The sequence below is a fragment of the Streptomyces sp. NPDC003248 genome, from assembly GCF_055563235.1.
The window spans coordinates 226,212-341,554 of the sequence record NZ_JBVHDT010000008.1; the positions used below are offsets into that span (position 1 = coordinate 226,212).

Here is a 115,343-nt window from a genome sequence, read left to right on the forward strand (position 1 = left end):
GGAACCGCCGGCGCTCGGCCGGCAGATCCCCCAGGACGGCGATGTGCCGGTGGCCGGTGAGAGCCAGCTCGTCCACCATCAGTTCCGCGGAGCGCCGGATGTCGAAGTCGACCACGTCCAGGCCCCGCGGGTCCTTCGGCCGTCCGACCAGGACCACGGGCAGTCCCAGGTCGTGGGCGGCGTCGATGCGTTCGTCGTCCGGCTGGATGTCCATCAGGACGAACGCGTCGCAGATCGACCGGCCGGCCAGGCGCCTGATGCCCTCGGGTGCTTCACGCTCGGTGCTGACCAGCACGTCGTAGTCGTGTTGCCGCGCCTGCTCGATGATCGTGTCGAGGTAGGGAACGGACTCGGCGGCGTCGACCTTCGCGCTGAGGTGCATGACCAGCGCGATGACGTTGGTCTTCGCCGTCCGCAGTGTCCGCGCACCGGCGTTGGGCTGGTAGCGCAGCTGCCGCATCGCCGCCTCCACCCGGCGGCGGGTCTCCGCCGAGACCGCACGCTTACCGCTCATCACCGCCGACACCGTGCTCTGCGCCACGCCGGCCAGGGCGGCGACATCCTTGCTGGTCGGCGCCGTTCTGCCGCCGCGATGTTCCGCCGGCGACCGATCGTCCTGTTCCATGTGGCGTACCGTATCCGACCCTCCGCGCCCCGGGCAGAGCGGAACGAGATGTGCGGCGACAGGGGATGTCGTGGGGCAGCCATCTGCGGTAGCGTCGATACGTATCGCAGACCATTTCGTCAGGCATTCGTCCTGATCTGCCGTTTTCCGGTGAAGGAAGTGATGATGTCCCCCCGCCTTGAATCCGCCCAGTCCGTCGCCGCCCATTCCGTCGCCGCCCAGTCCGTCGGCACCCTCGTGGGACAGTCGGCGGACGAGGTGGAGCTGACGCTCGAAGCGGGCGAACGGTGGTGGGGCGGGGCCGTGTCCGACGGCCTGCTGATGCCGTTCGGCGACCGGCCCTTCGCCCGCGACCTGGGCGGCACGGTGTCGGGGGCCGACGGTGCGGCGGCACCGTCCAACCAGAGCAGTCCGTTGCTGGTGTCGACCCGGGGCCGGGTGGTGTGGTCGGACAGGCCCTTCGCCTTCTCCTTCGAGGAGGACACGTTGCGGATCTCGGGCCGGCAGGTGCTGGTGTGCCGGGGCGGGTCGACGCTGCGGGATGCCTATCTGACCGCCTCACGGCGGTTCTTCCCGCCGTCGGGGCGGGCACCGGCACGGGAGCTCTTCGAGGCCCCGCAGTACAACACCTGGATCGAGTCCCCCTACACGCCCACGCAGCAGTCGGTGCTGGAGTTCGCCGCCGGCATCCTGGAGGCGGGAATGCCCCCCGGGGTACTGATGATCGACGACTGCTGGTCGCCCGACTACGGCTCCTGGTGGTTCGACCGGGGCCGGTTCCCCGACCCGGCGGCGATGACCCGGCAGCTCCATGCGTGGGGCTTCACGGTCATGCTCTGGGTCGTTCCCTTCGTCAGCCCCGACTCCGCGGCCTTCCGCGAACTGGAGGGCCGGGGCCTGCTCGTCCGCGACCGCTCCGGCGACACGGCGGTGCGCCGATGGTGGAACGGGCTGAGCGCGCTGCTGGACCTGACCAACCCTGACGCGATCGCCTGGCTGACCCGCCACCTGGACGCCCTGCGTGACGAGATGGGCGTGGACGGGTTCAAGTTCGACGGCGGCGACGTGCGCGACTACCGCGCCGACGACCTGACGTTCCGGCCCGCCGAGCCGGTCGACCTGTGCGAGGCCTGGTCGCGGGTGGGTCTGGAGTACCCCTTCAACGAGTACCGGGCCAGCTGGCGCATGGGCGGCCGGCCGCTCGGGCAGCGGCTTCAGGACAAGGGCCCGCTGTGGGGTCCGGCCGGCATCCGGTCCCTGCTGCCCGAGATGCTCGCCCAGAGCATGACCGGCTATCCGTTCATCTGCCCCGACATGATCGGCGGCGGTGAGATCACGGCCATGAACGCCCAGGGCGACTCCACGGACCAGGAGTTCTTCGTCCGCTACGCGCAGGTCGCCGCCCTCAGCCCCATGATGCAGTTCTCCGTGGCACCTTCCCGTGTCCTGGACGAGGTCCACCTCGCCGCGGTCCGTGAGGCACTCGCCGTCCGTGCGGCGCTGCTGCCGCGTCTGCTGGAACTGGTGGACGAGGCGGCGCGCACCGGCGAGCCGGTCCTGCGGCCCATGGCGTACCACGCGAGCGGGGCGGACGACGTCACCGACCAGTTCTTCCTCGGTCCGGACCTGATCGTCGCCCCGGTGACGGAACAGGGCGCGACCACGCGGAGCGTCGTCCTCCCGGCGGGCCGCTGGCGGGCGGACGACGGCGCGGTCTTCGACGGCCCCGCACGCATCGACGTACCGTGCGCCCTCGCGCGCATCCCGCGGTTCGAGCGACTCGGCGACGCCTGAAAGGAGTCGGACCGCCTCCCGTCCGGCGATCGGACGGCCTCCCGTCCGGCAAGAGGACCGACGGAACCCGTGGACGACCATGACCGGACCGCCCTGCCCGAGGGCGGTCCCCCGCAGTGAGCAAGGGGACGTATGAACGAGAGACTGGTGACGAGCGGAGTCCCGTGGTTCGACGACCGCGGACAGACGGTGAACGCCCACGGCGCCTGTCTGCTGCGCCGGAACGGGCGCTGGTACCTGTTCGGCGAGTACAAGACCGATGACCTCAACCAGTTCGCCGGCTTCAGCTGTTACTCCTCCGCCGACCTGGTCGACTGGCGCTTCGAGCGGATGGCCCTGCCGGTGCAGCCCGACGGACTGATGGGCCCCGGCCGCATCGGCGAGCGCGTCAAGGTCATGGAGTGCCCCACCACCGGCCGCTTCGTGATGTACATGCACTCCGACGACCTGGGGTACATGGACCCGCACATCTGTGTGGCGGTCAGCGACACCATCGACGGCGAGTACTCCTTCGTCGGTGCGCTGACCTACCGGGGCGAACCTCTTCGCAGGTGGGACATGGGCACGTTCCAGGACGACGACGGAACCGGTTACCTCCTGATCCACGAGGGCGACATCTACCGTCTGAGCCCGGACTACCTCACCGCCGAGGAACGCGTCGCCCACGAGGTCGCCCGCGGCGGCGAGTCACCCGCCATGCTCAAGCACGACGGCACCTACTTCCTGATGGTCTCGCACAAGACCAGCTGGGAGAGCAACGAGAACGTGCACCTGTCCGCCCCGGCCGTCGAGGGGCCGTGGACCTACCGCGGTTTCTTCGCCCCCGACGGCAGCCTGACCTGCAACTCGCAGTGCACCTACGCCTTCACCCTGCCCACCGCCGACGGGGACCTCCCGGTCTACATGGGCGACCGCTGGTCCTTCCCGCACCAGGCGTCCGCGGCCACCTACGTGTGGCAGCCGCTCCGGATCCACGGCGACACCCTCTCCATCGACCGGTACCAGGGCGCCTGGGACCCGCTCACCGGCCGTCCGGGCGAGTACACCGGCAAGGAGACGGCCATCGGCTTCTCCTCCACCACCGCGGGCGACAGCGTGGAGATCCCCTTCACCGGCACGTGCATCGTCCTCGTGGGCTCGTCACGGCCCGACGGCTCCTACGCACGGGTGGAGCTGACCGACGCCGGCGGAACGGTGCTCTCCTCCCTCTACGTCACCTTCTACAGCAAGGTCCCCGACGACGGGTACCGCTACGTCAGCCCGGTCCTTCCTCCGGGCGACTATCTGCTGAGGGTCACCGTGCTCGGCGAACCCACCGAGTGGAACGACAAGAGCGGGGCGCGCTTCGGCTCCGTCGGCACCCACGTCTCCGTCGACCGGGCCGTCGTACTCCCCTGACCCGTCTGCGGGCGACGGCGGGCCGAGGCCGGCTGCTCCCTGGCGCCGCCCGCTCCCCCCGGTCGGACGGCGGACGTCCGGCCGGGGCCGGAACACAGGCGGCCGGCCGCTCGTCGGCGCCCGCGAGTCCCCGGCGGGACCTTCGCCGTCACCGGAAACTGTTCGCCGCGGCGCCGGCCACCACCCGTAGCCCTGGGCGCGGTCCGACACCTCATCAGCCGTGTTTGCGAGCGCTGCCACCCGGCCCGCGGGTCCCCATGTCGGCTTGCCGCCAGGAAGGCCAGGGCTTCGGGAAGCGCGCGGACGGTTCACCGATCCGCACGGGGGTCGGGACCGGAAGCGGCAGGCGCGGAGCCAGGACAGGCAGCCACCGGCACTCCTTGCGCTGGAGGTCCGGGGCACGTTCTGTACGGGGCATGCGCACGGCCAACTCGTCCCCAAGGCGCCACTGCTGGTTGTCCCACCCGCCCGCCACCTTGCGGATGGCCGGCCCTGCGAGGTCCGGATGCTGCTCCTGCAGCAGGTAGCAGGTTGTGGACCAGGTCTGCGGTGATCTCGGTCTCGGAGTCGGTCATGCGAAGCCACAGTACTGGGGCCCATCGCCGATGCGACTCCGGTCCGGCAACACGTTCGCAAGCTGACGTGCTCCCCTCGCGAACCGTGGTGCTCCGCGGACGCATGCGCGGGGCGCATGCGTCCGCTCCGGTCGTGGCGGGGAGGGTCCCGGACAGACAGCCGACCCCCCGCCTGGCCGGACGGTGGTCAGTGCGAGCCGGCGTCCACCCGGACCTCACCGCGGTCGCCGGACCAGAGGGTGTGGAACGTTCCCTCCTTGTCGGTGCGCCGGTAGGTGTGGGCGCCGAAGAAGTCGCGCTGACCCTGGACGAGCGCGGCGGGGAGACGGTCCGCGGCAAGCGAGTCGTAGTAGCTCAGCGCGGAGCTGAACCCGGGCACCGGAACGCCGGAGAGCGCGGCGGTGGCGACGATGCGGCGCCAGGCGTCCTGCCCCTCGGTGACGGCCCGCGCGAAGTACGGGGCCTCCAACAGCGTGGTGATGCCGGGATTCTCCGTGTACGCCTCGGCGATGCGGTCGAGGAAGCGGGCGCGGATGATGCAGCCGCCGCGCCAGATCCTGGCCACGCGGTCCTTGCGGATGTCCCAGCCGTACTTGTCGGCGCCGGCGATGACGGCGTCGAAGCCCTGCGCGTAGGCGACGACCTTCGAGGCGTAGAGGGCCTTGGCGACGTCCTCTGCGAAGTCCGGGCCGGCCACCTGCTGTGCGGGGCGGGCCGCGCCGAGCCTCCGTACGGCCGCGCGCTGCGCCGGCCTGGCGGAGACGGCGCGGGCGAAGACGGCCTCCGCGATGCCGCCGACCGGGACGCCGAGGTCCAGGGCGTTCTGCACGGTCCACACGCCGGTCCCCTTGGAGCCGGCCTGGTCGAGGACGATGTCGACGAACGGCCGGCCGGTGTCGGGGTCGACCTGCCGCAGGATCTCGGCGGTGATCTCGATCAGGTAGGACTCCAGCGGGCCCTTGTTCCAGTGGGCGAAGATGTCCGCGACGGCGTGCGGTTCGAGGCCGCCCACCGTGCGCAGCAGGTCGTACGCCTCGCCGATGAGCTGCATGTCGGCGTACTCGATGCCGTTGTGGATCATCTTGACGAAGTGCCCGGCGCCGTCGGTGCCGACGTGTGTGACACAGGGTTCGCCGTCGGCGACCGCGGCGATGGAGGAGAGGATCGGGCCGAGGGTCTCGTAGGACTCGGCGGAGCCGCCGGGCATGATCGAGGGGCCCTTGAGGGCGCCTTCCTCGCCGCCGGAGATGCCCACGCCGACGAAGTGGATGCCGGTGGGAGCGATGCGCTTCTCGCGGGCGATGGTGTCCTGGAAGTTGGCGTTGCCGCCGTCCACGATGATGTCACCGGGCTCGAACCGCTCGGTGAGCTGCTCGATCACCGCGTCCGTGCCCGCGCCGGCCTGCACCATGATGATCGCGGTGCGCGGCCGGGCCAGCGACGCGACGAAGTCGTCGACGGTCTCGGCGGCGACGAACCCCGCCTCGGGGTGCGCCGCGACCAGTTCGGCGGTGCGGGCGTGGGTGCGGTTGTACACGGCCACGGTGTTGCCGTCGCGGGAGGCGAGGTTGCGGGCGAGGTTGGAGCCCATCACCGCCAGTCCGATGACACCGATGTTGGCCGTTGCGCGGGTACTCATGTGTTTCTCTTCCGTTCGGTGGGGACGGTCGGGTCAGAACGCGAGGAGGACCTTGCCCGAGACCGAGGCGTCGGCGGCGACGGCGAGCGCCCGCAGTGCCTCGGCGGCGGGGAAGCAGTGGGTGACGACCGGTCCGATGGCGAGGGATCCGTCGGCGAGTGCTGCGATGACCTCGTCGATCTCGTCGTTGAAGCGGAAGGAGCCGACCAGGTTCAGCTCCCGGGTGATGGCGTGCGCGACCGGCACCGGCTGGTCGCCCTGGGGCAGCAGGCCCACCATGACCACCGTGCCGCCCCGGGTCGCGCCGCGGATCGCGGAGGCGAGGCCCCGGTGGTTGCCGGAGGACTCGATCACCACGTCCGCGTCGACGGCGGCGATCGCCTCGGCGTCGCCCGCGTCGAGGGTTCGTGTCGCCCCGACCTCGGTCGCGATCCTGCGGGGCGTGTCGTGCAGGTCGACCGCCACGATCTCGGCGGCGCCGGCCCGCTTGGCGACCGCGACGGCGAGGGCGCCGATGGGACCGCTGCCGACGACGAGGACCCGCTTGCCGCTCACGTCGCCCGCCCGCGAGACGGCGTGCCAGGCGACGGCGGCCGGTTCGGCCAGGGCGGCGACGCGGAGGTCGACGCCCTCGGGCAGCTCCCGCAGCATGGCCCCGGGCAGCACGACCTCGGCGGCGAAGGCCCCCTCGGTGTGGGGGAAGCGGGCGGCGGAGCCGAGGTAGCGCACGCCCGGCGAGAGGTTGGGCCGGTCGTGGGGAAAGCGGACGCCGGTGGGTTCGCGCCGTGAGGGGTGGACCGCGACGCGGGTGCCCGCCGCCGGACCGCTGCCGTCGGACGCCGCCCGCAGGACGGTTCCGACGACCTCGTGGCCGAGGACCATCGGGGCCCGCAGCACGGACTCGCCGACGGCGCCGTGCTTCCAGTAGTGCAGGTCGGAACCGCAGATGCCGCCGTAGGCCACGGCGACGACCGCCTCGTGCGGCTGCGGGGCGCGCAGGTCGATGTCCTCGATCCGGACGTCGTCGGCGCCGTGGGCGACGACCGCGGTGGTGGTGTGGGTGAACTGGGTGGACACGGGCGGTTCCCTTCTCAGACGACGACCGTCATGTCTCAGACGACGACCGTCATGCCGCCGTCGACGAAGACGACCTGGCCGTTGACGTAGTCGGAGGCGCTGGAGGCGAGCCATACGGCGGGGCCGACGATGTCGGCGACCGTCCCCCAGCGCCGGGCGGGGGTGCGGCCGAGGATCCAGGAGTTGAACTTCTCGTCGTCGACGAGGTTCTGGGTCATCTCGGTGTGGATGTAGCCGGGGGCGATGCCGTTGATCTGGAGTCCCTCGCCGGCCCACTCCGCCGTCATGGCCCGGGTCAGGTTGCGCAGGGCTCCCTTGGCCGCGGTGTAGGGGCCGATGGTGGGGCGGGCGAGGTCGGTCTGTACCGAGCAGATGTTGATGATCTTCCCGGCGTGGCGCGGCAGCATCCGGCGGGCGACCTGCCGGCCCACGACGAAGGCGCCGGTGAGGTTGGTGTCGACCACCCGCTGCCAGTCCTCGCGGCGCACGTCGAGAAGGGGTTCGCGGTGCTGGACGCCGGCGTTGTTCACCAGGACGTCCACCGGCCCGACTTCGGACTCCACGGACGCGAGGGCCGAGGCGACGGCGTCCTCGTCGACGATGTCGAAGGACCGGGCCGCGACGCGGTCCTTCCCGAACCGCTCGGCGAGGGACGCGCGGGTGGCCTCCAGGCGCGCGGCGTCGACTCCGTTGAGGACGATGGTGGCTCCGGCGTCCGCCAGGCCGGTGGCGATGCCGAGTCCGATGCCGCGGCTCGATCCGGTGATCAGGGCGACCTTGCCGGTGAGGTCGAAGGGGGAGGTCATGCGTGAGGGTCTTCCTGGTCGTTCGGTGCGGTTCAGTAGAACTCGACGGTGTTGACACGGTTGAGGAGGGGCTCGCCGTCGAGGAGCCGGGTGGCGTTGGCGGCGAAGAGTTCTGCGATGAGCCGGTCCTCCCCCGCGTCGAGTGCCGCGGTGTGCGGACTCACCAGCACCCGGCCGTCGTCCCACAACGGGCTGTGAGCGGGCAGCGGTTCGGTCTCGAAGACGTCCAGGGCGGCGAAGCCGACCCGTCCGGATTCGAGCGCGTCGACCAGCGCGGCCTCGTCGACGACGGTCCCGCGGCCGACGTTGACGACGGTGGCGCCCGGCTCGAGGGCGTCGAAGAACCGCTTGCCGAGCAGGTGGTGGGTCGCGTCGGTGCCGGGCAGCGTGTTGACGACGGCGTCCACGGTGGGGGCCAGCTCCGCGATCCGGTCGGGGTGGACGACGTGGGAGACGCCGGGGACGGTGACGTCCCTGCGGCTGGTGCCGACGACCGTGGCGCCCAGCGCGTGGAGCGACGCCGCGACGACCCGGCCGATGCCGCCGAGGCCGAGGACGAGGACCGTCTGCCGGCTCACCTGGCCCATCGTCCAGCGCCCGCTCCACTCGCGGTCGCGCTGCTGCCGCTGGAGGCGGGGCAGGTGCTTGGCGCCGGCGAGCACGCCGAAGACGGCGAACTCGGCCAGCGGGCGGCCGTGCACGCCGGCGGAGGTGGTGAAGACGACCCGGTCGAGTTCGCCGGCGTCGAGTCCGGCGGCCCTGACCTGTCCGCCGCCGCCGGCGGCCATCGTGTGCACCCAGCGCAGCCGCGGGTTGGCGCGCACGGTGCGTGCCAGGGCCGCGGGGTCGACGTCGGGGATGCCGTACAGCGCGTCGGCGGAGTCGACGGCCGCTTCGTAGGCGCGCTGCTGTTCGGGGCTGCGGCGCCAGTCCGGGTCGCCTGCGAAGTCGGCGGGCCAGCGCATCGGAGGCAGCAGCGAGTGGTCGACGACGAGGTCGATCCGCGGTTCCAGCTCCCGGATGCGGGCGCGGTTCTCCTCGGACAGCGGGGCGGCGACCGCGACACGCAGACGTCCCGGCGTCCTGGGCACGGCGGTCACCTCGCGGCCTCGGCGCGCAGGGTCTCGACCTCGGCGTCCAGGGCCGCCTCCCGGGCGACGATGGCCTCGACCGCTTCGAGTGCCTCCTCGGCGCGGTGCGGCGGGATGACGATGACGCCGTCGCCGTCGGCGGCGACGATGTCGCCGGGGTTGACCACGACGCCGCCGATGGCGACCGCCTCACCGATCGAGCCGGGGCCGTTCTTGAACGGACCGGCGGGGGTGAGACCGCGGGCGAAGACCGGGAAGGCGAGGTCCTCGATGATGGCGGCGTCGCGTACGTAGCCGTCCACGACCGCGCCGGCCGCCCCGTAGACGGCGAAGCGCTGGGCGAGGTTGTCGCCCATGATGGCCCTGCCGTCGTAGCCGAACGCGTTGATGACCAGCATGTCGCCGGGACGGACGTGGTCCACCGCCGCGATCACGGCCTTGTTGTCGCCCGCCACGGAGAGGACCGGCAGCGCTGTGCCGACGGCCTTCGCGCCGTTCCAGACGGGCACGATGCCGCCGTCCGCGATGTTCAGCCGGTCCAGGGCGTCCCCGAGGTTGGCCACCGAGTGGGCACGGAACCGGTCCAGCAGTTTCTCGTCGACACGGTTCCACTGGGTGTGGACGCGCACGTTGTCCTGGGTCATCGAAGAACTCCTCGGGGGAACGGGATCGCGGTGGTGGCTGCGGTCGCCGAGGTGGCGCCGGCGCCGCGAGGGCACGGGACACGGGGGCGTACGCCGCCGCCCGAAAGTGCGAAAACTTTCGCGTTTCGCGTGAGTCAGTCTGCATCCATCCAGGCCACAGCACAAGGGTGGGCGGCGCCGGACCGCGTCCCGGCCCCCGTTTCGGGCTCGGAGACACAGTCGAAGCGGAAGGTTAACTTCGGGGCAATACGAGTCCTTGACCCACCCAGAATGCGAATCTATTCTCATTCGAAATTCCAGTCGCATCTCGGCTCCGGCGTTGTGGTCTGCAGGCCGGCGGCCCCGAAACACGTCACTCCCTCTCCTGGGGTTCCTCCTCCGTTCCCGTCATCGCGGGGACGAGCAGTCGTACCCCGACCCCGTCAGGACACCGCGCAGGGGTCCGCGACACCGAAAGTGAACGCGTATGGCAACGTCAGATCGGCTCAGCACCCCGTCAGATCGTCTCGAAGCGGCGTCGAACGGCACCGACGCCTCGGCCGTCGACGCCGTCTCCGCCGATGACAAGGTCGTCCGCAAGGCCACCGTCGCCGGTGCGATCGGCTCCTTCGTCGAGTGGTACGACTACGGCATCTACGGCCTGCTGGTCACCTACCTCGCCGTCAACATCATGGGTGAGGCGGACGCCGGCAACCTCTTCCTCACCAACGTCGGCTTCCTGGTCAGCTTCGTCGCACGGCCGTTCGGCAGCGTCATCTGCGGCTATTTCGGGGACAGGATCGGCCGCAAGAGCCTGCTCGCCGCCCTGCTGGTGCTCATATCGGCCGCGACCGCGGCCATCGGGCTGATCCCGTCCTCCAACGTCATAGGTGTCGCCGCCCCCGTCCTGCTGGTCCTGCTGCGGGTGCTCCAGGGCTTCTCCGCGGGCGGCGAGGTGGCCGGTGCGATGTCCTTCGTCGGCGAATACGCCCCGGACAGCCGCCGGAACTTCATGATGAGCTTCATCGCGGTCGGGTCGTTCATCGCCCTCATGGTCGGCAGCTCCCTGTCCGCGCTCCTCATCACGGCGTTCGGTGACGACACGATGACCTCCTGGGCCTGGCGGGTGCCCTTCCTGCTCGCCGTCCCGCTCGGCTACGTGGGCTTCTACATCCGCCGCCGGCTGGAGGAGACGCCGCACTTCGAGTCGCTGCGCGAGCAGAACACCGTCGCGCGCAACCCGCTGCGCGAGGCGCTCGGCTCCCCCCGGCACCTCAAGGCCATCGTGCTCACGATCTTCCTGCCCGCGCTCAACGGCCCCGGCTACTACCTCCTGTTCGTCTACATGCCGACCTACCTCAAGACCTCGCTCGGCGAGCACAACTTCTCGATGCTGCGGGCGCTCATGGTCACCGCGGTCAGCCTGGTGGCCATCGCCGTCTGTATCCCGCTGATGGCCCGGCTGTCGGACCGGATCGGCCGTAAACCCGTCCTCGCCGGCTCCGCGATCGCCATGGCCGCCGTCTCGTACCCGATGTTCAAGCTCATCACCACGGGCGAGGTCGGACTCGCCTGCATCGGCACCGTCGTCCTGGCCGTCGCCTTCTCCGGCCACGCCGCGGTCATCCACACGGTGCTCGCCGAGATGTTCCCGACCACCGTGCGCTACTCCGCCTACAGCATCGGCTTCTCCCTCTCGACCATCATCTTCGGCGGCAGCGCTCCGCTGGTGATGACCGAGCTGATCGAGTCGACCGGATCCCAGCTGGTGCCCGCCTTCGCCTCCATCCTCACCGCCCTGATCACCCTGGTCGCCCTCGCCTTCGTGCGCGAGACCAAAGGCCGGCCGCTCGCCGCCCGCTGAACCACCGTCCGCACAAGGGAGACGCCATGGGACGCATCCGCGCACCCGGCCCCGAGGGGCAGAACCCGCGCCGTCCGCGGGCCATGGACACGGTCCGCACCAACTGGGCCGTCGCCGAGTATGTCGAGCGGGCCCTCGAACGGGGCGAGTACCCCGTCGCCCTCGTCCCGCCCGCGGCCTTCCTCAGGACGGGCCCCGGTCCCCGAACCCACGCCGAACACGCCGAACACGCCGAACCGTAAAACCGTAGAACCCGCACCAGGAGAACCACATGGGCATCAACTCCGTAGCCGTCGTCGCCGACCTCGGCGAGAGCTTCGGCAACTACACGATCGGTGATGACGCCGCCCTGCTCGGCCTCGTCACCTCCTCCAACATCGCCTGCGGCTTCCACGCCGGTGACCCGCGCATCATGGACCGGACCGTCGCCGAGTGCGTCGAGCGCGGCATCGAGCTGGGTGCCCACCCGGGCTACCCCGACCTCGTGGGCTTCGGCCGCCGCCTCATCGAGGCGACCGAGGAGGAGATCCGCACCGACGTGCTCTACCAGCTCGGCGCGCTGGACGGCTTCGCCCGGGTGCACGGCGGCACCATCAGCCACGTCGCGCCGCACGGGCGCATGGGCTCGATCGCGCAGACCGACGCCAAGCACGCCCGTGCCATCACCGACGCCATCGCCGCGTACAACAAGGACTACATCGTCATCTGTCAGCGCGGTCTGCTGGCCGAGGAGTCACGCAAGCGCGGCCTGGAGGTGGGCTACGTCTTCCTGGCGGACCGCGGCTACGGTGACGACGGCATGCCGGTCCCGCGCTCGCACGAGGGCGGCCTCATCCACGACCCGCAGCTCATCGGCGAGCGTGCCCGGCAGGTCGTGCGCGAGGGCACGGTCCGTTCCGTCAACGGCAACGTGGTCCCGCTCGGGCACGACGCCGACATCCTGCTGCTGCACGGCGACCACCCCACCGTCCTGGCGAACGGCACCGCGCTGCGTGCCGCGCTGGATGCCGAGGGCATCCGCGTCACCGGACTGCGGGACGTCCTGGCGGAGAAGGCGAAGAAGGCGGAGGCCGCGTCGGCTCGCTGAGGCCGCGCGCACCAGGCAATGACCACAGCACCGTACGGCGCCATCACCGTCGAGCCCTTCGGGGACTCGGCGGTCATGGTGACCATCCCGCACCCCGACCGGACGATCCGCAGGGCCGCCATCGTCGCCTTCCGGGACCGGTTCCTGGCCCACCGGCCGCACGGCGTTTTCGATGTCGTCTCCGGCCTGGAATCGCTGCTCATCGAGTTCGACCCGTTGCTGACGGCTCCGCAGCACGTGGAGTACGCGGCTCGTCTGGTGGCGGAGTGGGCGCCCGTGCCCGCCGCGGACGCGTCCGGCGTGCGTGCGGCGCGCACCTTCGCCATTCCGGTCGTCTTCGACGACGAGACGGGTCCCGACCTGGCCTCGGTGGCGGGGGAACTCGGCTGCACCGCCGCCGAGGTCGTCGAGGCCATCGCGGACTCCACGTTCACGATCTCCCTGCTGGGCGCCGCGATGGCGCCCATGATGGACGGGCTCAAGGTGCCCCGGCCGGTACGCAGGCGGGCCGAACCGCGTACCGACGTCGTCCCCGGCTCGATCATGATCGCGGGCACCAACGCGATCATCCAGCCGTTCCCCGGGCCCACCGGATGGCGTGTCGTCGGCCGCACCCCCTACACGATCGTCGACATCTCCCGCCCGGAACCCGTCTCCTTCGCCGCCGGTGACGTCGTGCGCTTCGTCCCCGTGACACAGACCGAGGCGGCCGCTGCGGACGGCGGGTTCCTGCTGCCGGTGGAGGACTCCGTATGACGACCGTGGCACTCGACATCACGCACACCGGCTGGATCACGACGTTCCAGGACCTCGGCCGGCACGGCTCCGAACAGCGCGGCGTGCCCACCGGAGGGGCCGCCGACCAGCACGCGGCGGCCGTCGCCAACCTGCTCGCGGGCAACCCCGCGCACGCGACGCTCCTGGAGAGCCTCGGCGGCGAACTGGCCCTGGTGCCGGACGCCGACGTGCTCCTGGCCGTGACCGGTGCCCCCGCCGAGGTGACCGTGGCAGGCGCGCCCGCGACCGCCTGGACTCCCCTGCTGGTGCCGGCCGGCCAGGAGATCCGTGTCCGCCCGGACATCAGCCGCGGAACGCGCACCTACCTGGCGGTCAACGGCGCACTCGCCGCGAAACGGCTGCTGGGCAGCACCGCCCCGGACGCCCGGATGGGCTTCGGGCAGGCCGTGTCGCGGGGCGATCGGGTGCTGCTGGAGACGGAGTTCGGTGGTTTCGGCCGCCGGCCGTTCGAGCCGTTGCTGTTCCGGCTTCCCGTGCCCGTCCCCCGCTTCGACGAGGGGACCTGGACCGTCGACGTCGTCGCGAGCCACGGCATCCACACCATTCCCGGCGTCCGGGAGCTGATCGAGGACTCGGTCTACACCGTCACGCCCCGCTCCAACCACGTGGGGCTCCGGCTCGACGGACCGGTACTCCACCCGGACGGCGACACCGAGATCGTCTCGCACGGCGTGCCCGTCGGGGCGCTCCAGATCCCGCACGCGGACGAGCTCATCGTGCTCGGCCGCTACCGGAGCCTGACGGCGGGCTACCCGATCGTCGGCGTCGCCTCGCGGGCCTGTCTTCCTCTGCTCGGGCAGGCGGGTCCGGGACGCCGGCTGCGGTTCCGGTGGACCGACCGGGAGACCTCGCTGCGTCGGTTCACGCAGCGTGCGGCCGAGGTGCGGACGCTGGGACGGGCTGCCGCCGAAGCGTTCGGCGCCCTCGGTTTCTCCGCACCCTTGTCGCGCATAAAACGAGAAGATATTCTCAATTGAAGTACGAATCGCATATCAAAGCGCCCCGACCGACCAAGGAGGTGGCTCGATGACGACGTCGGCCAAGACCGCGCTCATCACGGGAGCAGGCAGCGGGATGGGCCTGGAGACCGCACGGCTGCTGGCCCGGGACGGCATCACCGTCGTCCTGCTCGGCCGTCGGCAGCAGGCCCTCGACGAGGTCGCGGACACCATCCGCGCGGAAGGCGGCACGGCCCTGGCCCTCGCCGCCGACATCACCCGCACCGAGGACGTCACCCGCGTCCTGGACCGGGTCCGCACCGAGTTCGGCCCCGTCGACATCCTGGTGAACAACGCGGGCAGCGCGTCCTCGGTGCTCAACCCGCAGTGGCTGCCGCACGAGGAGTGGCGCCAGGTGCTCGACGTCAACCTCACGGCCGTCTTCCAGCTCACCCAGGCCGTCCTGCCGGACATGCTCGGACGCGGCACGGGCACCATCGTGACCGTCTCCTCGCTCGCCGCCGTCAACCCCAACCTGCTCGGCGGCGCGGCCTACGGCGCCGCCAAGGCCGGCGTCCGCAACTTCATGACCTTCCTGCACAACACCTTCCGCAACCAGGGCCTGCGCGCCATCACCGTGCTGCCCGGCGAGGCGGACACCCCGATCCTCGACAACCGGGCACGCCCGCCGGCCCCCGAGGAGCGCGCCGGCATGGTGCAGCCCGTGGACGTCGCCGAGGCCATCCGACTCGCCGTCACCCTTCCTCAGCGGGTCGTCCTCCAGGAGATGGTCGTCGCCCCCACCCGGCAACGCGACACCTCCGGCGACCTGGAGGTCAGCCGTTGGGCGGGCGCTCCCGCCGACGCCGAGCCGCAGCTCTGAACACCCGCCACCAGGAACGCCACCAGGAGAGTTCGATGCCTCCCTCCCTCACCGCACCGTCCCCCGTCTTCGGCACGGCCGAGGCCGTCGCCCGGATCGCCGCCGCCTCCCGCCGGACGCAGCAGCCGCAGTCCCGTGGCGACCTCGTCTCCCTCGCCATGGGAGAGCCCGACTTCGACACCCCGGAGGCAGTGACCGAAGCCGCCCTCGGCGCGCTGCGCGCGGGCCGCACGCACTACTCGCCCCTGCTCGGCGAACCGGCCCTGCGCGAGGCACTCGCCGAGCAGCTGACCGGCCTGGCCGGGGTACCGGCGAGCGCCGGCGACATCCTGATCACCCAGGGCGGCACCGCGGGTCTCGCCGCCTCGATCCTCGCCGTCGTCAACCCGGGCGACCGGGTCGTCGTCCCGGACCCCACCTACTCCCTCTACGCCGACCTCGTCAGCATGGCCGGCGGGGTCGTCGTGCCCGTCCCGCTCGCGCCGGACCTGCACTGGGACCTCGACCGGCTCGCCGACGCCCTCGTCGACGCCCGGCTCTTCGTCTTCTGCAACCCCTGCAACCCCACCGGCATCGTGCACAGCCGCGAGGAACTCGACACGCTCGCCAAGCTGCTCGACGGCACCTCCACCATCGTCATCTCCGACGAGGCGTACTCCGCGCTGGACTTCACCGGCCGCCCCTTCACCTCGGCGATCTCGCTCGACGGCCTGCGCGAGCGCACCGTGTACTGCCAGACCTTCTCCAAGAGCTACGCGATGACCGGCTGGCGCGTGGGATACCTGTGGGGCCCGTCGGAGCTGATCCGGGCGTCGGCCCGCATCCACAACACCTTCAACGGCTCCGTCAACACCTTCATCCAGGACGCGGCGCTGGTCGCGGTGGAGCGCTGCGAGGCGGACGTGGACCGTATGCGCCAGGCGTACCTCCAGCGGCGCGACCTCATGCGCGACGCGCTCGCGGACGTTCCCGGCCTGACGCTCAGTTCGCCGGAGGGGGCGTTCTACCAGTTCCCGCGCTACGACCTGGACCTGCCGTCCGTGGAGGTCGTCGCCGCCCTGCGCGCGCAGGGTGTGGCCGTCCGGCCCGGCAGTGAGTTCGGCGCCTGCGGCGAGGGGCACCTGCGCCTGTCGTACGCTGCCAGCCCGCAGTCCATCACCGAGGGCGTCCGCCGACTCGCCCTGGGCTTCGCCGCCTTGCGGTGAACGCCGCCCCCGACGCGAGGAGAAAGTCGCCCATGCGCAGTGACACCGAGCGCAACCGCAGGCACCTCATCAAGGCCGCCGCGCGCCTGTTCGAGAAGTCGCCGGGGCCCGTCAGCCTGGCGGAGATCGCCCGGCACGCCGAGGTGTCCACCGCGACGGCCTACCGCCATTTCTCCTCGGTCGAGGAGGTACTGCACGCGTTCCGCGCCCAAGTGGGCTCCGAACTGCAGGAGTTCAGTGCACGTCAGACCGTACGGGGCATGGCCAGGCTCGAGGCGGTGTCCCGGTACTGGGTGTCGCTGGTGCTGGAGCACGGTGGCGCCATGGCACAGATGCGTTCGCACCGCGGCTACCTGGAGCGGCTGCGCGAGAACACCGGTTACCTCGTCCCGCAGGCCGAAGCACTCGCCGAGCCGCTGCGGCAGACGACAGAGGAACTCGGCCTGGGCGACCTCGGCGACGAGGCCCTGTATCTGTGGAACGCGCTGTTCGACCCCCGCGACATCCTCGACCTCATCACGAGTGGGCGCAGCGAGGAGGAGACCGCCACCCGCCTCCTGGCGGCCCTGCGCGGCGCCTTGATCGGCTGGTCCACCCGGCACCTCTGATGCGCACCTCCGAATGCCCGCACATGAACAGGGAGACAGCACTTCCATGGACGTCAGCGCCTATGTCGAGACCGTTTACGCCGGGTTGTGCCGGCGCGATCCGGGGGAGGCGGAGTTCCACCAGGCCGCGCGGGAGGTCCTGCAGGCGATAGGCCCCGTGCTCCGGGCGCACCCCGAGTACGCGGAGAACCGTGTCGTGGAGCGGCTGTGCGAGCCGGAACGACAGCTCATGTTCCGCGTGCCATGGGTGGACGACCACGGCACGGTACAGGTGAACCGCGGCTTCCGGGTGGAGTTCAACAGCGCGCTCGGACCCTACAAGGGCGGTCTGCGGTTCCACCCGAGCGTCGATCTCGGCATCGTCAAGTTCCTCGGATTCGAGCAGATCTTCAAGAACGCGCTGACCGGGATGGCGATCGGCGGTGGCAAGGGCGGGTCCGACTTCGACCCCAAGGGGCGGTCCGAGGCGGAGGTGATGCGGTTCTGCCAGTCCTTCATGACCGAGCTCCACCGTCACCTGGGAGAACACACCGACGTGCCCGCCGGGGACATCGGCGTGGGCGGCCGCGAGATCGGCTACCTCTTCGGCCAGTACAAGCGGATCACCAACCGCTACGAGAGCGGCGTCCTGACGGGCAAGCCGGTGGGCTGGGGCGGTTCGCAGGCCCGCACCGAGGCGACCGGCTACGGCACCGTGTACTTCGCCCAGGAGATGCTCGCCACCCGGGGCCAGGACTTCGACGGCCGCCGTGTGGTGGTCTCCGGATCGGGGAACGTCGCCCTCTACGCGGTCGAGAAGGTGCACAGCCTGGGCGGACGGGTGGTGGCCTGTTCCGACTCCTCCGGCTACGTCGTCGACGAGGACGGCCTCGATCTCGCCCTGCTGAAGGAGGTCAAGGAGGTGCGCCGCGCCCGCGTCGCCGCCTACGCCGAGGCGAAGCCCACCGCCCGCTTCTCCGCGCGGGGATCGGTGTTCGACGTGCCGTGCGACATCGCCCTGCCGTGTGCCACCCAGAACGAGCTGCGTCAGCAGGACGCCGTGGCCCTGGTGAAGAACGGCGTGCTGGCCGTCGCCGAGGGCGCCAACATGCCGTGCACCCCCGAAGCCGTCGAGGTCTTCCGGGACGCCCGGGTGCTGTTCGGCCCCGGCAAGGCGGCCAACGCGGGCGGGGTGGCGACCTCCGCCCTGGAGATGCAGCAGAACGCCTCCCGCGACGCCTGGACCTTCGAGCGGACCGAGAGCAGGCTCGCGGACATCATGCGGCAGGTGCACGCGCAGTGCCGTGCCACGGCCGAGACCTACGGCGGTGACGCCGACGACTACGTGCTCGGCGCCAACACCGCGGGCTTCCTGCGTGTCGCGGAGGCGATGACGGCGCAGGGAGTGATCTGACCTCCCGGTCCGGTTCGCCGCGAGGACTGCCGAGCACCCCGGGAGGGCACGGAGAGAGACCGTCATCCGTGCCCGGTGACGGCGCCTTCGGCGGTGTCACCGCGTCGCCCGCCGGTTTCCCCGCGGCCGCGGCCGGGCCGGCCACCACCCGGATCCGCTCAGGCCGCGTTCCGCCGTGCTCGGCCGAGTCGGCCTGGCGATGTGACGGGGACAGGTCCGAGGTCGAGGTCCTCGTGCCGGACGGCGTGTCCGTCGAAGTGCCGCTTCCCGGCGGATCACGGTTCCGGGTGGCCGCCGGCCGGCACCTCCTGTCGTCGCGCTGAGCCGTCGGACGGCGCACGGTCCGCTCCGGCCCGGCATGGCGGGACGGAACCGGTGCCGTGCGGGACGTCCGGACCTGCTGCCGGACGTCCCGCGGCCGGGGACGGGTCAGTTGTCGAAGATCTCGATCTCGGCGAGCGCGTAGTGTTTCCAGGTCAGGTTCGCCCCATTGACCCTGATCCGCAGACCTCGCAGGTTCTCCTGCTGCGGGAGGTCGACGAGCTGCGCCTCCACGGTGGCGTCGTTGGTGAGGTAGGTGCGGGCCCCGCTGTCGGCCACCTCGGTCCAGGTGGCGCCGTCCGTCGTGACCTCGACGGCGGCTGAGGTGATCCCCTGTCCCTGGCCGTAGTTGGTGTGGATGCCGATCTGGTCGGCGTCCGTCCCGTCGGCCCAGGTGAAGGTCAGGTACTGCGGCAGGGCGGGGTTCCGGTCGAGAGGATCACAGCAGGTCCTTTCGGTGCGGTGCGGTGCGGTGGATGCGACGTTCGGGTGGTCCGGGAGGGACGCGTCGGATCGGCCGGAGCGGTGCGGTCGAGGAGGAGCTGGGATTCCTGCGGGCGGGACGGGCGGTGCGCGCCCGTCCCGTCATGGCGGCGCGGAGGCCCGCCGGCCGGAGCGTGTCCGGCCGGCGGGCCTCCGCCCGGAGCGGCTGCCGCCGCGGTGATGTCAGCTGGTCGCCTCCAGGGACCAGTCGGCGCTCCACCAGGTGGTGGGGGCGGCGCTCTCCTCGACGTAGCCGAGCTTGTTCTCGGCGTGCAGGTAGTCGCCGGTGTTGCGGTTGCGGATGCGCACGTAGCTGCCGTTGGTCTCCAGGACCCAGTCGGCGCTCCACCACTTGTCCGCGATGTGGCTGTACTGCACGGCCCCGCTGGGGGTCTGGTTGTTGAGGAAGTCGCCGGTCCAGCGGTTGCGGATGCGGGTGTAGCCCGAGCTGTCGGTCCGGGTGTACCAGTGGCCGGACCAGTACGTGCTGGGCACGCTGGTGGCGAGCTGGACCTGGCCGGTCTTGTCCTGGAGATGCATGTACTGCCCGGTGCTGCGGTTCTTCAGCCGGTAGACGGAGTAGCCGGCGTCGGGCTTGAAGACGCGCACGTAGTCGACGTACCAGGTCTTGGGCCAGGTGTCGTTGGCGGACCCGCTCCACGAGGCGTCGGTGTACAGGCCGAGCATCATGCCCATCGGGTACAGCGGCGAGCCGGCGATGCGTCCCTTGTACTCGTTGTCGTAGTAGAACTCGAGCCCGGTCGGGGTCCACTCCATGCCGTAGACGTGGTATTCGTTGGCGGGGTCGCCGTCGATCGTCATGGTCGTGTTCGTCTTGTTGTACGACGGGTCGGTCCACTTGTGGAGCGTGGGTGTCCACGAGCCGAGGTTCGAGAAGGCGTTCTCCACGATGTCGATCTCGCCGGACCGGAGGGTGCCGGTGCCGTCGGATGCCTGGTCGGCCTGGTCACCGACGAGCCACCAGGCCGTGTGTCCGCCGCCCCCGCAGTTGGGGCCCTTGGCCCGCATCTCGAAGTAGCCGAACTGGGTGGTGTAGCCGTTGAAGTCCGGCTCGCTGTGGTTGATCTCCATCTGCCCGTCCCAGCCGTTGAACTGGTGCAGGTAGTTACGCTCGTAGGTCTGGATGCTGGAGCACTTGACGATGCCGTCGTTGACCGGGTCCCAGGCCGGCTGGTCCTCGTCGATGCGCAGGGCCAGCGCGCTGTCGCTGATGCTGTACCGGGGCGCGGACAGCTCGCGGGTGCTCCAGTGGGGCAGGTAGTACGGCAGCCACTTGTCCGTGTCGAGGGACGAACTCTCGAACTCCTCCTGGAAGTCCAGCGTGTAGCCGGACTTCGTGGTCGAGTTGGCAGGGAAGTCCGACGTCGTGGCGGCGAAGGCCGGGCGGGTCAGCTGCATCGAGGCGGCGGACAGCAGCGAGGCGCCCAACAGGGCATTGAAGGAACGGCGCTTCACAGGTGGTACTCCTTCGACGGAAGGCAAGCGGGGGCTGGGAGGGGCGCGATGAGCGCGGCGTCCTGGCAGCGCGCACATGCGTCGCGCTGTGCCGGCGCGCGGCAGGGTGGTCCTCGGTCCACGCCGACCGGGTGGGCCGGATCGTCCGCGGATGAGAACGTACTGACAGAAAGTCAGGAAGTCGTGCAGGGGGCGACGCTCAGGATGGCGTCGTCTGCCGTCGGTGCATGGTGCGGCTCCAGGCATGAGGGGGAGGCCGTGACCGCCGGGGCGGGATACCCGGCGGCACATACGAAGGTCGTTTTCGTATGTCGGCGTCCCTCAGTGAAACGGCAGTAACAAAGGCCGTCAAGAGTTCACACGGAGGTAATCTGAAGATGCCTTCCACAGGAGAGGCGTCGGCCGCACGGCCGGCGCACAGCGGACTCACGGGGACGGGATGCCTTCACCTCGCGGCAGCGGCGCCGATCAGGCATTCATCAGGGCGCACAACGCTCAGGCGGCCCTTCGCATCCTGCGTCACACCGGCACTCCGGTCACCCTGACCCAACTGGCCAGGACGGCAGGGCTGTCGCGCCCCACGGTCGAGTCCGTGCTGGCCGATCTCACCGCCCGCGGCTGGGTGGTGGAACTGCCGCCGGACGACGGGGTGATGGGGCGGCCGGCACGCCGTTTCCGGTTCGACGCCGCCGCCGGTCACGCCGTGGGTCTGGACATCGGCATGGGCAAGGCCCTGGCGATCGTCACCGACCTCGACGGCCGGGTCGTCGGCAGTACGCGCCGCACGCTCAGCGACGGCCTGTCAGGACCGAACCGGCTGACGCTCGCCGGCGACCTGGTGGACGAATGCCTGCGGCAGGCGGGGATCGCATCGCCGTCTCTTTGGGCGTTGACCGTTGGCCTCCCGGGCCTGATGGACCGCACGGGGCGCATGACGCGTTCGACGGTCCTGCCCGGGCTGACCGGCGTGAACCTGTCCGGCTACTTCGCCGACCGGTTCGGCTGCCGGGTGCGGGCCGAGAACGACGCGAACCTCGCCACCCTCGCGGAGCACTGGCACGGCTGTGCCCAGCATGTCGACGACGTGGTCTACGTCCTGGCGGGCCGGCGCACCGGCGCCGGCATGATCATCGGAGGGCGGCTGCACCGGGGCCCGAACGGGGCCGCCGGGGAGCTGGGCGCGCTGCGGATGCTGGGCTGGTGGGACGCGCCCGGCGATCTGGAGGGGCACGGCGCCGACGCGGAGGCCGTCTTCGACGCGGCGCCCGCCGACCCCCGGGCCCAGCAGGCCGTCCTCGCCTACGCGGCGGCCCTGTCCAACGGCATCGCGGCGCTCGTCCTGACCCTCGATCCGGACCTGATCGTCATCGGCGGCGGTCTGTCGCAGGCCGGGGACCGACTACTCGGGCCCCTGCGCCGGCACTTGGCCGAAACCTGTCTGACCACACCGAGAATCGAAATGTCCGTTCTCGGCGACGAGTCGGTGGCCCTCGGGGCCGTCCGCACAGCCCTGGACCTCATCGACGAGGAAGTCTTCGACGCAGGACTGCGGCTCCAGTCGCCCCCGGACATGCCCTGAGGCCCGCGTTCCGTCAGGCGTCCGACCTGCGGTGACCGCCCTCCGCCGACGGCTCGCACGGGGCGGCCGGGCACGCCCGGCCGCCCCGCTCCGGACACAGGCTGGACACAGCCGCCGAAATTTTCGCCGCACCTCTTTACGGCACGGCAAACGCGATGTTAGATGTCGCTTGCTTCGCTTCATTCAAACTCTGAATCAAGTCGCTTGGGGATGTAATGCCTGGTTCGCTCCGCAGGATGCGCGCCGACAACCGGTCACTGGTACTCGGACACGTCGTGCGTCTGTGCCCGGTCGCCCGGCTCGACCTGGCGCAGGCGCTAAACCTGTCCCCAGCGACGATCACCAGCGCCATCCGCGAACTCGTGGGCCAGGGACTCGTGGAGGTCGTGGACGTCGTCCAGACCAACGGACGCCCCCGCGAACGGTTCGGCCCGTCCGCCTCCACCGTGCACGCCATCGGCGTCAAGGTGATGGCCGACCGCGTGGTCGCGGTCCGGGTCAACTACCGCGGCGAGGTGACGGCTTCCATGGAGGCCCCGTTCGACTCCCACCACTCCCGGGCGACCGGGCAGCTCGCCGATCTGCTGGAAGCGTGGATCGAGGAGCACGGCCGCAAGGGTCTGCTGGGCGTCGGCATCGGCGTGAGCGGCATAGTGGACTCCGAGTCGGGCCGGGTGGTCGACGCGGCTCGCGCCGGATGGAGCGACCTGCGGCTCGCCGAGGAGCTCGGCGACCGGCTCGGCACCCATGTCCGCGTCGACAACGACGTGATGGCCCTGGCCCGGGCCCACGCCCTGTACGGAGCGGGTCGCGAGCACGACTGCTTCATGATCGTGACTCTCGGAACGGGTCTGGGGTCGGCGGTCGTCACCGGCGGACAGGTCCACCGCGGCGCACGAGGCATGGCCGGCGAGATCGGCCACTTCACCGTCGATCCGACAGGCCCCCTGTGCGGCTGCGGCGCGAACGGCTGCCTTGAGGCGTACGTCTCCGAGTACGCCCTCGCGCGGGAGGCCGCGGCGTCCGGTGTCGCCGACGACTTCGAGCAGCTCCTCGCCCGGACCGAGAGCGACCCGAAGGCGCGCCGGCTCTTCGAGTCCGCCGGTGTCCGGCTCGGGCAGGCCCTGCAGCTCGTCGTCAACGTCCTCGACCCCGCCGTGGTCATCGTCTCCGGCGAAGGCGTGCGCTGGTGGCGTCACCTGCGGGACGCGGCACAGGACCAGCTGCGCCGCGGTCGGCTGGGCAGCGCCCGGCAGGTCTCCCTCGTCCAGGACGACTGGGACGACCGGGCCTGGGCGCGCGGTGCCGCGGCCTGCGTCCTGTCCTCGCTCACCGAGCCCACCGGCCGGCGCCTGCCGGCCGCCCCCACGATCGACGCACCACGACCGGGCTCCTCCGGTCCCTGATCCTCCACGTCCCAGGACGAGATCCCCCACCTCGTCACCAGGCATCACACGGCAGTACACCACCACCGGGAGCCGTCCGGCGCGCAGACGATCGCCGCCCGGCTCGTTCCGCGACGCCCGCGAGGCGTCGTATGCGAAAGGCACAGAACCATGAAGAGAATCACGCGAGCGGCCACGAACGTCGTCTCCGCGGCGGCTGCGCTGACCTTGCTCGGCGCCTGCGGCGCGCCCGAGTCGCCCAACGCCTCCACCGACACCGACGGCAAGCTGGAGGGCCGCGGTCCCATCACCTTCGTGGCGGGCAAGGACACCTCCGGCAGCATGCAGAAGATCGTCGACCGCTGGAACGCCGACCACCCGAAGGAGAAGGTCACCTTCGAGGAGCCCACCTTCGACGCCGACCAGTTCCGGGCGAAGGCGGCGCAGGCGGCCCAGGCCAAGAGCGACACGTTCTCCGTGATCAGCATGGACGTGGTGTGGACCGGCGAGTTCGCCAAGCGCGGCTACGTAGTGCCGCTGCCCGACGACGCCGTGGACACCTCGGAGTTCCTGTCCGGGCCGGTGGAGACCGCGACGTACGACGGCAAGCTGTACGGCGTGCCGTGGAAGACCGACACCGGCATCCTCTACTACCGCAAGGACCTCCTCGACAAGTACGGCCTCAAGGCGCCCACCACCTGGGCGGAGCTGGCCGAGGCGTGCGAGAAGGTCGCCGAGCCGGAGGGGATCGACTGTTACGCCGGGCAGCACGGTCAGACCGAGGGCCTGACGGTCAACGTGTCGGAGGCCGTGAACTCCGCCGGCGGCTCCCTCGTCACCGACGGCAAGCCCACCGCCGACACTCCTGAGGCCATCAAGGGCCTGACGTTCCTGGCCGACGCCTTCAAGAAGGGCTGGGCCGCGCCCGAGGCCCTCACCTACGACGAGGAGGCCGGGCGCGCCCGGTTCCAGAGCGGCGAGCTGCTCTTCCAGCGCAACTGGCCGTACATGTACGCGCTGGCCAACGCCAAGGGCGAGGGCAACAAGGCCGCCGGCAAGTTCGACATCGCCCCGCTCCCGGGGGCCGACGGCGCCGGCTCGGCGACGCTGGGCGGTCACAACCTGGCGATATCCACGTACGCGAAGAACAAGGCCACGGCGCTGGACTTCATCAAGTTCTTCACCCAGGAGGACAACCAGAAGCAGAACCTCCTGGTGGGCTCGTACGCCCCCACCCGGAGCGCGGTCTACGAGGACAAGGACGTCGTGTCCGAGATCCCGTACCTGTCGACCATGAAGACCGCCCTCGACAAGGCCGTTCCGCGTCCCGCTGCCGTCCCCTACCAGCAGGTGACCGCCGCCATCCAGGAAGCCGGACTCGCCGTCGAGAAGGGCACCAAGACCCCTGCTGAGGCCGCCAAGGACCTCCAGGCCGCGCTCGTTCCGCTCCTCGGTAAGTGAGTCATGTCCACCTCGCAACCCCAGACCCGGTCCGCGGCCACCCTGGTGCTGCCGACCATCGCCACCCTGGCCGTCGTGGTCGCCTACCCCGTCTTCCAGGCGGTGCGGCTGTCCCTGTACGGCCAGGACATCAACTTCAACGTGTTCTACCGGGGATTCGGCAACTACGCCGACTTCCTCACCGGCCCACACTCCGAGCAGTTCTGGCGGGCCGTCACCAACACCAGCGTCTTCACCTTCATCTCGGTGATTCTCGAGACGGTGATCGGCCTGGGCATGGCACTGGCCATGCACCACGTCATCCGCGGCCGCGGCCTGCTCCGTGCCTCGATCCTGGTCCCGTGGGCCATCCCCACCGCAATGAGCGCGCTGGTGTGGAAGTGGATGTTCACCCCGCACGGCATCGTCAACGCCGTGCTGGGCACCGACATCATCTGGGCGACCGAGCCCTGGGCCGCGAAGACCGCCATCATCGTCGCCGATGTGTGGAAGTCGGCCCCCTTCATGGGCCTGCTGATCCTCGCCGGCCTCCAGACCATCCCGAACGAGATGTACGAGGCCGCCCGGGTCGACGGCGCCACCGCCTGGCAGCGGTTCACCCGGATCACGCTCCCGATGATCCACGGGGCGCTGCTGGTGGCCGTTCTGATGCGCATGCTCGACGCGCTGCGCGTCTTCGACCTGCCGTACCTCTTCGCGGGCAGCGCCGACAACCAGGACCTGGTCACGCTGTCGATGCTGGGCTACAAGTACGCGATCCAGCAGGGCGATTCGGGCGCCGGTTCCGCGGTGTCCCTGCTGACCCTGGTCTTCATCGGGGTGATCGCCTACCTGTTCATCCGGCTGCTCGGCGCCGACGCCCTCGGCACCCGTGAGGCCAAGGAGGCCCGCCAGCAGGCGAAGAAGGCGGCGCGAGCCTCCCAGCACCACCCCGTACAGGAGCCGTCATGACTGCCTCCACCCTCGCGCGTCCCGCGTCCGTCGACGCGCCGCCGCCCAGCGGCACCGCCGTCCTGCGTACGCGGCGCCCCTCGCTCCGTGGTGTGCTGCGCGGCCTGCTGGTGGCGCTGATCGTCCTGTGGTGTCTGGCGCCCTTCCTCTGGATGCTGCGCACCAGCTTCACCGTCGAGCCCGAGGTGCTCAGCAGCAACGCCCTGATCCCGAAGGCGCCGAGCCTGGACAACTACACGGCGGCGTTGTCGGAGAAGAACGCGTTCCTGCGCGCGCTGCTCAACAGCTTCGTCGTGGCCGGCACGACCACGGTCCTGGCCCTGCTGATCGGTCTGACCTGCGCCTACGCGCTGGCCCGGCTCACCTTCCGCGGCCGCAACCTGGTCCTCGCCGCCGTCCTGACGACGTCGATGTTCCCGCTGGTCGCCGTGTTGAGCCCGCTGTTCAACCTGTTCACCCAGCTCGGGTGGATCGACAGCTACCAGGCCCTCGTCGTGCCCAACATCAGCATCTCGCTGCCGCTGGCGGTGTGGACGCTGACGAACTTCTTCCGGCAGATGCCCTGGGACCTGGAGGAGGCCGCCCTCCTGGACGGCTGCACCCGCCGCCAGGCCGTCCGCCTCGTCCTCGTCCCGCTGATGACACCCGCCATCTTCACCACCGGCATCCTGGTCTTCATCACCGCGTGGAACGAGTTCATCATCGCGCTGACCATGACCAACCAGCAGGAGATGTTCACCGCGCCGGTGGCCATCGCCAACTTCACCGGCGCCGTCAGCCACCAGTCCCCCTTCCCCTCCCAGATGGCCGCCTCCGTCGTGGTCACCGTCCCCCTCATCGTCCTCGTCCTGATCTTCCAGCGCCGTATCGTCGCCGGTCTCACCGCCGGCGCCACGAAGGGATAGCACGTGTCCGCAGCATGGTGGCGTGACGCCGTCATCTACCAGATCTACGTCCGCAGCTTCCGCGACAGCGACGGCGACGGCATCGGCGACCTGCCCGGCGTCCGCACTGCCCTGCCGTACCTGAAGCGCCTGGGCGTCGACGGGATCTGGCTGAACCCCTTCTACCCCTCCCCTCAGTACGACCACGGCTACGACGTCGCCGACTACACCGGCGTCGACCCCGTCTACGGCACCCTCGCCGACTTCGACGCGCTGCTCGCCGACGCGCACGAGCACGGCATCCGCGTCGTGGTCGACCTGGTGCCCAACCACTGCTCCATCGAGCACCCGCTGTTCGAGGCCGCGCTCGCCGCCGGGCCGGGCAGCCCCGAGCGGGAGATGTTCCACTTCGCCGACGGCCGCGGTGAGAACGGCGAGCTGCCGCCGAACAACTGGCGGACGATGTTCGGTGGCTCGGCCTGGCAGCGGGTGCCGGACTCCTGCCCCGACGGGCAGTGGTTCCTGCACCTGTTCACCCCGGAGCAGCCGGACTTCAACTGGCGCAACCCTCGGGTGGCGGAGTTCATGCAGGACGTGCTGCGGTTCTGGCTCGACCGCGGTGTCGACGGCTTCCGCATCGACGTGGCCCAGGGCCTGTTCAAGCACGCCGACCTCCCGGACGCGGCCGACCCGTTCGAGGAGGAGCGGGTGGGCGACGCCGCCAACCCGCTCGCCTGGGACCAGCCCGAGGTGCACGAGGTCTACCGCTCCTGGCGGAGCATCTGCGACGAGTACGAGGCCCGCGACGGCAAGGTGCGCCTCCTCGTCGGTGAGATCACCGGGATCGGGCAGCGCAGCCTGCCCGACTACGTCCGCCCCGACGAGCTGCACCAGGGCTTCTTCTTCGACTTCCTGGGCGCCGCCTGGGACGGCAAGGGCCTGCGGGCCATCATCGACCAGGGCCTGGACGGCGCGTCCGTCACCGGCTCCACGGTCACCTGGGTCCTGGGCAACCACGACCGCGTCCGCGTCGCCACCCGGTACGGCGGCGGCGAGGCCGGCCGCGGCCCCGGCGACTTCGAGCTGGGCACCCGCCGGGCCCGCGCCGGTGCCCTGCTCACGCTGGGCCTGCCCGGTTCGGTCTACGTCTACCAGGGCGAGGAGCTGGGACTCCCGGAGGTCGTCGACCTGCCGCTGCACCGCATCACGGACCCGATCTACCGTCGCTCGGAGGGCAAGCGCCTGGGCCGCGACGGCTGCCGGGTGCCGATCCCGTGGTCCGGCGACCAGGCGCCGTACGGCTTCTCCGAGACAGCCGACACCTGGCTGCCGCAGCCGGACTACTTCGCCCCGCACACCGTGGAGCGCAACGAGGCCGACCCCGACTCGGTCTGGCACCTGTACCAGCGGGCGATGGAGCTGCGCGAGCAGCACATCCCGGCGACCGCGCCCCTCGCGTGGCTGCCCAGCGACGAGGGCGTCCTCGCCTTCACCCGCGGTGACGGCTTCACCTGCGTGGTGAACTGCACCGACCGGCCGACCGCCGCCCCGCTGCCCGGCACACCCGACTTCGCCAGTGGTCCCGTGGAGCCCGGCGTAGTTCCCGCGAACACCGCGGCCTGGTGGTTCAGCGCTCCGGCCGCCGACCGCGGCTGACGACCGGCCCCCGGCCGCCGAGGTCCTCCTGACAGGACCCCGGCGGCCGGGGGCCCTCCACGCCGTTCACTGAAACGGCGCACGGCGACGGGCCGGCCGTTTCCGCGGGCGCCGGCACGTCGGGCCGGCCCGACGCCGCGCACCAGCCGACGGCGCGATTGAACGATTCAAAGGACCGGAAACGCCCCTCCACACCACGGCGGCCACCTGCATCTCGACGTCGCAGAATTCCTTGTCAGAAGCGTAGACACCTTAATCTTCTCCTCGTTACCTTCATCGCCGATCGATATGAATCGATAAAATCCGCGAGCCGAAGGGACGACGGCATGCGACACCACGAGAGCACACCCGGACGAAGAGAAGTGGGACGCCGAACGGTCCTCGCCTCCACTCTCGGCACCCTTCCCGTCCTCATGGCCCACCAGGCTCTGGCGGCCTCCCCCGCCGTCGCCGCGCCGGTGGCGGACACCCCGGGCGGCGGCGACACCTCCGTGACCGGGCTGACGGTCGAGCACCGGACGAACCCGCTGGGTGTGGACGCCGCCCGGCCCCGGCTCGGCTGGCGCACCGCGTCACGTGTCCGCGGCCGACGCCAGAAGGCGTACCGGATCCTCGTCGCCACCTCCGCCGGCCGCCTCTCCGCCGGCCGCGCGGACGTCTGGGACAGCGGGCGCGTCGACTCCGCCGCGTCGGTCGCGGTCCTCTACGACGGTCCCGAGCTGAGCCGCTCCACCCGGTACCACTGGACCGTGACCGTGTGGGACGAGAAGGGCGGCGCCCACACCGCCCGGAACACCGCCCGCTTCGAGACCGGCCTGCTGAGCACCGACGGGGTGGGCGGCTGGGACGGCGCCCGCTGGATCACCATGGCGGGCAAGGCCGCCAACTCCGCGGGCGCGCCCCTCCTGCGGCACGAGACGCCCCTCGCCCGCGCGAAGGTCCGCCGGGCGCGGCTCTACGTCAGCGCGCTCGGTGTGTACGAGGCGTACGTCAACGGCCGCCGGGTCACCGTGCCCCAGGACGGGCACCGCACCCCCGAGCTGCTGACGCCGGGCTGGACGAACTACGACAGCGTCGTCAACTACATGAGCTACGACGTCACCGGGCTCGTGGCCGCCGACCGGCAGCGGGTCACGCTGGGGGCGGTGCTGGGCAACGGCTGGTACAACGGCCGGGTCTCGGCCGGGGCCGCCTACTACTCCGCCTCCGGCAGCCGGCTCGCCCTGAAGGCGAAGCTGCTCCTCGAATACGCCGACGGGACGTCGCAGACGGTGGTGACCACGCCCGGCACCGATTGGCGGGCCACCGACACCGGCCCCTACCGGGCGGACGACATCTACGCCGGGCAGCGGTACGACGCCCGCGCCGAGATACCGGGATGGTCCGCGGGCGGTTTCGACGCCTCGGCCTGGGCGGGGGCCGACGAACACGACTTCACCTCCCGCTTCCCCGGCTCGCAGCTGGTCGCCTACCCCGGCGAGACCGCACGGCTGATGCCGGACTGGGCGTGCGAGCCGGTGTCGGTGACCGTCTGCACCGGCGTGACGGGCGAGGCCGACAGTCCCTACGGCAGGGGCCGCGTCGTCACCGACCCGGACCGCACGGTCACCGACCCGGCGAAGGCGCCCCACGCCGAGATCGCGCTGCGCCCCGGCGAAACGGCCGTGTACGACCTGGGCCAGAACATGGTGGGCGTCCTGCGGTACGCGCTGCGCGGCCCCGCGGGCGCCGAAGTGGTCTTCCGCACCGGCGAGATGCTCAACGACGCGAGCGAGGGCGCCGACGGCCCGGAGGGGTCCGTCTACCGGGCCAACCTGCGCGGTGCGGAGGCCACCAGCACCTACGTCCTCGCAGGCGCGGCCGACGGCGAGACCCACCAGGACTCGCTCACCTTCTCGGGCTTCCGCTACGTCTCCGTCACCACCTCCCACGACGTCACCCTGACCGGGGTGACCGGCAAGGTGGGCACCTCCGCGATCCGCGACATCGGCTCCGTCACCACCGACGACGACAAGGTCAACCAGCTCATCGGCAACGTGCGCTGGGGGCAGCGCGGCAACTACCTGTGGGTGCCCATCGACTGCCCGCAGCGGGACGAGCGGCAGGGCTGGACCGGCGACACCCAGCTCTTCTCCCGCACCGGCCTGTACAACGCAGACGTGGTCAACTTCCTCTCCCACTACCAGGAGAGCCTGGTCCAGTCCCAGCGCACCTACGGCGTGGGCGGCGCCCAGTTCACCACCCTCGCGCCGAGCAAGCCGTACAACGCCACCTCCATGGTGAGCGGCTGGGCGGACTGCGGCGTGATCGTGCCGTGGACGGTCTGGCAGATGAGCGGCGACACCACGATCATCGAGCGGAGCTGGGCCGCGATGACCCGCTACCTGGACTGGATCCGGGGCCGGACCGGGACGACGTACGCCGGACAGGGCTCCCGCTTCGGCGACTGGCTGGCCCCGCAGAGCACCGGCACCCAGCTCATGAGCGACGTCTACTACGGCTACAGCGCCCGGCTCATGGCCCACATGGCCCGCGCGACGGGCCGCACGGCGGAGGCGTCCGGCTACGACGACCTGTTCGCGAACATCAAGCGGGCCTTCCTCGCCAAGTACCTCGACACCACGGACGGTGGGCTCACCCTGCGCTCCAGCCTCGGCGGCAAGCCCATCAACGGCCCCGCCCCCGAGGACGACAGCCAGACCGCCCTGCTGTGGGCCCTCAAGCTCGGCTTCTACGACACCGAGGCCCAGCGCCGCCGACTGGTCGAACTGCTCGCGGCGAACATCGGCAACGACGCCGCGTACAAGGCGGCCCATCCCGGCAGCACCCGCGTCCAGTACGCCGAGAACACCCTCTCCGTCGGCTTCCTCGGCGTGAACGTCCTCGCGCCCGTGCTCACCGACGAGGGCCGCGCGGACCTCGCGTACGCGCTGCTCCACCAGAACGCCATGCCGTCGTGGCTCTTCTCGGTCGACAACGGCGCCACCACCATCTGGGAGCGCTGGAACTCGTACTCGACGGAGGACGGCTTCGGGCCGGTCTCGATGAACTCCTTCAACCACTACGCCTACGGCGCGATCATGGAGTGGCTGTACACCGGCATGGCGGGCATCGCCGGCGACCCCGAGGAGCCCGGCTTCCGGCACTTCTTCCTCAGCCCGCACCCGGACCCGACCGGCCGGATCACCCGGGTGACCGGCTCCCACCTGTCCCCGTACGGCGAGATCAGCAGCGAGTGGGAGGTGACGGACCGGACATTGACCTACCGGGCCGAGGTGCCGGCCAATACCACCGCGACCCTGCGCCTGCCGGCCACGGAGCCGGACGGTGTCCGTGCTGGCCGCACACCACTGGCCCGGCTCGACCAGGTGAAGTTCCTCGGCTTCGCCGACGGCACCGCCTCCTACCTGCTTCCCTCCGGCCGCTACGAGGTGACCTCGCCACTCGGCTGATCGTCGGCCGGGCTCCGGGTCGCCGACTGCGCTCCAGCGGCCCGGACCGGCCGGTCGCCCACCGGGAGGCGAGGCTGTACGCCCCACAGGATTGAAGCGTTTACACAACAGGCGACCGTATCCCCCCGGGGGGACAACGCGACGAAAGGGCCGCCGTTCGCACCTGGCAGGCCGACGCTCCCGGCCGAAAAGGCTCCCCACGGTCGTCCAGGTACGGCAAAAGATGCCGACATGCCATAATCGCGAACTGAAACGCTTACGCGATCCACGATGACGGCAGGAGGGTGGATGGTCCGCCGCCCCGCCCCGAGAGGCGGAGACCGCCCGGCGACGATCCGCGACGTCGCGCAGCACGCCGGCGTCTCCGTCGCCACCGTCTCGCGCATCCTCTCCGGCAGCTACCCCAGCGCTCCCGCGACCCGCAGCAAGGTGCTGCGCGCGGTGCGCGAGCTGGATTACGTGGCCAACCCGCACGCCAGGGGACTCGCCGGTGTGCAGCCGAAGAACGTGGCCATAGTGGTCAACTCGGTGGCTTCGCCGCATTACTCTCACGTCGCTCAGGGAGTACAGGAACAGGCCGCCAAGGCGGGGCGGGTGTGTCTGGTCGGCACCACCGGCGGTGACCCCGAGCAGGAGCTGGCACTGGTGCGGCTGATGCGCGAGCGGCACGCCGAGGCGCTGATCCTCGTCGGAAACGTCGTCGTGGACGACGCCTACCGCGAGCGCATGATCTCCTACGCCCGGTCCCTCGCCCTGGTCGGCTGCCACCTGGTCCTGTGCGGCAGGCCCTCGCTCGGCCCGGACGTGCCGGCCATCGTCGTGGAGTACGACAACACCAGCGGCGCCTTCGGCATGGCCAACCACCTCATCGACGCCGGGCACCGTCGCGTCCTGTTCCTGGGCCGGCGTGCCGGGTACTCCACGCCGGAGAGCCGGATCGAGGGCTACCGTGCCGCGCTGAGGGCCCACGGTCTCCCGCTGGAGCCGGAGTTGGAGGTCGACGGCACCATGGAGCGCGAGGAGGGATACCGGATGATGAGCGAACGGCTCGCCGCCGGTCCGCGGGACTTCACCGCCGTGATGGCGGCGAACGACGAGATCGCGGCGGGTGCCCGGCAGGCTCTGCTGGAACGGGGACTGCGCATCCCGGAGGACGTGTCGCTCACCGGCTTCGACGACCTGCCGCCGGCCGCCGACATCGGCCTCACCACGGTGCACGTACAGCACAAGGAACTGGGCCGTACCGCGGTACGCCTGGCGCTGGAGAGCGACACGCCCGGCGCGCCCCAGCACTTCCTGCTGGGGACGCGGCTCGTCGTCCGCGACACCGTCGCGGCGCCGTCGCGGAACGCACCGCGCCGTGCCCGTGCGGCGGCGGACTGACCTGATTCAGGCAGCGCGCGAGTGCGCCTTGCCGCATGCCCGGGGAGCGGTCGCGCCCCTGAGAGTCGGTGTGCGGCAGCAGGTGCTCAAGGATTCACGAACCGGAACGACCTGCTGTCCGCGTACGCGCCGTCGGCCCCCTCCTCCGGGTCGAGCCACACCTTGTCGTCGTCGCGGTAGCGCAGATAGGAGAAGGGGCTGTTGAAGGCGAACAGGGCCTTGGAACCTTCCTCCGAACCGTCGCGGACACAGTAGGTGGCGTCGGCGCGGAAGACGACGCTGCCGTCGTCGGACCCCACCTCGACCGTCCCTTCCTCCCCCGCGTGGCGCAGGTAGGAACCGTCGGAATACCGGAAGGAGTAGCAGCCGCTGCCCATCAGGCCGGGGACGACCGTGAAGGTCAGCCGCTGGTCGGTGAGCGACACTCCGTCCGCCGCCTCCAGCAGCACCACGCGCCCGTCCCGCACACCCATGTAGAAGCCGGGCCGTGTGGCCGCCTCCAGGGCGTGGGGGCCGAGCAGTCCGGTGGGGGTGGCCGACGCCGACGCGCCGGTGGGCGCGGACGACGTCGAGGTCGGGGAGGCCGAGGAAGAGGCCGAGGGCCTGGTCGGCGGGGACGGCGACGGGGCGGACGCCGACGGGGTGGCGGACGCGGTCGGCGAGGCCGCCGCGTGGTGTTCCGCCCGGGAGGCGCCGGAGGGCGTGCCGGGGTCGGCGAGCCCGTACCAGAGCCCGGCCCCGGCCAGCACCACCGCCGCCCCCGAGGCCGCCACCATGACGGGCCCCTGCGTGAGCCGGCCCGCCGCCTTGGCCGCACGCACCGCGCCGCCCGCGCCGGGGCCGTGGCCCGAGCCGGTGGCGGCAGCGACCACGACCCCACCGCCCTTCGCTCCCGCAACGCCTTTCATGATGAGGGCGGCACCCACCCCGAGGGGCAGCGGGACGAGCGCCAGACCGCCCAGCAGCCCCTCGGCGGGAACGAGGGCGCCACGGGTGCCGGCGCAGCCCGGGCAGTCACGGACGTGGCGGCTCAGGCGTTTGCGCCACAGGGAACCCGGGCGGCCGTCCCAGGTGGAGAGGGTGCGTGTCAGCTCGGGACAACGAGGCGTGGTCGCCAGGGCGCGCACCACGGCGCGGGCCGCCTCCAGCCGTTCCTTGACGCGCTGCACCCGTACGGCGGCCTGCTGGAGACTGAGCCCGCCGCCCTCCGCCCAGTCACTGCGGTTCAGTTGTCCGGCGGCCTCCATCCACCACAGCGAGAGGGTCTCCCGATCGGTCTCCTCCAGCCAGCGCGTCGCCTCCACCGCCTCACGGCGCTGGCCGGTCAGGTCGAGCCGGAGGATCGTGAGGTCGGCGAAGTCCGCCTGCGGGTCGGCCCGCGCGACGGCGTCCTCGGGCAGGCCGGTCCGCGGACCGCTCTGCCGGTCTTTCCACCAGTCACGCACCTGCCGGAGGGCGATGGCGACCAACCAGGAACGGAACCGGTCCGGATCGCGCAGCGCGGGCAGACCGCGCACGGCGCGGAGCATCGTCTCCTGCACGACGTCGTCGACATCGGGATGGCCGTCCATCGCCCGCCCCACGATGTTGTAGACGAGCGGCAGGTAGTCGGCCACCAGCCTCTCCACAGCTCGCTGGTCACCGTTCGCGGCAGCCGTCACCCGGGCCACGTCCGTGTCCGCAAGTCGCCCAGCATCGCGCGAGCGCACGCGCGCCACCGTCCCCTCATGTCGTCTTGTGTGATGTGACTTGGGCAGCGCCCTGCCCGCTGCCGGCCCGAGCCGTCGTCACGGTGCGACAGTGTGCCACCGCCGGCCGGCGCGCGAGAGCCGTGTCCAGATCTCACATCGGCTCGGGGAGTGCCAGATCTTTCGGGTCACACCGGCGAAGCCGTCGTCGCGGACCTGCCGGAACGGTCCACCGTGAGTGATGCACGTCACATTGGAAGAAGTTCTGAGATTTCTGCGATGGCCGGCGCCGGCGTCAGGTCTCCCATGCGTAAGGCATCGATCCGAGCGTTCCGCGGAGGACGGCACGACGCGCTCCGCCGCGTCGTTCCCGCGTGACACAAACAGGAGAACTCCCCGTGCACCCCAAGCACCGTCGTCGTAGGGCACTCTGGTGGTCCGTCGGTATGGGCTCGGCCGCCGTGGTCGCGTCCGTCGCCCTGCTCACCGATCTGTCCCCCCTGGGCAACGCGTCCACCGACCAGTCCTCGGCAACAGCGCGCCCGATGGAGAAGCTCGGCCGCGGCGTCGTCGCCGTGCGCAGCAGCGACACCGACGTCCTCGTCTCCTGGCGTCTGCTGGGCCTCGACCCCGAGGGGATCGGTTTCAACGTCTACCGGTCCACCGGCGACGACGGCACCTACACCAAGCTCAACCCGGACGTCCTGACCGGCGGCACCAACTTCACCGACACCACCGCCGACCTCACGGCGGACAACCGGTACCAGGTCCGGCCGGTCGTCGACGGGGACGAGCAGACCGCGAGCAGTCCCTTCACCCTCACCGCCGACCACGCGCAGGAACCCGTCGTCCGCGTCCCCCTGCGCGACGGCGCGGAGATCAAGTTCACCTGGGTCGGCGACCTCGACGGGGACGGCGAGTACGACTACGTCATCGACCGGCAGTCCACCCCGCGCGCCATCGAGGCGTACCGCAGCGACGGCACCTTCCTGTGGTCCATGGACATGGGCGACAACAGTCTCAACCTCAACAACATCGAGGGCGGTTCGTCCGGTCTGGACACCGGCAACTGGGACGGCGTCACCGTCTCCGACTTCGACGGGGACGGGAAGGCGGAGGTCGCCGCCCGCATCGCCGACGGTGTCACCTTCGGCGACGGCTCGGTGTTCTCCGAGGGCGAGGACGACGACCACCAGTTCATCGCGATGCTCGACGGTCTGACCGGAGCCCCCCGCGCCACGGCCGCCGTGCCCGACGACTACATCGCCGACGGGCCGATGTACGCGCGGTTCGCCGTGGGGTACCTCGACGGGCACACCCCCTCCCTGGTCGCCTTCATGAAGAACCGCGTCGGCCGGGGCAAGTTCAACCTCATGATCACCGCCTGGACCTTCGACGGTTCCGCAGTGGAGCGCTCGTGGAAGTGGAAGCGCGGCGAGGGCAACGACGGCACGATGTCGGACGGCCACAACACCCGGGTCATCGACGTCGACGGCGACGGCAAGGACGAGGTCGTCGAGATCGGGTTCGTCCTCAACGGCGACGGAACCGTCCGGTACAACCTGGCCGACCAGGGCATCGTCCACGGTGACCGGTTCTACATCGGCAAGCTGGACCCCGACCGGCCCGGCCTCCAGGGCTACGGTGTCCAGCAGGACAACGAGAGCGGCCTGCGCGAGTACTACTACGACGCCACCGACGGCACCATGATCTGGAAACACACCGGCGAGGGCGTCGCCGACATCGGCCGCGGCCTGGTCGGCGACATCGACCCGAGCGCCCCTGGCATGGAGGTGTGGTCGTTCTCCGGTGTGTACAACGCCGCCTCCGACGACCTGCTCGTCAAGGACACGACGAAGGCGCCGTGGCCGTCCCTGGGCCTGTGGTGGGACGGCGACACCAGCATGGAGCTGCTCAACGGCGGCCGGATCGAGAAGTGGAACGCCGACTCGCCGAGCGCCAGCGACGGCCTGCCCCGGCTCGTGACGACCTGGAAGTACGGCGCGAAGGGCTTCGGCAGCGCCAAGAACCCCTCGCTCGTCGCCGACCTCTTCGGTGACTGGCGCGAGGAGGCGGTGTACAGCAACGCCGACAACAACGAGCTGATCATCTTCACCACGGACCAGGCCACGGACACGCGCCTGTACACGCTGGCGCAGAACCCGGCCTACCGCAATGACATGACGGTCAAGGGCTACCTGCAGTCGCACGAGGTCGACTACTACCTCGGCAGCGGCATGGAGCAGCCGGAGCGCCCGGACATCAGCTACGTCGGCGACACGGACGAGGAGACCGCCTCGCCCTCGGCGAGCGCCGGCCCCTCGCGCGGCAACGGCAACGGGGGCCACGGTCGCGGCCGGCACGACGACGAGCACGGTCGGCGCGAGGACTCCTGACCGCACCGCCGGGCCCGCGCACTCCCGCCGGGCGGACACCGCGCACCCCAGGGTCGCGGCGTCCGCCCGGCGGGGCGGCGCTCCGGGGCGACGGCCGGGAACCGGCGACGACACGAACCGAGCAGGACACCAGGACGAGGGGGCACACGGATGAGCAACGCGGGCATGGGCGAGGAAGGACTCGTCGCCGCCGTACAACGAGGGGAGCGTGGGGCGCGGGCCGCGTTGGCCGAGCACCTGCTGCCGCTGGTCTACAACGTCGTGGGGCGGGCCTCGCGCCGACGGCCGGACCTGGACCATGTCGTACGGGAGGCCGTGCTGGAAGTGATCGGTGACCGGTCCGGGCCCGGCCCGGAAAGCGGTCTGCGGGCCTGGGCCGCGGGCGTCTCCCTGCGAGCGGCCGTCCAGCCCCCGGCCCGAACCGTCGGCCCGGAGGAATGCCTCATGGAGTTCGAGGACCCTGCCACCCTGCGCCCGCGCGTGTCCGCGCCGTTCCGCCGGCTCGTGCAGGCGGGGCGCTGGCTGGACGAGGAGCACGGGATCGTCTGGTCCCTGTGGTGGCTGGAGGCGGCGGGCGAGCTGACGCGCGGCGACCTGGTGAGCGCCCTCGGCTCGACGCCGGACGCCGTGGAGTACCGCGTCCAGGACATGCTCGGGCAACTGGAGCGGGCCCGCGAGGTCGTGGGCGCCCTCGCGGCCTCCCGGTGCGGGGACCTCGCCTGGTGCACCGCGGGCTGGGACGGACGGCTCGACGCCCACTGGCGCGAGCGCGTCGCCGCCCATGTCCGGGAGTGCGCCGACTGCTCGGCGTCGCTCCCCCCGGAGCAGATCCCGCCGGAGCTGCTGGTGGTGGAGAACGCCCTGGTGCCGGTACCGGCGTCGCTGGCCGACTCCGTGGCCGCGGCGTGCCGGGACGAGGACCCGGGCCCGCCCGCCGCCCGGCACCGGGCGGCCCGGCACGCGCCCCCCTCCCGGCGCCGGCCCGTGCTCGGGCTCGCCGCCGCGGTCGTGGCCGCCGCCCTCGGCGTCACCTACGCCAGTCTGCCGGCCGATCGCGCCGAACCGGCGCAGAAGGCGGCCGGCGCCACGGTCCCGTCGGCCACCGCGTCGGCGACCGTCAGCGCCTCCCCCTCGGCCAGTGCATCCGCCTCCCCGTCCGCCTCGCCCTCGCCGAAGAAGTCGAAGAAGTCCGGGGCCGACGGGGAGCCGGGCGAGAAGAAGACGGCGACGACCGCTCCCGCCGCCACCGAGGCGGCCGGGACCGGCGCTTCGGCCGGGTGCGGCAGCCGACTGGCCTCGCGGTGGGCCGACTGGCCGATGCCCGACGCCGCGTCGGGCAGCGGCCCGCACCGGGCGAGCTACACCGTCCTCGGCGACGAGGCCGTACGCGACGACGTCACCTGCCTGACGTGGCAGCGCTCCGTCGCACCCCGGGCGTACACCTTCGAGGACGCCCGGTCCTACTGCGAGAACCTGGGCCTGGACGGCGGCGGCTGGCACCTGCCCACCCGGATCGAGCTGATGTCCCTGGTGGACACCACCCGCTCCGGCCCCGCCATCGACACCTCCGCGTTCCCCGGCACACCGGCCCAGTACTTCTGGACCTCCACTCCCTGGGCGGTGGAGAAGACGCCGCTGCGCGCCTGGATCATCAACTTCTACGAGGGTCTGACGAGCAACGCGGCCGACCAGTCGGGGGCCTACCAGGTGCGGTGCGTCCGCGGCGGCGCCGGGACCGCGCGCCCCTCCTACAGCGTCTCCGGCGGGCAGGTGACCGATCCCGCCACGGGGCTGACCTGGCAGCGGACCGCCGGGGGCTCGATGTCCGTGACGCAGGCCGACGCGTACTGCTCCGCCCTCACCCTGGGCGGCCACGCGTGGCGGCTGCCCACGGTCAAGGAACTCGCCACCCTCGTCGACGACGGCCGGGTCACCCCGGCCATCGACCGGGCCGCCTTCCCGGACACCCCCGGTACGGGCGTGTACTGGTCGGCGAGCGTCTACGCGGCCGACCGGTCCCAGCGGTGGTGGCTCAGCTACAACGACGGCATCACCAGCCACCGTTCGCTCGACGGCGCGCTCGTGCGCTGCGTGCGCTGAACCGCTGACGACCGAGGGGTGCGGACACCCGGCGACTGAGCCCACCGCCCGCTGTCCGCACCCCGGTTCGTCATCCGCCGACGTAGGTGATGTTCGGCTGCGGCGGGTCGGACATGCCGGCGCCGAGGTAGTAGTCGACGTGGTGGGACTGCATGTAGCCCTTGAAGGTCATCGCGTTGCGGTAGGCGGGGTTCTGGGCGAGCGTGTAGAGCCGGGTGTCGGACGGCTGGTCCGTGGTGAAGAGGATCAGCTCGTTGTAGTCCGCGTTCGTGTAGACCGCCTCCTCGCGCCAGTCGCCGATGATGTCGCCGACGAAGGTGGGCTGGACTCCCTGGCTGGCGTTGACCGCGCCGTACTTCCAGGTGCTGACCAGTCGGGGCAGGCTGGAGCTGGACGACGGGTTCTCCGGGTCCCATTTCTCGATCTTGCCGGCGTTGAGGAGTTCCCGGGTCACGTCGCCGTCCCACCACAGGCCGAGCTGGGGCCAGGGGGCGAGGGTCGTGTCCGATTCGGTGAGCTGGTCGGTCCGGGCGTTGTAGACACCGGAGAAGGACCACACCTCCATGCCCGAGTAGCGGGGGTCGATGTCGGCGGCCATGCCGCGGCCCACGTCGACGACGTCGTCGCCGCTGTGCTTCCAGATGACGGTGCCGTCGGTGGCGTCGTAGTAGTACTCGCGCAGGCCGCTGGCGTTGTCCTGCTGGACGCCGTAACCCTGGAGTCCGCTGCGTGACGGGTCCATCTTGGCGATGTCGAAGCGGTCGCCGTGGACGATGCCCTGGCCGGCCAGGTTGTAGCGGAGGCTGCCGTCGCCGTCGAGGACGAAGCCGATCTCGGCGATCTCGTCGGTTCCGTTGCCGTCGACGTCGATGGCGCGGGTGTTGTGCCCGTCCGGCATGGTGCCGTCGTTGCCCTCGCCGCGCTTCCACTTCCACTGCCGGGTGACGGTGGAACCGTCGAACTCGTAGGCGGTGATCATGCAGTTGAAGTCGCCGCTGTCCTGCCGGTTCTTCATGAACGCCACCAGGCTGGGCGTGACGCCGTCGAGGTAGGCGACGCCGAAGCGGGCGCCCATCGGCCCGTCGGACAGGTAGTCGTCGGGCACCGGGGTGGTGGCGCGGGCGGCGCCGGTCAGGCCGTCGAGGATGGCGATGAACTGGTGCTCGTCGTCGCTGTAGGTGAACTGGGTGCCGTCGCCGAAGGTGACGCCGTCGGCGATGCGCAGGGCGACCTCGGCTCTGCCGTCGCTGTCGAAGTCGTACACGGTCACGCCGTCCCAGTTGCCGACGTCGATGGCCGACGAGCCGGGCTCGATGTTGTTCTGGTTCTCGCTGTTGGCCCCGAGGTCGGCGCTCCACAGGAACTTGCCGTCGCCGCGGTACGCCTCGATCGACTGCGGTGAGGTCTGGCGGTCGATGACGAAGTCGTAGATGCCGTCGCCGGTGAGGTCGCCGACCCAGACGAACTTCACGGCGCCCCCGTCGCGCAGGGGCACCCGCACCGCGGGTTCCTGAGCGTGGTCGGCGGTGAGGATGAACGACCCGCTCGCCGCGCGCTCCGCGCCGTCGATCACCGGGCGGACCCGGTATCTGTTGGCCTTGGTCAGGTCGGCCGTGCCGTCCACGAAGTTGGTGCGGTCGGTGAGGACCGCGTCGTTGATCTTGAGGTACTCGCCCCCGTCGGTGGAGCGGTAGACGTTGAAGCCGATGTCCTCGGGGTCCAGCCCCAGCAGACGCCAGCTGACCAGCACCTCCGTGCTGCTGGAGCGTACGGCCACCACGCCCCGGCCCAGGTTCTCCATGGGCCGGGGTGCGGCGGCGGCCTGCGCGGCCACCGGGGCAGTCGCGGGTGCGGGTGAGGGTGCGGGTGAGGTGTCCAGCTGCGTCAGACAGAGGACCATCGCCGCCGCGGCGGACGCGGCGACGGTCAGACGGCGGGCACGCCGTCGTCGTGTGTGGTGCATGTGGGGTTCTCCTTGTTGCCATGTGCCGAGGAGAGAAGGGCGGCGCATGCCCGCCGGCCGAAGGGTGCTTCCCGAGCGCGAGGGCCCGCACGAACGGTGATGTCGGCGGGCGCGGTGTGGGGTGCGCGGAGGGGAGCAGACAGCCCTGCGGTCACCGACCGGTGCGGAGAGGTCGGGCATGACGAGTACCGGGTTCGGCTGCGCAACGGATGTGTCAGCCAAGTGACCACAGAGTTAAATCGCTTACATGGCGACTGAACCACCGGGTCAGGTACGCGTCAATAGTTCGGGATGCAACTGGTGAGAACTCACAGGAAGCGAATCGGCAGATGCAAACGTTTACACGCAGAAGGCGTCCAGCGCGGCAGCGAAGGGATCTCGCTGCCGCGCCGGACGCCTGATGTGCCGTCACTCATCCGGTGAGCGACGGAGTGTGTCTCAGGTCAGATCGCCTCCCCCACCAGAGCCAGGCACTGGAAGGCGGCCAGGCCGAACTGGGCGCTCGCGTTGGCGGACAGCGGCGCCTCGTCGATGTCGTTGAGCACCGCGGGCCCCTCGATGCGCTCGGTGGTGAAGCGGTGCGCGTCCGGGTAGCCGGCGTGCCCCGTGCGCAGCTCCGTCCAGGCCCGTGCGGCGAGCGTGTCGTCGTCCGTCTGGTTCGCCGCGTAGGCGGTCGCGCGGGAGTACGCCTGCTTGAGGTTGAGGGAGCCCCAGTAGGAGCCGGTGGTTGCCGTCTGCTCGGCTCTGGTGCCGTTGTAGAGCCGGCAGAACTCGATCCACTTGGCCTTCACCTCGGGCAGGTCCACCAGGTCGAGCAGCTCGGTCATCAGCTCGATCAGGCCGAAGACCGAGCTGAGGGCCCCGACCGCGACACTGCGTTCGGTGGGCCCGGTGAACACGCCGTTGGTCGAGTCGTACGTGATGTCGCCGCCCTGTACCCATCCGTTGGGCAGCGCGGCGATCGACTTCGCGCCGTTGAGCAGCTTGGTCCTGGCGATCGCGTCGCCGTTGCGCTCCCACTCGGTGAGCCAGGCCAGCCCCAGGGCGCCCCAGTCGGTGGTCGTTCCGAGGTCCAGCGCCTTCGGGTCGTTGCTCCAGGCGTCGCTGCGGACCTTGCGCCAGGGGTCGAAGCGGGCGTAGCTGCTGTCGGAGTCGACCAGGTCGTGCAGCAGGTCGCCGACGCGTTCGTCGGCGGTGAGGAAGTAGTAGAAGCGGCGGTAGCCGGCGTTGCTGATACGGACCTGTTTGGCGCTGTCGCCCCAGTGCTGGACGCCGTGCCGGGTCCCGCAGCCCTTGAACTTGCCCAGATGGTAGACGTCGACCTCGCCGGTGTGCCGCGTCATCGCCTCGGCGAAGCGGAAGGCGGAGGCATCCCCGGTGCGCAGGTAGTGGTACCAGAGCCACAGGTCGGAGGAGAGTTCGGAGTTGTCCCAGGCGTAGCCGCCGATGTCGTAGGCCCAGGTGTGCCGGGTGCCGTCGTAGCTGTGCATGATGTCGCCGTAGTCCCAGAAGCCGTACCAGGAACGCTGGTCCACCTGTTCCCGGTGGTACTTGTGCATGAGGGCGAGCTTGTCCTCCAGCTCCTCCTTCTCCGCGTTGGAACGGTCGACCGGGGTCCAGGACCCGAACACGCCCGCCGCGTGGTTGTGTTCGGGACTGCTGGCGAGCAGCGGCGGGGTGGCGTTGGCCGCGGCGAGTTCGGTGAAGCGCTCGGCGGTCGGGGTGGCGTCCAGGGCCCAGAAGGTCAGCTCGGTGGTGCGGGCGATGCCGTAGGGCGTGCCCCACTCCGGCTCGTAGTCCTCGTAGGTGATCTCCAGGCCCTCGGTCTGCTCGGCGTAGGTGTCCTGGCCCATGCCGTCGTGGTAGAAGCGCATGTCCATGGAGCCGGCGCGCGGGGACCACATCCACGCGGTGGCCTCGGCCTCGTCGCCGGCGGCGCCGTTGATCTCCAGCTCGGTGGGGTGCAGCTGCCAGAAGTTGCGCATACCGAAGGCGAGTCCGCCGCTGGGGGTGCCGATGTAGGCCAGGCCCTCGGCGCGCTTGCCCCCGTCCACCCGGATCCACGCGTGGCCGGCCTTGGTCCGCTTGTGGATCTCGAAGCCGTGCGCGTTGAGCTGGCGCAGGCTGTAGTCGCCGAAGGCCGGGATGTACGGCAGCCGAGTGGTGACCCGCTGGTCCCAGGTGGCCGGGTCGGGCGTGGCCTTGCCCTCGTACTGCGCCTGCCGGACGGCCGCGCCCGGGTCGCGCCGCAGACCGCTGATGCCGCGGACCGCTTCTCGGAGCACGCCCTTGCCCTCGCCCGCGATGCGGACGTGCCGGTCGTGGAGTTCCCCGCGCATCGGCACGGAGAAGCGGACACCGAGGCCGTTGATGAAGTCCTTCTTCTCGTTGCCGTCGAAGACGAAGGTGTGCACGACTCTGATGGCGTCGGAACCCGCGTACAGGTAGAAGCGCACGGTGAAGGGCAGCCAGGCCCGGCGCCCCTTGCGGTGCTTGCCCTCCACCTTGATCACCGCGCGGACCGGTCCCTGGTGTTCGACCCGCACCGACTCCACGGTGCCGGTGAAGGACTCGGACTTGACGCCGGCCGGTTCCTCGCTGCTGGGCTTGTCCTGGCGGGAGGCGATCAGGCGGCCGCCGCGGGCGATCACCACACCTCCCCGCGTGATCGACTTCACCAGCTCGTTGCCGGACCGGGCGAAGGCCACCTGGACGACCCCCGTGTCCACCACGACCTGGCCGCCAGTGGTGCGGACGGTGAGCGGCGCGGCCGGTGCCTGCGCCGATCCGGCCGACAGCGTGTAGGTGTCCGCGCGCGGCACGTCGGCGGCGACGGCGTGGGCGGTCCACTTGACGGATCCGTCCGGCCACCACCCGGTGGGCCAGCTCTGTACCGCCACCGGGTCGCCGCCCTCGGTGGTCAGGGCGAACTCCTGGTCCGGCGCGAAGGACCCGCGCGGCCACGGCACGCCCCAGGTGACTCCGGCCGCGAGTTCCGCGGGCGCGTCCTTCTCCAGCCACCGAAGGGTGACGGGGTCGTGGCCCTCGAGGTCGGGAAGAGCCTGCGGTGCCGCAGCGGGAGCGGCATGGGCCGGCGCGGCCTGCGACGCCAGCATTGCGGCGGCGCCGGTCGCCGCCGCTGAGGCCAGGATGGTGCGTCGACTGATCTGAACCACGGTGTTCAGCTCCTTGACGGGAGAGGAGAAAGCGCTTGCCCCGCGGGTGCGGCTCAGCGCTCGGACAAGGGTGAGGTGAAGAACTGACAGAGCGAGCGGGTCGGCTACGCCCGTGGCAAAAGCGGAACGGTGCAGAGCGGAACGATTCTGCGACGGGCCGGGAAGCATCCGCCGCCACACGTCACTCGGAGGATGAGCGGACCGTTCCGGACAGGCCGGTCCGCGCCGGATGCCGACCGACACCCGCACGCGAACCGGGTGCCGCCCACCCTTCGCGTGTGCCAGGTCCCTCAGGGACCCGCCGTGTCACCGGCCGCCCACATGCTTACACCACTGCGGACCGCTGGACCAGAGGTCGTACCGACACTTCTCCAAGCTCACAACCGCCGGACAGCTCATCCACCTTCGGTACACGGCGAACGGTTGCAGGGCACAGTTGTGCGCCTCCTGACCACCGTGCACAATGCAGAACGCCTGCCGGGTAAACCGTTTTCAGTCCATCCCGATCAGCCTTCCCCCACTGCCCCTGGCCGTTCCGCCGACCCGCATCCCTCAACGAGGGCGCGCACCCGAGCCCCTTCCCGAGCACCGGTCACGGCCCACATCACGAGCCATGCTCGCCCCATCACTTTCCCCCAGGGAGATTCATGCCTGTTCACATATCCACCGACGCACTTCTGCTCTTCCAGGGCGACAGCATCACCGCGGCCGGCCGCGACCTCCAGGAGGACCGGAGCCTGGGGAACGGCTACGTCAGCCTGATCGCACGCGAGTTGGCGGCGCGAGGTACGGACGTCCGGATTCTCAACCGGGGCGTCAGCGGGCACCGCGCCGCCGAACTGCGGTCCCGCTGGCACGAGGACGCCGTCGCGCTCAAGCCCGACCTCCTGTCCGTCATGGTGGGCGTCAACGACACCTGGCGGCGCTACGACTCCCAGGTCGTCACCACCACCGCGGACTACGAGGACGACTACCGCGCGATGCTCCGCGCATCGCAGGACGCGGGAGCCCGGATCATCCTCGTCGAGCCGTTCCTCATCCCCGTGCGGGACGAGCAGTGGTCGTGGCGTGAGGACCTCGACGCCCGCATCCACGTCGTTCGACGGCTGGCCTCCGAGTTCGACGCCGCGCTGCTCGCGGCGGACGGACTGCTCAATCAGGCCGCACGCGAAGCGGGAGACCCGTCCTTGATCAGCGAGGACGGCGTGCACCTCACGGCTGCGGGGCACGCGGAACTCGCCGCCGCGTGGATCCGGCTGGTCAGCGTTGACTAGCCGGGCCGCGGCATCCGCCGGAGAGCCGTTCTCCGTGGGGGGCGCCCCGGCGGAACCGGCGCCGACCGCCCCCTCCCGACGCATGGCGACCGCGACCGTGTTCTCCCCGGAGTTGCGCGAGGAGCTGTTCGCCCCCTCGGTGTGGACGGAACTGACCGAGCTCGTGGACGTCGTCGCCGTGTGCCGCGACGGTCAGGACCTGGTCACCGCTCCACGCCGGGACGAGGTCGAGGTGCTCATCACCTCCTGGGGCGCACCGCAGCTCACAGCGGAGCTGCTCGACGCCCTTCCCCGCCTGCACACCGTCGTGCACGCCGCCGGATCGGTCCGCAAGCTGGTGAGCGAATCGCTCTGGCAGCGCGGCATCGTCGTGATCTCCGCGGCCGAGGCGAACAACGAGCCCGTGGCCGAATACGTCTATGCGCAGACGGTCCTGGCGCTCAAGGACACATACCGGCGATCCCGGCACATGACGGACCATCATGAGCTGCCTCCCCTGGAAACGGTTCCCGGCATCTACAACCGGCCGGTCGGTCTGGTGTCCTTCGGTTCGGTCGCCCGCAAAGTGGCCGGGCGACTGCGCCGGCTGGACGCCGAGGTACTGACCTGGGACCCGTACCAGAGCGACGACGCCGTCCGGGCGGCCGGTGCGACCCGGCTGACCGAGCTCACCGAGCTTTTCGCCCGCTCCCTCGTACTGAGCGTGCACACGCCGCTGATCCCCGGTCGCACCGAGAAGATGGTCGGTGCCGATCTGCTGCGCCGCTTGCCGGCCGGGGCGACCCTCATCAACACGGCGCGGGGCGCGATCGTCGACGAGGAGGCACTGACCTCGGTACTTGCCGATCGGCCCGACCTCTTCGCGATCCTCGACGTGACCGCCGAAGAGCCGCCGGCTCCTGAGTCACCGCTCTACACCCTGCCGAACGTCATGCTCACCGGACATGTGGCGGGGACGGTGAGTGGCGAACGGCGCGCCCTGGGCCGGCTTGCCGTCGGCGAGCTCCGGCGGCTCGCGGCGGGCCTCCCCGCCGAGCACGCCGTCACGGCCGAAGGGGCCCTGTTGCGCGCGTAGAACCGCTGCCTCCGGCGGCCGGTCGCTCCCCGTCCACGACCGCATCCGTGTCCAAACTATTGACCCAGCTGTGAAACCGTTTTAACTTCCCACTGCTTCATACGTCAGCCGAGGAGGCTCCGTGGCAGCCCTGCTACGTGAGCGCCCAGGGAAATCGACGGCAAGCCGCCCTTCCCGTCACCCGTCAGGCGCTTCGACCAAGCACAGACGCTCAACCTCCCGCCGCGGCCGGACCCTGTTCTGGCTGATGGTTCCGGGAATCGCGTACTTTCTGGTGTTCCACTACGGGGCGCTGGCCGGCAACCTCATCGCGTTCAAGGAGTACGTACCGTTCGACGGCGTCTGGGGCAGTCCCTGGGTCGGCCTCGACAACTTCCGGCGCATGTTCTCGGACACGGCGTTCTGGGACGCCGTCCTCAACACCCTCTGGATCGCCGTCCTCCAGATCGTCTTCTACTTCCCCGTCCCGCTGGCCCTCGCCCTGCTCCTGCACAGTCTGACCTGGTCCACCGTGCGGCGATTCGTGCAGTCGGTGGCCTACCTGCCGCACTTCATCTCGTGGGTGATCGTCGTCGCCCTGTTCCAGCAAGTGCTGGGCGACACGGGCATGCTGAACGGTTACCTGGGGGACGCCGGGCTGAGCACGGTGGACATCATCGGCAACCCGGACGCCTTCAAGCCGCTGGTGGTCGCCCAGGTGGTCTGGAAGGACGCCGGCTGGGGCACCATCATCTTCCTGGCCGCCCTCTCCCAGGTCGACGAGCAGCAGTACGAGGCCGCGGCCATCGACGGCGCGGGCCCCTGGCGCCGTTTCTGGCACGTCACCCTGCCCGCGATCCGCCCCGTGATCGTGCTGCTGCTCATCATGCGGCTCGGGGACGTCCTCTCCGTCGGGTTCGAGCAGATGCTGCTGCAACGCGACGCGGTCGGACCGCAGGCCGCCGAGATCATCGACACCTTCGTCTACTACCAGGGCGTCGTCGGCGGTGACTACGGATACGCCGCCGCGGCCGGTCTGTTCAAGGGCGTCATCGGCGCCGTCCTCGTCTACGCGGCGAACAAGGTCGCGCACCGCCTCGGCGAACAGGGGGTCTACCGGTGAGCGCCCAGATCAGGCCCGGCTGGATGGAGAAGCCGAAGCCCGTCACCCAGGTCGCCAAGGCCCTCGCCCTCGTCGCGGTCGTCGCGCTGGTGTGCGTGCCGTTCCTCGTCATCGTGTCGACGTCGCTCGCCTCGCAGCAGGAGGTGGTCGACAACGGAGGCTGGGTGCTGTGGCCGACCGAGCCGACGCTGAAGGCGTACCAGGACATCCTCGACGGCGGTATCGTCACCGACGCCCTGGCCGTCAGCGCCGGCGTCACGCTCGTCGGCACGCTGCTCAGCCTCGTGTGCACCGTCACGCTCGCCTACGCGCTGTCCCGCCCCGGCGTGTTCGGCGGCACACCGGTGCTGCTGCTCGTCCTGTTCACGTTCCTCTTCCCGCCCGGCATGATCCCCAGCTTCCTGCTGGTCAAGGAGCTGGGCCTGCTGGACAGTTACTCCTCGCTCGTGCTGCCCGTACTCGTGAACGTCTTCAACCTCGTCGTGCTGCGCGGGTTCTTCCAGGGCATCCCGGAGGAGCTGTACGAGGCCGCCCGGCTCGACGGAGCCGGAGACCTGCGCGTGCTGTGGACGATCGTGCTGCCCCTCTCCAAGGCGGCCCTCGCGGTCGTCGGCCTCTTCTACGCGGTGGCGTACTGGAACTCCTGGTTCTACGCCTCGCTCTACCTGGAGAGCGAGCACTGGCCGCTGCAACAGGTGCTGCGCACCTACGTCGTCTCCGGTCTCGGCCTGACCGACACCACCACCGGCGAGGGCACGGTGAACGCACCGCAGACCATCCAGATGGCAGTCCTGGTGCTGGCCACCGTACCGATCCTGCTCGTCTATCCCTTCCTGCAGAAGTACTTCACCAAGGGTGTGCTCACCGGCGCCATCAAGAGCTGAACGCGAGCCGCCTCAGCCCACGCCCGTCGGTGAAACGTTCCACCCCTCCCTCTTCCTCGACGCACCTCACCAGAGAGGTCGAACCACCATGCCCAAGATCTCCCGGCGCACACTCCTGCGCTCCACCGCGGTCACCGCGGCCGCCCTGTCCGTCCCCGGCCTGCTCACCGCCTGCTCCTCCGGCTCGGACGACGGGGACGTCTCCAACGCGGGCAAGGAGCTAGCCCCGTGGCCCGCCTACACACCGGCGACAGGGGTCAAGCCCGACCTGGCCCCCACCGACGAAGGCGTCCAGGCCGGCTACACCTCCTACCCCGCTGACCTCACCACGTCGGTGTCCCGCACGCCCGGTGACGGCTCCACGGTCAAGGTCATGTCGGTCACCTTCGGCACTCCGCCCAAGGGCAGCAGCGAGAACCAGTTCTGGCGGGCCGTGGAGAAGGCGCTCGGCGTCAAGATCGAGTACACGGTCATCCCGCAGGGCGACTACCAGAAGAAGATGGCCACGGTGATGGCCGGCGACCCCGACTCGCTGCCCGACATCATCAACGTCTTCTCCGGCTTCGCCCTGCCCCGCGAGACGCAGTTCGTGCAGCGCCGGGCCGAGGACCTGTCCCCGTTCCTGTCGGGCGACGCGGTCGCCGACTACCCCAACCTGGCGAACATCCCCACGCACGCGTGGAGCGACATGGGCCGCATCGGCGGCCGTATCTACGGCATCCCGCTGGAGCGCCCGCTGCCCGGCTCCACCCTGTGGCTCAACCAGCAGATGTTCACCGACGCGGGCATGAAGGACGGCTGGACCAGCGACGACTTCGCCGGTGTCGCCAAGGCGGCCACCGGGGGGAAGAAGTACGCGCTGGGCGCGTCCGCCGGGTCGGGCTTCGGCAACGGCTGGCACGTCGCCGCCCACCGCGCCCCCGTGGAGTGGGCGGTGGACAAGAACGGCACCTTCCACTCGCAGTACCTCGACGAGCGGTACAAGGCGGCCGTCGCCTTCCAGGCACAGCTGCGCAAGCAGGGCTCCTACCACCCCGACGCCACCTCGATGTCCACTCCGGACCTCCAGACCCTGTGGCTCAACGGCACCGTCGGATCCATGCAGAACGGCTTCGGCGCCTACACCACCCTCTACAACGACTCCGAGGGCCTCCTGACACCCACCCCCGCCCTGCCGTACGGGGTGAACGGCGAGTCCGGTGGCATCATCGGCGCCCGCCGCTCCTTCGGATACACGATCCTGAAGAAGGCCAAGAAGGAGCGCATCCAGATGCTCCTGCGCCTCCTGGACTACCTCGCCGCGCCGTTCGGCACCAAGGAGTACGAACTGGTCCACTACGGCGTGGAGGGCACGCACTTCACCCGCGGCAAGGACGGCTCACCGCAGTACACCAAGCTCGGCGAGGTGGAGAACATCACCAACCTGCCCTTCCGCTACCTGGCCGAGGGCCCCCAGGTCCTCTTCGTCCCCGGGCGGCCAGAGGCGGTGCAGGCTCTGCACACCTGGCAGCAGAAGGTGGTCCCGCTCGCCATCCGCAACGCGTCCTACGGACTGCAGTCGGCCACCGACGCGACTCAGGGAGCCACCCTCGACCAGATGATCGGTGACACGATCACCGCCGTCATCGCCGGCCGGGCGCCCCTGTCCGACCTCGACGCCACTCTGAAGAACTGGCGCTCCCGGGGCGGGGACAAGATCGCGGAGGAGTACGCGAAGGAGTACGCCGCCAACGCATGAGCGCCCCAGGTGCACACGGTCAGCCGAGGACTGCGCGGAGGAAGGCACCGGGCACGGGTCGCGTCACGATCCGTACCGTCGCCGAGCGGGCCGGTGTCTCCCCGGCCACCGTCTCCCGCGTGCTGACCGGCAAGTACCCCGTCCCGCCCGCGACACGGGCCAAGGTCATGCGCGCCGCACGGGCCCTGGACTACGTCGCCAACCCGCACGCCCGCGCCCTGGTCGGCGGCGGTCGCGCCATGGTCGCCGTCGTCCTGCGTCAGGTCACCAGCCCCTTCTACGCCCAGGTAGCGGAGGGCATCGAAGCGGAGGCCGCGGAGAACGGCTGGCTGTGCCTGGTCGGCACCACCGGCGGCGACCCCCAGCGAGAACTCGACTTCGTACAGCTCATGAGAGAGGAGGGTGCCCGCGTCGTCGTCCTGGTCGGCGGCGTCGTCGAGGACGACGCCTACCGTGCCCGCATCACTCAATACGCACACGCACTGGACGCCGTGGGCTCGCGTCTGGTGCTGTGCGGCCGGCCGTCGCCCGACCCGAACCTGCCCGCGCTGGTGATCGTCTTCGACAACGAGGCCGGTGCCCGCGCGATCACCAGCCACCTGCTCTCGGCCGGGCACCGCCGCATCGTCTTCCTGGGCGGACTGCCCGGGAACACCGCCCTGGACGCCCGCGTGGCCGGCTACCGCACGGCGCTGGCCCGGCACGGCCTGCCACCCGAGGCGGCACACGTCGTCGACTGCGGACTCGGCAGGGACGCCGGGCAGCGCGCCATGACCGAACTGCTCGAAGGAGGGCACGACTTCACCGCGGTCTTCGCCGGGGACGACATGGTCGCCGCCGGAGCACTGCGGGCGCTGACCGACGCGGGCCTGCGCGTCCCCGAGGACGTCTCCCTCGTCGGCTACAACGACACCCCGCTGGCCGAGGACCTCAGTACACCTCTGACCACCGTCCACACTCCCGCCGCCGAACTGGGCCGGGCCGCCGTACGCCTGGCCCTGCGCGACCCCCACGAGACACCCGGGACCTATCACGTACTCGGCACCCACATCGTGGTACGCGAAAGCGTCGGACCGCCCCGCGCCGCACCAGGCCCGGCCGGCGACCCACCGGAGCCCATCCCTGACAGCACGTCCGTGCCGGTGCCGGCACGGCCCCTCGGAGGACACACACCGGTATGACCCCCCACCCCGCGGCCGACACCCGCCTCCTGCCCGCGACCGACCACGTGCTGTCGCCCCACACCGGCTACACCCGCGCCCACTGGGAGGCCATGGCCGACCGCCTGCTCGACGCCCTGCTCCCGTACGCCTCCCCCGGCCTCGCCCAGTACCGGCTGCCCGGCCGCACCGGCCACTCCGGCGCCTGGTCCGACGGTGTCGAGGGCTACGCCCGCTCCTTCCTGCTGGCCGCCTTCCGCATCGCCGGCGCCGACGGCCGCGACCAGCCCGGCAGCACCACCGTCACGGGCCTGCTCGAACGCTACGCAGCCGGACTGGCCGCCGGCACCGACCCCGACCACCCCGAGCACTGGCCGCCCGTCACCGACCGCGCCCAGCCCATGGTCGAGGCCGCCTCCGTCGCCATCGCCCTGCACGAGACCCGCCCCTGGCTCTGGGACCGCCTCGACGACCGGGTACGCCACCACACCGCCGCCTGGCTGGGCGGTTTCGTCGGCGCCACCGCCAACGACTCGAACTGGCGCCTCTTCCAGGTCATCGCCGAGGAGTTCCTCGCCTCGGTCGGCGCCCCGTACCGGCGTTCCGAGATCGACGCCGGCCTGGCCCGGCTGGACGACTGGTACCGCGGGGACGGCTGGTACACCGACGGCGACGGCCGGAAGTTCGACTACTACAACGCCTTCGCCCTGCACCTCTACCCCGCGCTGTGGGCGCGCATCGCCGGCCCGCGCGCCGACCCCGGCCTGGTGACGACCCACCGCGAGCGGCTGCGCGCCTTCCTGGAGACCCACCAGTACTTCTTCGGCTCCGACGGCGCTCCCGTCCATCAGGGACGCTCCCTCACCTACCGGTACGCCACCGCCGCACCCCTGTGGGCCGGCGCGCTGACGGGCGCCACTCCGCTGCCGCCCGGCCGCACCCGCCGGCTGGCGTCGGGAGCCCTCAAGCACTTCACCGACCACGGCGTCCCCGACGACAAGGGACTGCTGACGCTGGGCTGGTACGGCACCTATCTCCCGGCGACCCAGCCGTACAGCGGGCCGGCCTCCCCCTACTGGGCGAGCAAGGCGTTCCTCGGTCTGCTGCTGCCCGCCGACCACCCCGTCTGGACGGCCGTGGAGGAGCCCGGCCCGGTGGACACCGCCGACCGGGTGCTCGCCCTGCCCGGCCCCGGATGGCTGCTGCACTCCACCGCCGCCGACGGCATCGTCCGCCTGGTCAACCACGGCAGCGACCGCCAGCCACCACCGCCCGCCACTCTCCCCACCAGTCCGCACTACACACGGCTCGCCTACTCCACGGCGACGGCTCCCCAGACACCGCCCGACGACACACCCGTCGTCGCTGACCACCACATCGCCGTCCTGGGGCCCACCGGAGCCTCACTGCGCCGTCGTATCCACCCGCTGCACCTCTCGGGCCGAGCGGCCGGCTCCTGGCACGAAGCCGAGGCCCCGGACGCGTCGGGTCACGCGACGGGGCGCATCTCGACCGTGAGCGTGGTGCACGGACCGTGGGAGGTACGGATGCACCACGTCCGGGCGGCGGCCGGCAGCACGATCCGGGAGAGCGGCTGGTCCGTGGCCGACGGCTCCCCCTGCGCTGCCGAGACCGGTCCCGGCCGGGCACTGGTGCGCCGTGCCGACGGGCTGACGAGCGTGCTGAGGGGACTCCTGGGGTGGAGCGGGGACGCCGTACTGCCCGAAGGGGACGTCGTCCGCGGCAACGGCCTCAACGCCTACGGCGACCACTCGGCCGTGCCGACCCTCGCTCTCGCCCGCCATCCCGGCGGTACCCACCTGATGGTGACTCTCGTCGTCCTCACCGGGGACCCGGCGCTCTCGGGTGACCAGGACGCCCTGTGGCGCGGCTGCGCCGCGCGGCTCGCTCCGGACGGTTCGGTCGAGGTCTCCTTCCCGGACGGCCGTTGCGACAGGGTGCCGTGCCTCCTTCCGCCGACGGGGGCGGAGAGCTGAGCCGATCGCGGTCACGCGATGCGGCGGAACCACGGCAGCCGGGCCGACGGGGCGTCGACCGCGGCCACGGTGGGCCCTTCGCGATCCCACCGTCGTCGTCCCGCCAGCCCCCCCACGCAATGGAGCCGCGAAGCGTCGCAGGACGGTGCGCCGCCTTGGATGACACGGCCCACTGAGTCATTCTCGTCCTGCCCCGGCCGGATCCGGATCCGGCCGGGGCATCGTGCCGTCCCGAGCCTCCTGAAACATCTCGGCCAGGGCGGCCTGAGAACCGTACGCGGTCGTCAGGTGGTGCGGGAGCCGGCCATGCCGCCCAGGAGCAGGCCGAGGATCTGGCGGAGTTCCTCGGCCAGTGAGTCCGTGGCGTCCGACGGCTGTTTGGCCCAGCGGTAGAGGGCGCCGAGGTAGACGTCCCGCAGGACGTTGCCGGCGAGGACCGGTGAGAGGCCCGGGGACAGTTCCCCCTGGCGTACGCCGCTGTCGACGATGCCGGCGAAGACCTCGGCGACGTAGGGGTCCTCCAGGATCGGCCGGCCCGCCCGCACCCACGCGGTCAGCATGGCGGTGGTGAGCTGGGGTTCCTCCTGGTTGATGCGGACCAGGACCGCCATGCACCGGTGCAGCCGCGCGATCGAGCCGGGCATGAACACGCCCTCCTCGTCCAGTCCCGTCACGAGTGCGGTGCGCCTGCGCTCCCCCCACTCGGTGATGATGTCTTCCTTGCGCTGGAAGTAGTTGAAGAAGGTGCCGCGCGCGACGTCCGCCCGTTCCGCGATCTCCTCGATGGAGGTGTGGTCGTACCCCTTCTCGACGATGAGTTCGATCGCGGCCGAGTAGAGGCGCTCCCGGACGCGTCGCTTGTTCCGCTCCCGACGGCTGACCTGCGGCGGCGGCTCTGTCGCGCGCGAGTCCATTCCGTTCACTCCCGTTCCTGCCGAACTCACCGGCCGCGCAGCACGGCGGTCCGCGTCGTACTCCCGACACGTTTTTGTACTTGGGTGCAACTTTACTCCCGCACCGGCACGGGGCAATGCCCGGTGCGATGGTCATCCGCGCCGAGGGCGGCGCGCAGGTCGGCGAGGCTCTCGGTGCCGAGCAGCCGTCCGGCGGTCAGCTCCGTGCCGTGGGTGGTGCGCAGGTGGTGGCGGAGCCGCGCGGCCGTGAGGGAGTCCAGGCCGAGTTCGCGTAAGGAAAGCCGTTGGTCGAGGTCGGCCGCGGGCATGCCCAGCAGCTCGGCCGCGTACGCGACGAGGGTGTCGGCCGCGCCGCCCGCCGGGGCGGCGGGGGCCGTGGCCGGGGCGCCGCGGCGGGCCGGGACGTGCGGGACGGGGCGGACCGGGCGCGGCGGGGGCGCGGTCCGGGCGCGGCCGACCGCCCGTGCCGCGTCCCCGGCCAGGCGCCGCAGGGCGGTGAGGTACGACAGCGGCGTCCGCGCGGACCGCGCCGGGCCAAGCCGCCGCAGCCGGATGCCGGTGAAGCGGGCCAGGACCCGGTGGTCCGTCGAGAGCAGCAGGACGTCGGCCGTGACACGGGCCCCGCCCCTGCCTCTCCGGTCCGGCCGCACCCTGCTCACGCTCCAGAACTCGGCCTCCAGCGGCGCGTGGAACCGCACCGACGTGAAGGAGACGGGGACGTGGGCGGTGTCGTCCGTGCCGGACGCGGCCCGGGGCCGGGCCGCCAGCAGCGTCTGGAGGCCCACCTCCCAGCCCGCCCGGGGCAGGGGGCTCGGCAGCCGGACGCGGGCCACGGCCTCGCCCTCGCGCCGCCACAGGTGCTCCACGCCCCGGAACGGCTCCGGGATGTCGTAGCCGTGGCGCTGCGCGAGCGCGTACACCTCGTGGGCGGCGAGGTGGTTCCAGCAGCGCGCGAGCGCGGCGTCGAGCAGCTCGGCGCCCTCGGGGCCGGGCTCCTCGGCCGCCGTCCGGACGGCTCGCCCGGCGACGCACAGCAGGGGCTCCGGGGCGCCGGGCACGGACGCCCGCACCGTCACGGCACGGTCGTCGCGGGGGCCTTCCAGGGTCACGTGCAGGGTCGTGCCGGCGGCCGCGTCGACGGGCAGCGGGGTGCCGCCCAGCCGGACGTCCCGGAGTTCGAAGGGACCGTCGCCGTCCGCCTCCCGTACCGTCTCGCGCAGTGCCTCCAGGTGGACGACGGGTGGCACGCCCGCGACCCCGTGCACGGCGATGCCGCCGCCCCAGTCGGCGGTGCCGCCCCACGCGGCCAGGTCGAACCGCCGCTCCCGGGGGGCCTGCGGCAGGCGGTCGGCGGATGCGCGCCGGTACGGGACGGTGTCCCAGGGGTAGGTGGGCAGGGACGGCACGTGCCGGGTGGCGGTGCCGTACCAGCGGTGCCAGTCCACCCGGCCGCCGTGGGCGAAGATGCGCCCGGCGGCCCGGACCAGTTCGCCGGGTTCGTCGCAGCCGCGGTGCAGCGAGGCCACCGCCGCGCCGCCGGCCTCGCAGGCGCCCAGGGTCTCCTCCATGGCGGCGAGCAGCACGGGGTGGGGGCCGACCTCGACGAAGACGCTCTCCGCCTCCTCGGCGACCCGCCGCACGGTACCGGCGAACCGCACCGGGCGGCGCACGTTCTCGGCCCAGTAGGCGGGGGTCAGCGCGGCGCCCTCGACCCTCCGGCCGTACACGGTGGAGACCAGGTCCGTGCCGCCGGACGCCGGGGCGAGCCCGTCCAGCGCCCGCAGCAGCTTCTCCCGTACGGAGTCCATGTAGGGCGAGTGGGAGGCCACGTTGACCTTGACCGGGCGGCACAGGACGCCGTCCCGCTCCAGTTCGCCGCGCAGGGCGGTCAGGGCGGCGGGATCGCCCGCGAGGACGGTGCCGCTGGGGGCGTTCTCGACGGCCACGGACACCGTGCCGCCGTACGTCCCGGCGCGGCGGCGGGCCCGGTCGGCGGGGAGTTCGACGGCGAGCATCGCGCCGCGCCCGGCGGTCCGCTGCATCAGCGTGCTGCGGCGGCAGATCACCGCGGCCGCGTCGTCCAGGGAGAGGGCGCCCGCCGTCCGGGCGGCCGCCACCTCCCCCATGCTGTGCCCCATGCACAGCTCCGGCCGTACGCCCCGCTCGCGCCAGGCGGCGGCCAGCGCCACCTGCACGGCCCACAGGACGGGCTGTACGACGTCCACGTCGGTGGGCAGGTCGGCGGGGCCGGACAGCAGCCGGTCCAGGACCGACCAGCCGAGTTCGGCGCGGACGGACCGGTCGCAGGCGTCCAGCGCCGCCTTGAAGGCGGGTGAGGAGCGGTAGAGGGCGCGGCCCATGCCGGCCCACTGCGCGCCCTGGCCGGAGAAGACGAACACCACGCGCCGCCCGCCCGGCGGCACCGCGTCGCCGGTGCCGCCGTCGGCGGTCGCCTCCCCGGCGGCGAGCGTCCGCAACGCGCGGACCAGGGCGTCGTGGTCCGCGCCCACGGCCCACAGCCGGTGGAGGTGGGCGTCGCGTCGCGTGGCCGCGGCGGCGCAGACGTTCCGCAGGGTGAGGCGGCGGCCGGCTCCGCCCGAGTCGAGGTAGTCGGCGTACCGAGTGGCCAGGCGGCGCAGGGAACCGGGGGTGCGGGCGCTCAGCACCAGCAGGTGCGGGCCGGTCTCGGCCGTCTCGGGCCCGGGGTCGGCGGGGGCGGGGTCGGGCAGGTGCGCGCCGACGACCACGTGGGCGTTGGTGCCGGACAGGCCGAAGGAGCTGACGCCGAGCAGGGCGCGGTCACCGGCCGGGTCCAGGGGCCGGGCGCGGGTGACCACGCGGACCGGGAAGCCGTCCCGGGTGAGCAGCGGGTGCGGTTCGCCGAGGTGCAGGGAGGCCGGGACGACGCCGTGCCGGAGGATCAGCACCGCCTTGAGCAGACCGGCGATCCCGGCGGCGGCCTCGGTGTGCCCGATGTTGGTCTTCACCGACCCGGTCAGCAGCGGCCGGTCCTCGGGCCGTCCGGCCCCGGCCGCCTCGGCGAGCGCCTCCAGCTCCACGGCGTCCCCGACGGCGGTGCCGGTGCCGTGCGCCTCCACGTAGTCCAGGTCGTGGGGGGCAACGCCCGCGGCGGCGCACGCCGCGCGCACCATGTCCGCCTGGCCCGCGACCGACGGGCGCAGCGGCACTCCGCCGCCCGCGCCGTCGTTGGTGACCGCGCTGCCGAGCAGCACCGCGTGCACGGGGTCGCCGTCGCGCACCGCGTCGTCCAGCCGCTTGAGCACCACCGCGCCCACGCCCTCGCTGCGCACGAAGCCGTCGGCGCGGGCGTCGCCGAACCGGCAGCGGCCCCCGGGCGAGAGCATGCCGCCCTGCGAGTAGCCGATGGCGTCGTGCGCGGACAGGACGATGTTGACGCCCCCGGCGACGCACAGGTCGCTCTCGCCGGTGAGCAGGCTCTGCCGGGCGGCGTGCACGGCGACCAGCGACGAGGAGCAGGCGGTGTCCAGGACGACGCTCGGTCCGCGCAGGTCGAGCGCGTAGGAGATCCGGCCGGCGGTGACGGCGCGCAGGCGGCTGCCGGTCATGTCGCGCACGTCGGGCTCGTCCGGACGGGGGTCGGTGTCGGCGTACTCGGCGGTCGCCTGCCCCACGAAGACGCCGGTCCTGCTGCCGGCGAGCCGCGACGGGGGGATGCCGGCCGTTTCCAGGGCCTCCCAGACGACGTGCAGCAGGAGCCGCTGCTGCGGGTCCATGGCGCGGGCGGCGGCGGGCGGCACGCCGAAGAACTCCCGGTCGAACCCGAACGCGTCGGTGAGGAACCCGCCGTGCCGGGAGACGGTGCGGCCGGGGGTCATGGGGGCGGCGGCGTGGCAGGCGTCGGCGTCGAACCGGTCGCGCGGAACCGGCGTCACCATGTCGGCGCCGGACGCCAGGACGTCCCACAGCTCGTCGGTGCTCTCGATCCCGGGGAACCGGCATGCCATGCCGACGATGGCGAGGGGTGTCGTGCTGGACAGCTTCGGGCGCATGGAGGACTCCAGGTCGATGGCTGGACAGACGAGGACGGCCGATCGATGCACCGATGTATCGATCTGGTGATCAATCGGCTGAGCAATCTATCGAGGGCGATCCAAAAATACACCGGGGACCAACTTTCCCTCTTGACGCCCCCTCAAGCAGCAAGACGGCCACCCAACCGTGGAGCGGGAAAATCTGTACTTGCGTACATAACTGGCCTCGTGTTTATTCTTGTTCCGCCGTTGCCGCAGCAGATCAGGGGGAAGACGATGGACATCGCCCAGATCGTTCCGCTGATGGGAGACGAGGAGCTGGCCGCCTACCGGCTCCTCGTGGCGACCGGCGGGGCCCGGCTGGAGAGACTGGCGAGCAGTCTGGGCTGGAGCGCGGGCCGCACGGAGCGCGTGCTGTCCCGGCTGAGCCGGAACAGACTGGCGCGGCCCCGGCCGGAGGGCCCCGGCGACTGGACCGCCGTCCACCCCGAGATGGTCAAGCTCCAGTACGCCGAGCCCCTCACCGGCGTCATCGAGGCGTGGCAGGCCCAGCTCGAAGGGTTGCGCGCGCAGCTCGACACGCTGTCCGGCATGTGCTCGCCGGACCCGGCGGGCGGATCGCCCGCCCCCGTGATCACGATCGACGGCGCCGCCGAGCTGCGCGACGCGCTGGCGGTCACCGCGCGGCGCTGCACCGAGGAGATCCTCGCCGTGCAGCCCCTGGGGCGGGAGACGCCCGCCCCGGCCCGGGACCTGGTGTGCGGCACGGGCGAGCCCGTGCCACCCGGAGTCGACGTGCGGGTCCTGCTCCCCCACCTGTCGCGCCACGACGCGGACGTACGGCACCGCGCCGCGCGGATCGTCGCGTCGGGCGGCGAGGTCCGCACCACGGCCGCGTCGCTGCCGCCGCTGATGGTGTTCGACCGTACGACCGCCTTCCTCTTCGAGGCCGGGGCCGAGGACGGGGCGGCCGGTGCCGAGGGCGCGGGCCGGGCGCACCTGGTCCGGCACGGCGCCCTGGTCGGCCTCATCGTGCACATGGTGGTGAGCGCCTGGGCGACCGGCACCGTCTTCGACCGGTCGGGCGGCGGCAACCGCATCCCGGCCGTCCTCACCCAGGAGACGAAGACCGCGATCGTCCAGTTGCTGGCCGCCGGTTACAAGGACGAGGTGGTGGCCAGGCGGCTGGGCATCGGGGTGCGGACCTGCCGGAAGTACATCGCCGAGCTGTTCGACGACCTCGGCGCGCACAGCCGGTTCCAGGCCGGCTGGATGGTCCGCGACCGCATGCTGGGCGCCGTACAGGCCGGCACGGCGCACGGGGACGGCTGACCGGCCCGGGCAGACCCGAGCCTGCCTGGGCCGGTCCCGTTCTCAGCGGGCGAGTACGGCGGTGAGCGCCGCCGTCAGCTCCCCCTCCGGGTCGGCCGCCGACGTCCTGCCGCGCCAGGCGATGACGCCGTCGGGCCGGACCAGCACCGCGCCCGTGGGCCCGACGCCGTACCGGGCGCCCCAGACGCCGTCGCGGTCGGTGAGCCGGTCGCCGATGCGGTGGGCCACCAGGCCGACCCCGAGGCGCTCGGCGGCGCGTTCCGCGGCGGCGGCCCAGTCGGCGGCCTCCGCCCCGGCCAGCAGCACGAACGCGCCGCCGAACAGGTCGAGCGTGGACAGCGTCCGGGAGCCCGCCGTGAGCACGACGTGCGGCGCCCGTCCGCCGGGCCGCCCGGTCGGGTGCCACGGGTCCTCCTGGAGGCTGCCGTCGTCATCGGGCTCGGTGCGGACGGCCGCCGAGTGGTACCGGAAGCCGAGGAACTCCCTGGGCGTGGGGACAGGGGCGTCGGGGTCGGCCGGGTTGTAGCTGGCCGGCACCCGGCCCTCGGAGACCTTCGCCAGCGCTAGTTCGCGCTCCAGGGTGATCCGGATGACCGGTCGGCGCTCGGCCTCGTAGGTGTCCAGGAGACCGGGCCCGGCCTGCCCGTCGAGCACCAGGGCCAGCCGCCAGGACAGGTCGTAGGCGTCCTGGATGGCGAGGTTGCCGCCCTGGCCGCCGTTGGGCGGGCAGGCGTGCGCGGAGTCACCGGCCAGGAAGACGCGGCCCACGCGGAAGCGGTCGGCCATCTTGTGGTTGATGGGGAAGAACCGGGCGTTGACGAAGGTGACGTCGACCGAGGGGTCGCCGATGGCGCGGCGGACCCGCTCCAGGCACCGTTCCTCGGTGAAGTCCGCCGGGCTCTCGCCGCGTTCGGGGAAGTAGTCGACCCACAGGGTGTGGCGCTCGGAGCCGTCCAGGATGAAGCTGGAACCGCTGCCGGGCATGCCGATCACCTCGACCGCGCCCTTCTCGACGTACCGCGTCAGGTCGGCCTCGAACGTGATGATGTACATGTGCCCGATGACCCCGCTGCCCCGTACGGGGACGCCGAGCATCTCCCGTACGGGGCTGGTGTTGCCGTCGGCCGCCACCACGTAGTCCGCCTCGACGGTGTAGCGGCGGCCGGAGCGCATCTCGCGGAGCGTCACGGTGACCTTGTCGCCGTCCTGGGTGAGGGAGACGGCCTCGGTGCCGTGGCGCAGTTCCGCGCCCGCGTCCTCCGCGCAGGCCCGGAGTATCCCCTCCACCTGGGCCTGCGATATCCAGGCCAGCGGCGGCACCGGGGAGAGCGGCAGCGGGTCGGGCCGGCCCTCCGCCGGGTCGAGGAAGCGCCGGTCGGGGTCGGCCAGGCTGACGCCGTGGCTCATGCGGGGCCAGCGCACTTCCCCCAGGGCCCGCTCCAAACGCTGCGTGACCCCGGGGAGGGTGTGCAGGAGTTCCTGGGAGCGGGTGTTGAGGCCCCAGGCCTTGGGCAGCGTGGCGGCGCCCGGGCGCCGCTCGACCAGCAGGGGGCGCACGCCGCGCGCGGCCAGGCTCAGGGCCGTGGTGAGCCCGGTGTACGCCCCGCCGACGACGAGGACGGGAACTCGCTGGACTGACACGCGATCTACCTCCGGTGCGATGGGGTGCGGAGTCGGGGGGTACGCCGTCACGGGGCGGTGAGGGTGGCGATGTCGATGACGTAGCGGTAGCGGGCCTCGGCGAGCGTCTGCCACGCCTGCGGGACCCAGGAGGCGGGGATGGTCTCGATCTCGGCGCCGATGCCGTGCGCGGCGCAGAAGTCGAGCGTCTGCTGTGTCTCGCGGACGCTGCCGATGGACGATCCGGTGATCACCCGGCGGGCGTCGAGCAGCGAGAAGGTGTTGTACGAGGCGACGGGGTCGCTCGGGGCGCCGACGTTGACCAGGGTGCCGCCCAGGCCGAGCAGTCCCAGGCAGAGGTCCATGTCGAGGGGGGCCGGAATGGTGTTGAGGAGCAGGTCGAAGTGGCCGCCGAGCGCGGCGAGCTGCTGGTGGTCGCGGAGGTCGACGAAGCGGGTGGCGCCGAGGCGGCGGGCGTCGTCCGCCTTCTCCGGCGAGCGGCCCAGCAGGGTGACCTCGGCGCCCAGGACGGCGGCGATCCGCACGCCGAGGTGTCCGAGGCCGCCCATGCCGAGGACGCCGACGCGGGTGCCCGGGCCGGTCTGCCAGCGGCGCAGCGGTGAGTGGACGGTGACGCCGGCGCAGAGCAGCGGGGCGGCGCGGTCGAGGGCGAGCTGGTCCGGGATGCGCAGGACGAAGTGTTCCGGGACGACGATGGATCGGCTGTAGCCGCCCTGGGTCACCGTGCCGTCGCGGTCGCGGGCCGAGCAGGTCTTGACGAAGCCCTCGGCGCAGTACTGCTCCTCGCCCGCCGCGCAGGGGCCGCACTTGCCGCAGGAGCCGACCATGCAGCCGACGCCGACCCGGTCGCCGGGTGCCAGCGAGGTGACGGCGGCGCCGACCTCCGCGACCACGCCGGTGATCTCGTGGCCGGGGACGAGGGGGAAGATGGTCCCGCCCCAGTCGTCGTGGCCGAAGTGCAGGTCGGTGTGGCAGATGCCGCAGTACCGGATGTCGATGCGGACGTCGTCGTCGCGCGGGACGCGCCGCTCGATGGCGGTCACGGTGAACGGGGCGCCCTTGGCGGGCAGGGTGAGAGCGAGGCTGCTGGGCATGACGGATTCCCTTGGACTGGAAGGCAGTTACGTCGGGAAGCGCTCCGGGGCCGCGATGCCGTCCGGGGCACGATGGGCAGCCTGCCCGGGCGGGGGGAGGAGGCGCCATGGCGGCCCGGTGCAGCATGTTGTGCTGCACGTTGCTGCACCGGGCGACCGCCGTCGCCGGGGCCTGGCAGGCAGGGGGGCACGGCTCCGGGGCCCGGGCCGGCCCAGGCGGAAGCCCGGCCGGGCCCGCGCGGGCGGCCGGGCCCGGGCCGCACACCGCCGTCCCTCGAGGCGCCCCGCGCACCCGGACCCGGCGGCCCCCGCTCGACCGCCCCCTACTTCACTTCTCCCGCACCCGCCGAGGCAGCAGAGCCGTAGCCAGCACGGCGTTGGCCACCAGCAGGGCGGCCGCGAGGAGGAGGCTCTCGCGCATGCCCGGGGCGAAGTCCTTCGCCAGGAGTGCGCCGAAGACGGCGATGCTCAGGGCGCCGCCCGCCTGGCGGCTGGTGTTGAGGAGGGCCGCCGCCGTGCCGGCCCGTTCCGCGGCGACGCTGTCGAGCATCAGGGACGTCAGCGCCGGCATGGCGAGGGAGCCGCCGATGCCCAGCGGGATCATCGGCAGGGCGATCAGCCACCACGGTGTTCCCGCGCCCACGGCGGCCAGCCCGCAGCACCCGGCGGTGCCGACCAGCAGCCCGGCGACGACCACCGCGCGCGGGCCGTACCGCGCGACGGCCTTCGGCGAGAGGTAGTTGAAGTTGGCGGTGATCAGCGCCATCGGCACGAACATCAGCCCGGCCGAGAACGCCGACTGCCCCCGCTGGTCCTGGAAGAACAGGCTCAGCACGAAGACCCCTCCGTAGAAGGCGGCGTTGCAGGCGAAGCCCGCGACGACCGGCACGGTGACGCACCGCTCCCGGAACAGCCGCAGCGGCAGCATCGGGGCCTCGCGGCGTGCCTCGACAGCCACGAACCCGGCCCCGGCCAGCACCGCGACGCCCGCCGCGGCCGACACCGTCCCGGTGAAGCCGTGGTGCCCGCCCTCGATCACCGCGAACGTCAGCGCGGCCAGCGCCACCACCGCCAGCGCCTGCCCGGGCCAGTCGAAGACCGCCGGGCGGCGCGGCGAGTGCGGCGCCCGCAGCAGCGTCAGGAAGCCCGCGAGCCCGGCCGGCACGTTGAGGAAGAACACCGCCCGCCAGCTCCACTCCGTGGTGAGCAGCCCGCCCAGCACCGGCCCCGCGGCAATGGCGACGGCGCCGCCCACCGTCCACAGGGCGATGCCGCGCGCCCGCGCCTCCGGATCGGGGAAGGCGTGCCGGATCAGCGCCAGCGAGGTGGGCACCATCACCGCCGCCGCGCTGCCCTGCACCACCCGCGCGGCCGTCAGCGCCCCGAGCGAGGGCGCCACCCCGCAGGCCAGCGAGGCGGCGGTGAACACGACCAGCCCCCAGCCGAAGGCGCGGCGCGCGCCGACCGCGTCGGAGAGCGCGCCCGCGGACAGCATCAGCGCCGCGAACATCAGGGTGTAGCTGTCGGCCACCCACTGGAGCCCCGATAACGAGCCCCCCAGGTCGTCGCCGACCGCGGGCAGCGCGACGTTGACCCCGGAGACGTCGAGCGTGATCACGAAGAAGCCGAGGACGGCGGCGACCAGCGCCGCGGTGGCCGAGCCGGCCGGCTCCGTCCCCGTGGGCGTCGTACTCGTCGTGCGCCCGGTGCCCGTCCCGGACCTCGTAGTGCTCATCGGCACCGCTCCTCACCGCACCGTCCCGTCGGACGGGCTCTCGTCACAGCAGTCGTTCGCGAACGCGGGAGATCACCGGTCCAGCTCGATGTGGTAAGTCTCCTGCGGGGTCTGGATGTCGTTGCACGTCAGCTCCCCGGTGGCCCCACGGTAGGCGCCGGTCCCGCCGGTGACGGCCATCCGCACCGTATCCGCGCCCTTGGTCCACAGGGACTGCGCGGTGATCTGGCCCTCCGGCAGTTGCACCGACAGCACGCAGTTGGTGGTGATCCGCTCGCCGTCCACCCGGGTCACCTGGCAGGAGCTGCCGTCCTCGCCGACGCGCCGCCCGTCGCGGTAGAGCGTGTCCGCGTAGACGAACTCGTCGCCGACGCTGAGCCCGGGGTCGCCGACGTCCGTCTGTACGACGCCGTCGTTGCCTATGGCCAGGTCGATGACCGTCGGCGAGGACGTGGCCCGCGCCGTGGCGGCCGGGAAGGCGGACAGGGTCAGGGTCAGCGCGCCGGCGCCCAGGGCGGCGGCGAACAGGGCTGGTTTCTTCTTCGGCATGGGGATTCCTCACACGTGTCCGGGGCGGCGCTAGTAGACGCCCTCGATGAGCTTGCGGCCGTCCGCCTCGGCCACCGGGTGGATGTCCTTCAGGGAGTCCCCGGCGCCGCCCGGGCCGGGGACGCGGGTGGCCAGGTCGCGTTCCAGGCTGTTGGGGACGAGCCCGTACCGGGTGAGGTGGTTCATGACCACGGCGCCCTCCGACCCGTAGGGGACCGGCTCACCGGTGGCGGGATCGACCACCCGGTACAGCACGTAGGGGGCGTAGGAGTCGAAGACCACCTCCCCCGTGCCCTCGGGGTCGGGCCGCTGCACGGTGCCGCTGAGCACGGACGTGCTGCCGTACGACCCCCGGAACCGGGCCTTCGGGTACAGCTCGGTGGCGAGGTGGTCCAGGGTGTCGGGGTCCATGTGCGCCCCGGTCCAGATGATCAGGCGCACCTTCTCCTGGATCAGGGCGCGGACCGAGGGGCGTTCGGACATCCGGGTCAGCAGCGGGGGCGTGGTGATCAGGAAGGCGATGTCCTGGGAGCGCAGGACCAGTTCGGCCTGGTCGACGAGGTGGTCGACGTAGGCGGCGGCACCGGCGGTGTCGCCCTCGGCCAGCAGCCGCTTCACCCAGCGCGGGTCCAGGTCGACGGCGAACCGGATGCCGTTCCTGGCCCGCGCGATCCGCCGGGAGTACTCGCCGAGCATGTGCGGGCCGCTGGGCGCCACGGCCAGCGCGTGCCCGGTGCCGTCGTCGGGGTAGTGGTGGTTCTCCCAGGCCATGTACTGCTCGAACCACCCCTCGAACATGACGAAGCGTTTGGGCGCCCCGGTGGTGCCGCCGCTCTCGTACACGGCGCACACCTCCTCCGTGTCGTCCAGGCCCCGGGGGATGAGGTCCTCGACCGGCACGTCCCGGAGTTCGTCGACCAGGTTGGGGAACCTCAGCAGGTCGTCGACGCCCCGTACGTCCTCCACCGGGTCGAAGTCGAGCCGGTTCCGGCGCTCCACCCAGTAGCGGGAGCCCGTCGCCGGATCGAAGTGCCAGCGCATCATCGCCCTGACGTGCGCGTCGGCTTGTTCCTGGGCGTTCATGGCGGATCACCGCGCTTTCTCGGTCGTGGTCGCGTGCGCGGGGCACGCGGTGGGCGGGCGGTACGGCGCGGCGGTCAGACGCCGTGCAGCGAACCGCCGTTGATCTGGAGGATCTGGGAGGTGATGTAGGCGCCGGGCGGCGAGCACAGGTAGTGGCCGAGTTCCGCGACGTCCACCGGATCGCCCGGGCGGCCCAGGACGGTCTGGCCGATCAGCGTCTTCTCCCGGGCGGCGGGCAGCGCGCCGCCGAACAGGTCGGTCCCGGCGACGTAGCCCGGCGCGATGGCGTTGACGCTGATCCGGCGCGGCCCGAGCCGGGTGGCGAGCAGGTGGACGTAGGAGTGCAGGGCCGCCTTCGCCGCGCCGTAGCCGCCCGTGCCGCCGGAGCCCCGGTAGGCGGCGATGGAGCTGTACAGCACGATGCCGCCGCCGTCCGTCATCGACGGGACCAGCGCCTCCACGGCGACGACGGCGGTCACGACGTTGGCGCGGTAGGCCCCCTCCCACTCGGTCAGGACGGCGGCCACGTCGCCCGCGTCCGGGTCGGCGGGCGGCGGCACGGCACCGGCGCAGCACAGCAGGGCGCCGACCGGCAGCCCGGTCGCCCCGGCCCGGTCCCGCAGGGTCTTGGCCGCGTCGGCGTCGGACAGGTCGAGCGGGAGCGTCTCCACGTCGGCTCCCGGCACGCTCGCCTCGATCTCCCGCGCCGCCCGGACGAGCCGTTCCTCGTGCCGGGCGACCATGAGCACCTTGTCGCGCGTCCCGGACGCGCCGTCGTTCTCCGTGTGTTCGGCGAAGCGCTTCGCCGTGGCCTTGCCGATGCCGGCGCTCGCGCCGGTCACCACGATCAACCTGGACAGAATCGATCCCTCCCGAGGTGCGAAGACGTGACTGGGTTCCGTGGGCCCGTGGCGTCACGGCGGTGCGGCCGCGAACAGGGCCGCCCGGTCCGGTTTCCCGCCGGCGGTTCTCGGTACCGCCGCCAGTTCCACGATCCTGGACGGACGCGGGAAGCCCCGCAGGGCGTCCTGGACGTCCGCCGTGTCCACCCCGGCGGCGCGGCCGGCCCAGAAGACGACGTATCCCTCGCCGCCGAGCGGGTCGCCGGTCCAGGGCAGTGCCACGCACTCCGCCCGGGGCAGCAGCGTGGCCAACCGCTCGTCGACCCGGGCGAGGTGGACCTTGACGCCGTTCACCTTGATCAGGGAGCCGCTGCGGCCGACGAGCCGGAAGGCGCGGGGTGCGGTGAACCGCACCAGGTCGCCGGTGGCCCAGTGGGCGGGCGGCCGGGACGCGCCGTCCGGGCGGGCCAGCCGGGGTCCGGCGACCACGAGTTCCGCCGCCTGCCCGGCCGGTGCCGCGCCGTCCCCGGCCAGGGTGACGTCGGGGAGCAGCCGCCAGGGGGCCGCCGCCTCGCCCTCGGGGGTCACCGGCCGGTGGGCGATGCCGCCGGTCTCGGTGGAGCCCAGCAGTTCGTGGGCGCGCAGCAGCGGCGCGGCCCGACGGACCAGCCGGTGGGCGGCGGGCGGCGGGGCCGCCGCGCTGTGCAGGGCGACGACCGAGCGGGCCCGCTCCCAGGTGCTCAGGTGGCGCCGCAGCAGTTCCCAGGTCATCGGCAGGCAGACGACCAGTACGCGGGCGCCCGCCGGGACGGGCGGGGGGCGCAGCGGCTGCCGCCACGCCTGGTGGACGGGGACGCCCGCCGTGCGGGGCAGCCACTGCCCGAACAGCGCGCCGAACAGGTGGCGCGGCGGCGCGTAGTTGACCACGTGGTCGACGGGGCCGAGCAGGTGCGTGCCGATCAGCTCGACCTCGCGCGCCATCTGCTCGGGCCGCCGCCACCAGCGGCGGGCGACCCCGGTGCTGCCGGACGTCTCGAACGGCAGGTCGCCGCCGGGGCCGCCGGGCGCCTCCCGCGCGGTCGGGCCGCAGGGTCCGTGGGGGGCCGGGCGCACGGTCATGCCGCCTGGTCCTCGACGCGTTCGCGCACGTACTCCGTGGTCCGGTCGAGCGTGCTGAACTGGTAGCGCACGTCGTCGCCCACGAAGTCCACCTCGATGCCGAACGCGGCCTCCACGGCGTTGACGTACTCCAGGGCTGCCAGGCTGTCGAAGCCCGGCAGCGCGTCGGCCAGGTCGGCGTCGCCGGGCAGGGCGCGGGCGGCCTCGCCGAACCGCTGCTCCAGGAGGGCGACCAGGCGGGCGCTGATGTCGGTGGGGTTGAGGGTCTGCATGTCACTGGCCTTTCTGTGGGCCTCGGCCGGCCGGTACGGCGTCGGCACTGGTCATCGATCCCGCGTCCAGGTAGAACATCCGGCCGGGTTCGGTGGGCTCGAAGCGGACGGTGAGGTGCGCGCCGTCCCCGTCCAGGCCGAGGGCCTGCCGCACCTCGTCGGCGAGGGCGGCCCGGTAGGCGTGGTCGCGGTCGGGGTGGACGCGGCACACGACCGACGCCCAGCGCGGGCGGGAGCGGTCGTCCGTGCCGTCCTGCCAGGTGGTCAGCGGTACGCCGCCGGTGAAGTACGCCATGGGCTCGGCGGTGCGGAAGGAGACCACCACGTGCGCGGTCGCGGAGCCCCGCGCGGTCAGCCACCGGGTCAGGCGCAGCGCCGTCCGCAGCCGCGCGGAGGGGGTCAGCGGGTCGCTGGTCACTTCGACTGTCGGCATCGGCGGCCGCCTCTCAGGACAGGGCCAGCGGCGGGAGCGCGTGCCGCCCGGACGACAGCCGCAGCTCCAGGCGGTTTCCGAGGCAGTCGGCGAGCGGGCCGCCGCTCGTGGCCATCAGGGGGGTCCAGGCGAACCGGTGGTCCGCCGTCCGTACGCTGTCCAGGAAGCGGGCCAGGTGCCCGGGGTCCCAGGCGATCCCGAACGCGTCCGCCGCCAGCGTGGCCTCGTAGGTGCTCAGCAGGTCGGGGACGCGGTGGTTGTCGTTGCCGTACCCGCCGCCGCGCACCCGGTGCCGGGCCAGGGCCTCCTCGACGGGGGCGCGGTCGGCCCCGGCGGTGAGCCGCAGGGCCCGCAGCGCCTGGAGGGTGGCGCGCAGCGTGGGCTTGCCGCCGGGCACGTCGGCGTACTGGCCGGGTGCCCGCTCACAGCTCGACAGGTATCCGGCGATCCCGCGCCGGGCGGCGGCGTCGGTGCTGCCGGTGACGGCGAGGATCTCGGCGGCCGCACAGGTCGACACGGTGTCGGAGGCGCGGCCCTCCCAGTAGCCGAAGCCTCCGTCGGGGTTCTGGATGGCGCCGGTGAGCCAGCGGGCGATCCCGGCTCGGGCGGCGGTGTCGTCGGCGAAGGCGCCCGCGGCCAGGGCCCAGAGGGTGCAGCGCACCTCGCTGCCCCGGCCGGGCATGTACATCACGCCCTGCTCGTTGGGCAGCACGCAGCTCTCCGTCCAGCGCAGGGCGGTCCGCGCCGCGTCGTCCGCGAGCCGCCCGGAGAGCAGGTGGGCGGAGGTGGTGAGCACGTCGGAGGCCAGCTCGGGGGGACGGTAGGTGAAGCCGCCCTGAGCCGTCCGGAACGACAGCACGGCGGCGACCACGTGGTCGGCGAGGCCCGTCAGGTCGGCGCCGAGTTCCCGCAGCGCGCCCACGCCGCAGAACGCGGCCCACACGTCGGGGACGGGGTAGCCGGGCCAGCGGGTGAAGGAGCCGCCGGGCCGCAGCCGGGCCGTGATCCAGGCGACGCACCCGACGGGGTCCCGGGGGCTCTCCCCGAGTCGGTTCAGGGCGCTGACGGCCCGGAAGGTCGCCCACAGGCACTCCGTGGCGTCCCCGGCCCGGAAGGTGAAGCCGCCGCCCGCGCCCTGCCGGTCCCGCAGCCACCGCACGAGCCGGTCGCGGTCCCAGGGCAGCGGGCCCCGGCCGCCGGTGGCGGTGTGCCAGGCGGTCACGGCGTAGTAGCAGGCCCGGGCGTCGGAGGTGCCGTCCTTGGCGTGGGCGGGGCTCCACGCCAGTCCCCCGTCCGCGGCCTGGAGCGCCCCGAGCCAGTCGGTCAGCTCCGCGGGCGGGCGTTCGCCGTGGATCTCGACGAGGACGCGGACGGCGTAGTAGGTGGCCCACACGTCCGCCGTCTGACCGGGCGTCATGGCGTAGCCGCCGTCCGGGTGGGCGGCCGAGCGCACCCAGTCGCCGCTGGAGGCGCGGGCGGTGCCCCGGGCGTCGGCGGGCAGGTCGGCCAGGGCCTGGGTGCAGTAGTAGGTGGCCCAGGCGTCGGAGTTCATGCCGGCCGACCACGCGTAGCCGCCGTCGGCGTTCTGCCGGGAGGCGAGGAAGGCGGCCACCTCGCCGGGGCGGGGCAGGTCGGCGGTGCGGCCGAGCCAGGACAGGGTGCGCACCGCCGCGTAGGTGCACCACAGGTCCGACTCGCCCGTCACGACTCCGGAGGACCCGCGCAGCACGTCGTACGTCTGCTGGGACGTCATACCGGCGCCCCCTCCCCCACGACCCGGAAGTTGGAGCGCTTCCAGCTCTTCTGGGAGCCGCCGCTCTTCGTCGTCACCGGCAGCCGGTTGACGAAGCGGACCTCGTCCCAGCGGAAGCCCAGGCGGCGGCTGGTGAGCTGCTGGATGAGGGCGTCGCGCCCGGTCTCGGCGTCCCGGTCGGTGCCCGGTTCGCGCTCCAGCAGCAGCCGGGCCCAGCTCCCGTCCTCGACGGTCTCGATCAGGTAGCCCATGACGCCGCTGTCCGCGTACACCACGCCCTCGAGGTCGCGGGTGCGCACCCGGCTGCCCTTGATCCGGGTGCCGTCGCTGTCCCGGCCGTGCACGGTCACCGCCGGGGCGTCGTCGCCGCAGGGGCAGTCGCCGGTCAGGGAGACCTCGTCGCCCATGTCGAGGCGGAGCAGGGGGCGGGCGTCGTTGTTCAGGGGGGTGACGACCAGCCTGCCGTCGCGGCCGGCCTCGGCGGGCCGGACGGTGTCGCCGTCGGCGATCTCGAAGTAGTTGGCGCCGCGCAGCAGGTGCAGCCGGTCCTCGGCGCAGCAGACGGCCAGCGTGCCGCTCTCGGTGCTGCCGTAACTGGCGTCGTAGACGCGGGCGTTCCACCAGCGGCCGGTCATCGCGCGCAGCTCGGGGGTGCTCACCTCGCCGAGCAGCATGAGCAGGTCCACGCTGGCGGACAGCTTCGGCAACAGTCCGCGCCGCTTGAGCACCTGGGTGAGTTCCAGCAGCACGCCGGGCGCCACGAACAGCGTCGTGGGCCGGAACACCTCCCACAGCCCGATGATGCGGTCCCAGTCGGAGATGCCGGTGGTGTAGGGGTAGGCCTTGACGTGCGGGACCTGGAGGAACTCGCAGACCCCGACCATCAGGTCGGCCACCGGCACGATGTCCGAGGGCAGCAGGATCAGCGCCCGGTGGCCGTGGTCCGCCAGCATCGGGCGCCACGCCTCGGCGACGGAGACGGTGTTGGCGATCATGTCCCGGGCAGTGCGGGGCGTGGGCGTGGGCACCCCGGTGGTCCCCGTGGTCTGGTAGTACTTCAGGCCCGCGTCGACCGGTACCCGCAGATAGGCGAGGGGGCGGGCCTTGAGCGCGTCCTTGGACGTGGTGGGCAGGTCCCGGAAGGCGGCCGCCGAGTACGGGCCGAGGGCGGCGTAGGCGGGCGTCTGCCGGGCGCGCTCCCAGACCTCGGTCAGCTTGGCGGCGTAGTGGGCGTCGGCGGCGCCGGGGTCGCGGCGGGGGGCGGTCACCTCCCGCTGGATCCGCTCCATGAAGTCGAGGCCGCTCCTGGAATGTATCTTCACGTGTCGCTCCTCTTCTCGTCGGCGTGGGCCAGGCCCTTGGCGCGCATCAGGAACTCCCCGAGGAACCCGTCGTGCGGTACGTCGGGGTGGGTCCAGGAGGTCGGCCGGCCCCGGTAGACGTTGGAGACCGAGGGGAGGCCGAGGGCCCGGTCGAGCAGGGCCGGGTCGGCGGTGTGCAGGGAGAGCACCAGGGAGTCGTCGAGGCTGTCGGTGGCGGCACGGTCGAAGGGCGCCACCCACACGCAGGGGAACGGCAGCTCCAGGCCCAGCAGGGGGTGGCGGGCGGCGGGCAGTTCGACGACCGCGGGCGTCACGGCCGACAGGGTGCCCGGCCCGCCGAGCGGGTGCGCCCGGGGCGCCAGGCGGACCGTCGCGCCCGCGTCCGCCGCCCGGTCCAGGACCGCCGCCACCAGGCGTTCGGCCTGCTCCAGCGGCAGGCAGGGCAGGACGGCGGCGTCGTCCTCGGGCGGCGCGGGCCGTACGTCGGCGAGCGCGGCCGCCAGCGCCCCCGCGAACTCCGTGACCTCCCGTTCGACGAGTACGCCCGTGGTGGCGGTGCACGCGGTGCCCGCGTGGTACAGGGCGCCGGTGCGGGCGAGTTCGAGTCCGGTGGTGCGGTCGGCGTCGGAGGCGACGACCAGCTTGGAGCGGCCGGGGCCCTGGGTGCGTACGTCGGCGCGGTCGCGGTACCGGTCCACGACGGCCTGGCCGCCGTAGACCACGGCGCGGTCGGCGCGGTCGGCGAGCAGGTCCGCCGTGGTGTGCTCGCACGGCACCAGGACGAGCTGGTCCTCGGGCAGGCCCGCCCGGCGCAGGGCCAGCACCAGCCGCCGGGGGGTGAGCGGATCGCGCTGGGAGGGGCGGACGGCGACCCGGTAGCCCAGCGCGAGCGCCTCGGGCCACAGGGCGTGCACGCCCGGGCTGTTGCCCGCCGCCTGGACGGCGAGGACGTCACCGGCGCGGCACCAGACGGCACCGGCGGACGGCGCCTCGGCGGCCGGGACGCCGGGCGGGGAGCAGCCCGCGGGGCGTGCCGCGTCCCACGCCCGACCCGCGTCGCGCAGGGTCGCCGTGATCAGCCGGTCGCACTCCCGCACGACCGTGACGGGGGTGCCGGTCAGCCGGGCCACGCGCTGTTCGTGGGCGGCGAGGTCGTCGCCGAGGACGTCCTGGTACTCGAAGACGTCGGCGGCCTTGGCGAGCACGGCCGCCGTCTCCGCGACGGGCGGCGGGGTGCTGCCGCGCAGCCGGTCGATCCAGTCGGTGGCGACCAGGCCCGGTACCAGGGCCAGTTCGAGCGCGGGGGTGCCCGAGGCGTCGGTCACCGTGGTGCGCTTCCTGGTGCGGTAGGGACCGGAGGGTCCCAGTGCGGGGATGTCCGGCACGCTCACTTCTGCTCTCCCTCCGGTCGGCGGACCGGGGCCGGCGCGGTGCGGCGGCGGCTGCGGGCGGCGGCGGCGAGGTCGGCCAGGACGTCGACGGTGGCGTCCCAGCCCATGCAGGCGTCGGTGACGCTCTGTCCGAACACCGGTACGCCGGCGCCGAGTTCCTGGCGGCCGGGGACGAGGAAGCCCTCCAGCATCACACCGCGCACGTCCGTGTCACCGGCCGCGACCTCGGCGCCTATCTCGCGGGCGACCTGGGCCTGCCGTACGTGGTCCTTGCCGCTGTTGCCGTGGCTGGCGTCGATGACGAGGCCGGTCGGCAGCCCGGCGGCGGCCAGCAGGGCGACCGCTCCGCGCACGTCGCCGGGGCGGTAGTTGGGCCGGCCCGCGCCGCCGCGCAGCACCACGTGGCAGTCCGGGTTGCCGCTGGTGCGCAGCGTGCCGGGGCGGCCGTTCCGGTCCAGGCCCAGGTAGGCGTGGGGCACGGCCGCGCAGCGCACGGCGTCGACGGCGACGCCCACGGAGCCGGTGCTGCCGTTCTTCATGCCGACGGGCATGGGCAGCCCGCTGGCCAGTTGCCGGTGGACCTGGCTCTCCACCGTGCGGGCGCCGATGGCTCCCCAGGAGATCAGGTCGGCCAGGTAGGCCGGGACGGCCGGGCTGAGCCACTCGGTGGCGATGGGCAGCCCCTGCTCGGCGACGGCCAGCATCAGGGACCGGGCGGTGCGCAGCCCCCGGTCGAGGTCGTGGCTGCCGTCCAGGGCGGGGTCGGGGAGCAGCCCGGTCCAGCCGACCGTGGTGCGGGGCTTCTCGACGTACACCCGCATGACGACGGCGAGGTCGTCGGCGAGCCGGTCGGCCTGGGCGCGCAGTGCGGTGGCGTAGGCGAGCCCGGCGTCGACGTCGTGGATGGAGCAGGGTCCGACCACCACGAGCAGGCGGTCGTCCTCTTTGCGCAGGACGCGGCGGGTGAGGGCGCGGCCGGCGTGCACCGACCGGGCGGCGGCCGGGGTGAGCGGCAGCGCGCGCAGGAGTTCGGCGGGGGTGCACGTGGCGTACGACCGGTGGTGGCCGCCTATGCCGTCGGGCGGGACGTGCTCGGTGCGTGCGTCGGGTCGTCGCTCGGTCGGCAGGTGCAGACTCTGCATCGTTCCTCAATCCGTTCCGGTCGGCGCGGCGGAGTGCGCCGACGACGAATCGTGCGGGCGGCCCTCGCAGGCCCCGGGCAGTTCCGCGCGGACGGCCGCCGGCCGGGAGACGGGGGCCCGGCGCGGGGCGGCCGTCCGTCGGGCACGTGCCTCACGCTGCCGCAGGGGCGGGTGCGGCCGCCAGCGATGCCGGGTGCAGCAAGCTGTCCTGCACCTAGCTGCACGCCCCACGGGAACGGGGAACGGTGCGGTCGGTACCGTCGGTCCAGCGCCGCGGCCTTCTCCCGGTGGCCCCGGACGGGCGCGGCGTCCTCGGCTCCAGCCTGCGTTCGAAGTCGCCAACGTGCTCCATCGCCCGGACCGACCGCACCTCCGCCGCCTGCGCGTCCGCCGTGGCGCCCAGGTGGCGGGACGGGTCGAGTTCGCCCGGGCCGAGGCGGGCGGTGGCCGGCACGCAGCTGCCGGGTTTCCTGGCGCGGACGGGCATCAGCGACGGATCGGGGGTCCACCGTGCGGTCACCTTGTGCCACAGGTCCGCGTTCACGCCTTCGCCGGCCGGTTGCTCAGCGCCGGGTGGGCGAGAACAGCCTGGCCCTACAGCCCGCAGGGGCTGTAGGGCCAGGTTCGCCCCCCCAGCAGTGCTTCAGGCACCCCAGGTGTCGTCCGCCACGGTGGGCGGGAGGAAGGCGGCGCGCGTGAGGAAGTCACGGAGCAGAAGCCGCCAGACGTACCACTCATGGCCGCCGTCGACGAAGGCGGTCTGGATGTGGAGGCCGGCCGCCGTGAGGTCGCGGACCTCACGCAGCGGGCCCCGGTGGAGGGTCAGGTAGCCCTGATTGATCGGGTCCTGCCGGCCGCCGCCGACGTAGACCGTCACCTTCTTGAGCGCGGCGACCTGGGCGTCGGTGAGGACGGTGCCGGCGGGCAGCCCGGCGCTCATCATGCCGTAGTAGCCGAACTGTTCGGTGTTCCTCAGCATCAGGTAGTTGGTACGCATGCCGCCCGCGGAGAGACCTGAGTAGGCGCGGTCGGAGGCCGACGCGGAGACGTGGTAGTGCGCCTCCACCCAGGGGAAGACACGCTCGATCAGGTCGGTGCGGTGCGCCTGTTCGGCCGTCGAGGACGGGTAGCCGGCCGCGTTGGGCATCACCACGATCAGAGGCGCCACCGCACCGGTGTTGATCAGGTTGTCGAGGATGTTCGCGACGTCGCCCTGGGTGCTCCAGCCCATCTCGTTCTCGCCGCCACCGTGACTGAGGTAAAGCGTGGGGTACGGCTTCGCCCGCTTCGGGTCGTACTCCGGCGGCGTGTAGACGACCAGGTGGTTCCGGTCGACGGGGGTGAGGTGGCCGGGCGAGTCGTAGGTGACGTGCTTCAGCATGCCTCGTGGCCCAGCCGACGGCCCGAGCCAGGAAACGTCGGTGGTGTCGAAGCGGGGATCGGACGGGACGTAGATCTGACTGCGGTCGACGGCGGTGCCGTGGACGATGCCGTCGACCACGTTCCACGCGGGGTTCGCGGGGTCGGGCAGCTGACCGGTCTGGGTGGTGTCGTCGGCGTCCGCGTCGACGAAGAAGCCGTAGGTGTAGAAGCCGCCGGGGAGCGGGGTGGTGTAGGTCCACACCCCGTCGTGGCCCTTGGTCATGTCGGCGGTGTGCCAGTTGGGGCTGGTGGAGTTGGGGTGCGAGATCGGCACGTCACCGGGGCGCCACTGGGCGGGCAGCAGGCCGGGGCTCTCCACCAGGTGGTCCGGGGTGGTCAGGCGCGGGTCAAGGGCGAGCGGGCGCTGGAAGTACCACTCCCCCTTGATCTGAACCCGCTTCGCCTTGGGGGCGCGGTAGCGAAAGGTCACCTCGTATCCGGTGGGCGCCTTGCCCGTGCGCCGGATCAGCGGGCCGGTCGCCGGGGTCTTCCGCGCCTGGGTGTCCCGGGTGCCGGAGGCCGCCGCGCCGCTCGCCGGGGCCGCCCCGGCGCCGGTGGCCAGCGGGCCGCCGGCGAGCGCGGTACCGCCCACGGTAGCGGCGAGCGCGCGGGCCACTGTTCTTCTGCTCACGGACATGTTCGGGTCGCTCCTGATCGGTGAGGTTTCGCAACGTGGGGTGCGGAGACGGCGGGTGCGAGACGTCCCCTGGCGGTGCCGGGGACGTCAGCTCATCCCGCGGAGGAGGGGAAGAAGGCGGTGCGCAGGAGGAAGTCACGCAGGTTCAGGCGCCAGACCGCCCAGTTGGTAGTAGTGGCTGGGTTCCTGCCGGCCGCCGCCGACGAAGACTCGGACCCGTTTGAGCGCGTCGATCTGTTCGGCCGGGTCGGAGCGTGGGGATCTCTGCCTCCGGTGGATCGGGGGGCGTGCCCGCTCCCTCTTCGGGAGCGGGCGACGCGAGGACCACGGGGCGGGGTTCAGCCGGGGAGGCCGGCCCAGAAGGCGAGGTTGTGCTCGGTGGCGAAGTCACCGCTCACCCGGGAGCAGGCGGCGGGGGCGGCTCCGTCGGCGGGTGAGGTGTCGCAGGCGACCAGGGACATGAGCTTGCCCGAACTTGCGCGGTAGGCGGGCCAGTTCGGTGTGCCGGATCCGTTGGGGTCGCCCGCTTCGGCGAACCGGCCCCAGTACGTGATCATCTGCCGGGACAGCTCCAGCTGGTCGTCGTCGTAGGGCAGGGTCTGGCCGAGGTACTCCCAGAGGTAGCCGAGGTCGTCGACGTGGACGGCACCTCCGAAGGGGAAGTCGCGGGCGGTCGCGCTCTGCTGCTGGAGGCGGAAGACGGAGGCGAAGTGCGGGGTGTCGCTCTCGGCAAACTCGTAGGCATAGGTCGGCACCCACTTCGACAGCGTGGCCATGAGTTGCTGCCGGGCGTACGAGGTGGAGCCGTTCTGCGCGGCGGTCCACGCCTCCCCCGGTGTCGGGTAGGCGCTGAGCGGATACTCGGCGAGGACGCGGGCCGCGTCGGTGCCGTACGCCGAGCGCACCGCGGACTCGTACTGGGCGGAGGTCATCGGCGTGCCCAGGTAGTCGTAGTTCTGGTAGGTGAACAGGCCGCGCTCGCTGTCGGTCTGCCCGAGCATCACCGGTACGCGGTGGAAGTCGCCGGCCTGGACGGCCGTGCCGGGGTTGACCGGGAAGGCGGCTCCTCCGACGGACGGGGAGACGCCGGACTTCTTCTGCGCCGCGAGCAGCTCGGTGGCGGGCTTCGCGCGCAGGCAGGCCAGGATGTCGGACGCCGTGTCGCAGCCGACCGTCGCGACGAACGCCTCGCTCTGTGCCTGGCCGGAGGCGGCCGATTGGAGGTTGCAGTTGCCGCTCATGATGCCGGCGCGGGCGAACAGGCCCTTGGCGGTGGGGGACGCGAGGTGGTCGCAGACCGAACCGGCGCCCGCCGACTGTCCCGCGATGGTCACGTTCTTCGGGTCGCCGCCGAAGCGGTCGATGTTGGAGTGGACCCAGCGCAGTGCGGCCTGCTGGTCGAGTAGGCCGTAGTTGCCGGGGCCGTTCTTGCTCTCGGCCTGCAACTGGGGCAGGTTCAGAGTTCCGAGGACGCCCACGCGGTAGTTGACGGTGACGACGATGGCACCCGTCTGCTCGATGAACTTCCGCGGGTTGGTGTCCTGTCCGGCGCCGCCGGTGAAGCCTCCGCCGTGGATCCACACCAGGACCGGCGCGCTCGCCCGGGCGTTGTCGGGGACGTACACGTTGAGGGCCAGACAGTCCTCGGTGGTGATGGTCTTCTCGTATCCGGGGTCCCATCCGCTGTTCTGGGCGCAGCGGTCGGAGAACTCGGTGGCGTCGCGGACTCCGGACCACTTCGCCGCGGGTTTCGGGGCCGTCCAGCGCAGGGCGCCCACCGGGTCGGCGGCGTAAGGAATGCCGAGCCACTGCTGGTAGTCCGTCTGATGGGTTCCCCGGATCTTGCCGTTCGTGGTGTTCACCACGGTGGAGACGGGGCGCGCGCCGGGCGTGTCCGTCGACTGGGCCCGGGCGACCACGGGGACGAGTCCCAGGGCGAGAAGTGCCACAGCGGTCGATACGACGCGGCCTTTGCCGCGCAGAGCGGTGATGGTGCTCATGAGCTCCCCTGCTGTCTGTCTGGTGACGGGCATTCTCAGATGGGCGTGAGGGATCGACGGTCGGGTGCGGCTGTGGTGGGCGGCGCCGCGACGTCGGGTGTACGCCGCTCTTACCGGGAACAACTCGTTGCGGGACGGGGATGCTGGGCTGGTGGCGGTCGACGTCGTGGCGGGCCGGAAAACCCGTCGTCCCCGCCGATGCGCCGACGCGAGGTCAGGGCCGGCGAGGCGTTCGGCGATGTCCCGCCCGGCGTCCGAGGCGCCGTGGTGACAGGTCGGGACACGTCGCCCCAGGCGGGCCTCCGACCAGGGGGTGATACGCCGGAGACCTACGAGGTGATGCCCGAGGAACGTAACCGGGCGGCAACACTGTGGGCAACATGTGCGACACAAATCTCTACAACTTCTGAACTGCCATCGGCTCTTCCGCCCGTTGGGTCAGCCGGGTCGCGCCGCTCCCTTCGGAAGTCGAAGAGGTGGACGGGTCGGCGGTGCCGTTGCCTTGAAACCTTGGCCGTGATGTCCGCGCGCCGTGGGAGCCCGTCCCCGGATACCCGACACCCGCCCTGCTCGACGACGGCACCGACGGTCGACGAGGCGTCGACGAGGCGTCGGGGAGACGCGACAGGGGGCGGCGCACACCGGCGCCGCCCCCTGTCGCAAGCTGTCGCACAAGGCTGATCAGCGCCGTTCAGGAATCGTGACCGGCCCGCCGGTAGCCGGTGAGATCGGCGACCCTGTCCAGGAAGGCTGCCGGGTCCCGGTCGGCCGCTGACCGTTGCCGAACACCTCCGTGATCGCCGTGACTCCGGCGATGTGGCCGCTCGACGCGGCCGGCTTCGCCGCGTTCGCCTGGGCGGCGCTCTCCGTTCCGGAGCCGGAGGAACAGGCCGCGGTCGTCGGTGCCGCGGCTGTCGCGGCCGGGCCCATCAGGACAGCCCTGCGCTTCGCTGGACACCACTCCCTGCTTCATGGCTGCGAGCCACAAGCCGCTCGCAACACGGACACGATGTCGGAGATCTAACGATTGATCGTTTTCGGCTCCGCAGCCGATCGCGCGCCGTTGGCCTGTGCGTCTCCTGGACTGTTCCTACGGGTCCCCGTCACCGGGCCCGGCGAGCCGACCCGGGGCGCCACCTGCCGGGCCACGGCGGCGAGGGCCGCGACCGACACCGCGACCAGCAGCGGATGCCCGACCAGCCACGTCTGGACGCCCTCGAACGGGTCCGACGACGTCAGCGTCGCCCGCTCCAGCATCCAGGAGACCGAGAACACCAGGCCGAGGGTGGCGATCCCGATCCGGAAGGCGGGGTAGAAGGCCGTCCGGGACAAGACGATCAGCGATGGCATCATCAGTGCGACGACGAGCAGCTGGGTCACCTCGATGCCCAGGTTGAAGCCGAGCAGAGTGGTCACGAGCGAGTCCCGGTCGACGCCGAGTTCACCGACGAGTGAGGCGAACGCCGTCCCGTGGACGAGCCCGAAGCCGGCGGCGATCAGCGGTTCGCCCCGGGCCACCAGCGGCCGGATCGCGTGGACGGCGGAGACCGTGATCGAGAAGGCGATCAGTGTCTCGACCGTCCGGGTCGGCACGTCGATCACCCCGAAGGCCGCCAGGGCCAGAGTGAGCGAGTGGCCGACGGCGAACGCGGACACCACGTGCACGACCCGCCGGAAACTGCACCGCGCGGACGGCACGCCGGCGGTGCGCCAGCGTCCCCCGGAAGCCAGCAGGGGGGCTGGGACCAGCAGCATGAGGAGGAAGAGAAGATGGTCGGCGCCCTCGCCGACGTGCTGGACACCGAGCCCGGCGGTGGACAGGAATCCCTGGATCCAGGAGCCCTCACCGGCCGGAACCGTCAGGCTTGTGGTGTCCCGGTCGATGATCCCGAGGGTCTCGGCGTCGTCGGAGCTCAGGATGGACCGGTCGAAGTCGTAGCGGACGGTCACGACGATGTCGTGGGTGAGCAGCTCCTCCACGATGACGTCGTAACGCAGGTCGAAGTCGGTGACGTCGCCGCCGGCGGGCGGTGTGATCGTCAGAGGATAGACGAGGTGCGCGACCCCGTCGATGGTGCGGACGGCGCCCGTGCCGAGGGTGACCTTCCAAGAGGTGCCGTTCTCGCCGACGGCGCTGACGTGTTGTGCCGCGTACCGGTGGAGGAAGGTCCGGTCGGTGCCGAGGACACTGGCGCGGGTGAGGTCGCGGTCCACGGCTACGGCGAGGCGGTCGATGGGCAGTTCGATCTCGCCCTCGACGCGGTCGTCGTGGAGGTCGAGGAGGACGGCAGAAGTGCTCATCGGGTGCGCGCCGGCCGGCGACGCGAGGCCGCCGACCAGCAGGAACGCCGAGATCAGAAGGGTGGTGAGAAGGCGGCGCACAGGGTGGGGCTCCGTCATTCCCAGCCGTAGTCGGCGGTCTCGTCGCGGAAGATCGTGTGCTGGTGGATCTCGTCGGTCGAGGCGCCGGGCTGGTTGGAGAACTCGACCCAGGCGGACGGGCCGTCGAGACGGACGTACGTCTCCGCGTTGTCGATCGTCGTGCCACCGCTCCAACCGATGTAGGTCTCGTCGTACTCCGAGACGTACTTGGCGATGAGCTTCGCGGCGGCCTTCTCGTCCAGGTCACCGACCCAGGTCTTCAGCATCGCGGTGACCTTGGCCTGCTGCTTCTTGGTGAGGCTGCTCACCAGGACGCCCTCGGGTTCCTCCGGGAAGGGGCCGTCGTTGCCGGGACCGAGGTAGAGGTCGTCGAAGCTGCCGTCGATCTCGGCCGCGGCCAGCTCGTCGTCGGTGAGCGACTGGATGGCCGCCATGGTGGTGGTCCGGGTGTCCTCCAGCGGGGTGTAGTCCACCCCGTCGACGGTGAACTCCGTCGGCTCGACGCCGGTCAGGGTGGGCGACAGGGTCACGTTGTCGCCTGCATAGGTGATGTTGTACGCGGCGTGGTGGCCGCCGTACTGGACCATGAACTCACCGGTCTTGCTGGGCTGGCCGAAGAAAGAGATGTAGTACCACTCCGAGCCGAAGTTGGCACCGCCGCCCGCGCCGCCCCCGGTACCGCCCCTGGCGGTCTCGCTGGGGGTGCCGCTGGGCAGGTCCGTGGAGGTGGGGCTGGGCCGTGTGCCGCCGCCGGCGGCGTCCGTCTGGGTGGCCAGGTAGTCGTCCGCCTTGCGGATCTCCACGAGTTCCTCGTAGCCGTGCTCGCTGAGCGCGGCCTTCATGACCTTCATCGCCGCGGCCTCCTGCTCGTCGGTGAGGTCACCGAGCTTGAGTCCGTTGCGGTTCACGACACCGGTCGGGAAGTTGGACCAGCCCGTCTTCTTCGCCTCGTCGTCGAAGTCGTAGAGGACGGTTTCCTTCTGTTCGTCGGACAGCGTCGCGAGGAAGGCGTTGGCGGCCCTGACGACCTCGGCAGTGTTGGCGCCACCGGCTCCGGTGCGGGACGCGGAAGCCGGGACGGCCTTCTTGGCGACCGTCGCCGAGGCGGACCCGGGGTCGAACGCGAGGTAGCCGACGGTACCGAGGGCGGCGCTGAGGCACGCGGCGACCACCACGGGCCGACGCAGTACAGGGCGGGTGTGGGACGGCATGACACTCCTGTGAACGGGGCTAAGGAAGGCGTGGTCAGATACCCATGCTGCGAGGGAGCGCTGAGAAACCGTCCGGAGGAAGTCGGGAAGCGGATGAGAACCGAGTCGCAGGCCGGCCGCGGTCGCAAGGTCCGTCGGAGGTGTTCATGGTGAGGAGTACGCACATGGCGGAGGGGCCGGGCGCCGTGATGTCCGAGACGACGTGCCGGCGGACTGACGTGCCGCGTCGGGTCCTCGTCGCCGACGACGACCGCGCGGTACGTGAGGCGCTCGCCCGGGCGTTGGAACTGGCTGGGTACGACGCCGTCACCGTCGCCGACGGCGTGCAGGCACTGGCCCGGGCCGGCCGGGACACCTTCGGGGTGCTGGTCGTCGATGTCACGATGCCGCATGTCGACGGTGTGGCCGTGTGCCGGGTGTTGCGCGCCTCCGGTGACCGCACCCCTGTCCTGATGCTCACCGCCCGTTCCGGCCTCGCGGACCGGGTCGCCAGTCTGGACGCGGGCGCCGACGACTATCTGCCCAAGCCGTTCGAGGTCCCCGAACTCCTCGCCCGGATCAGGGCGCTGCTGCGCCGGGCCGTGTCGGCACCGGGCTGTGCGCCGGAGGCCGGTGAGCCGGAGAGGGCCGAGGAGGTGCTCCGGATCGCGTCGCTGCGGATCTCCCCGGCCGCCCGGCTCGCCTGGTGGGGCGAGACCGGGCTGCCCCTCACCAAGATCGAGTTCGATCTGCTGGAGCTGCTCGTACGCAACGAGGGCCTGGTCCTGGACCACGCGGTGCTCTACCGGCAGGTCTGGGGGTGCGACGCCGCCGTGGACGTCAAGAACCTGGCGGGTTACATCGGCTACCTGCGGCGCAAGCTCGCCGACGCCGGGGCGCCCGACCTGATCCGCACGGTGCGGGGTGTCGGCTACGCGGTGCGGCGGCCATGAGTCTGCGTTCGCGGTTCGCGTTGGCGTTCGCCGCCGTCGGCGCCCTGGTGGCGGCGCTGGTCGGGATGCTGAGCTACGACGCCGTCCGGGACCGTGTCCTCGCGGAGATCGACCGGAGCCTGCGGTCCCAGACAACGGCCGTGGCGGGGGCGGGAGGGCAGGCCACGGCCGTCGCCGAGGCGCTGGCGCAGAGCCCTGACCTGTTTCCCGGGGCCGATTCACCGGGGCCGGGTGACGAGGAGGAGCGCCGCCCGGTCGTACGCGCCGTGGCTTCCGACGGCACGAGCACCCATCTCGGTGGCCCGGCGGCCGCCCTGCCGGTGCCGGACGCCGCCGCCCGCGCCCTCGCGGCCACCGGGACGGCGGGAGAATCGTTCACCACCGAGGTCGTCGCGGACGGCACCACCTACCGTCTGCTGACCACCGCGCTGGGCAGCGGACGCGGGGCTCTCCAGACGGCCGTCGGGGTCGACCAGACCTATCACGTGCTGCACGGCATGGCCATGGAGATCACCGGGGCCGGCCTCGCCGTCACCCTCGTCGCGGCGGGCACGGGCCTGCTGGTCGCGGGCCGCATCACCCGGCGTCTGATCCTCCTGACCGAGGCCGCCGAAACGGTCGGCGCCCAGGACCACACCGGCTTCGAGGACGCGGGTCCGGCGGGCCGGCGTGACGAGGTGAGCCGGCTGACCGCTTCGTTCCGCATGATGCTGACCCGGCTCACCGCCGCCCGCGAGGCCCAGGAAAGACTGGTGCAGGACGCCGCTCACGAACTGCGGACGCCGCTGACCAGCCTGCTGACCAACGCCACGGTGCTGCGGCACGTCGCCGAACTCACCCCGCCCGCCCGTGAGCGGCTTCTTGACGATCTCCAGGGCGAGACACGTGAGCTGGGCCGGCTGGTCGACGAACTCGTCGAACTGGCCCTGGCCGGCGGCCGTGACGAGGCTGAGGAGCCCGTGGACCTGGGGGCGGTGGCCCGCCGGGCCGCACGGCGCGTCTACCGACGTACCGGACGCCTGGTCCACATCGACGCCGACGACCGCCAGGTCATCGGCCGCCCCCAGGCACTCGAACGGGCGGTGGGCAACCTGGTGGAGAACGCCGCCAAGTTCGCCGCGGATGACGGCGAGCCGATCGAGGTGCGCGTCGACCGGGGCACCGTCACCGTCAGCGACCGCGGACCGGGCATCACCGACACCGACCGGGCCCGCGTGTTCGACCGGTTCTACCGGGCCGACACCGCGCGTGCCCTGCCCGGGTCCGGGCTCGGTCTCGCCATCGTCCGGGATGTCGCGGACACGCACGGCGGCACCGCGTTCGCACGGCCACGGCCCGGTGGCGGTGCGACGGTCGGGTTCGTGGTGGCGCGTTCGCGCGTTCTGCCCGGTAGCCGGTAGCCCGGCGTTTCCGCAGCGGTCCCGGGCGTCCCCTGTGCAGTCAAAAGAATTGTTGGCGGTCCGGTGAGTGCGCTCAAGTTCGCGGTAAATGGCGCGGGCCGCACCAGCGGAACACCCACTCAGGGTGCCGCGCGGCGGCAGGAACGAGGTCGGAACACCCGTTGTACCCGGTCACTGAGACACCGACGGGCCCCGCCGCGACAACGAGACGGAGACTGTGAAGCACCGGGCGGTGAAGCGCAGGGCCGACCACACCGTCCGCGGACCACGGCGGGCACAGATGCCGCCCTCGTCGGCGCCGCCTTGGAACCCCCGCACCGCCTCCATGGTCGGTGCGCGCACTCCCGCGCCCAAAACTATGGTGTCCCACCACATACGCCTCTGACCTGCGCCTTCCTACGGTATGGCGACACGCAACCGTCCCCGTCGAACGCCAGGAAGTGGTGCCGATGTCGTCGCCCGCAGCCGCTCCTCCAGCCCCGTCGAACCTCAAGCGCATCGTCGCCGCGTCCCTGATCGGCACCACCATCGAGTGGTACGACTTCTTCCTCTACGGCTCGGCCGCCGCCCTCGTCTTCAACAAGCTGTTCTTCCCTGGCTCCGACCCGCTCGTCGGCACGCTGCTGTCCTTCCTGACCTACGCCGTCGGATTCGCCGCGCGGCCGCTCGGGGCGCTGGTCTTCGGGCACTACGGGGACCGGCTGGGACGCAAGAAGCTGCTGGTGCTGAGTCTGCTGCTGATGGGCGGGGCGACGTTCGCCATCGGGCTGCTGCCCACGCACGCCACCATCGGGACGGCCGCGCCGGTGCTGCTGACCCTGCTGCGCCTGGTGCAGGGTTTCGCGCTGGGCGGTGAGTGGGGCGGGGCCGTGCTGCTGGTGTCCGAGCACGGGGACGCCCGGCGGCGCGGGTTCTGGGCGTCGTGGCCGCAGACCGGGGCGCCGGCGGGCCAGTTGCTCGCGACCGGTGTGCTGTCGCTGCTCACCGCCGTGCTGTCGGACTCCGCCTTCGGGAGCTGGGGGTGGCGGATCCCCTTCCTGCTCTCCGGTGTGCTGGTGATCGTCGGTCTGTGGATCCGGCTGTCCGTCGACGAGTCGCCCGTCTTCCGGCAGGCGCTGGCCCAGGTCGAGGCGCGCAAGGCGACACGGGCGGCCGCCGAGAAGCTGCCGCTCGTGGCCGTCCTGCGGCACCACTGGCGTGATGTGCTGGTCGCCATGGGGGCGCGCATGGCGGAGAACATCTCCTACTACGTCATCACCGCCTTCATCCTCGTCTACGCCACGACGTCGGCCGGGGTCTCCAAGCAGACCGCCCTCAACGCCGTCCTCGTCGCCTCCGCCGTGCACTTCGCCGTGATCCCGGCCTGGGGGGCGCTCTCCGACCGGATCGGGAGGCGTCCCGTGTACCTGCTGGGCGCTGTCGGGGTCGGGCTGTGGATGTTCCCGTTCTTCGCGCTCGTCGACACGGGCGGCTTCGGCAGCCTCCTCCTCGCCGTGACCGTCGGTCTGGTGCTGCACGGGGCGATGTACGCGCCCCAGGCCGCGTTCTTCTCCGAGATGTTCGCGACCCGGATGCGGTACTCCGGCGCCTCCATCGGCGCGCAGTTCGCCTCGGTCGCGGCCGGCGCGCCGGCACCGCTGATCGCCACCGCGCTGCTGGCCGACTACGACAGCTCCACGCCGATCGCCCTGTACGTGATCGCCGCTGCCCTGCTGACGGTCGTCGCGGTGGGCGCGGCCCGGGAGACCCGTCACCGCGACCTCGCCGAGATCGATGCCTCCGCCGACGCCGAGTCCACGACGGCCCCGGCTGCGGACGCGCGCGCCGTCTGATCCCGCCCGGGCCACGGCCCCGCTCGTCGAACCCCGCTCGTCGTCCCCGTACGCCGGCCCGCGTATGGGGGCGGCGGCTCGGGGTCAGCGGGATATGGAGGACGCCAATCGGTGCAGTCTGAGGGCCAGTTGGATCTCCAGGGCGCGGGACGGGCTCTGCCAGTCGTCGCCCAGGAGGCGGCCGACGCGCTCCAGGCGCTGGGCCACCGTGTTGACGTGGACGTGGAGTTCGTCCTTGGTGCGGGCCGGGCTCATGCCGCTGGCGAAGTACGCGTCCAGGGTGCGCACCAGATCGGTGCCGCGCCGCTCGTCGTAGGCGACGACCTGGCCGATGGTGCGCTCGACGAAGCCGGTGACGTCGCGGCTGCCGGCGAGCAGGAGCCCCAGGAAGCCGAAATCCTCGGCCGCCGCCCCGTCTCCGGCGCGCCCCAGCAGGCGCAGGGCGTCCAGACAGCGGCGGCCCTCCTCGTACGCGGCGACCACCGTGTCCGGGCGGTCGGTGAGGTCCCGGACCGGCGCGGAGGCGCCGACGGTGACGGCCTCGCGGACGGCCGTGCCGAGCCGGCGGGCGGTACGGCGGGCCAGTTCCGTCGCCGTGTCGCCGGGTGCGAGGGGCAGCAGCAGGACGGTGCCGCCGTCCCGGGCGGCGGCCAGGCCGTGCCGGGTGGCGGCGAGGTGGGAGGCGGCGGACCACAGGCGCCGTCGGGCGACGGCCTCCTGATCGGCGTCGGCGGCGTCGGCGTCCAGACGGGCGGCGAGCACGACGTGCGTGGCGTCGAGGTCGGCCCCGAGCCGCGAGGCGCGCTCGCGCAGCAGGCGCGCATCGCGGTCGCGGGCGTCGAGGAGGTCGTCGAGCAGCTCGCCCCGGACGCGCCGTTCGGCCTCGGCGGCGGAACGCCGGGCGAGCAGCAGCAGGGAGGTGACCATCGCGGCGCGCTCCAGGGTGCGCTGGTCGACGGGGTCGAGGCCGGGGTGGCCGCGCAGGACGAGCGCGCCGAGCAGTTCACCGCCCGCGGCGACGGCGGCGACCCAGTCGTCCCGGTGCCGTACCGCGTGTCCTTCGGCGCGGGACCGCTCCAGCGCCTCGGACGGTGTGTCGGCGGTCTCGGTGAACTCGACCGTGCCGTCGAGGACCTGCGCGACGGCGGCCGCCACGTCGTGGACGCCGCCGCCGCGCAGGACGAGTTCGGCGAGCCGGTCGTGGACGTCCGAGGCGCGTTCGATGACCCCGCTGCGGTCCCGGATGATCTCGTTGGCGCGTTCCAGTCCGGCCAGGGCCGAGCGGGTCTCGGTGAGCAGGTTCGCGGTGTCGATGGCGGCCGCGGCCAGCGCCGCGAAGGAGCCGAGCAGCGCGATCTGCTCCCGCTCGAAGACCCGGGCGCGCCGGTCCGCGGCGAACAGCACTCCGATGACGGTCGCCCCCAGGGTCAGCGGGACGCCGAGGATGGCCACCAGGCCCTCGTCGTGGACTCCCGCGTCGATGGTCGCCGTGTGCCGGAAGCGGTCGTCGCGGAAGTAGTCGTCGGTGACGTACGGGCGGGCGGTCTGGGCGACCAGGCCGCCGAGCCCCTCCCCCATGCCGAGGCGCAGCTGCTGGAAGCGGGCGGCGACCGAGCCTTCGGTCACCCGCATGTAGGTGTCGCCCCTGACCGGGTCGTTGAGGCTGAGGTAGGCGACGTCCGTGCCGAGCAGGGAGCGGGCCCGCTGCACGATGGCCTGGAGGACGGCGTCGACGTCGCGCAGGCCCGCCAGGTCGTGGGCGGTCTCGAAGAGCGCCGACAGCTCGGTCTCCCGCCGGCGGAGCCCCTCCAGCTCGGCGCGGACCCGCAGCGCGAGCAGCTTGGCGTGTTCGAGCGCCGCGATCCCCTCGACGGGGAGCCCCTCGGCGCGCGCGAGCAGGACCGGCCGTTCGTACGCCTCGGCGGGAGCTCCTCGGGCGAGCAGCGCGAGGAACGGCGCCTCGACGCCGTCGGGGGCGCCCGGGGCCGCCTCGGCACCCCGGGGTGCCTGGGCATCGCTGGCGGAGCTCTCGGCCGGCTCCAGGTGATCGCGGGACATGCTCACAGGATCACTCATGACCGGGCCGGCCCGTCAGCCCTGTGGAAAACTCCCGTCCCACGGGCCGCGGTGCTGCTCAGTGCGCGGTCCAGCCGCCGTCGAGGACGAGCGAGGTGCCGGTGACGAAGGACGCCGACGGGCCGCACAGGTACGCGACGGCCTCGGCGACCTCCTCCGGTTCGATGAGCCGTCTGACGGCGCTGTCCCGCAGGAGGACCTCGGCCAGCACCCGCTCCTCGGGCATGCCGTGCGCCTTCGCCTGGTCGGCGAGCTGCCGCTCCACCAGCGGGGTGCGCACATAGGCGGGGTTGACGCAGTTGGAGGTCACGCCGTGGGCGGCGCCTTCGAGGGCGGCGGTCTTGGACAGGCCCTCCAGCCCGTGCTTGGCGGCCACGTACGCGGACTTGTAGGCCGAGGCGCGCAGCCCGTGGACGGAGGAGACGTTGACGATGCGGCCCCAGCCCTGGCCGTACATATGGGGCAGGGCGCCGCGGATGAGCCGGAACGGCGCCTCCAGCATCACGGTGAGCACCGTGTGGAAGACGTCGGGCGGGAAGTCCTCCAGGGGGCGCACGAGCTGAAGTCCGGCGTTGTTGACGAGGACGTCGGTTCCGGCGGCGGCACGCTCGGCGGCGTCCAGGTCCGTGAGGTCCAGGACGTGCGGCTCGACGACGCCCGGCAGGCCGGCGGCGCTCTCGGCGAGCGCCCGAAGACCGGGGGCGTCCCGGTCGACGGCCCGTACCTCGGCCCCGGCGGCCGCCAGCCGCAGCGCACAGGCGCGGCCGATGCCACCGGCGGCGCCGGTGACGAGGGCGGTGCGACCGCCGAGGTCGAGCGAGGGGGCGGGGGAACCCGGGGCGGCGGGGGGCGTGGTCATGACTCGACCCTAGGCAGCGCCCACCCCCCACCCCATATGGTCAGGCCCCACAGTTCTTCAGGAAGTCGTGGTCTCGAACCATGTGGGTTCGTCGGAGAGGGCCTGCTTGATGCGGAACAGCTGCCGTTCGTGCATCACCGGCAGCGCGTCCAGCTCGAACCAGCCCACCTCGAGGGACTCGTCGTCGTTGACCCGGGCCTCCCCGCCGACGGCCCGGCAGCGGAACGTGATGTCCATGAACCGGCACCGGTCGCCGTTCGGGTACTCGACCTCCCGTCCGGAGCGGACCAGCACCACGCGCTCGGGCACGCAGCGCACGCCCGTCTCCTCGTAGACCTCCCGGACGGCGCAGTCCGCGGGCTGCTCCCCCGGGTCCGGGATACCCGTGATCACGGTCCACCGCTGGTTGTCCGAGCGCTGCCCCAGCAGTACCCGGCCGTCGTCGTCGAAGACCACGGCGCTGACGCCGGGGAGCCAGAGGAGTTGGTGGCCGGCAGTGGCCCGGATGTCACGGATGAAGTCAGGAATCGGCATGCCCCGACCCTAACGGGGCCGGCGTCCGGCCCGGGGGAACCCGGGGCCTGCACGGGTGTCGGACCCGCCGTCCGCATCCGTCCCCCGTCAGGCCCGCCGTCCGCGCACTCCGGCGGCGATCGCCCAGCCCACACCACCCGCGGCGACGAGCACCAGGGCGATCTCCGGCAGGATGCCGAGGCGGGTCGCGGGTGTCTGCGAGGAGCGCAGCGGCACTTCCTGGACCAGGGAGTCCGCGACGAACATGCCGGTCTTCTGGCTGATCGTGCCGTCCGGCATGATGATCGCGCTGACCCCGCTGGTCACCGGCACCGTGACGGTGCGGCTGTGCTCGACGGCGCGTACGCGCGACATGGCGAGCTGCTGGTAGGTCATCTCGCTGCGGTCGAAGGTGGCGTTGTTGCTGGGGACGGAGATCATCTGGGCGCCGTGGGTGACGGTGTCGCGCACGGCCCAGTCGAAGGCGGCCTCGTAGCAGGTGGCGAGGCCGACCCGGGCGTCGCCGAAGTCGAACACGCCCGGCTCGTCGCCCCGGCTGAAGTCCTGGTGGACCATCGAGGTCCAGGTGTCGTTGAGGGCGCCGATGAGGGAGCGCAGCGGGAGGTACTCCCCGAACGGCTGGACCTGCCGCTTGTCGTAGGTCTGGGTGGCGCCCTTGTCCGGGTCCCACAGGATCTGCTCGTTGTAGAGCTTGCCGTCGCGCTCGACGACCCCGCCGACCGAGATGGGCGCCCCGATGGCCCGCGCGGCCTTGTCGATGACGGCGGCGGCGTCGGCGTTGGCGAAGGGGTCGATGTCGGAGGAGTTCTCGGGCCACAGCACGAAGTCGGGCCGGGGCACCTTGCCGGCCTCCACCTCGGCGGCCAGCCGCTCCGTCTCGCGCGCGTGGTGGTCGAGCACGGCCCGGCGCTGGGTGTTGAACTCCAGGCCGAGGCGGGGGACGTTGCCCTGGATGACGGCGACCGTCGCGGTGCCGTCCTCGGCCTCGTCGCTCACCAGGGGGCGGGCGGCCAGGGCCGCGACGACCGGCAGGGCGAGGCTGAGCAGGGCGATGACGGCGGCCGGGCGCCGCACCGTCCGCGTGCGCCGCCACTCCAGGCCCACGCGGACGACGTCGTACAGGCCGAAGCCGCACAGGACGACGGCGAAGCCGAGCACGGGGGTGCCGCCGACCGCGGCGAGCGGCAGGAAGACACCGTCCGCCTGCCCGAAGGCGATCTTGCCCCAGGGGAAGCCGTGGAAGGGCACGCGCGCGCGTGCCGCCTCGCCGGCGATCCACACCGCGGCAGCCCACACCGGCCAGGCCGGCAGCTTCGACACCGCGGCGACGCCGACGCCGACCAGGGCGACGAAGACCGCCTCGATGGCGACCAGGGCCAGCCAGGGGCCGGGGCCGACCTCGACACCGGTCCACACCAGCAGGGGCAGCAGGAAGCCGAGGCCGAAGAGGTAACCGAGGCCGAAGGCCGCCTTCCAGCCGCGGCCGCGCAGCACCCGGCCGAGCACGGCGAAGGCCGGCAGGGCCAGCCACCACAGGGTGCGCGGCGGGAAGCTGACGTAGAGCAGCACTCCGGAGAGCGCCGCTGCGGCGGCCGGGACGAGGCGCAGGAGCCGGGCGCCCCACGACGGCGAGGCCTTGGCTTCCGGCTCGTCCTGTCGGTCCACGGAAGGTGCGGTGACGGTCACCCCGGGAGTCTACGGCGGGTGACCTTTCGGCCGGCAACGCGGTCCACGGGGCGGCTCGGCCCCGGCCCGGCCCGGTCAGGGAAGGCCGTACCCGTCGCCCGCACGGCGCCTCGGCCGGTGCCGGCCTCGGGCCCGCACGCCCGTGTACGACGCATCCCCAAACCGCCCATCAGCGGTTACGGTGTGGCAGAGCTCCTGTCGCGCGGGGTGACCGGGGCCGTCACGGTCGGGGGGCGACCGGACGCAGGGGGGACGGACGGGGTGGGGTCCACGGGGATGACGTCCACGGCCGGTCAGGACGCGGACGGAGACAGACGAAACGTTTCGGACGTGACGGGTGTGGCGGTGCTCGGCGCCTGCGCCGCCTGGTCACTGATCACCGCGGCCGCGCACGGCGGACGGCCCGAGGGCGTGCTGCTCGCGGTGCTGGCCGTGGCCGCCGGATATGCCACGGGCCGTATCGCCGGGGCGCTGCTGCCGGTCGCCGCGCCCGGAGCGGCGGCGCTGGCCGGGCTCGCCCTGACGGTGGCGCTGCCGCGGCTCACGCCGGGGCCGGAGATCGCCGCGCCCCTGGGCCGCGCGGGCGCCACGGCCGCGGTGCTCACCCTGTCGGCCGGTGCCGCCTGCTGCGCCGCCCGGTCCGCTCCCCGGCCCGTCGTGCGGCTCGGCCTGTGGGGGCTGGCGGCGGGCATCACGCTCGCCGGGGCGGTGCTCGGCTCGACGGTGGCGGTGGTGACCTGCTGCGGCGTGCTGCTGTGCGCCCTGGCCGCCGGCCGGGTACGCCACCGGGGGCCGGGGCTGGCGGGCCTGGCCCTGGTGGCGGCCGTCGTGACCGGCCTGACCTGGGCGGTCGCCGGGAACGCGCTGCCCGCGGGACTCGCCGCCGCGCTGGAGGACCAGCTGACGCCCCACCGGGTCGGCCTGTGGCACGACGCCCTGGGCCTGGCGCGCGGCGACGCCGGTCTGGGCGTGGGCCCCGGGCGCTTCGGGGAGCTCAGTGCCACGGCGGCCGGGGTGGCGCCGTCCGACGGCAGGCCGCACTCGGCGCCGCTTCAGATGGCCGCGGAACAGGGCGTCGTGGGAGTGCTGCTCCTGGCGGCGGCCTTCTGCTGGGTGCTGTTCGCGCTGTGGCGCGCGGCGCGGCCGACCCCGGTCGTGCTCACGGCGGGTGCCACGCTCACGGCGCTGGCCGCGCTCGCCTCGGTCGGCAACGCGCTCAGCTTCACGACGGTGTCGGCCGGCGCCGGACTGCTGGCCGGCCTGGCCACGGCCCGCCCGTTCGGCGCCGAGCCGCAGGCTGCCGGGGCGCCGACGCAGTGGTGGGGGGACCCGAGTCCGTGGGGCGACCGCCCGGCGGCCTGAGGTCAGTGCGCCGCGCCGGGCGTCTCCTGCCGCAGCCGGTCCCGGATGACCCGTACGGCGGACTCGGCGTCGTCCACGGTGATGGTGAACGTGTGGCCGTCCCACAGCCGCAGCACCACGCCCTCGCCGCGCCGTACGACCACGGCGGTGCCCTTCTCCGGACGCCAGCGATAGCCCCAGCCGCCCCAGTGGCGCGGGGTGACGTGCGGTTCGAAGTCGGCTCCGGCGACGTGGGCCAGCGGGATACGGCGGCGCGGGACGCCGATGTGGCCGCAGCGGATCTCCAGGCACTCCCGGTCGAGTTTAAGGTCGACGTGCACGAAGGCGAGGGTGCCGAAGAGGACCAGCAGTCCGGCGGCGATGCAGCCGACGACGGACATGGCCAGCGGGGCGATGCCCGAGGTCCACGCGGAGTCGACCGCCAGTGCGATGCCGAGCGCCATGCAGGCGGCACCGGCGATGGCGAGCAGCCACTGGAAGCGGTTGGTGGCGCGTCCGTGCCAGACCTCGGGGTTCGGGACGTCGTCGTCGCGGGGGTGGTGGTCCCTCATATTCATGAGGTTACTCACGTTTCGCTCCGCCGGTACCGGGTCGCGCAGGGTGACTGCGCCGACCGGACGACGACGGACGGAATCCGGCCGTCCGGGCGGCCGGGGGTCACCGGGCCGGGCTGACCTCCTGGAGGAGCCGGCCCTCCGGGTAGGCGAGGGCGGGCACGGGAAGCACGCCCTCCCGGCCGCTGAGCAGGACGGTCACCGTGCCGTGCGCCGGTGCGTCGGGCGCGGGTCCGGCACCGATGCGGCGCAGTGCCTGGGCGGCCACGGCGCCGGCCGAGCCGTGCAGGGCGAGCGGCGGGCGGCCGGGGCGCTGGACGGCGGCGCGGATGCGCTCGGCGACGAGTTCGTAGTGGGTGCAGCCCAGGACGACGGTGGTCACGTCCTCGGGGGTGAGCTCGGCGGCCGCGGCGACGGCGGTGTCGATCGCCTCCTCGTCCGCCCGCTCCACGGCCTCGGCCAGGCCCCAGCAGGGGACCTCGGCCACGGGGACGCCGTCGGCGAAGTCCCGGATCAGGTTCCGCTGGTAGGGGCTGCCGGTGGTGGCGGGCGTGGCCCAGATCGCGACGTGGCCGCCGCCGGCCGCGGCCGGCTTGATCGCGGGGACGGTGCCGATCACCGGAACGGCCGGTTCCAGACGGGCGCGCAGGGCGGGCAGGGCGTGCACGGTGGCCGTGTTGCAGCCGACGATGAGGGCCTCGGGGCGGTGGGCGGCGGCGGCCTCGGCGACGGCCAGCGCGCGCGTGGTGAGGTCCTCGGGGGTGCGCGGCCCCCAGGGCATCCCGTCGGGGTCGAGGGACAGCACGAGATCGGCGTCGGGTCGTAGGCGCCGTACCGCGGCGGTGGCCGCCAGCAGCCCGATTCCGGAGTCCATGAGCGCGATCTTCACCCGGCCACGATAGACGATGTGCCGGTGCCGCCCCGTCGGGTGGGGAAGACTGCGCGCGTGAGCCTCATCGGGTGGATCGCCGCCGTGTCCTTCGCCGTCTGGTTGTGGCTGCTGCTCTGTCAGGGCTTCTTCTGGCGCACCGACGTGCGGCTGCCGCCGCGCCGGGAGCCGCGCGCATGGCCGTCGGTCTGTGTCGTGGTCCCCGCGCGCGACGAGGCGGCGGTCCTGGCGGCGAGTCTGCCGTCGCTGCTGTCGCAGGACTATCCGGGACGGGTGGAGATCTTCCTCGTGGACGACGGCAGCTCCGACGGGACCGGGGAGCTGGCCCGGGAGCTCGCGCGGCGGCACGGCGGGGTGCCGCTGACCGTGGACTCGCCCGGTGAGCCGCCGGCGGGCTGGACGGGGAAGCTGTGGGCGGTGCGGCACGGTGTCGCCCAGGCACGCGCGCGTGGGCCCGAGTACCTCCTGCTGACCGACGCCGACATCGCGCATGCGCCGGACAGCCTGCGGGAACTGGTGGCGGCGGCGCGCACCGGCGGCTTCGACGCGGTCTCCCAGATGGCGCGGCTGCGGGCGGAGAGCCGGTGGGAGCGGCTGATCGTGCCGGCCTTCGTCTACTTCTTCGCGCAGCTGTACCCGTTCCGCCGGGTCGGCCGGCGCGGGGCGCGTACGGCGGCCGCGGCGGGCGGCTGTGTGCTGGTGCGGACCGAGGCCGCCGAGCGGGCCGGGATCCCGGACGCGATCCGGCACGCCGTGATCGACGACGTGGCGCTGGCCCGGGCCGTGAAGGCGGGCGGCGGTCACATCTGGCTGGGGCTCGCCGAGCACGTGGAGAGCGTGCGCCCGTACCCGGGGCTGCGGGACCTGTGGCGGATGGTGTCGCGCAGCGCCTACGCGCAGTTGCGGCACAACCCGTCGGTGCTGGCGGGCACGGTGCTGGGGCTGGCGCTGGTGTACCTGGCGCCTCCGGTCGCCCTGCTCGCCGGGTTCCTCTTGGGCGATCCGGCCGCAGCCCTGCTCGGGGGCTCCGCGTGGCTGGTGATGACGGGGACGTACGTCCCGATGCTCCGCTACTACCGGCTGCCGGTGCGGCTCGCCCCGCTGCTGCCGTTCACCGCGCTCCTCTATCTGCTGATGACGGTGGATTCCGCGGTGCGGCACCACCGGGGGCGTGGCGCGGCCTGGAAGGGCCGCACCTACGCGCGTCCGGACGCGATGGCCGACGAGGGGTGAGTCCGGCGCCGGGCGCTACTTGCGGCCGGGCGTCCAGTTCATGCCCCAGCCGTAGGCGTGGTCGACGGTCCGCTGGGGGCTCACCCCGCGCTCGGGCACCAGGTAGCGGGCCTCGCGCCGGACGACGAGGTCGCCGCCCTGGCGGGTGATCAGCGCGAGCGCGCACACGGTCGAGGGGACGGTGCACTCGTCCAGGGAGAAGTCGATCGGGGCGCCGTACTGGGGGTGCAGGGTGACGGTGGCGTGCAGGTCGGCGAAGGAACGGGCGCCCTCGTAGATGGTGACGAAGACGAGGATGCGCCGGAAGTCGTCCTTGTGGTCGAGGTTGATGGTGAGGTTCTCCCCGGCGGCGAGGGCACCGGTGCGGTCGTCGCCGTCGAGATGGATGTACGGCGGCTGGTGCAGGGCGCCGAAGGCGTTGCCGAGGGACTGGACGACGCCCTTGCGGCCGTCGGACAGTTCGAACAGGGCGCACAGGTCGAGGTCGAGGTCGTTGTGCAGGGCGATCGCTCGGCCCCGCTTGCTGCCCCAGCCCGAGAACTGCCTGCGCACCTCCCAGTTGAGGTTCACGCGCATGGCGCCGGAGGTGCCGCCCTGTTTGGTCAGCGACACCGCCGGGGCGGCCTTGGTGAGCGTCACCTTGGTCAGGCGGACCGGTGCGGCGGGCGGTGGCGGCGGGGTGCGGGGGGCGTGTGGTGGCACGGTGGCGGGCGGCGTCGGGGGGAGGGGCGGCGGCGTGGGCGCGCCGGCCGCCGGGGTCCCGGTGTGCTGCGGTTCGTCGACGGTGATGCCGAAGTCGGTGGCGAGACCTTCCAGTCCGCTGTCGTAGCCCTGGCCGACGGCCCGGAACTTCCAGGCGCCCTGGCGGCGGTAGAACTCCCCGAGCACGAACGCCGTCTCGACGGTGGCTCCGGTGCTGTCGAACCGGGCGACCACGGTGTCGCGGGCCGCCTCCCGCACCTCGATGCACAGGTCCGGCACCTGCCCGAACGCGCCGCCGTCGGCTGAGGCCGCGAGGACGACGGTCTCGATCGCGGGCTCCACGCGCGCGAGGTCGACGACCAGGGTGTCGGTCACCCGGCCGCCGGTCTCCCGCTTGCCCTCGTGACGGACCGCTCCGGAGGAATGCGCCGGCTGGTTGTAGAAGACGAAGTCGGCGTCGGAGCGGACCTTTCCGGCGGCCAGCAGCAGTGCCGAGGCGTCCGCGTCGGGTACGCCCGGCCCGGAGCGCCAGCCCACCTCGACGCGCAGTGCCGTCGTCGGCACCGGAGCGTTGGATCCCTTCGACATCGACATGTCCGCCCCCATCACCTGTCTCCGCACCGGACCACGTGCCCCGGCACCCATCGGGATTCTGTCCGGCCAACCTATGCGGCCGGACGGCGAACTCCCATCCCCGGCACAGGAACGGGCGCACACCGGCCCCGGAAGGCGTCCGCCCGGCACCGGAGCGGCCGTGGCCCGCGCCGGCCGGACCGCCGGTAACCCCCCTCAGAAATAGGCCCTTACACGATCCAAACCGTGGATGCCGCCCCTTTTTCCCAAGTTCGCTCGCATTGAGGATCCAAGGTCACCGCCGACACGGAAAACAACCCTCTTATCGGTCTCCCCAACCAGCACATCGTGGGCTTAACTTATGTGCCATGACCTCCCCCCGCTCCACCTATGGCGGCGGCTACTACTCCGCCTCCTTCCCGGACACTCCGATCTACGACTCGCTCGTGGCCGAGCGGGGCACCCCGCAGATCGCCCCGATCCGGGTCCCCGCCGCCTACGACACCGGCAGCAACCTGCCCGCGCTGCCGTCGGCGCTGCCCGCCCTCCCGGCGGCACCGTCCCAGCCGTCCTACGGCTACCCCCAGATGCAGCAGCCCGCGCCGTTGCAGCAGGCCCCGGCGGCCTACATCCCGCCGCAGGCCACCGCGCCGCGCGGTTACCCCGGCCCGCAGGCGCAGCAGCCGCGCCCGGCCGCGCCCGGCATGGGCTACGAGGCGATGCGCCCCGCGGCTCCCCGGCCCGCCGCCCCCCAGTACCAGGACCCGTACGGCAACCAGCAGTACCGGGGCTACTGAGCCGGCCCGGGGACCGTCCGCGCCACCTGGCAGGATGGCCCCCATGGGCAATGCGCAGCTGCTGTCGATCCACGTTCATCCGGTCAAGGCATTCCGGGCCCAGTCACCCCGGGAGGCCGTCGTGGAACCCTGGGGGCTGGCCGGGGACCGACGCTGGGCTCTGATCGACGACGGGGGCAAGGTCGTCACCCAACGCCAGCAGCCGCGCCTGGCGCTGGCCGCCGCCGAGCTCCTGCCCGGTGGCGGCCTCCGTCTGTCCGCGCCCGGGCTCGAACCGCTCACCGCGCGGGTGCCCGAGCCGGTCGGGACGGTCTCGCTGGCGATCTTCCGCGACAAGGTGGAGGGGGTCCTCGCCGACGAGGCCGCGCACGCCTGGTGCAGCTCCCTCCTGGGCGCCGACGTCCGTCTGGTGCACATGGACGACCCCGCCACGCGCCGGCCCGTCGACCCCGAGTACGCGCTGCCCGGCGAGACGGTCACGTTCGCCGACGGCTATCCGCTGCTCGTCACCACCAGCGCGTCCCTCGACGCCCTCAACGCGCTGATCGCGCAGGGCGAGCACGCCGCGGAGGGCCCGCTGCCGATGAACCGCTTCCGGCCGAACGTGGTCGTGGCGGGCACCGACCCGTGGGCGGAGGACGGCTGGTCCCGCCTGACGATCGGTGAGGTCGGCTTCCGCGTCGCCAAGGCCTGCGGGCGGTGTGTCGTGACCACGACCGACCAGGCCACCGCGGGCCGCGGCAGGGAGCCCCTGCACAGCCTGGGCCGGCACCGCCGCCTCGGCGGCAAGCTGGTCTTCGGCCAGAACCTGGTGCCCCTGTCCCGCGGCACCATCCGGGTCGGCGACCCGGTCACGGTCGTCGCGTAGTGCCGGCGGATCCCGCACCGGCGGACGGCCGCGGGAACCTCCACCACCCCCCTGGCCGTTTGCCGTTGTGAGACGTTCCCGGACGTTCACGACGCGCCGCGGCCGCGGGTGATTTGCCTCTCTCTTCGGCCCGTCCCGCGCGTGAACGGCCCGGCGGGGGGTTATCACGGAGCGGAAAGGGGGTGCGGACGGTGCGGGTGATCGGTGGAATCTGGCGCTGGCGGCACAATCCGCTGCGCCGTACGACGGACCTGGTCGAGGCGTGGGTCGCCCTGTGCGCGCTGCTCCTGATCCTCCTCGCCGCGCCCGTCGTCGGCTCGCTCACCGGCGCTGTCGCCCAGGACGCGCTGCAACGTTCGGTCCACGCCCAGCACGCGGCCCGGCACCAGGTGACGGCCACCGTGGTGCGCGAGGTCGAGGGTCCGCTGCTGGAGGCGGACCCCGAGATCGCCTCCGGGCGGGACCTGCGCAGCCGGGTGATCGCCGACTGGACCGCCCCGGACGGCACCGCGCGCCACGGCGCGGTCCTGGCGGGTCTGGAGTCCCCGCACCGCGGCGACCACTTCGCGATATGGACGGACACCCACGGCCGTCTGGTGGCCCGTCCGCTCGACTCCGCCACGGCGACGACACACGCGGTCCTCGCCGGGTTCGGTGCCGCGCTGCTGTCCGCCGGTGTGGTGGAGGCCGGCCGAAGACTGATCATGTGGCGAATGGTCCGCCGCCGGTACACCCGTTGGGACCAGGCGTGGGACCGCGCGGGCCCCGACTGGGGCCGTACCGGCACAGGTAGCTGACGGTGTCGCGTCTGTGGTCAACCCACGGCCCGTGCGCACGCTACGGTGGACCGGCCGACGCATTCGGCGACAACCCGCGCGCGAGGGATCCGTAGGGGCGCACGCCCCGAAGGCGAACGAGCCATCCAGCACGACCTAGGTGGGGGCACAGCAACGCCATGGCACAGGGCACGGTCCAGGTGACGCACACCGGCACGTCGCGGTGGCGGCGCCGCACGGGTGAGTACGCTTCGCTCGCCGCCGCCCTGGAGGCCGCGGCCGAGGGCGACGTCCTCACCATCGCCCCCGGCACCTACCGGGAGAACCTCGTGGTGGAGCGGGCCGTGACCCTGCGCGGTCCCGAGGGCTCCCCCGGATCCGTGCGCATCGCGCCCCTGGACGGGGTGCCGCTGACCGTGCGCGCCTCGGCCGTGGTGCAGGACCTGCACGTGGAGGGCCAGGACGCGACGGCACCCGCGGTGCTCGTCGAGGACGGCGCCCCCGAGCTGCTGGACGTGCGGGTCGTCACGCGGTCCGCGGCCGGCATCGAGGTGCGGGGCCGTGCCCGCCCGACCGTCCGGCGGTGCACCGTCGACAACCCGGCCGGCATCGGCATCGCCGTGGTCGACGGCGGCGGCGGTGTCTTCGAGGAGTGCGAGGTCGTCGCGGCCGGGCAGGCGGGCGTCGCGGTGCGCGGCGGTGCCCACCCCCGTCTGGAGCGCTGCCGGGTGCACCACGCCTCGGGCGCCGGTCTGAGCGCGACCGGCGACAACTCGGCCCTGGAAGCGTTCGGTTGCGAGGTGTACGAGGTCCGTGGCAGCGGTGTGCAGATCACCGCCCGGGCCACCGCGCACCTCACCGACTGCGACGTCCACCGCACCACCGCGGACGGGGTCACCCTCGACACGGACGCCGTGCTCACCCTGGCCGACTGCCGTATCCACGACATCCCGGAGAACGCGGTCGACCTGAGGTCGCGTTCCGTGCTGACGCTCACCCGGACGACGGTCAGCCGGTTCGGGCGCAACGGGCTGTCGGTGTGGGACCCAGGCACGCGCGTGGACGCCAACCAGTGCGAGATCTTCGACAGCACCGGTGACTACCCGGCTGTCTGGGTCAGTGACGGCGCCACCGTGGTCCTGGACTCCTGCCGGGTGCACGACGTGCCGGACGCGCTGTTCGTCCTCGACCGCGGCTCCCGCGCGGACGTCGTCGACAGCGACGTCTCCCAGGTGCGCAACACGGCCGTGTCGGTGAGCGACGGCGCGACCGCCCAGCTCGACGACTGCCGCATCCGGGACGCCGGGACCGGCGCCTGGTTCCGCGACCACGGCAGCGGCGGCACCCTCAACAGTTGCAGCATCGACGCCACCCAGACCGGTGTGATCGTCACCAAGGGCGCCGACCCCACCATCGAACGCTGCACCGTCGACTCCCCCGCCGAGGCCGGTTTCTACGTGTCGGCCGGGGGCCGCGGCACCTTCCAGAACTGTCGTGTGACCAACAGCGGCGGCTACGGCTTCCACGTGATAGACGGCTGCCGCACCACCCTGCGCAAGTGCCGCACCGAGCGCTGCACGCGGGGCGGTTACGAGTTCGCCGACGGCGGCCCGGACGCGGCGGCCGGTGCGGGGCCCGTCGTCGAGGACTGCACGGGCGACGAGAGCGCCGGCGCGCGCACCTCGCCGGAGACGGCGCGGGAGACGGCCGTGCAGACGACGCCCCCCTCGGGAGGAGGCTTGCTCGGCGCGCTCCCCGGACAGCGGGCCGATCTACCGGAGGCGTCGGCCGCCGGGGCGGCGGACCAGCCGGCGCGGTCCTCGACGGACGTCCTCGGTGAACTCGACGCGCTGGTGGGCCTGGAGAGCGTGAAGCGGGAGGTGCGCGCGCTGACCGACATGATCGAGGTGGGCAGGCGCCGGCAGCGGGCCGGCCTGAAGGCGGCCTCCGTCAAGCGCCACCTGGTCTTCACCGGCTCCCCCGGCACCGGCAAGACGACCGTCGCCCGCCTGTACGGCGAGATCCTCGCCGCGCTGGACGTCCTGGAGAAGGGCCATCTGGTCGAGGTGTCCCGGGTCGACCTGGTCGGCGAGCACATCGGTTCCACCGCGATCCGCACCCAGGAGGCGTTCGAACGGGCCCGCGGGGGCGTGCTCTTCATCGACGAGGCGTACGCCCTGTCGCCGGAGGACGCCGGGCGGGACTTCGGCAAGGAGGCCATCGACACGCTCGTGAAGCTGATGGAGGACCACCGGGACGCCGTGGTGGTGATCGTCGCGGGGTACACCGCCGAGATGGAGCGCTTCCTGACGGTCAACCCCGGTGTCGCCTCCCGGTTCTCCCGGACCATCACCTTCGGTGACTACGGCCCCGAGGAACTGCTGCGGATCGTGCAGCAGCAGGCCGAGGAGAACGAGTACCAGATCACGCCGGGCGCCGAGGAAGCGCTGCTGAAGTACTTCACGGAGATCCCCAAGGGCCCCGCCTTCGGCAACGGCCGCACCGCGCGCCAGACGTTCGAGGCGATGGTCGAGCGGCACGCCAGCCGGGTCGCCCAGGTGGCCGAGCCGACCACGGACGATCTGACGCTGCTGTACGGAGAGGACCTGCCCGAGCTGCGCTGATCCCGTCCGTCCTCGCCGCCCGAACCGTCTCAAGCCCGGCCTCAAGCCCGGCCTCCGGCCCGTCGTCCGCCCGGACGGCGGGCCGGAAGGGGTCAGGACCGCTCCCGCGGCTCGCCGCCCTGCGGGGGGACCACGGGGCACAGGCGCGCCAGCAGCCGCTCGCGTTCCTCCGCGAACGCCGGGTCCGCCTGGTAGTCGGAGTGGCCCAGCACGGGCGCGGGCAGCGGGTGGTGCTCGGTACGTCCGTAGGCGAGCGGGTCCGCGAGGGGCGCGCGGTCCACCTCGGGCGCGCGGCCCTCGCCGGACAGCCGGACGGGGCCGCCGATGGGGTCGGTGAGCCGGTAGAGGTTGCGCCAGCAGTCGACGTCCTCGTGCAGGGCCTTCAGCGCCGCCGGGCCGAAGTGGGCCGGGAACCAGCGGCCGTAGAGCCTCTCGATCGGGGAGCCGTAGGTGAGCAGGGCGACCTGTCCGCGGTCGGCCGCGCTCAGCTGCCAGGCCGCGGCGGCCGCGAGGACACTGCCCTGGGAGTGGCCGGAGATGACCAGGCGGCCGCCGGTGGCACGGGTCCAGGTGGCCATGCGCCAGGTCAGGTCGGGCACCGCGCGCTCGGCGTAGCAGGGCGGCGAGAAGGGGTGGGCGGCGCGGGGCCAGAAGGTGCCGACGTCCCAGAGGATGCCGATGGTGCGGCGCGCGGAGGCGTCCTTGTAGGCGCGCCTGCCCCAGGTGACGAACAGTATGAAACCGAACCCGATCAGCCAGGAGCCGAGCGCCTGGCCGGTCTGGGCGGCGCCCTGGAGGAAGGAGGGGGCGCCCTCGGTGGCCCGGCTGGGTGTCCTGCCCGTGGCGAAGGCGCCGGCCAGGGCTCCCGCGCCCAGCAGGAGGGTCGTGGCGGAGGTGACGCCGACGAGGAGCGGGGCGCGGTCGGTGAGCGTGGCCATGGCGCGGGCGCGGGCGATGCGCTGGGTGCGGGCCGGGTCGCCCGGGTCGGCACCGTACTCACGGGCCACCGCCGCGCGCTCGGTCCGCGTCAGGCGCCAGGCGCCGCGGCCGAGCAGACCGCCCAGCACGCCCAGCACGATCAGCAGGAGCGGGATCACGGACGCCTGCCAGGTCAGCAGCACCGGCGGGCCGGCGAGGAAGGTGCCGGTGCCGTCGAGCCAGTCGGAGACGCGCTGGGAGACCCCGCCGGACATCACGCCGCCGAGCGCGCAGGCCAGCATCACGACGGCGGGACCGCCGAGGCCCCGGAGCGCGGCGCGCCCCCGCGGGCCGGGGCCGGCGGCGCGGTGGAGGACGGCGGCGACGACGGCCAGGGCGAGCACCAAGGCGCCTTGGAGCAGGGCGATCGCACCGAACGCCGCGTCGCCGGGGAGGCGTCCGGCCGATGTCCAGCCGGGGCGGTGCCAGCCGGCGTACACCAGGGTGAGGGCGAGCAGGACGAGGGCGGCCAGGGGGAGGCTGCGCACGAGGTGGGCGTCGAGCCGGCGGTCGAGGCGGTGTTCGCTGCGGCCCCGGCGGCACACCACCCAGACCGTGGCGAGGGCTCCGGCGGCCAGGGCGGCCTCCAGGAGCCGGCCGAGGACGTCGAGGAGGGCGGGACCGCCCGGTCGGTGGTCCTGGTGGGCGGCGGCGGTGCCGACCGCGGCGGCCACGGTGAGCAGGCCGGCCGCGGTGTGCGCCGCCCGCAGCCGGGCGACCAGGCGGCGCCCGTACCAGAAGCCGGGGCGGCCCAGCGCGGTGTGGCCGAGCACGTCCTCGGGCTCGGGCCTGCCGTTGAGGGGCTCCTGGGACTCGTAGGCCCGCCAGGTGCGGTGCGAGAGGTACCACAGGAGGCCGGTGAGGGCGGCCGGGAGCAGGGCGGCGAGGGCGAGGCGGCGGCCGGGCCGGGTCCACCAGCCGCCGTCCCTGACGTCCGGCGACAGGAAGCCCAGCCAGGAGTGCCGTTCGGCGCAGGCGCGGGTGCCCGCGCACTGCCAGGCCGTCAGGTCGAGGGCGACCTCGCAGGCCGCCGCGACGAGCAGCACGGTCAGGGTCAGGCCGGCAAGCCGCACCAGGAGCCCGTAGAGGCGGACGGCACGGGTGCGTTCGCGGGCGGCGGGGCGCATCCAGTGGGCGAGGTTGACGACCATGAACGGCAGCAGCAGGAGCCACAGGGCTCGGGTGCCGTTGCCGGAGGTCAGGTTGCACCAGACGTAGGCCTCGGGGACCGGCCGCTGCCGGGGGCCGCCGGTCGCGCCGCCGGCCCGGTCGGCGTCCACGTCGTCGGCGCGGCGGAACACGGCGGCCGTGTCGTCGCCGGTGATCCGTACCGTGCGCGGGTCGTTGAGCATCTTGTCGGGCGTGGCCCCGCCCACGCCGTGCACCAGGAGTTCCAGGGCTGCTCCGGTCGGCCGGCGGATGCCGTCCCGTTCGTGGACACGTTCCACTGTCTCGCACTTCCCCCGTGACGCTGCGTCGGTCTCTGTGTGCGTGCGGGCATCAGGTTCTCCGCTCGGGGGCCCGCGCACACCTGTCGTCACCGAATCTCCCCCGATCCGTGTGAGGAACGGGACCGGCGTACCGACGACGATGGCATGTCCGCGTCGGGTGGGTGGTGGCGCGGCCCGTACCGGGCCCGTGCGAGGATGGGACGCCCGCTTCCCCGGCGACCGGCGCGACGGCGTCGTCGTCGCAGGTGCGCGGGGCGTGTCGGACTGAGCGGATCGGATTGAGGCGAGAGGACCGGAGCGGACGTGAGTGAGAATCAGAACCTCCTCGCGGAGCAGCGCCGCGCCCTGATCCTGGACGAGGTCCGGCGCCGCGGCGGCGTCCGCGTCAACGAGCTGACGCGCAAGCTCGGCGTGTCGGACATGACGGTGCGCCGCGACCTCGATGCGCTGGCCCGGCAGGGCATGCTCGAGAAGGTGCACGGCGGCGCGGTGCCGGTGGTGGAGGCGAGCACGCACGAGCCGGGTTTCGAGGCGAAGTCGGGCCTGGAACTGACCGCCAAGGAGGACATCGCGCGCGCCGCGGCGGAGCTGGTCGTGCCGGGCAGCGCCATCGCGCTGTCGGGCGGCACGACCACGTACGCGCTCGCGCACCGGCTGGTGGACGTACCGGATCTGACGGTGGTGACCAACTCGGTTCGGGTGGCCGACGTCTTCCACGTCGCGCAGCGCGCGGCGGGTCCCCGGCAGGGCGCGGCCACGGTGGTGCTGACCGGCGGCGTGCGCACCCCGTCGGACTCCCTGGTGGGGCCGGTGGCCGACCGGGCCATCGCGGCGCTCCACTTCGACGTGCTCTTCCTCGGGGTGCACGGGATATCGGCCGAGGCCGGCCTGTCGACGCCGAACCTGGCGGAGGCCGAGACCAATCGGCGTCTGGTGCAGTCGGCGCGCCGGGTCGTGGTGGTCGCCGACCACACCAAGTGGGGCGTGGTGGGGCTCAGCTCCTTCGCGGCGCTGGAGCAGGTCGACACGCTGGTGACGGACTCCGGTCTGCCGGAGGAGGCCCGCGCGGAGGTCTCGGAGCACCTGCGACGGCTGGTGGTCACGGGCGAGTCCGACCGGGACACGGACACCTGACGGGGTTTCGGCCGGCGCCCGTCCGCGGACCGCGCCCCGCCCGGGGCGCCCTCAGTCCGGCCAGACGCCCGTGGCCAGCAGGGTGTCGATCGCCGCGCTGTACGAGGTGATGTCCAGGCCCTGCCCGGTGAGCCAGGCGTCGGAGTAGTACTTGTCGAGGTAGCGGTCGCCGGGATCGCACAGCAGGGTCACCACACTGCCCTGCCGCCCCTCGGCCGCCATCTCCGCGACGATCTTCAACGCGCTCCACAGGCCGGTTCCGGTCGAGCCGCCCGCCTTGCGGCCGATGACCCGCTCCAGGGCGCGGACTGCGGCGACGCTGGCGGCGTCCGGCACCTTCATCATCCGGTCGACGGCGCCGGGGACGAAGCTCGGTTCCATACGGGGCCGGCCGATGCCCTCGATGCGGGAGCCGCGGTCGCAGGTGACGTCCGGATCGCCGGTGGTCCAGCCGTCGAAGAAACAGGAGTTCTCGGGGTCGGCGACGCACACGCGGGTGTCCCACTGCATGTAGTGGACGTAGCGCGCGATGGTCGCGGAGGTGCCGCCGGTGCCGGCCGTGGCGACGATCCACGCCGGCTCGGGGAACCGCTCCCGCGCCAGTTGGCGGAAGATGGATTCGGCGATGTTGTTGTTGCCACGCCAGTCCGTGGCCCGTTCGGCGTACGTGAACTGGTCCATGTAGTGACCGCCGGTCTCCCCCGCGAGGCGGGCGGACTCCTCGTACATCTTCCGTGAGTCGTCCACGAAGTGGCACCGGCCGCCGTGGAACTCGATCAGGCGGATCTTCTCGGCGCTCGTCGTGCGCGGCATGACGGCGATGAAGGGCACGCCGATCAGCTGGGCGAAGTACGCCTCGGAGACGGCCGTCGAGCCGCTGGACGCCTCGATCACCGGGCGGTCCGGCCGGATCCAGCCATTGCACAGGCCGTAGAGGAAGAGGGAGCGGGCGAGGCGGTGCTTGAGGCTGCCGGTGGGGTGGGTCGACTCGTCCTTGAGGTACAGGTCGATGCCCCAGCCCTCGGGCAGCGGGAAGCGCAGCAGATGCGTGTCGGCCGAGCGGTTGGCATCGGCCTGGACCTTGCGGACGGCTTCTTTCAGCCAGGTGCGGTAGGCGGGATCGCTGTGGTCGACGTCGAGGGTGGCGCCGGTCGGGCTCTGCGCGGGGACGGTCACGGTGGTGCTCCTTCATGCTGCGCGCCGACGGCCCCTCGGGCGGCCGTCGGTTCGATCATAGGCACCTTTCGCACCGCTTCCCACCTGCATAAACGCTGCTTTGAGCGGCTGAAAGACGGCCCTGGGGGCGAGCGGGCCCGGCCGAGCGGGGGCCGAGCGGCCGCGCCCGCCGGGGGCGCATTCGCGCGAGTGCTCCGGCCGACCCCCGACCGCGTGTCGTACGCACTGGTGCTCGACGCCCCGCGCGGGCAGACTGCACCCGGCGGGACGAAGGTCCCGTACGGGGGCGCACACTGGATCACGACACGAGCTGGTGCCGGCCCGCGGGGCAGCACGCCGGAGGAGGCGCGGGACGCGGGCCGGGACACCCACGGGCAAGGGGGCGGGCAATGGCGGAGCCGGAGTTCACCGCGACGGGCGTGCGGATCGGGAAGCGGCTGCGGTCGCTCACCCGGGCCGGACAGGTCCGGATCAGCGACGGCCGGCTGGAGCTGCTCACCAGTTACGGCAGCGAGATCGACAGCGCTCCGGTGCAGGCGGTACGCGCCTCGCGGCCGTGGTTCGCGCCGGACGACCGGGCGCTGGCCGACCTGAACGGCCAGCGCTACCTGCTCACCCTCGGCGACCACGACCCGGCACCGGGCGAGCCCGGCCCGCCCGCGGCACGGCGGTTCATCGAGGCCGTACGCCGGGCGGCGGGCCGCGACGGCCGGGCCGACCGCACAGGGTGACGGTTTCCTGACGGCGAGTTGCGATCCGCGACACCGTGCGTCACGCTGGTCTCACGTCACTCTGGGTTTACCGGCGACAACGCTGCGAACCAGCCCGCCGGCCACGACAGCAGGCGGCCGCCCTCGCGCAGACGCACTGCTCCGATCGATCCGAACTCCGTGTTCTTCCGGACCTCACGTCGGGGAGTCGCAGCCGTGATCAGCAACCCAAGCAGGCACTGCACGGTGGAGCTTCAAGCCCTGCCGTCGCGGATCGGCCAGGTCCGCAGAATCGTATCGGCGCAGTTGCGCTACTGGCACCTGGATCCCCTCATAGACCGGGCCGCGCTCGGTGTGACGGAGCTGTTGACCAACGTCCACCGGCACGCCCAGCCCGACAAGACGTGCACCGTGGAGATGGAGCTGCTGCTCGGCCGGCTCACCGTCTCCGTGCGCGACCACGATCCGCGGCTCCCCGTGGTGGACCACGTCACGGCCCCCGACGTCCTCGCCACGTGCGGGCGCGGGCTCGCGATGGTGGCCGCGGTCAGCGAGAGCTGGGGAGCGCGGCCGGACGGCGAGTCCGGCAAGGTCGTGTGGTTCACGCTGCCGGCCCTCGGCGCGCCGCGGGACCGCGCGGCGCGTCCACCGCGCCGGGCGGCCGTCGAGCAGGGTGCGCGCCGGTTCCCGGAGGTCGTCGCGGTCGACGACCTCGGTCCGGCGGCGCACGCTCCCGCCCGGTCGGCCGTCGTGGGCTGATCCGGCGGCGCCCCGGCGCACCAGTTGGGTCCTGATGGGCCCCTGATCGGGCCCCGGTGGGGCGTGCCCTCGTCGCGCCGTCCACGGCGGTGAGGGTCCCAGGGCCGGGCCCGCCGGGACTGTCCGTCCGTCCACGGCCGCGCGGGCGGGTGATGTCCGCGCCGGTGGCGCCTCCGCTGGCGCCTCGCCCGCGCCCGCCCCGGACGCCCGGCGGGGGACAAGGGTGTTCAGACCTGGCTCAGCGCTTCCAGGGGGTCGTCCAGCACCGGCTGCCAGGCCAGCTCCGCGGCGCCGACCAGGCTGTTGTGGTCGAGGGAGCAGGCCAGGATGGGAACGCCTCCGCTACGGCCCCACAGGCTGCGGTCGGCGACGACCGCGCGGAGGCGCTCGGGGTCGGTGTCCAGGAGGGTGCGGTGCAGCCCGCCGAGGATGATCCGGTCGGGGTTGAGGATGTTCACCAGGCCGGCCAGGCCCAGCCCGAGCCGGTCGATGAGGGCCTCCGCGGCCATGCGGACGACCGGGTCGGCGTACTCCTCGCGGACCAGTTGGTTGGCCTGCTGGAGCAGGGAGCCCTCCGGGCCGGGCCGGCGGCCGGCGGTGGTGAGGAGGGCCAGCGGGTCGGCCTCGACGTCGAGGCAGCCGCGGCTGCCGCAGTGGCAGGGCCGGCCCTCGGGATTGACGGTGAGGTGGCCGACCTCCAGGGCGAGCCCGGAACTGCCCGTGTGCAGCCGCCCGTCGAGCACCAGCGCGCCGCCGACCCCGCGGTGGCCGGTCGCCACGCACAGCAGGTCGCGGGCGCCGCGCCCGGCGCCGTGGCGGTGCTCGGCGAGGGCGGAGAGGTTGACGTCGTTCGCGGCGAAGGCCGGGCCGGTGATGCCGGCCGCGCGGACCCGCTCGGCGAAGATCTCCCGGACCGGCGCCCCGACCGGCCAGGCCAGGTGCAGGGGGTTCAGGGCGAGGCCCTCGGGTGCGGCCACCGCGGACGGCACGGCGAGTCCGGCGCCCACGCAGCGGCGACCGGTGGACCGCAGCAGTTCCGCGCCGGCCTCCACGACGGTGGCGAGCACCTTGGCCGGGTCCGCGTCGACGGTCTCGCAGCCGGGGGTCGTCGCGACGATCCGCCCGCCGAGGCCGACCAGCGCGGCCCGGAACCCGTCGGCGTGCACCTGGGCGGCGAGGGCGACGGGACCGTCCTCGGCGAGTTCGAGCCGGTGGGAGGGGCGGCCCTGGGAGCCGGCGGCGGCGCCGGGCCGCGCGTCCACCCGGATCAGGCCCAGCGCCTCCAGTTCGGCGGCCACCGCGCCGGCGGTGGCGCGGGTGACGCCGAGTTCGGCGGTGAGCACCGCACGGGTGGGGGCCCGTCCGGTGTGCACGAGCTCCAGCGCCGGGCCGAGCGCACCGCGCCCCCGGTCCAGCCGCGCCCTGGAGGTGGTCCCTTCCCCCGCCGTCCGGGGGTCCGCCTTGCCGCTCATGAGGGCGAGTCTCCCATGATCCGCTGGTCAGGTGGCCCTCGGGAAGCCGCTGACGCGCAGGGTGACGTTCAGCCGTCCGCTCAGTCCCAGCCCGGCCGGCGCCGTTCCCGGCAGTACCCGGGGCACCCCGTGGTAGGCGTGCCGAGACGGCCCGCCGAACACGAACAGGTCGCCGCTGCGCAGTTCGACGTCGCTCCAGGGGCGGGTACGGGTCTCGGTGTTGCCGAAGCGGAAGACGCAGGTGTCGCCGAGGCTGAGCGAGACCACGGGCGCGGCGGACCGCTCGTCTGCGTCCCGGTGCATGCCCATGCGGGCGTCGCCGTCGTAGAAGTTGATCAGCGCGATGTCGTACGCCGCCGCCTCCGCCGGTCCGGGGCCCAGCGTGTCGGCCACCGCGCGCCGGCCCAGCTCGCCGAGCCACGCCGGGAACGGTTTGACGGGGGTGCCGTCGCCGTCGACGGCCGTGCGGGCGTAGGCGTACGGGTACCAGTGCCAGCCGAGGCAGACCTGGCGGGCGGTCATGGTGCCGCCGCCGGGGGTGCGGACCGTGCGCAGGCCGGCCGGCGGGCGGGCCCAGTCGCGGCAGGCGTCCAGCAGCCGCCGCTGACCGGGCTCGTCCAGCCAGCCCGGGGCGTGCACCGCGCCCGGCGCGACCAGCACGCGCTCACGGGGGAACAGCTCTCCGTCCATGCCCCCATCCTCCCCCGGCGGGCCTGAGCTGCGGCTCGGCTAGCCTTGACGCACGATGGACGACCGTATGACGACGCCGTGGGGCGAGCTCTCGCTGGCCCGCCACCCCGAGGACCCGCGCGACGGCCTGCGCGCCTGGGACGCCTCCGACGCGTACCTGCTGCGCCACCTCGCCGCGGAGCGGACCGAGCTGACCGGGACGGTCGTGGTGCTCGGCGACCGCTGGGGGGCGCTGGCCACGGCGCTCGCCGCGTACCGGCCGACCCAGATCACCGACTCCTGGCTGGGGCAGGAGGCGACCCGGGCGAACCTCGCCCGCAACGGCGCCGAACCCGGCTCCGTGCGGCTGCTGACCACCCAGGACCCGCCGCCCGCGCGGATCGACGTGCTGCTGGTGCGCGTGCCGAAGAGCCTCGCGCTCCTGGAGGACCAGCTGCTGCGGCTGGCGCCGTCGGTGCACGCGGGCACGGTCGTGGTCGGGACCGGCATGGTGAAGGAGATCCACACGTCGACGCTCCGGCTGTTCGAGCGGATCCTCGGCCCGACCCGGACCTCCCTCGCCGAGCAGAAGGCGCGGCTCGTCCTCACGGCTCCGGACCCGTCGCTGGAGCGCCCCGCCAGTCCGTGGCCGTACGGCTACGACCTCCCCGACGGGATCGGGCCGCTGTCGGGCCGTCCGGTCGTCAACCACGCGGGCGTGTTCTGCGCCGACCGGCTCGACATCGGCACCCGGTTCTTCCTGGGGCACCTGCCGGACACCCGGGGCGCGCGCCGCGTCGTCGACCTCGGCTGCGGCAACGGGATCGTCGGGACGGCGGTCGCGCTGGCCGACCCCGGGGCCGAGGTGCTGTTCACCGACGAATCGTTCCAGGCGGTGGCCTCGGCGGAGGCGACGTACAAGGCGAACGGGGTGCCGGGGCACGCGGAGTTCCGGGTCGGCGACGGGCTGGCGGGCGTACCGGACGGCAGCGTCGACCTCGTCCTGAACAACCCGCCGTTCCATTCCCACCAGGCGACGACGGACGCCACGGCGTGGCGGATGTTCACCGGGGCGCGGCGCGCCCTGCGGCCGGGCGGTGAGCTGTGGGTGGTGGGCAACCGGCACCTCGGGTACCACGTGAAGCTGCGGCGGCTGTTCGGCAACAGCAGCCTGGTCGCCGGTGACCGCAAGTTCGTGGTGCTGAAGGCCGTCAAGCGGGGGTGAGCCCCACGCCGGTGAGGATCCGTACCACCGTCCGGGCCATCGCCCCGCGCCCGGCGTCCAGGTAGGCGCGCGCGTCGACCGCGTCCGGGTGCGCGTCGAGGTGCTGCCTGATCGCGCCGGTCAGGGCCAGGTTGAGGGCGGTGCCGACGTTGACCTTGGCGATGCCGCCCGCGACGGCGGCGCGCAGTTCCTCGTGGGGCACGCCGGAGGAGCCGTGCAGGACGAGGGGCACGTCCAGGGCCGTGCCGAGCCGCCCGAGCAGGTCGTGGTCGAGGGACGCGGTGCGCGTGGTCATCGCGTGGACGCTGCCGACGGCGACGGCCAGGGCGTCCACCCCGGAGTGTGCGACGAACGCGCGGGCCTCGGCGGGGTCGGTGCGGGCGCCGGGTGCGTGGGCGTCGCGCGGGGGTGTCCCGTCCTTGCCGCCGATCTCTCCCAACTCGGCCTCGGTCCACAGTCCGTGGGCGTGCGCCCAGTCGACGGCCGCCCGGGTCGCGGCGAGGTTCTCCTCGTACGGCAGGTGGGAGGCGTCGTACATGACGGAGCTGAAACCGGCGTCCGCGGCCTGCCGGAGCAGGGCGTCATCCCGGACGTGGTCGAGGTGCAGCGCGACGGGTACGGCGGCCTGTCCGGCGGCGGTGGCGGCGGCGCGGGCGAGCGGGAGCACGCGTCCGCCGCGGAACCGCACCGCGTTCTCACTGACCTGGAGGACGACCGGGGCGCGGACGGACTCGGCTCCGCTGACGACGGCCTCGAGGTGCTCCAGCGTGACGATGTTGAAGGCGGCTACGGCGGTACGGGCCGCGCGGGCCCGGCTGACCAGTTCGCCGGTGGTGGTGAGGGGCACGGCACCTCCCGGTCGGGGTCGGGGTCGGGACGCGGACGCCCGGCCGGTCGGGGCCGCGGCCGCGGGCGGCGGCCGGGCAGCGGCGAGGCGTCGGGTACGGAGCGGGCCGGCGAGCGGGTCGGGCCGGCGCCGCCGCGCGCGACGGGGCCGGGGCGGTGGTCGGACAAATGCGGTGCGGCGGTGCGGCGAGGCGGGGATCCGGGTGCCGGCCATGGGGCGCGCCCGGGGACGGCCGACGCGGGTGGCCGGGTCACGGGGACGCGACGCGCCGGTCCAGCAGGGAGCCGTGGATCTCCGCGGCGCGGACCGCGGTGGTGGACAGCAGGGTCGAGGTCAGTCCGTGGGTGTGCTCGGTGCCGCCCTGGACGTAGATGCCCGCGGTGACGTCGGGCGCGGTCTCCACCCGGTGGTCGCGGGTGACCCGGAGGGCGTCCCCGTCGTCGCGCAGACAGACCTTGGCCGCCTCGCCGAGCAGGGCCGTCAGGTCCCGTGGGCGGTATCCCGTGGCGTGCACCAGCAGATCGGCCTCCAGCACCTGCTCCTCGCCGGTGGGCAGGAACTCCACGGCGATGTCGAGGGAGGCGTCGGCCCTGGGCCGTACGTCGCGGATGCGGGAGACGTTGAGGAAGCGCAGCCGCTCCCGGCCGGTGACCTTCTCCCGGTAGGAGGTGGCGTACAGGGACTCGATCAGGTCCATGTCGACGACCGAGTAGTTGGTGGAGCGGTGGTAGTCGAACAGGGACTGCTTCACCTCGGAGGGTGCGGTGAAGTACACGTCCACCGCCTCCGGGTCGAAGATGCGGTTGGCGAACGGGCTGTCGTCGGCCGGGGTGTAGCCGTACTTGGCGAAGACCGCGCAGATCTCGGCGGCGGGGAAGGCCCGGTGGAGGTAGTCGACGGTCTCGGCGGCGCTCTGTCCGGCGCCGAGGACGACGGCCCGGCGCACCGGACGCCCCTGGGCGGTCAGTTCGGCGACCCGGGGCAGCAACTCGCTGTTGTGCCAGACCCGTTCGGTCAGGTCGACGCCCGGCGGCACATGGGGTTCGAGGCCGACGGCCACGCTGATGTCGCGGGCCCGGCGGGTCAGGGTCCGGCCGGGCCGCCCGGGGTCCCGGCAGACGACGTCGAAGCAGGTCACGACGCCGGACTCGTCCCGGACCGGGTCGATGGAGACGACGTGGTGGTTGTACGACACCAGGTGGCGCATCCGCTCGGCGGCCCACTCGAAGTACTCGTGGAACTCCACGCGCAGCGGGAAGAGCGTCTTCTGGTTCAGGAAGTCGACGAGCCGGCCGCGGTCGCGCAGGAAGCACAGGAAGCTGAAGTCACTGGCCGGGTTCCGTAACGTCACCAGGTCCTTGAGGAAGGACACCTGCATGGTGGCGTCGTCGATGAGCATGCCCCGGTGCCAGCCGAAACGCGGCTGGCGTTCGAGGAAGTGGGCGTCGAGCCGCCGCTCGGGCGGGAGTCCGGCGTTGTGCTCCTCGATCGCTATGGCCAGGGCGAGATTCGACGGGCCGAAGCCGATTCCGAGGACGTCGTGGCTGATGTCCGATCCCAGATGCGGTGGTTTCACCGTGGCATCGCCTCCCTCAGGCAGCCACATGTTAGATAAGGTAAGCCTTACCTTGCAATGGAGCCGTCCGAGGGGAGAACCGCCTTGCGCGTCGTCATGCTCGGCTACCAGACCTGGGGGCACCGCACGCTCCAGGCCCTGCTCGACTCCGGGCACGAGGTCGTCCTCGTGCTCACGCACCCCAAGAGCGACCACGCCTACGAGAGGATCTGGGGCGACAACGTCGCCGAACTCGCCGAGAAGAACGACATCCCGGTCCTGCTCCGCAACCGCCCCGACGACCCCGAACTGCTCGACGCCGTCCGCGCGGCCCGCCCCGACATCATCGTCGCCAACAACTGGCGCACCTGGCTGCCGCCCGAGCTGTTCGACCTCCCGCCGCACGGCACGCTCAACATCCACGACTCGCTGCTGCCGGCGTACGCCGGCTTCTCCCCCCTCATCTGGGCGCTGATCAACGGCGAGGAGCGGGTCGGCGTGACCGCGCACCGGATGAACGCCGAACTGGACGCCGGGGACATCCTGGTGCAGCGCGCGGTGCCGGTCGGGCCCACCGACACGGCGACCGACCTGTTCCACCGCACGGTCGACCTGATCGCGCCGATCGTCCGCGAATCGCTCGACCTCATCGCCTCGGGCCGGGACGCGGGGCAGTGGGTGCCGCAGGACCGCGGCCGGGCGAGCTTCTTCCACAAGCGGGCGCTCGAGGACAGCCGCATCGACTGGCGGTGGCCGGCCGAGCGGCTGGAACGGCTGGTGCGCGCCCAGTCGGACCCCTACCCGAACGCGTTCACCCACCACCGGGGAGAGCGGCTGCGGATCGTCTCGGCCGCGGTCTCGGAGGGCCGCTACGGCGGCACGCCGGGGCGGATCTTCATCCGGGAGGGCGACGGCGTGGTCATCGTGGCCGGTCCCGAGGCGCACACCGGCCGGTCCCGGGGACTGGTGATCCGCCGGCTGCGCACGGACGACGGCACGGAGCACGCGGCGGGCGAGTACTTCCGCACGATGGGGGGTTACCTCACCGACCGGCCCTGAGGCGGAGCGGAGCGCCCGCGGTCCTCCCCCGCGGGCGCGGCCGGACACCCCGGAGCCCGGCCCGCCACGCTCGGCCGGCGACCACCGGTGGCCACCGGCGGCCACCGGCGACTGGAGACCAGCGATCGACGCGGCCCGTCCGAGCCGGAGGGCCGCGGGGGGGGTACGGTCCGCCCCGCGGGGAGGCTCACGGCCACGGTGTCCCCAGGGCCGGGTGCCGCGGGGCACGACGGCGGCCGGCGCGGCGCAGCGCGCGGTCGGCCGGCCCGCCACGGGTCAGCACTCCGTCCGTCCCCCACAGCAGCGCCGGCGCCTCCGGCCGGGCGGCCGCCCGGG

General features: G+C 72.6%; 88 protein-coding genes and 1 pseudogene (1 of these 89 only partly in view). 44 read left to right on the forward strand and 45 right to left on the reverse strand.

The annotated features are described in order from the left end of the window. A protein-coding gene (locus ACZ3KJ_RS20935; protein ID WP_389517918.1) for a LacI family DNA-binding transcriptional regulator crosses the window boundary here: on the reverse strand, positions 1-625 show its 5' portion. The gene continues 443 nt to the left of window position 1, outside the view; only the first 625 of its 1,068 coding nucleotides appear in the window; the start codon lies at positions 623-625; the stop codon falls past the left edge of the window. A gap of 165 nt (positions 626-790) precedes the next feature. On the opposite strand from ACZ3KJ_RS20935, the gene ACZ3KJ_RS20940 reads away from it, so the two are divergent. Both ACZ3KJ_RS20940 and ACZ3KJ_RS20945 read left to right on the forward strand, forming a co-directional pair. Then, complete coding sequence (locus tag ACZ3KJ_RS20940) at positions 791-2,419, forward strand: glycoside hydrolase family 31 protein (protein WP_467528931.1); 1,629 nt, start codon at positions 791-793, stop codon at positions 2,417-2,419. A gap of 132 nt (positions 2,420-2,551) precedes the next feature. Further along, positions 2,552-3,817 (forward strand): family 43 glycosylhydrolase, encoded by a 1,266-nt coding sequence (locus ACZ3KJ_RS20945; protein ID WP_389517914.1) that lies wholly within the window; start codon positions 2,552-2,554, stop codon positions 3,815-3,817. Positions 3,818-4,097: 280 nt separating this feature from the next. Here ACZ3KJ_RS20945 and ACZ3KJ_RS20950 read toward each other — a convergent pair. From ACZ3KJ_RS20950 to ACZ3KJ_RS20975, 6 genes and pseudogenes are all read right to left on the reverse strand, one after another. After that, a pseudogene (locus ACZ3KJ_RS20950) lies at positions 4,098-4,392 on the reverse strand (phosphotransferase); the annotation flags it as partial. A 187-nt stretch (positions 4,393-4,579) separates the two neighbouring features. Beyond that, complete coding sequence (gene gndA / locus ACZ3KJ_RS20955; RefSeq protein WP_467528933.1) at positions 4,580-6,031, reverse strand: NADP-dependent phosphogluconate dehydrogenase; 1,452 nt, start codon at positions 6,029-6,031, stop codon at positions 4,580-4,582. Positions 6,032-6,064: 33 nt separating this feature from the next. Further along, a complete protein-coding gene (locus ACZ3KJ_RS20960; protein WP_389517910.1) occupies positions 6,065-7,108 on the reverse strand; it encodes an L-idonate 5-dehydrogenase in 1,044 nt (347 codons plus the stop codon). 35 nt (positions 7,109-7,143) lie between these two features. After that, entirely contained in the window at positions 7,144-7,914 is a 771-nt protein-coding gene (locus tag ACZ3KJ_RS20965) for an SDR family oxidoreductase (RefSeq protein ID WP_389517908.1), read from the reverse strand. Positions 7,915-7,946: 32 nt separating this feature from the next. Next, positions 7,947-9,005, reverse strand: a complete 1,059-nt coding sequence (locus tag ACZ3KJ_RS20970) for a D-2-hydroxyacid dehydrogenase (RefSeq protein WP_467528935.1) — start codon at positions 9,003-9,005, stop codon at positions 7,947-7,949. Positions 9,006-9,010: 5 nt separating this feature from the next. Continuing rightward, complete coding sequence (locus tag ACZ3KJ_RS20975; protein ID WP_389517904.1) at positions 9,011-9,649, reverse strand: RraA family protein; 639 nt, start codon at positions 9,647-9,649, stop codon at positions 9,011-9,013. A 466-nt stretch (positions 9,650-10,115) separates the two neighbouring features. Between ACZ3KJ_RS20975 and ACZ3KJ_RS20980 the strand changes: the two genes are divergently transcribed. The 9 genes from ACZ3KJ_RS20980 to gdhA are packed head-to-tail and all read left to right on the forward strand — an operon-like array spanning position 10,116 to position 18,404. Further along, positions 10,116-11,492, forward strand: coding sequence for an MFS transporter (locus ACZ3KJ_RS20980; protein ID WP_467528938.1), 1,377 nt, complete (start codon positions 10,116-10,118; stop codon positions 11,490-11,492). A gap of 26 nt (positions 11,493-11,518) precedes the next feature. Next, entirely contained in the window at positions 11,519-11,734 is a 216-nt protein-coding gene (locus tag ACZ3KJ_RS20985; protein ID WP_467528940.1) for a hypothetical protein, read from the forward strand. 29 nt (positions 11,735-11,763) lie between these two features. Next, positions 11,764-12,579: a LamB/YcsF family protein gene (locus ACZ3KJ_RS20990; protein ID WP_389517899.1), complete on the forward strand. Its 816-nt coding sequence runs from the start codon at positions 11,764-11,766 to the stop codon at positions 12,577-12,579. Positions 12,580-12,597: 18 nt separating this feature from the next. Then, on the forward strand, positions 12,598-13,335 hold the full coding sequence (locus ACZ3KJ_RS20995; protein ID WP_389517897.1) for a 5-oxoprolinase subunit B family protein: 738 nt from the start codon (positions 12,598-12,600) through the stop codon (positions 13,333-13,335). Beyond that, complete coding sequence (locus tag ACZ3KJ_RS21000) at positions 13,332-14,354, forward strand: 5-oxoprolinase subunit C family protein (RefSeq protein WP_389517895.1); 1,023 nt, start codon at positions 13,332-13,334, stop codon at positions 14,352-14,354. Before ACZ3KJ_RS20995 ends, ACZ3KJ_RS21000 begins: the two co-directional genes overlap by 4 nt. A gap of 49 nt (positions 14,355-14,403) precedes the next feature. Continuing rightward, complete coding sequence (locus ACZ3KJ_RS21005) at positions 14,404-15,198, forward strand: SDR family oxidoreductase (protein ID WP_389517893.1); 795 nt, start codon at positions 14,404-14,406, stop codon at positions 15,196-15,198. A 35-nt stretch (positions 15,199-15,233) separates the two neighbouring features. Further along, positions 15,234-16,403: a pyridoxal phosphate-dependent aminotransferase gene (locus ACZ3KJ_RS21010; protein ID WP_389517891.1), complete on the forward strand. Its 1,170-nt coding sequence runs from the start codon at positions 15,234-15,236 to the stop codon at positions 16,401-16,403. Between the two features lie 32 nt (positions 16,404-16,435). After that, a complete protein-coding gene (locus ACZ3KJ_RS21015; protein ID WP_389517889.1) occupies positions 16,436-17,011 on the forward strand; it encodes a TetR/AcrR family transcriptional regulator in 576 nt (191 codons plus the stop codon). 46 nt (positions 17,012-17,057) lie between these two features. Further along, on the forward strand, positions 17,058-18,404 hold the full coding sequence (gene gdhA / locus ACZ3KJ_RS21020; protein ID WP_389517887.1) for an NADP-specific glutamate dehydrogenase: 1,347 nt from the start codon (positions 17,058-17,060) through the stop codon (positions 18,402-18,404). Positions 18,405-18,833: 429 nt separating this feature from the next. Here the strand turns inward: gdhA and ACZ3KJ_RS21025 are convergent, their stop codons facing one another. After that, positions 18,834-19,004, reverse strand: coding sequence for a hypothetical protein (locus ACZ3KJ_RS21025; RefSeq protein ID WP_467528944.1), 171 nt, complete (start codon positions 19,002-19,004; stop codon positions 18,834-18,836). A gap of 387 nt (positions 19,005-19,391) precedes the next feature. Continuing rightward, positions 19,392-20,684 carry a family 16 glycosylhydrolase gene (locus tag ACZ3KJ_RS21030; RefSeq protein WP_389517883.1) on the reverse strand — a complete coding sequence of 431 codons (1,293 nt, stop codon included), beginning with the start codon at positions 20,682-20,684 and terminating at the stop codon, positions 19,392-19,394. A gap of 439 nt (positions 20,685-21,123) precedes the next feature. Between ACZ3KJ_RS21030 and ACZ3KJ_RS21035 the strand changes: the two genes are divergently transcribed. The 8 genes from ACZ3KJ_RS21035 (at position 21,124) to ACZ3KJ_RS21070 (ending at position 33,435) form a co-directional block, all read left to right on the forward strand. Beyond that, positions 21,124-22,263, forward strand: a complete 1,140-nt coding sequence (locus ACZ3KJ_RS21035) for an ROK family transcriptional regulator (protein ID WP_389517881.1) — start codon at positions 21,124-21,126, stop codon at positions 22,261-22,263. Between the two features lie 236 nt (positions 22,264-22,499). After that, complete coding sequence (locus tag ACZ3KJ_RS21040; RefSeq protein WP_389517879.1) at positions 22,500-23,669, forward strand: ROK family protein; 1,170 nt, start codon at positions 22,500-22,502, stop codon at positions 23,667-23,669. Between the two features lie 150 nt (positions 23,670-23,819). Next, on the forward strand, positions 23,820-25,109 hold the full coding sequence (locus ACZ3KJ_RS21045; RefSeq protein ID WP_467528947.1) for an ABC transporter substrate-binding protein: 1,290 nt from the start codon (positions 23,820-23,822) through the stop codon (positions 25,107-25,109). Positions 25,110-25,112: 3 nt separating this feature from the next. Next, positions 25,113-26,060, forward strand: a complete 948-nt coding sequence (locus tag ACZ3KJ_RS21050) for a carbohydrate ABC transporter permease (RefSeq protein WP_389517875.1) — start codon at positions 25,113-25,115, stop codon at positions 26,058-26,060. Further along, positions 26,057-26,965: a carbohydrate ABC transporter permease gene (locus tag ACZ3KJ_RS21055; protein WP_389517873.1), complete on the forward strand. Its 909-nt coding sequence runs from the start codon at positions 26,057-26,059 to the stop codon at positions 26,963-26,965. The genes ACZ3KJ_RS21050 and ACZ3KJ_RS21055 overlap by 4 nt, the downstream gene beginning before the upstream one ends. Before the next feature lie 3 nt (positions 26,966-26,968). After that, positions 26,969-28,600 carry a glycoside hydrolase family 13 protein gene (locus tag ACZ3KJ_RS21060; RefSeq protein WP_389517871.1) on the forward strand — a complete coding sequence of 544 codons (1,632 nt, stop codon included), beginning with the start codon at positions 26,969-26,971 and terminating at the stop codon, positions 28,598-28,600. A 413-nt stretch (positions 28,601-29,013) separates the two neighbouring features. Next, positions 29,014-32,052 (forward strand): family 78 glycoside hydrolase catalytic domain, encoded by a 3,039-nt coding sequence (locus tag ACZ3KJ_RS21065; RefSeq protein WP_389518324.1) that lies wholly within the window; start codon positions 29,014-29,016, stop codon positions 32,050-32,052. A gap of 288 nt (positions 32,053-32,340) precedes the next feature. Next, on the forward strand, positions 32,341-33,435 hold the full coding sequence (locus tag ACZ3KJ_RS21070; protein ID WP_389517869.1) for a LacI family DNA-binding transcriptional regulator: 1,095 nt from the start codon (positions 32,341-32,343) through the stop codon (positions 33,433-33,435). A gap of 86 nt (positions 33,436-33,521) precedes the next feature. Here ACZ3KJ_RS21070 and ACZ3KJ_RS21075 read toward each other — a convergent pair whose 3' ends face one another. After that, complete coding sequence (locus ACZ3KJ_RS21075; protein WP_467528950.1) at positions 33,522-35,153, reverse strand: sigma-70 family RNA polymerase sigma factor; 1,632 nt, start codon at positions 35,151-35,153, stop codon at positions 33,522-33,524. 368 nt (positions 35,154-35,521) lie between these two features. Between ACZ3KJ_RS21075 and ACZ3KJ_RS21080 the strand changes: the two genes are divergently transcribed. Then, positions 35,522-37,519 carry a rhamnogalacturonan lyase family protein gene (locus tag ACZ3KJ_RS21080; protein ID WP_467528952.1) on the forward strand — a complete coding sequence of 666 codons (1,998 nt, stop codon included), beginning with the start codon at positions 35,522-35,524 and terminating at the stop codon, positions 37,517-37,519. A gap of 150 nt (positions 37,520-37,669) precedes the next feature. Beyond that, a complete protein-coding gene (locus tag ACZ3KJ_RS21085; RefSeq protein WP_467528954.1) occupies positions 37,670-39,619 on the forward strand; it encodes an Lcl C-terminal domain-containing protein in 1,950 nt (649 codons plus the stop codon). 70 nt (positions 39,620-39,689) lie between these two features. On the opposite strand, the gene ACZ3KJ_RS21090 is transcribed toward ACZ3KJ_RS21085, so the two are convergent. Together ACZ3KJ_RS21090 and ACZ3KJ_RS21095 are read right to left on the reverse strand one after the other, a co-directional pair. After that, positions 39,690-41,582: a rhamnogalacturonan lyase family protein gene (locus ACZ3KJ_RS21090; RefSeq protein WP_389517862.1), complete on the reverse strand. Its 1,893-nt coding sequence runs from the start codon at positions 41,580-41,582 to the stop codon at positions 39,690-39,692. A gap of 443 nt (positions 41,583-42,025) precedes the next feature. Then, positions 42,026-44,758: an exo-rhamnogalacturonan lyase family protein gene (locus tag ACZ3KJ_RS21095; protein ID WP_467528956.1), complete on the reverse strand. Its 2,733-nt coding sequence runs from the start codon at positions 44,756-44,758 to the stop codon at positions 42,026-42,028. Positions 44,759-45,405: 647 nt separating this feature from the next. On the opposite strand from ACZ3KJ_RS21095, the gene ACZ3KJ_RS21100 reads away from it, so the two are divergent. The 7 genes from ACZ3KJ_RS21100 (at position 45,406) to ACZ3KJ_RS21130 (ending at position 53,988) form a co-directional block, all read left to right on the forward strand. After that, positions 45,406-46,032, forward strand: a complete 627-nt coding sequence (locus tag ACZ3KJ_RS21100; RefSeq protein ID WP_389517860.1) for a GDSL-type esterase/lipase family protein — start codon at positions 45,406-45,408, stop codon at positions 46,030-46,032. A gap of 82 nt (positions 46,033-46,114) precedes the next feature. After that, complete coding sequence (locus ACZ3KJ_RS21105) at positions 46,115-47,107, forward strand: hydroxyacid dehydrogenase (RefSeq protein ID WP_467528958.1); 993 nt, start codon at positions 46,115-46,117, stop codon at positions 47,105-47,107. 247 nt (positions 47,108-47,354) lie between these two features. Continuing rightward, positions 47,355-48,209, forward strand: a complete 855-nt coding sequence (locus ACZ3KJ_RS21110) for an ABC transporter permease (protein ID WP_467528960.1) — start codon at positions 47,355-47,357, stop codon at positions 48,207-48,209. After that, positions 48,206-49,093: a carbohydrate ABC transporter permease gene (locus ACZ3KJ_RS21115; protein ID WP_467528962.1), complete on the forward strand. Its 888-nt coding sequence runs from the start codon at positions 48,206-48,208 to the stop codon at positions 49,091-49,093. The genes ACZ3KJ_RS21110 and ACZ3KJ_RS21115 overlap by 4 nt, the downstream gene beginning before the upstream one ends. 88 nt (positions 49,094-49,181) lie before the next feature. After that, the gene (locus ACZ3KJ_RS21120) at positions 49,182-50,831 is read left to right on the forward strand and encodes an extracellular solute-binding protein (protein ID WP_389517852.1); all 1,650 of its coding nucleotides are present in this window, start codon (positions 49,182-49,184) and stop codon (positions 50,829-50,831) included. Continuing rightward, the gene (locus ACZ3KJ_RS21125; protein ID WP_389517850.1) at positions 50,828-52,012 is read left to right on the forward strand and encodes a LacI family DNA-binding transcriptional regulator; all 1,185 of its coding nucleotides are present in this window, start codon (positions 50,828-50,830) and stop codon (positions 52,010-52,012) included. The genes ACZ3KJ_RS21120 and ACZ3KJ_RS21125 overlap by 4 nt, the downstream gene beginning before the upstream one ends. After that, a complete protein-coding gene (locus ACZ3KJ_RS21130) occupies positions 52,009-53,988 on the forward strand; it encodes a DUF2264 domain-containing protein (protein WP_467528964.1) in 1,980 nt (659 codons plus the stop codon). The genes ACZ3KJ_RS21125 and ACZ3KJ_RS21130 overlap by 4 nt, the downstream gene beginning before the upstream one ends. A gap of 284 nt (positions 53,989-54,272) precedes the next feature. On the opposite strand, the gene ACZ3KJ_RS21135 is transcribed toward ACZ3KJ_RS21130, so the two are convergent. Further along, the gene (locus ACZ3KJ_RS21135; RefSeq protein ID WP_467528966.1) at positions 54,273-54,902 is read right to left on the reverse strand and encodes a TetR/AcrR family transcriptional regulator; all 630 of its coding nucleotides are present in this window, start codon (positions 54,900-54,902) and stop codon (positions 54,273-54,275) included. Between the two features lie 92 nt (positions 54,903-54,994). Then, a complete protein-coding gene (locus tag ACZ3KJ_RS21140) occupies positions 54,995-58,933 on the reverse strand; it encodes a type I polyketide synthase (protein ID WP_467528968.1) in 3,939 nt (1,312 codons plus the stop codon). A 210-nt stretch (positions 58,934-59,143) separates the two neighbouring features. On the opposite strand from ACZ3KJ_RS21140, the gene ACZ3KJ_RS21145 reads away from it, so the two are divergent. Next, positions 59,144-60,247: a hypothetical protein gene (locus ACZ3KJ_RS21145; protein WP_467528970.1), complete on the forward strand. Its 1,104-nt coding sequence runs from the start codon at positions 59,144-59,146 to the stop codon at positions 60,245-60,247. Between the two features lie 42 nt (positions 60,248-60,289). On the opposite strand, the gene ACZ3KJ_RS21150 is transcribed toward ACZ3KJ_RS21145, so the two are convergent. The 16 genes from ACZ3KJ_RS21150 to ACZ3KJ_RS21225 form a co-directional block, all read right to left on the reverse strand. After that, positions 60,290-61,888, reverse strand: a complete 1,599-nt coding sequence (locus ACZ3KJ_RS21150; RefSeq protein ID WP_467528972.1) for an FAD-dependent monooxygenase — start codon at positions 61,886-61,888, stop codon at positions 60,290-60,292. A 47-nt stretch (positions 61,889-61,935) separates the two neighbouring features. Then, on the reverse strand, positions 61,936-62,982 hold the full coding sequence (locus ACZ3KJ_RS21155) for an NAD(P)-dependent alcohol dehydrogenase (protein WP_467528974.1): 1,047 nt from the start codon (positions 62,980-62,982) through the stop codon (positions 61,936-61,938). A gap of 328 nt (positions 62,983-63,310) precedes the next feature. Next, positions 63,311-64,717, reverse strand: coding sequence for an MFS transporter (locus ACZ3KJ_RS21160; protein ID WP_467528976.1), 1,407 nt, complete (start codon positions 64,715-64,717; stop codon positions 63,311-63,313). A gap of 72 nt (positions 64,718-64,789) precedes the next feature. Then, entirely contained in the window at positions 64,790-65,266 is a 477-nt protein-coding gene (locus ACZ3KJ_RS21165; protein WP_467528978.1) for an allene oxide cyclase barrel-like domain-containing protein, read from the reverse strand. A 30-nt stretch (positions 65,267-65,296) separates the two neighbouring features. Beyond that, positions 65,297-66,349, reverse strand: coding sequence for a phenazine antibiotic biosynthesis protein (locus ACZ3KJ_RS21170; RefSeq protein ID WP_467528980.1), 1,053 nt, complete (start codon positions 66,347-66,349; stop codon positions 65,297-65,299). A gap of 74 nt (positions 66,350-66,423) precedes the next feature. Then, positions 66,424-67,194, reverse strand: coding sequence for an SDR family NAD(P)-dependent oxidoreductase (locus ACZ3KJ_RS21175; RefSeq protein ID WP_467529088.1), 771 nt, complete (start codon positions 67,192-67,194; stop codon positions 66,424-66,426). 69 nt (positions 67,195-67,263) lie between these two features. Further along, positions 67,264-68,310, reverse strand: coding sequence for an acyl-CoA synthetase family protein (locus tag ACZ3KJ_RS21180; protein ID WP_467528982.1), 1,047 nt, complete (start codon positions 68,308-68,310; stop codon positions 67,264-67,266). Beyond that, complete coding sequence (locus ACZ3KJ_RS21185) at positions 68,307-68,582, reverse strand: acyl carrier protein (protein WP_467528984.1); 276 nt, start codon at positions 68,580-68,582, stop codon at positions 68,307-68,309. Before ACZ3KJ_RS21185 ends, ACZ3KJ_RS21180 begins: the two co-directional genes overlap by 4 nt. A 1-nt stretch (position 68,583) precedes the next feature. Further along, on the reverse strand, positions 68,584-69,015 hold the full coding sequence (locus tag ACZ3KJ_RS21190; RefSeq protein ID WP_467528986.1) for a hypothetical protein: 432 nt from the start codon (positions 69,013-69,015) through the stop codon (positions 68,584-68,586). A gap of 13 nt (positions 69,016-69,028) precedes the next feature. After that, positions 69,029-70,768: a prenyltransferase/squalene oxidase repeat-containing protein gene (locus ACZ3KJ_RS21195; RefSeq protein ID WP_467528988.1), complete on the reverse strand. Its 1,740-nt coding sequence runs from the start codon at positions 70,766-70,768 to the stop codon at positions 69,029-69,031. Continuing rightward, positions 70,765-72,090, reverse strand: coding sequence for a phenylacetate--CoA ligase family protein (locus ACZ3KJ_RS21200; RefSeq protein WP_467528990.1), 1,326 nt, complete (start codon positions 72,088-72,090; stop codon positions 70,765-70,767). Before ACZ3KJ_RS21200 ends, ACZ3KJ_RS21195 begins: the two co-directional genes overlap by 4 nt. Continuing rightward, on the reverse strand, positions 72,087-73,481 hold the full coding sequence (locus tag ACZ3KJ_RS21205) for an aldehyde dehydrogenase family protein (RefSeq protein WP_467528992.1): 1,395 nt from the start codon (positions 73,479-73,481) through the stop codon (positions 72,087-72,089). Before ACZ3KJ_RS21205 ends, ACZ3KJ_RS21200 begins: the two co-directional genes overlap by 4 nt. After that, positions 73,478-74,623: a 3-deoxy-7-phosphoheptulonate synthase gene (locus tag ACZ3KJ_RS21210; protein WP_467528994.1), complete on the reverse strand. Its 1,146-nt coding sequence runs from the start codon at positions 74,621-74,623 to the stop codon at positions 73,478-73,480. The genes ACZ3KJ_RS21205 and ACZ3KJ_RS21210 overlap by 4 nt, the downstream gene beginning before the upstream one ends. Before the next feature lie 214 nt (positions 74,624-74,837). Beyond that, positions 74,838-75,167: a hypothetical protein gene (locus ACZ3KJ_RS21215; protein WP_467528996.1), complete on the reverse strand. Its 330-nt coding sequence runs from the start codon at positions 75,165-75,167 to the stop codon at positions 74,838-74,840. 99 nt (positions 75,168-75,266) lie between these two features. Next, positions 75,267-76,682: an alpha/beta hydrolase-fold protein gene (locus ACZ3KJ_RS21220; RefSeq protein ID WP_467528998.1), complete on the reverse strand. Its 1,416-nt coding sequence runs from the start codon at positions 76,680-76,682 to the stop codon at positions 75,267-75,269. A gap of 338 nt (positions 76,683-77,020) precedes the next feature. Beyond that, on the reverse strand, positions 77,021-78,682 hold the full coding sequence (locus ACZ3KJ_RS21225; protein WP_467528999.1) for a carboxylesterase/lipase family protein: 1,662 nt from the start codon (positions 78,680-78,682) through the stop codon (positions 77,021-77,023). Between the two features lie 802 nt (positions 78,683-79,484). Between ACZ3KJ_RS21225 and ACZ3KJ_RS21230 the strand changes: the two genes are divergently transcribed. Further along, positions 79,485-79,706, forward strand: coding sequence for a hypothetical protein (locus ACZ3KJ_RS21230; RefSeq protein WP_467529001.1), 222 nt, complete (start codon positions 79,485-79,487; stop codon positions 79,704-79,706). Here ACZ3KJ_RS21230 and ACZ3KJ_RS21235 read toward each other — a convergent pair. Beyond that, a complete protein-coding gene (locus ACZ3KJ_RS21235) occupies positions 79,703-81,064 on the reverse strand; it encodes a HupE/UreJ family protein (protein ID WP_467529003.1) in 1,362 nt (453 codons plus the stop codon). The genes ACZ3KJ_RS21230 and ACZ3KJ_RS21235 overlap by 4 nt on opposite strands. 14 nt (positions 81,065-81,078) lie before the next feature. Beyond that, complete coding sequence (locus ACZ3KJ_RS21240; protein WP_467529005.1) at positions 81,079-82,275, reverse strand: DUF3500 domain-containing protein; 1,197 nt, start codon at positions 82,273-82,275, stop codon at positions 81,079-81,081. A 218-nt stretch (positions 82,276-82,493) separates the two neighbouring features. Between ACZ3KJ_RS21240 and ACZ3KJ_RS21245 the strand changes: the two genes are divergently transcribed. The 3 genes from ACZ3KJ_RS21245 to ACZ3KJ_RS21255 all read left to right on the forward strand — a co-directional run bounded on the left by ACZ3KJ_RS21245 (position 82,494) and on the right by ACZ3KJ_RS21255 (position 86,439). Next, entirely contained in the window at positions 82,494-83,207 is a 714-nt protein-coding gene (locus ACZ3KJ_RS21245; protein WP_389517403.1) for a response regulator transcription factor, read from the forward strand. Further along, positions 83,204-84,607: a sensor histidine kinase gene (locus ACZ3KJ_RS21250; RefSeq protein WP_467529007.1), complete on the forward strand. Its 1,404-nt coding sequence runs from the start codon at positions 83,204-83,206 to the stop codon at positions 84,605-84,607. The genes ACZ3KJ_RS21245 and ACZ3KJ_RS21250 overlap by 4 nt, the downstream gene beginning before the upstream one ends. 449 nt (positions 84,608-85,056) lie before the next feature. Further along, positions 85,057-86,439 (forward strand): MFS transporter, encoded by a 1,383-nt coding sequence (locus tag ACZ3KJ_RS21255; protein ID WP_467529009.1) that lies wholly within the window; start codon positions 85,057-85,059, stop codon positions 86,437-86,439. A gap of 84 nt (positions 86,440-86,523) precedes the next feature. Here ACZ3KJ_RS21255 and ACZ3KJ_RS21260 read toward each other — a convergent pair whose 3' ends face one another. From ACZ3KJ_RS21260 to lnt, 4 genes are all read right to left on the reverse strand, one after another. Next, positions 86,524-88,497, reverse strand: coding sequence for a helix-turn-helix domain-containing protein (locus ACZ3KJ_RS21260; protein WP_467529011.1), 1,974 nt, complete (start codon positions 88,495-88,497; stop codon positions 86,524-86,526). 76 nt (positions 88,498-88,573) lie between these two features. Continuing rightward, positions 88,574-89,374 (reverse strand): 3-hydroxybutyrate dehydrogenase, encoded by an 801-nt coding sequence (locus ACZ3KJ_RS21265; protein ID WP_467529013.1) that lies wholly within the window; start codon positions 89,372-89,374, stop codon positions 88,574-88,576. Positions 89,375-89,431: 57 nt separating this feature from the next. Beyond that, positions 89,432-89,908: an NUDIX hydrolase gene (locus ACZ3KJ_RS21270; protein ID WP_389516419.1), complete on the reverse strand. Its 477-nt coding sequence runs from the start codon at positions 89,906-89,908 to the stop codon at positions 89,432-89,434. An 87-nt stretch (positions 89,909-89,995) separates the two neighbouring features. Further along, positions 89,996-91,594, reverse strand: coding sequence for an apolipoprotein N-acyltransferase (gene lnt, locus ACZ3KJ_RS21275; protein WP_467529015.1), 1,599 nt, complete (start codon positions 91,592-91,594; stop codon positions 89,996-89,998). 276 nt (positions 91,595-91,870) lie between these two features. Between lnt and ACZ3KJ_RS21280 the strand changes: the two genes are divergently transcribed. Beyond that, entirely contained in the window at positions 91,871-92,956 is a 1,086-nt protein-coding gene (locus ACZ3KJ_RS21280; RefSeq protein ID WP_467529017.1) for an O-antigen ligase family protein, read from the forward strand. A 2-nt stretch (positions 92,957-92,958) separates the two neighbouring features. On the opposite strand, the gene ACZ3KJ_RS21285 is transcribed toward ACZ3KJ_RS21280, so the two are convergent. Both ACZ3KJ_RS21285 and ACZ3KJ_RS21290 read right to left on the reverse strand, forming a co-directional pair. Continuing rightward, positions 92,959-93,507, reverse strand: a complete 549-nt coding sequence (locus ACZ3KJ_RS21285; protein WP_467529019.1) for a hypothetical protein — start codon at positions 93,505-93,507, stop codon at positions 92,959-92,961. A 106-nt stretch (positions 93,508-93,613) separates the two neighbouring features. Continuing rightward, on the reverse strand, positions 93,614-94,399 hold the full coding sequence (locus ACZ3KJ_RS21290) for a glutamate racemase (protein WP_467529021.1): 786 nt from the start codon (positions 94,397-94,399) through the stop codon (positions 93,614-93,616). A 39-nt stretch (positions 94,400-94,438) separates the two neighbouring features. Here ACZ3KJ_RS21290 and ACZ3KJ_RS21295 point away from each other — a divergent pair, with 39 nt between their 5' ends. After that, entirely contained in the window at positions 94,439-95,632 is a 1,194-nt protein-coding gene (locus ACZ3KJ_RS21295; protein ID WP_467529022.1) for a glycosyltransferase, read from the forward strand. Positions 95,633-95,647: 15 nt separating this feature from the next. Here ACZ3KJ_RS21295 and ACZ3KJ_RS21300 read toward each other — a convergent pair whose 3' ends face one another. Continuing rightward, positions 95,648-96,922, reverse strand: coding sequence for a TerD family protein (locus tag ACZ3KJ_RS21300; RefSeq protein ID WP_467529090.1), 1,275 nt, complete (start codon positions 96,920-96,922; stop codon positions 95,648-95,650). Positions 96,923-97,275: 353 nt separating this feature from the next. On the opposite strand from ACZ3KJ_RS21300, the gene ACZ3KJ_RS21305 reads away from it, so the two are divergent. The 4 genes from ACZ3KJ_RS21305 (at position 97,276) to ACZ3KJ_RS21320 (ending at position 101,972) form a co-directional block, all read left to right on the forward strand. Continuing rightward, positions 97,276-97,704 (forward strand): DUF6643 family protein, encoded by a 429-nt coding sequence (locus ACZ3KJ_RS21305; protein WP_389516429.1) that lies wholly within the window; start codon positions 97,276-97,278, stop codon positions 97,702-97,704. Positions 97,705-97,747: 43 nt separating this feature from the next. Continuing rightward, on the forward strand, positions 97,748-98,572 hold the full coding sequence (locus ACZ3KJ_RS21310) for an MOSC domain-containing protein (protein WP_467529024.1): 825 nt from the start codon (positions 97,748-97,750) through the stop codon (positions 98,570-98,572). Between the two features lie 191 nt (positions 98,573-98,763). Next, positions 98,764-99,369 (forward strand): Rv1733c family protein, encoded by a 606-nt coding sequence (locus ACZ3KJ_RS21315; protein WP_467529026.1) that lies wholly within the window; start codon positions 98,764-98,766, stop codon positions 99,367-99,369. A 158-nt stretch (positions 99,370-99,527) separates the two neighbouring features. Next, complete coding sequence (locus ACZ3KJ_RS21320) at positions 99,528-101,972, forward strand: right-handed parallel beta-helix repeat-containing protein (protein ID WP_467529028.1); 2,445 nt, start codon at positions 99,528-99,530, stop codon at positions 101,970-101,972. A gap of 92 nt (positions 101,973-102,064) precedes the next feature. Here ACZ3KJ_RS21320 and ACZ3KJ_RS21325 read toward each other — a convergent pair whose 3' ends face one another. Continuing rightward, positions 102,065-104,398: a hypothetical protein gene (locus ACZ3KJ_RS21325; protein ID WP_467529030.1), complete on the reverse strand. Its 2,334-nt coding sequence runs from the start codon at positions 104,396-104,398 to the stop codon at positions 102,065-102,067. Between the two features lie 306 nt (positions 104,399-104,704). On the opposite strand from ACZ3KJ_RS21325, the gene ACZ3KJ_RS21330 reads away from it, so the two are divergent. Next, on the forward strand, positions 104,705-105,535 hold the full coding sequence (locus tag ACZ3KJ_RS21330; RefSeq protein ID WP_467529032.1) for a DeoR/GlpR family DNA-binding transcription regulator: 831 nt from the start codon (positions 104,705-104,707) through the stop codon (positions 105,533-105,535). Positions 105,536-105,586: 51 nt separating this feature from the next. On the opposite strand, the gene cds1 is transcribed toward ACZ3KJ_RS21330, so the two are convergent. Continuing rightward, entirely contained in the window at positions 105,587-106,711 is a 1,125-nt protein-coding gene (gene cds1 / locus ACZ3KJ_RS21335) for an L-cysteine desulfhydrase Cds1 (RefSeq protein WP_467529034.1), read from the reverse strand. Positions 106,712-107,100: 389 nt separating this feature from the next. Here cds1 and ACZ3KJ_RS21340 point away from each other — a divergent pair, with 389 nt between their 5' ends. Together ACZ3KJ_RS21340 and ACZ3KJ_RS21345 are read left to right on the forward strand one after the other, a co-directional pair. Then, the gene (locus ACZ3KJ_RS21340; RefSeq protein WP_467529036.1) at positions 107,101-107,442 is read left to right on the forward strand and encodes a hypothetical protein; all 342 of its coding nucleotides are present in this window, start codon (positions 107,101-107,103) and stop codon (positions 107,440-107,442) included. Between the two features lie 195 nt (positions 107,443-107,637). Then, entirely contained in the window at positions 107,638-108,180 is a 543-nt protein-coding gene (locus ACZ3KJ_RS21345) for an ATP-binding protein (protein ID WP_467529038.1), read from the forward strand. Positions 108,181-108,407: 227 nt separating this feature from the next. Here ACZ3KJ_RS21345 and ACZ3KJ_RS21350 read toward each other — a convergent pair whose 3' ends face one another. Then, a complete protein-coding gene (locus ACZ3KJ_RS21350; protein WP_467529040.1) occupies positions 108,408-109,652 on the reverse strand; it encodes an ROK family protein in 1,245 nt (414 codons plus the stop codon). 27 nt (positions 109,653-109,679) lie between these two features. Continuing rightward, on the reverse strand, positions 109,680-110,342 hold the full coding sequence (locus ACZ3KJ_RS21355; protein ID WP_467529042.1) for an alpha-ketoglutarate-dependent dioxygenase AlkB family protein: 663 nt from the start codon (positions 110,340-110,342) through the stop codon (positions 109,680-109,682). A 67-nt stretch (positions 110,343-110,409) separates the two neighbouring features. On the opposite strand from ACZ3KJ_RS21355, the gene ACZ3KJ_RS21360 reads away from it, so the two are divergent. After that, positions 110,410-111,546 carry a methyltransferase gene (locus ACZ3KJ_RS21360; protein WP_467529092.1) on the forward strand — a complete coding sequence of 379 codons (1,137 nt, stop codon included), beginning with the start codon at positions 110,410-110,412 and terminating at the stop codon, positions 111,544-111,546. Here ACZ3KJ_RS21360 and ACZ3KJ_RS21365 read toward each other — a convergent pair. Both ACZ3KJ_RS21365 and ACZ3KJ_RS21370 read right to left on the reverse strand, forming a co-directional pair. After that, positions 111,533-112,393 carry a class II fructose-bisphosphate aldolase gene (locus ACZ3KJ_RS21365; RefSeq protein ID WP_467529044.1) on the reverse strand — a complete coding sequence of 287 codons (861 nt, stop codon included), beginning with the start codon at positions 112,391-112,393 and terminating at the stop codon, positions 111,533-111,535. The two genes, ACZ3KJ_RS21360 and ACZ3KJ_RS21365, sit on opposite strands and share 14 nt — an antisense overlap. A 250-nt stretch (positions 112,394-112,643) precedes the next feature. After that, complete coding sequence (locus tag ACZ3KJ_RS21370) at positions 112,644-113,999, reverse strand: lysine N(6)-hydroxylase/L-ornithine N(5)-oxygenase family protein (protein WP_467529046.1); 1,356 nt, start codon at positions 113,997-113,999, stop codon at positions 112,644-112,646. A gap of 54 nt (positions 114,000-114,053) precedes the next feature. Between ACZ3KJ_RS21370 and ACZ3KJ_RS21375 the strand changes: the two genes are divergently transcribed. Further along, positions 114,054-115,007, forward strand: a complete 954-nt coding sequence (locus ACZ3KJ_RS21375; RefSeq protein WP_467529048.1) for a methionyl-tRNA formyltransferase — start codon at positions 114,054-114,056, stop codon at positions 115,005-115,007. The last annotated feature ends 336 nt before the right edge of the window (positions 115,008-115,343 follow it).

Bases quoted from the DNA above. Each gene is read 5' to 3' on its own strand.
- ACZ3KJ_RS21240 (WP_467529005.1), bottom strand. From the start codon at position 82,275: ATGCCGTCCCACACCCGCCCTGTACTGCGTCGGCCCGTGGTGGTCGCC.
- ACZ3KJ_RS21225 (WP_467528999.1), bottom strand. From the start codon at position 78,682: ATGAGCACCATCACCGCTCTGCGCGGCAAAGGCCGCGTCGTATCGACC.
- ACZ3KJ_RS21140 (WP_467528968.1), bottom strand. From the start codon at position 58,933: ATGCGCCCGAAGCTGTCCAGCACGACACCCCTCGCCATCGTCGGCATG.
- ACZ3KJ_RS21165 (WP_467528978.1), bottom strand. From the start codon at position 65,266: ATGCCGAAGAAGAAACCAGCCCTGTTCGCCGCCGCCCTGGGCGCCGGC.
- ACZ3KJ_RS20980 (WP_467528938.1), top strand. From the start codon at position 10,116: ATGGCAACGTCAGATCGGCTCAGCACCCCGTCAGATCGTCTCGAAGCG.
- ACZ3KJ_RS21085 (WP_467528954.1), top strand. From the start codon at position 37,670: ATGAGCAACGCGGGCATGGGCGAGGAAGGACTCGTCGCCGCCGTACAA.
- ACZ3KJ_RS21055 (WP_389517873.1), top strand. From the start codon at position 26,057: ATGACTGCCTCCACCCTCGCGCGTCCCGCGTCCGTCGACGCGCCGCCG.
- ACZ3KJ_RS21260 (WP_467529011.1), bottom strand. From the start codon at position 88,497: ATGTCCCGCGATCACCTGGAGCCGGCCGAGAGCTCCGCCAGCGATGCC.
- ACZ3KJ_RS20990 (WP_389517899.1), top strand. From the start codon at position 11,764: ATGGGCATCAACTCCGTAGCCGTCGTCGCCGACCTCGGCGAGAGCTTC.
- ACZ3KJ_RS21195 (WP_467528988.1), bottom strand. From the start codon at position 70,768: ATGACGTCCCAGCAGACGTACGACGTGCTGCGCGGGTCCTCCGGAGTC.
- ACZ3KJ_RS21045 (WP_467528947.1), top strand. From the start codon at position 23,820: ATGAAGAGAATCACGCGAGCGGCCACGAACGTCGTCTCCGCGGCGGCT.
- ACZ3KJ_RS21360 (WP_467529092.1), top strand. From the start codon at position 110,410: ATGACGACGCCGTGGGGCGAGCTCTCGCTGGCCCGCCACCCCGAGGAC.
- ACZ3KJ_RS21220 (WP_467528998.1), bottom strand. From the start codon at position 76,682: ATGTCCGTGAGCAGAAGAACAGTGGCCCGCGCGCTCGCCGCTACCGTG.
- ACZ3KJ_RS21280 (WP_467529017.1), top strand. From the start codon at position 91,871: ATGACGTCCACGGCCGGTCAGGACGCGGACGGAGACAGACGAAACGTT.
- ACZ3KJ_RS21105 (WP_467528958.1), top strand. From the start codon at position 46,115: ATGGCGACCGCGACCGTGTTCTCCCCGGAGTTGCGCGAGGAGCTGTTC.
- ACZ3KJ_RS20965 (WP_389517908.1), bottom strand. From the start codon at position 7,914: ATGACCTCCCCCTTCGACCTCACCGGCAAGGTCGCCCTGATCACCGGA.
- ACZ3KJ_RS20940 (WP_467528931.1), top strand. From the start codon at position 791: ATGTCCCCCCGCCTTGAATCCGCCCAGTCCGTCGCCGCCCATTCCGTC.
- ACZ3KJ_RS21000 (WP_389517895.1), top strand. From the start codon at position 13,332: ATGACGACCGTGGCACTCGACATCACGCACACCGGCTGGATCACGACG.
- ACZ3KJ_RS21035 (WP_389517881.1), top strand. From the start codon at position 21,124: ATGCCTTCACCTCGCGGCAGCGGCGCCGATCAGGCATTCATCAGGGCG.
- ACZ3KJ_RS21155 (WP_467528974.1), bottom strand. From the start codon at position 62,982: ATGCCCAGCAGCCTCGCTCTCACCCTGCCCGCCAAGGGCGCCCCGTTC.
- ACZ3KJ_RS21180 (WP_467528982.1), bottom strand. From the start codon at position 68,310: ATGACCGTGCGCCCGGCCCCCCACGGACCCTGCGGCCCGACCGCGCGG.
- ACZ3KJ_RS21125 (WP_389517850.1), top strand. From the start codon at position 50,828: ATGAGCGCCCCAGGTGCACACGGTCAGCCGAGGACTGCGCGGAGGAAG.
- ACZ3KJ_RS21285 (WP_467529019.1), bottom strand. From the start codon at position 93,507: ATGAGGGACCACCACCCCCGCGACGACGACGTCCCGAACCCCGAGGTC.
- ACZ3KJ_RS21040 (WP_389517879.1), top strand. From the start codon at position 22,500: ATGCGCGCCGACAACCGGTCACTGGTACTCGGACACGTCGTGCGTCTG.
- ACZ3KJ_RS21135 (WP_467528966.1), bottom strand. From the start codon at position 54,902: ATGGACTCGCGCGCGACAGAGCCGCCGCCGCAGGTCAGCCGTCGGGAG.
- gdhA (WP_389517887.1), top strand. From the start codon at position 17,058: ATGGACGTCAGCGCCTATGTCGAGACCGTTTACGCCGGGTTGTGCCGG.
- ACZ3KJ_RS21160 (WP_467528976.1), bottom strand. From the start codon at position 64,717: ATGAGCACTACGAGGTCCGGGACGGGCACCGGGCGCACGACGAGTACG.
- ACZ3KJ_RS21185 (WP_467528984.1), bottom strand. From the start codon at position 68,582: ATGCAGACCCTCAACCCCACCGACATCAGCGCCCGCCTGGTCGCCCTC.
- ACZ3KJ_RS21065 (WP_389518324.1), top strand. From the start codon at position 29,014: ATGGCCCACCAGGCTCTGGCGGCCTCCCCCGCCGTCGCCGCGCCGGTG.
- ACZ3KJ_RS21130 (WP_467528964.1), top strand. From the start codon at position 52,009: ATGACCCCCCACCCCGCGGCCGACACCCGCCTCCTGCCCGCGACCGAC.
- ACZ3KJ_RS21015 (WP_389517889.1), top strand. From the start codon at position 16,436: ATGCGCAGTGACACCGAGCGCAACCGCAGGCACCTCATCAAGGCCGCC.
- ACZ3KJ_RS20945 (WP_389517914.1), top strand. From the start codon at position 2,552: ATGAACGAGAGACTGGTGACGAGCGGAGTCCCGTGGTTCGACGACCGC.
- ACZ3KJ_RS21170 (WP_467528980.1), bottom strand. From the start codon at position 66,349: ATGAACGCCCAGGAACAAGCCGACGCGCACGTCAGGGCGATGATGCGC.
- ACZ3KJ_RS21100 (WP_389517860.1), top strand. From the start codon at position 45,406: ATGCCTGTTCACATATCCACCGACGCACTTCTGCTCTTCCAGGGCGAC.
- ACZ3KJ_RS21250 (WP_467529007.1), top strand. From the start codon at position 83,204: ATGAGTCTGCGTTCGCGGTTCGCGTTGGCGTTCGCCGCCGTCGGCGCC.
- ACZ3KJ_RS21010 (WP_389517891.1), top strand. From the start codon at position 15,234: ATGCCTCCCTCCCTCACCGCACCGTCCCCCGTCTTCGGCACGGCCGAG.
- ACZ3KJ_RS21270 (WP_389516419.1), bottom strand. From the start codon at position 89,908: ATGCCGATTCCTGACTTCATCCGTGACATCCGGGCCACTGCCGGCCAC.
- ACZ3KJ_RS21370 (WP_467529046.1), bottom strand. From the start codon at position 113,999: ATGTGGCTGCCTGAGGGAGGCGATGCCACGGTGAAACCACCGCATCTG.
- ACZ3KJ_RS21300 (WP_467529090.1), bottom strand. From the start codon at position 96,922: ATGTCGAAGGGATCCAACGCTCCGGTGCCGACGACGGCACTGCGCGTC.
- ACZ3KJ_RS20985 (WP_467528940.1), top strand. From the start codon at position 11,519: ATGGGACGCATCCGCGCACCCGGCCCCGAGGGGCAGAACCCGCGCCGT.
- ACZ3KJ_RS21005 (WP_389517893.1), top strand. From the start codon at position 14,404: ATGACGACGTCGGCCAAGACCGCGCTCATCACGGGAGCAGGCAGCGGG.
- gndA (WP_467528933.1), bottom strand. From the start codon at position 6,031: ATGAGTACCCGCGCAACGGCCAACATCGGTGTCATCGGACTGGCGGTG.
- ACZ3KJ_RS21110 (WP_467528960.1), top strand. From the start codon at position 47,355: ATGGTTCCGGGAATCGCGTACTTTCTGGTGTTCCACTACGGGGCGCTG.
- ACZ3KJ_RS21340 (WP_467529036.1), top strand. From the start codon at position 107,101: ATGGCGGAGCCGGAGTTCACCGCGACGGGCGTGCGGATCGGGAAGCGG.
- ACZ3KJ_RS21050 (WP_389517875.1), top strand. From the start codon at position 25,113: ATGTCCACCTCGCAACCCCAGACCCGGTCCGCGGCCACCCTGGTGCTG.
- ACZ3KJ_RS21070 (WP_389517869.1), top strand. From the start codon at position 32,341: ATGGTCCGCCGCCCCGCCCCGAGAGGCGGAGACCGCCCGGCGACGATC.
- ACZ3KJ_RS21190 (WP_467528986.1), bottom strand. From the start codon at position 69,015: ATGCCGACAGTCGAAGTGACCAGCGACCCGCTGACCCCCTCCGCGCGG.
- ACZ3KJ_RS21120 (WP_389517852.1), top strand. From the start codon at position 49,182: ATGCCCAAGATCTCCCGGCGCACACTCCTGCGCTCCACCGCGGTCACC.
- ACZ3KJ_RS20995 (WP_389517897.1), top strand. From the start codon at position 12,598: ATGACCACAGCACCGTACGGCGCCATCACCGTCGAGCCCTTCGGGGAC.
- ACZ3KJ_RS21320 (WP_467529028.1), top strand. From the start codon at position 99,528: ATGGCACAGGGCACGGTCCAGGTGACGCACACCGGCACGTCGCGGTGG.
- ACZ3KJ_RS21310 (WP_467529024.1), top strand. From the start codon at position 97,748: ATGGGCAATGCGCAGCTGCTGTCGATCCACGTTCATCCGGTCAAGGCA.
- ACZ3KJ_RS21265 (WP_467529013.1), bottom strand. From the start codon at position 89,374: ATGACCACGCCCCCCGCCGCCCCGGGTTCCCCCGCCCCCTCGCTCGAC.
- ACZ3KJ_RS21090 (WP_389517862.1), bottom strand. From the start codon at position 41,582: ATGCACCACACACGACGACGGCGTGCCCGCCGTCTGACCGTCGCCGCG.
- ACZ3KJ_RS21210 (WP_467528994.1), bottom strand. From the start codon at position 74,623: ATGCAGAGTCTGCACCTGCCGACCGAGCGACGACCCGACGCACGCACC.
- ACZ3KJ_RS21305 (WP_389516429.1), top strand. From the start codon at position 97,276: ATGACCTCCCCCCGCTCCACCTATGGCGGCGGCTACTACTCCGCCTCC.
- ACZ3KJ_RS21355 (WP_467529042.1), bottom strand. From the start codon at position 110,342: ATGGACGGAGAGCTGTTCCCCCGTGAGCGCGTGCTGGTCGCGCCGGGC.
- ACZ3KJ_RS20975 (WP_389517904.1), bottom strand. From the start codon at position 9,649: ATGACCCAGGACAACGTGCGCGTCCACACCCAGTGGAACCGTGTCGAC.
- ACZ3KJ_RS21350 (WP_467529040.1), bottom strand. From the start codon at position 109,652: ATGAGCGGCAAGGCGGACCCCCGGACGGCGGGGGAAGGGACCACCTCC.
- ACZ3KJ_RS21255 (WP_467529009.1), top strand. From the start codon at position 85,057: ATGTCGTCGCCCGCAGCCGCTCCTCCAGCCCCGTCGAACCTCAAGCGC.